Here is a 111763-nt window from a genome sequence, read left to right on the forward strand (position 1 = left end):
TCAGGAGGTAGCCGGTGGCGCCGGCGGCGATCGCCCGGGTGATGTCGGCGTCGGTGTCGTACGTGGTGAGCACCAGCACGTGCGGCCCGCCCGGGGCGGCGGTGATCCGCCGGGTGGCCTCCACGCCGTCGATGCCCTGGCCGAGTTGGAGGTCCATCAGCACCACCTGAGGCGCCAGCCGGGCGGCGAGCGCGACCGCCTCCTCCCCGGTGCTGGCCTCGCCGACCACCTCGATGTCGCCGGCGCTGGCCAGCAGCGCCAACAGGCCGGCCCGGACCACCGCGTGGTCGTCGCAGACCAGCAGCCGGACGGGGGCGGTACGGGCCGGGGGCGTGGTCATCGGTGCTCCAGGGGGATCGCGGCGGAGACGACGGTGCCCTCGCCGGGGGCGCTCTCCACGGTCAGCGTGCCACCCAGCTGCCGCAGCCGGGCGCGCATCGCGGGCAGTCCGTACCCGCGCCCGCCCCCGGTGCCCGCGGCCGCCGGGTCGAACCCGAGCCCGTCGTCCGCGATGTCCAGGACGGCCTGGTCGCCGAGGAAGGAGAGGGTGATCGCGGCCGCCGACGCCCCGGCGTGCTCGCGGACGTTGGCCAGCGCGCCCTGGGCGATCCGCAGCAGCGCGGACTGCGTGGCGGCGGGCAGCGGAACGGGCACGCCGTCCAGATGGAAGCGGACCGGCAGCCCGCTCTCGGCGGACTCCCTCCCGGCCAAGGCCCGCAGCGCCCGGTCGAGCGTACGGCCGTCGGCGAGTTCGGCCGGCGCGAGGTCGTGGACGAAGCGGCGCGCCTCGGCCAGGTTCCGGGCCGCCACCTCGGCGGCGGTGCGGACGTGGGTACGGGCGGTGGCCGGATCGGCGTCCCAGGTGCGATCGGCGGCCTGCAGCAGCATCTGCTGGCTGGACAGGCCCTGCGCCAGGGTGTCGTGGATCTCCATCGCCAGCCGCTCGCGCTCGGCCAGGGTGCCCTCCCGCCGCTCGGTGGCGGCGAGTTCGCGCCGGGTCCGGACCAGGTCGGCGATCAGCGCGCGCTGCCGGGCCGCCTGCCGGGCCATGAAGAGGAAGACGCCGGTGGCGAGCGCGGCCACCGCGGGCGGCAGCAGGACGAGCGTGGCGTCCACGCCCCCGGGCAGCCGGACCTCGGCGATCACCACCAGCAGGGTCAGGGTGCCCACCAGGGGGATCGCCGCCTTCGCGGGCAGCGCCCGCAGCGCGGTGTAGATCAACGGAACGGCGCACCAGGCGAAGCTCGGTGCGAGCAGCACCAGCACCACCCAGAGCACGACCACCAGGGCGGGCGGCCACCGGCGGCCCCGGCCCGAGCCGGCCGGCCGGTGGTGGTCCAGCCAGGAGCCGGCCGGCTGGGCGACGGCCAGCGCGATGCTCAGCCCGATCACCCAGGGGGCCTGGGCGCTACCGGAGTGGTGGGAGAGGTAGCGGTTGAGCGAGGCGGCCAGCAGCACCACGAAGGCGGAGTCCAGCAGCAGCGCCAGCCGGCCCGCGTCCGGGTCCCCGGCGTCACGGGCGGCGGCCCCACCGGGTCCGGCGGCCCCGGGGAGGCCCGGACGGCCGGTGGCGGGGCGGGGGTGGGACACGGGTGGCTCCTGGTCGAACGGACGGCGGCGCGGGCTGCGGCGCGGGGCGACGCGTGCGGTGCTCGGCGCCGGGTGCGGCGCACGGCCGGCGGATCCGCACTGACCTGCGCCGATCCCTCGATGGTGACCCGTCCGGCCCCGTCCCGCATCAGCCGATCGGTTGACGCCGCCGTCCCCCATCGGGCCCGGACGCCCGCGCCGGACCGTCGATGTGGCGGACCCGCTCCCGGCCGGAGGATCGAACCACGCCGCCGGGCACCCCCGAGGCCCGGCGGCCCCCAATCCCCCGCACCGCCCCGCAGGACCGTCATTGAGGAGCTGGACCATGAAGAAGACCTCCGTGCGCACCCGGGTACTGACCGGGACCGTCGCCGCCGCCGCGCTCGCCGCCGCCACCGTGGGCGCCGTCTCCGCCAGCGCCGAGACCACCGAGACCCCGGCCGCCCCGGCCGCCTCCGCCGCGGTGAAGGCCGACACCCAGAACAAGAACCTCATCGAGAGCACCGGCCTGACCGTCGACGCCGCCACCCGGGCCGCCCAGGCGGCCCTGGACGCGGCGACCAAGGCCGGCCAGCACGTCTCGATCGCGGTCGTCGACCGGGACGGCGTCACCCGGGTGCTGCTGAAGGGCGACGGCGCCGGCCCGCAGTCCCCGCAGTCGGCGGAGCGCAAGGCCTTCACGGCCGTCTCCTGGAACGCGCCGACCTCGGAGCTGGCCAAGCGCCTGGCCCAGGCCCCGAACCTCAAGGACATCCCGGGCACGCTGTTCCTGGCCGGTGGCGCCCCGGTGCAGGCGAAGGGCGCTCCGGTCGCGGCGATCGGCGTCGCGGGCGCGCCCAGCGGCGACCTGGACGAGCAGTTCGCGCAGGCCGGCGTCGCCGCGCTGGCGAAGTGACACCGCCGCCCCGCCCGTCCGACCGGGTGGGCACCGGCGGCCCGGCCGGCAGCCGCTGACCGGGCCGCCGTTCCGGGGGCCTGTCCCGGGGTCCTGTCCCCGGGCGGGCCCGGCCGCTCTCGGCCCCCTCGGCTCGGGGCAGGGGCTCCGCGCCGCCCGTTTCCGGGACGAGGATCCAGTGACTCGTTCGGGTGAACGCCGGGAGGGTCGCCGCAGAACACGGGGTGACCCTTCGAAAAGCCGCTGCCGCTGTCAGTGCCGCGTGGCAGGCTTCCCGGTATGACGGCGTGGACCCTCAACGACATCGAACGTGCGATCCGCTCCTCCTGGGGTGTCGACACCTGTGCGCCCGAGGACCTGGCCCACTGGCGTCCCGACAATCCCGCCCGCGGCCAGTGCGGCGTGACGGCGATGGTGCTGCACGACCTGCTCGGCGGCGAACTGATGATGGGCGAGGTGTACGTCGACGGGGTCCGCACGGACCTCCACTGGTGGAACCGCTTCGCCACCGGCTTCGAGATCGACCTCACCCGCGAGCAGTTCGGGCCGGACGAACTGGTCGGCCCCGGTCGCCCGGTCGCCCGCCCGGCCCGCCCCGGCCGGCTGCAGGCCCAGTACGAGCTGCTGCGCAGCCGGGTGGTCGCCGAGCTGGAGCGCGGGGCCGCCGCCGCACACCGCAGCAGCAGGCCGGCCCCGGCCCGCGCCTGCGCCTGACCGCCGGGTCGGCGCGGCCGGCCCGGGCGGATTCCTGACGTACAGTCGGCCGCGAACCAACGGTGAGGTCGTCGGAGACGACGAGCGGACGACAGCGGACGACAACGGCGACGGGAGTGCGCGGATGGCCGGGACGACGGTCGGTTTCGTGGGGCTGGGCGCGATGGGTCGGGGCATGGCCGGCAGCCTGCTGCGGGCCGGTCACGCCGTACGGGTCTGGAACCGTTCGCCGGAACCGGTGGCCGCCCTGGTGGCCGACGGCGCGGAGGCGGCCGGCTCGCTCGCCGAGGTGTTCGCCGCCGACACGGTGGTCTCCATGCTCGCCAACGACGACGCGGTCGAGCGTCTGCTGCTCGACCCGGCCCTGCTGGCCGGTGCCGGGGCGACCCTGCACGTCAACATGGCCAGCGTCTCGCTCGCGCTCGCCGAGCGGGCCGAGGCGCTGCACGCCGAGCACGGCATCGGCTACGTCGCCGCGCCCGTCCTCGGCCGGCCGCCGGTGGCGGCGGCGGGCGAGCTGAACATCCTGGCCGCGGGCGCCGCCGACCTGCTGGCCCGGGCCGAGCCGCTGTTCGCCGCGATGGGGCAGCGTACCTGGTTCTTCGGCGAGAGCCCCCGGCAGGCCAACACCGCCAAGATCAGCACCAACTTCCTGCTGGCCTGCGCGATCGAGTCGATGGCCGAGGCCTGCAGCCTGGCCGACGCCAACGGCGTCCGGCCGACCGACCTGATCGAGATGCTGACCGGCACGCTCTTCCCCGGGCCGATCTACTCCGGCTACGGCGCCATGGTGGCCGAGCGCCGCTACGAGCCGGCCGGCTTCCGGCTGCCGCTCGGGCTCAAGGACGTCGGCCTCGCCCTGGAGGCGGGGGCCGCCCGGCACGTCCCGCTGCCGTTCGGCAGCATCCTGCGGGACGCCTTCCTGGACGCGCTGGCCCACGGCGACGGGGACAAGGACTGGGCGGCGGTCGCCGCCGTCGCCCGCCGCCGGGCCGGCCTGCCCGCCTGACCGCCGGCCGGGGTGCGGGCAGGGCGGAGGTGTGACCGGCGGGGGCGCGTGCGCGGGCGCGGGTGAAGGCGAGGGCGCCGGTACGGGCGCGGGCGCGGAATAACCGGCGCGTGACGACCGCTCGCACCTCCGTCCGTCGCACCCGACCGGGGGAGTATCGATGTCCGACCAGCCGTCCGACCAGCAGCCACGCCCCGAGGCGCCGCGCCGCTTCCTGTTCCTCGACGCCGGTGCCCGCCGCGACGGCAACTCCGCGCAACTCGCCCGGCTGGCCGCCGAGTCGAGCCTGCCGGCCGGCGCGGAGCAGCGCTGGCTGCGGCTGAGCGAGCACCCGCTGCCGCCCTTCCAGGACCTGCGGCACACCGGCGACGGCCGCTACCCCGAGCCGGTCGGCCACGAGCGGACCCTGCTGGACGCCACCCTGGCGGCCACCGACCTGGTCTTCGTCGCACCGCTGTACTGGTACTCGCTGCCGACCAGCGCCAAGCTCTACCTGGACCACTGGTCCGCGTGGCTCCGGGTGCCGGACGTGGACTTCCGGGCCGGCATGCGCGGCGGCACCGTCTGGGGCGTCACCGCCCTCGCGTCCGAGGACGACAAGGCCGAGCCGCTGATCGGCACCCTCCGGCTGACCGCCGAGTACATGGGGATGCGCTGGGGCGGCGCGCTGCTCGGCAACGGCACCCGCCCGGGCGACGTCCTGCGCGACGAGCGGGCGCTGATCGCCGCCAAGTCCTTCTTCGCCGACTGACAGCCCCCGGCGGTCCCCACGGCCCCGACGGTCCCCACGGCCCGCCGCCCCCGAGGGCCCCCGCGCCCCTACGGCCCCCGCCCCCGGCGGCGCCGGCGGCCCCCGGCTGCGGTACGGTCGTCCGGGCGTGTACCCGTCACCCCCGGTCATCTTTTGGCAAAGTGCAAAAGCCTTGCCGCCGGACGGAGTTGGACGAATCGGGCGGCCGGATGCCGCGTCGCGGCCCCAGAGCGGTACCCGCCTTCCGGACCGGCCCGGTCGTTCGGTACTCTCCGTCGCACTTTCAGCTTCGCGGGGGGACGCGGCGCCTGCGGCCGCCCCCTCGCGCCCGGGCCTCGCCCGGAAACGTCCGTGAGGTCTCCTTGTCCATTCGTCGCAGTCTTGCCCTCGCCGGCGCCGCCGCGCTCGCGTCCTCGCTCGTGCTGGCCGGCGCCCAGGGCGCCATGGCCGTCGGCACCACCGGCTCCCCGTCCGCCGCCGCACCGGCGGAGAAGGCCGGGCACCAGAGCCTCGACCTCTCGGTGCACGGCGTTCCCGGCACCTTCTTCGCCGGTGGTGACGCCCACGAGTTCACCTACCGGATCGACAACGCGACGAAGACCGATTTCGTCGCCTACCCGCTGCTGAAGTTCAAGAACAAGGCGGGCTCGCTCAAGGCGAAGGACCTCAAGCTCGAGTACCAGATGCCCGGCGGCACCTGGAAGACCGCCGTGGTCGCCCCCGGCGGCGGCGACGGCGACGACAGCGCCGTGCTGATGTTCCTCGGCGGGGTGACCGACAGCGGCGACGCCGCCGAGGACGCGCTGCTCTACCTCGCCCAGGGCAAGCACCTCGACATCAAGGTCCGTGCCTCTTTCACCAAGGACGCCCCGCTGGGCAAGGCCGGGGTCGTGCCGGTGGTCTTCTCCGCCGACGCCAACGACGAGCACGACAACGGCCACTTCAGCTGCGACGGGATCAAGGGCGCGGGCTTCACCATCAAGGCGGGCGGCGGCAAGCCGACCCCGACCCCCACCCCGACCAAGACCGGCAAGCCGAGCCCGACCGCGACGCCGACCACCACGGCGACGCCCACCGCGACCCCGACCGCGACGGCCACCGCCACCGCGACCCCGACCACCGAGCCGACCACCCCGGCGCCGACCACCTCGGCCACCGGCACCGCCTCGCCGTCCTCGTCCGCGACCACCGCCGCCCCGGCTCCGTCCGAGAGCACCGACGCCCCGCAGCCGATCGACTTCCCGGTGCAGCCCCCGAACGTCACCCCGCCGAAGATCACCCCGGCCGGTGTGAGCAAGGCCAAGACCACCGCCGCCAACGCGGACAAGTCCCTGGCCCAGACCGGTGGCGGCGACGACACCACCGCGATCGCGGCCGCCGGCGGCGCCGTCCTGCTGGCCGGTGTCGGCACCCTCGTGGTGCTGCGCCGCCGCAAGTCGGGCCAGCACAGCTGACCCGGAGGGTCGTTCCGGGGTTTCCCGGGCACTCCCGTGCCGCTCGCACCGTCCACCGGACGGCCACGCGGGCGGCACGGGCGGTACTCCTGCGTCACATAGGATGTCCGGCCGGAGGGGGGCGGAACCGGCGGGGAGAGGACAGGTGCGGGTAGCACGCACGGCACGGACCACCACGGATTACGAGGCGGCGACCGGACGCATCGCGGGGCTCCCGCTGCGCAGGCACCACGTCCTGCTGGTCGCCTGGACGGTGCTCTGGTTCCTCCTGGTCGAGCCGAGCGGCGGCTTCTCCTGGCACTACCTGCGCCAGGGCGAGCAGCTGCTCTTCAGCGGCCAGCCCGACGGCGGCCTGTCGCTCTACGCCCGCCACCCGGAGCTGCAGATCGGTCCGGTCAGTCTGGCCGCGGCCCGGCTCACCGCCCCGTTCTCGCCGCACACCGGCCAGCTGGTCGCCGAGGCGGCGAGCGCCGCGCTCGGTCTGGTGATGCTGGTGCTGGTCGGCCGCACCGCCGCCCTGTACTACCTCGGGACGGGCACCAACCACCGCCGGCTCCAGCAACGGCTGCTGATCGCCGGGCTGGCCTTCATCCCGATGTGGGTCGAGGTCTCGGTCCGCTTCGCGCACCTGGACGATGTCCTGGCGCTGTTCTTCACCACGCTCGCCGCGCACGCCCTGGCCCGCGGCAAGCCCACCCAGGTCGCGATCTTCCTGGCCCTGGCGGTCGACTCCAAGCCGTGGGCGATCGCCTTCGCCCCGCTGATCCTGGCCCTGCCCCGGCCCACCTGGCTGCGCACCGCGCTCTGGTTCGCGGCCCTGGTGGCCGTCGCCTGGCTGCCGTTCTACCTGGGCAACCTGGACACCATGGCGGCGGCCAAGTTCACCATCCCCAACCAGCCCGCCTCCGCGCTGCGCTGGTTCGGGGTCACCGACCCGGCCACCCCCTGGTGGGACCGCCCGACCCAGTTCGCGCTGGGCATCGGCCTCGGCTGCCTCGCGGTGTGGCGCGGCCGCTGGCCGGCCGTGGTGCTGCTCGGCGCGGACGCCCGGATCCTGCTCGACCCGAGCGTCTATACGTACTACACGGCCTCGATCCTGCTCGGCACCCTGCTCTGGGACGCGGTCGGGCAGAAGCGGCTCGTCCCGTGGTGGAGCTGGATCGCGCTGGCCGCGCTGTACGGCGGCACGCTGTTCCTGCCGTCCGACTCGGCCCGCGGCTTCGTCCGGCTGGCCTTCGTGGTGGTCTCCGCCGCCTACGTGCTGCTCTGGCCCACCCAGCAGCCGCGTCGGCCGCGGACCACCGCGCAGGGCGACGGCGGACGCCGGGCGGCCCGGCGGCGCGAGCGGGCCCTGGTCGGCGCCGACGCCTGAGGAGGCGCACGCTGGAGACCCCGGCATCGGCTCCACCCGGCGTCCGCTCCACCCGGCGTCCGCCGAGCCCGGGCCCCGCGCCCCGCGCCCCGGGCCCGGGAGGGCCCGGGAGTCCGGCGCACCGGGAAGCGGGCTTGACTCTCACGCGACGTGAGAGCCGAGGGTGGTGGTCAGCACCAGGGAGGAACTCCGATGACCGATGAGGGCTACTCGGTCGGCGCCGTGGCGAAGATCGCCAAGGTGACCGTCCGCACGCTGCACCACTACGACGAGATCGGCCTGCTCTCCCCGGCCGGCCGTACCCGCTCGGGCTACCGCCGGTACGCGGACTCCGATCTCGACCGGCTGCAGCAGATCCTCTTCTACCGCGAACTCGGATTCCCCCTGGAGGAGATCGCGGCGATCCTGGACGACCACTCGGTCAGTCCGAGCGAGCACCTCCGGCGGCAGCACCGGCTGCTGACCGACCGGATCAGGCACCTCCAGGACCTCGCCGCAGCCGTCGAACACGCCATGGAGGCACGGAGAATGGGAATCCAGCTGACCCCGGAGGAGAAGTTCGAGATCTTCGGCGAGGGCTACCAGGAGGACTGGGAGCGGGAGGCCGAGCAGCGCTGGGGCGACACTGCGGCCTGGGCCGAGTCCCAGCGCCGCACCGGCGGCTACTCCAAGGCCGACTGGCAGCGGATCCAGGCCGAGATGACCGAGCTCAACGCCGGCCTGGCCGAGGCGCTCACCGCCGGCGAGCCCGCCGACGGCACGGTCGCCATGGACCTCGCCGAGGCGCACCGGCAGCACATCTGCCGGAACTTCTACGACTGCACCTACACCATCCACCGCGGCCTGGGCTGCCTGTACGTCTCGGACCCGCGCTGGACCGACACGTACGAGAAGATCGCCCCCGGACTGGCGCAGTGGCTGCACGACGCCATCGTGGCCAACGCCGACCGGAACGAGCGGGCCTGAACGAGCGGGCCTGAACGGCGCTCACGCCCGAACGGCGCTCACGCCGGAACGCCGCTCACGCCGGAACGCTGCTCCCGGCTGGACGCCGCTCACGCCGGAGCAAACGCCCGAACGCCGCTCACGCCACCCCGCGCCCGAAGGAGCGCCGGTAGGCGGTCGGCGAGGTGCGCATCACCCGGCCGAAGTGGTGCCGGAAGGTCGCGGAGCTCTCGAAGCCGACCGCCGCGGCGATCTCCTCCACCGTCCCGTCCGGCGACTCCAGCAGCGGCAGACTGGCGGCGATGCGCTGGGTGACGACCCAGCGCATCGGGCTGGTCCCGTTGCGGGCGGTGAAGTGCCGCAGGTACGAGCGGTCCGACATCCGGGCGGCGCGGGCCAGCACCGGGACGGTCAGCGGGGACGACAGGTGGTCGAGCGCCCACTGCATGCTGCGGACGATCCCGTCGTCCTCCTCCTCGACCGGGCGGACGGCCGCCTCGATGAACTGGGCCTGCCCGCCGTCCCGGTGCGGCGCCACCACGAAGCGGCGTGCCACCGTGTTGGCGACCTTGGCGCCGTGGTCCCGGCGGACCAGGTGCAGGCAGAGGTCGATCCCGGCCGCGCTGCCCGCGCTGGTGAGCACGTCCCCGTTGTCCACGTACAGCACGTCCGGATTGACCCGCACCGCCGGGTGGCGTTGCTGGAGCAGCTCGGCGTACCGCCAGTGCGTGGTCGCCTCCCGGCCGTCCAGCAGCCCGGCGGCGGCCAGCGCGAAGGCGCCGGAGCAGATCGACACGATCCGGGCGCCGCGCTCGTGCGCCGTGCGCAGGGCCGCGACCAGCCCGGGGGAGATCCCGCCGCCGAAGGCGTTCGGCACCCCGGGGACGACCACGGTGTCGGCGGCGGCCAGCTCGTCCAGTCCGTGGCGGGCGGTCAGTGCGAAGCCGCCCACCGTGTCCAGTGCCGTCCCGGGCCGGTCGGCGCACACCTTCAGGCCGTACCAGGGCGTGGCCAGCAGGCCGGCCAGCTCGGGCCGGGCCAGCCCGAACACCTCCACCACGACGCCGAGTTCGAACGGCGCCATGCCCTCGAAGGCGTACACCGCGACGTCGTGGACGGGCTCCGGCCGCCGGCCGATGGCCACGGCCACCGGTCCGGGTGCCGTCCTCCGGGCGTCCTGCGCGCGGTGGCTCCCGGCGTCCTGCGCGCGGTGGCTCCCAGAGTCCTGCGCGCGGTGGCTCCCGGCGTGCTGCTCGGCCATGCGAACCCCCTGGTCACGGGTGGCGGAATCCCGGTGAGTGTAGCCCTCCCGGCCACCCCGGAAATTTCTTCGAACCCACCTGCAACCTCCACGCCGTTCGCACGTCCATGGGTACGGGGGCAGCGGGGAGCGGCCTGAGGGCGGCTGAGAGGATCCCCCCCGATCACGATCTTGATCAGGTGACCTGACGGTCCGGCGAACGCCGTCACCGTCCCGGGGGAAAGCGGAAACGCACATGTCCATGGCCATCGGGCCGATCAGCGCGCCGACCGGGGCGCGCGGCTTCACCATCCGTGGGATGGTCGCCGCGTTGTTCGGCGCGCAGGAGGCCGGCGAGCCACTCGCCGGTCCCGTTCCCGAGCAGGAGGCGAAGCAGCGCCGGGCCGGATTCCGGCTCCTGCGCGGCGGCCGCAAGCCGGCCGAGGACCGGCCCACCCTGACCGACCTCTACCACGCGCACCGGCTCGGCCTGGTGCGCATGGCCGTCCTCCTGGTCGACCACCAGGACCTGGCCGAGGACGTCGTCCAGGAGGCCTTCACCCAGCTCTACCAGCGCCACGGCGAGGAGCTGGACGACCTGGACAACGCGCTCGGCTACCTGCGGACCTCGGTGGTCAACGGGGCCCGCTCGATGCTCCGCCGTCGCAAGACCGCCCGCGAGTACGTGCCGCCGCACGAGGCCGACGCCCCGTCGGCCGAGGACCACGCGGTCCTCAACGACGAGCACCGCCGGGTGCTCGTCGCCCTGCAGGAGTTGACTCCCCGCCAGCGCGAGGTGCTGGTGCTGCGCTACTGGTCCGACATGTCGGAGGCGCAGATAGCCGAGACCCTGGGCCTGTCCCGGGGCGCCGTGAAGTCCACGGCCAGTCGTGCCCTGGACGCTCTGGAAAAGCACCTGGAGAAGGTTCGATGACCGACAAGTTCCCCCGCCGGACCGGCGGCGACGGCGACGGGCCGGCCGAAACCCCGACCGAACGGCTGCTCCGCGAGGCGATGGGTGCGCGCGCCGCGCTGGTCACGGCGAACAGCCTGCGCCCGGCCGCGCCGCCGAGGAACCGGATCCGCCGACTGCGCCCGGTGTACGCCGTCACCGTCCCGCTCGGCCTGGCCGCCGCGATGGCGCTCGGCGTGCTCACCTTCCACGGCGAGCCCGTCGCCCACGACCAGGTCCCGCCGCCGGCCGCCACCCTCACGGCCTCCCCGAGCCCGACCGCCGAGCCGACCCCCGCCCCCACCCCGTCGGTCACCCCCACCGACACCGGCACCCCGACCGGCGACCCCGAAGCCGAACTCCCCCTCGCCGACCCCACGCCCTCCTCCAGCGCCTCGGCCACGAACACCGTGCCGGCTGGGCCGGCGACCCCGTACACCTTCCGCGGCGTCAAGTTCAAGGTGCCGGCAGGCTGGAAGACCGTCCCGATCGGTCAGACCCGGCTCTGTGTCCTGAGCCCGGGAACGCCGACGGAACCGCAGCCGGACTGGTCCCAGGAGGCGTGCGAACCGTACGGGGTCACCGTGGCGGTCTACAGCGACGCGGAGGAGGCCGAGCACGCGACGTGGCCCACCACGGGCGACCTGGCCTCGCCCTCGGGCTGGTCGCACCAGCCGGACTGCCCGATCTGGGGCCGTCCCTACATCCCCACCGCGCCCTACTCGTCGGTCGGCACGCCCGTGCGGACCAGACCCACCGTCGCGGGGAAGACGGCCGACAAGACCCAGTGGAAGGCCACCTGCAAGCCGGGTGACTCGTTCACGGCCCAGATGTGGGGGCTGAGTTCGGACCAGGTGTTCGTGTCGGCGAACGGTCTCAAGGACGACTACCAGGCCGGCCTGCAGACGATCGTCAACAGCCTGGACGTCAGCGGCCACAAGGCGCCGGGCGCCACGCCGTCGGCGGATCCGGTGAACGGCACCACCGTGGCCGTCACACAGAGCGGGTTCCTCCCGAACGGGATGGTGTCCGCCAAGGACCGGCCGGTGACCTTCGCGGTGACCTTCCGGAACACCGGCACCTCCACGTTGCCGGCGGTCCAGCCGCTGGTGTTCACCGACCCCTACCCGGGGACGCCGGAGAGCATGATCCTGATGAACCTCGGCAAGCTGGAGCGTCAGGACGGCGACACCTGGACCCAGTTGAGCATGTCGCCGGGAGGCGGCATGGACTACGCGACGGGCGGCAGGTCGGCCACCTTCCCGCTGGCTCCGGGCGCCAGCCACACGGTGACGTACCGGCTGACCATCGACCCCGCCGACGGCCCGGGGATCATGCCGGTACGGATGCAGGCGACGCTGCCGTACGACGGCTCCGGCTCGCTCACCGTGATCGGTGAGACGACCATCCGGGAGAACGTCGTGAAGTAGCCGGTCGTCGACCGCGTCCGAGGCGCCGTGACCAGGGAATCCCCCGGTCACGGCGCCTTTCGGCGTTCCGGGGCGAGACCGCGCCGAAAAACCTTCCGATCCACCGGCAACCCCTCGGGGGACGGACGTCCATCAGGATGAGGGGCGGGGAGAGCGAGCCGGCGGGACCCTCGCGGTGCGGCCCTCGCGGTGCGGCCCGTCGTTCAGCGCTGACCGCGGGAGAACGGTCGTCGTCCGCCGAGCCGAAGGGCCCGGCCCCCACTGCTCGGGAGGCCGGGCCCTTCACGCGTGTGCGGCGGTTCAGGCGAGCGAGGCCATCCAGGCCTCGACGTCCTCGGCGCGGCGGGGCAGGCCGGCCGAGAGGTTCTCGTTGCCGTCGGCGGTGACCAGGATGTCGTCCTCGATCCGGACGCCGATGCCGCGGTACTCCTCCGGCACGGTCAGGTCGTCCTGCTGGAAGTACAGGCCGGGCTCGACGGTGAGCACCATGCCGGGCACCAGCAGTGCGTCGACGTGCTCCTCGCGGCGCGAGTGGGCGCAGTCGTGGACGTCCAGGCCGAGCATGTGGCCGGTGCCGTGCAGGGTCCAGCGGCGCTGCAGGCCGAGCTCCAGGACCTTCTCGACGTCGTACGCCGAGGCGTCCAGCAGGCCCCAGGCGAGCAGGCGCTCGGCGAGCACCCGCTGGGAGGCCTCGTGGAAGTCGCGGAAGCGGGCGCCGGGCTTCACCGCCGCGATGCCGGCCTCCTGGGCGTCGTACACCGCGTCGTAGATCTTGCGCTGCAGCTCGGTGAAGCGGCCGTTGATCGGCAGGCTGCGGGTGACGTCGGCGGTGTAGAGGGTGTGGGTCTCCACGCCGGCGTCCAGCAGCAGCAGCTCGCCGGGGCGCACCTCGCCGTCGTTGCGGACCCAGTGCAGGGTGGTGGCGTGCGGGCCGGCGGCGGCGATGGTGCTGTAGCCGACGTCGTTGCCCTCGACCCGGGCGCGGCGCCAGAAGGTGCCCTCGATCCAGCGCTCCGAGGTGGCGACGGCCTGGCCCAGCTCGCGGACCACGTCGGTGAAGCCCTTGACGGTGGCCTCGCAGGCGGCGCGCAGCTCGCCGATCTCCCACTCGTCCTTGACCAGCCGCAGGCCGCTCAGGAACTCCTTGAACTCGGCGTCCTTCTCGGCGTCCAGGACACCGGCGAGCGCGGCCTCCAGGCCGGCGTCGTAACCGCGGACGATCCGGGTGGGCACGGCGGGGTCCGCGGCGCGGGCCGCCAGCTCCTCGGCGGCCTTGCGGACGTCGTGCGCGGGCAGGCCGAGCAGCTGCTCCTGCTCGCTCAGGCTGTACCGGCGGCCGACCCACAGCTCGCCGTAGCCGTCCAGCCAGAACTCGCCGTTCTCCCGGTCGGAGCGGGGCAGCAGGTAGAGCGCGAACTCGTGGCCCGCGTCGCCGGTCGGCTCGGCGACGAGCACGGCGTCCTCGCTCTGGTCGCCGGTGAGGTGCACGTACTCGCTGGCGGCGCGGAAGGCGTAGTCGGTGTCGTTGGCGCGCACCCGCAGGTTTCCGGCCGGGACCACCAGGCGCTCGCCGGGGTAGGCGGCGGACAGCTTGGCGCGGCGCTCGGCCGCGTACGGGGCCTGGGCGACGGGGGCGAGGCCGTGCAGTTCGGTGTCGGCCCAGCCGGACTTCATCGAGGTGGCCAGCTCGTCGGAGATCCCGCCGTAGAGGCCGTTCTTGCGGCCCTTGAACTCCTGCGGGTCCTCGCCGCCCTCGGCTTCGGGGTTCTCGGCCACCGCGGGGGTGCGGTCCTCGGTCACGTGCAACGCCTCCTTGGGGGTGGTACCGCCGCCCCTCGGGGGAGTGTCGGATCGCGACACGCGCGGGCGGCCGTGCGTCCCATGGTACGGACGCCCGGCCGCTCAGTCGTTCGGCCCCGGTGCGCTCACTCGAAGCGGGCCGCGAGCAGCATCAGGTCGTCGGTGGCCGTGGCGGCGGTCTCCGGGGCCGGGCAGACGGCCAGCAGGTGGGCGCAGAGCCGGTCGGGGTCGATCCGCACGTCGCGCGGGGCGTCGGCGGCGGCCCGGCGCAGGTTGGCCTGCCCGGCGTGCAGGGTCGGGCCGCAGCGGCGGGCCAGTCCCTCGGTGTAGAGCAGCAGGGTGTCGCCGCGCTCGGCGGTGAACTCGACGCCGGGCGCCTCCCAGCAGGCCAGCATGCCGAGCGGGGCGGAGAGCGAGGTCTCCACGAACTCGGCGCCGTGCCGGCCGACCAGGACCGGCGGGCAGTGCCCGGCGCCGGCCAGGGTGACCCGGCGCTCCTCGGGCTCGACCCAGGCGTACACGGCGGTGGCGGTGCGGGTCGGCTCGGTGGTCTTGAGCAGCAGTTCCAGGTCCCCCAGGACGGAGACCGGGTCCTCGCCCTCCAGCACCGCGTACGCCCGCAGCGCGGCCCGGACCCGGCCCATCGCGGCGGCCGCGCCGGGCGCGGAGCCGGGGCCCGCGCCGGGGCCGTCGCCGGAGACGGAGCCGACGGTGAGGCCGACGGTGCCGTCCGGCAGCGGGATCGCGTCGTACCAGTCGCTGCCGCAGGAGCGGTCCAGGCCGGCCGGGACGATCCGGGCGGCCAGCCGCACCCCGGGGGTCTGCGGGAGGCGGTCGGGCAGCAGACCGCGACGCAGGGCCTCGGTGGTGCGCCGGATCCGGTCCGCCTCCAGCTGCTTGGCGAGCAGCGGGGCGGCGATCTCGGTGTAGTGGCGGGCCAGTTCGCGCCGGCCCCGGGTGGGTTCGGCGGGCTCGTCGTAGAACCAGAGGGCGGCGGCGAGCGGGCCGTCCTCGGTGGTGGCGAGCGGCAGGCCGAAGGCGCCGCCGAGGCCGAGGTGGACGGCGAGTTCGCGCAGCCGGGCGCCGATGGCCGGGTCCTCGGCGAGGTCGGGGGAGTGCAGCTGCTCGGGCCGGTCGCGGTCGCGCAGCAGCCGGGCGAGCAGGCTCTGCTCGGTAGGGACGGTCTCCAGGGCGCCGAGGCTGGCGCGGTCGAGGCCGAGGCCGACCGGCTGGCCGGGGCCGCCGCCGGGCAGCCGGGTGACCAGGACGCCGCGGCGGGCGCCGAGCAGGGCGGCACCGGAGGCGAGCACGGTGTCCAGGGTGGCGGCCAGGCCGCGGGCCCGGGCGAGCTGCTCGGTGTGCTCGTGCAGGCAGGTGATATCGGACAGGCGTCCGGCCAAACGGTCCTGCACCGCGTCGGACGGCTCCGGGTGGTCGTCCGCCGTGCCGTCCGGTGCGTCGGCGGGGCCGGGGAGCCCCGGCGGATCGAGGACGGTGAGCCCGCCTGCGCAGCCGGGTGCGCCCGGCTCGGCGGTCGTCGTCGACGGGAGGGCCGTCGACTGGTGGGACTCGTTCATGCCGCCACTCCTGACGCGGTGCTACGTGCCATGCGAAACCCCCAGGTACGGCCAATGTGGAGCGAGCACGGCCAAAAGGCGTGTTTCGCCTCGATTCGCTACTACTCGTCATTGATCGACAGCAATGCCACCACTTCTACACAGGCCATTCGGGGCATGTCCAGATCCAGGACGACGCCGTGGCCGGTTCGACCGCCTTCGCGACCCGGTCGGGGGGCGTGCGTGGTCGGTGCGCGCGCCGGTCGGCCGGGAGGCATGGAGCGAGCCGTGAACGGGCAGAACCGGGGGGACGGACCGGGCGGCCGTCCGGATCGTATGCCCGTGCCGCCCGCGCGCCGGGTCGGCCGGAAGTCTCTCACTCGTACGGTGGAACCAAGCGCGCCCGGGCGGCGTCCATCCGGTCGCGTACGGGATTCTCGTTCCAAGGGCTGTTCCAGTGCGCGGCCCTCCTCATGTCGTGCTCCACACCGTGCTCCACGTCGTAGCCGCGCCGTTCGCCATGCCGCCCGCCCCTTCCGCGCCGCCCGGGGCCGTGCCGCGGCGGGCCCGTGCGGAGGCTGCCCGGCGGACGCCAGCGGGGCGGAGCGAACCGAGCGGTCAGGGAAAGGAACGAGCGCCATGCGTGAGAACCCGGAGGACCGGTCGGAAGAGCGTGCCGGACGGCTGGCCGCGGCCCTGGCGGCCGCCGTCGACCACCGCTGGCCCGTGGTGCCGGGCGCCGTGCTGCGCGGCGGGCGCTGCTCCTGCGGCGATCCGGAGTGCACCGTCCCCGGCGCGCACCCGCACGACCCCTCGCTGCTGGCCGCCACCACGGACGCCCGGATGGTGCGCTGGTGGTGGGAGCGGCAGAGCCCGGACGCGACGGTGCTGGCCGCGACCGGCCGGACGGTCTCGGCGGTCAGTCTGCCCGCGGCGGCGGGCGCGCGGGCACTGGCCTACCTGGGCGCGCTGCGGCTGCCACTCGGCCCGGTGCTGGCGATGCCGGGCCGCTACGCGCTGTTGGTGGCCCCGTACTCCCTGGACGCGCTCGGCGAGATGCTCGCCCAACTACCGTGGGTGCCGGGTTCGTTGCGCTACCACGGGCCGGGAGGCTTCCTGCCGCTGCCGCCCGGTGGGTCGGCCGGCCGGGTGCGCTGGGTGCTGGCGCCGCGACCGGGCACGGACGGTGGGGTCTGGCTGCCGCAGGTGGGGCCGCTGCTGGGGGAGTTGGTGGAGGCGACGGTCCGGCTGGACAGGGGGCGCTCGGCGTACTGAGGCGCGGTGTTCCGCGCGGCCTCGGAAGGGCCGTCCGAAGGGGCGTCGGAAGGGGCCGTCCGGAAAAACAAAAGATCCGGCCGCTGGCGACGGGGGATGCACCAGCGGCCGGACTCTTTAGACAGTAACAAGGATCTGCGCCCGCGCCAATTTCCAAGACGCCCTCCACGCCCGGAAATTGCGCGTTCACCGCGACAATGTGACGCGTATCACGCTGATCCTGCGTGCTTTAGTTCAAGGTGACCTGACGGTTCACCAGGTTCGCGCGGGCGCGCCGCTCCTCGGCCGTCAGCGGGGTCTCGTCGGCGAGCACGGCGGCGAGCCGCTCGGCGAACTCGGCGGCGGGCTTCTCGCAGTCGGCGGCGGTCATCGAGAGCGGCAGGTCCCACACCGGGACGGTCAGGCCGTGCGCGCGGAACGAGCCGACCAGGCGGGTGTCCGCGCCGAGCGAGGCCTCGCCGGCGGCGTTCAGCCGGGCCAGCGCGTCCAGCAGCCGCTCCTCGGGCACGGTCATCACCCAGCGCAGGTGGTTCTTGTCCGGCGTGCCGCACCAGTAGGCGGCGTCGACACCGGCCAGCTTCTCGGTCGGGATGGCCGAGGCGTTGGCGCGCTCCAGCGAGGCGGCGACCTCGCCGGTGGCGGTCTCGGCGTCCTCGAGCCAGAACTCGAAGCCGGTGTGCACGGTCGGCGTGAACGCGGCGGTGGTGTCCAGCAGGTCCTGCAGACGGCGCCCGCCCGGGACGGTCCGGCGGGCCGGCACCGGGTTGCCCGGCTCGGTGGCCAGGGCCAGCTCCAGGGCGTCCGCGAGGTCGCGGCTGAGGTCGCCGGAGGCGGACTGGGTCTGCAGGCCGAGCAGGATCGAGCCGTCCTGGCGGCGCAGGGCCGGCCAGGCCAGCGGCAGCACGGTGGCCAGCGTCACCGACGGGACCTCGCCTGCGGCACCCTCGGCCACCCCGGCGGCCAGCGTCAGCGGCACCGTGGCGGCCGGCACCAGTTCGCGCAGCGCGACCCAGTCGGCCTCGCCCGGCAGACCCTCGAACGGGCGGTGCACCAGCTCCTGCACCGCGTGCGACGCCTCCCGGCCGTGGCAGGCCTTGTAACGGCGGCCCGAGCCGCAGGGGCAGTCCTCGCGGGCCCCGACCACGGGGATCTCGCCCGTGACGGCGGTGGTGGACTGACGCTGCGGCGCCTTCTTGGCGGCCTTCTTGCCCATGGTGCGGCTCTCCCGGGAACGGTGGTCCTGTGTCCCGGGAAGCCTACTGACGTTCCTGTGGCCCCCGTGCCCCTCCCGGCGCGCGCCGCCGCGCCGGGGCGGGCGTGCGGGCTGCTACGCGCTGCGGGCGTCGCCTCCGCCCCGCCGGGCGTGCCGGGCGCGGGCGGGCAGCGCGGCCCAGACCGTCACCTCGCCGGGCGCGTCGCGCACCCCCCAGTCGCTGGCGAGCTGGTCGACGATGCTCAGGCCGCGGCCGCCGCGCGAGGTCAGCGAGGGGCTGGCGGGCAGCGGCCGGGTGGTCGCCCCGCCGTCGGTGACCTCCAGGGTGAGCACACCGTCGGCGTGCATCTGCCAGCGGACCAGCACGCCGCCGTCCGGCTCCCCGGTGTCCTCGCCGTGCTCCCGGCCGCCCGGTGCGGGGTGCGCCCCGGACGGGACGCCGACCAGGACCTGCCCGAGCACCTCGGCCCGGGCACTGCGGCCGAGCGCCGGCAGCGGACCGAGCGGGCGGGCGTACCGGCACGCATTGCTCAACAGTTCGGAAAGGATCAGTACGGCATCATCGATGACCGGTTCCGGTATCTGCCGGTCACCCAGATCTCGACGCAGTCGGCGCCGTGCGACCCCGACACTCGCTGGGCCGTGCGGCACTGCCATGGTCGATGAAGTCGGCACTTCACGCGCCACCATCAACGCCACCCCCGGACCTCCTTCAGCGTATGCCGAGGGAGAGATGCCCCTTGGTAATGCGTCGGAAACGAGCACCCGACGATCCCGCGAGCCCATTTCGAGCATCGCGACCGACCGTCGACCGGAGGTCATTCCGTGCTCACCCTCCGTCGCCCGGCGGGGTCCGGGAGGGCCTGGAAGAGTCCGGAGGAGTCCGAAAGAGTCCGCGGGGAGAGGAATTCCGGCAATATCGCGCGGGGAAGGTTTGACTGCCCACCAGGGTGATCAGTGCGCACCGGGACGGTCCGGTGCGCACCGGCGGATCACCGCCCGAGCTGCGCCAGCACGTCCGCGGGCCGGTTGGTGATGATCGCGGACACCCCGAGTTCCAGGCAGAGCTCGACGTCGGCCGGTTCGTCCACCGTCCACACGTGCACCTCGTGCCCCAGTTCGCGCAGCCGGGTGACCAGCTGCGGGCGGGCCCGCACCAGCTCGATGCCCGGCCCGGCGATCCGTGCCCCGCCCGGCAGCGGCGAGCCCTCGCGCAGCCGGCCGACCAGCGGCAGCGTCCGCTCGAACAGGAACACCCGCCGGTACTGGGGTGCGGCGGATGCCACCCGGTTCAGCGCGGTCGAGGAGAAGCTCATGATCCGGGCGGACGGGCGGTCGCCCTCCCGGGTCGCGCCGATCTTGAACCGCTCCAGCATCCGCACCAGCTCGGTCTCCACCAGGCCGCGGAAGCGCACCGGGTGCTTGGTCTCGATGGCGAGGTCCACCGGTCGGCCGCAGTCCACCACCAGCTCCAGCAGGCGCTCCAGGGTGAGCACGCCGCGCAGCTCGGGGTCGGTGCTGGGGCGGCCGGTCTTCCAGGCGCCGAAGTCGTACGACTGCAGCTCGGCGAGCGTCATGGCGGAGACGGTGCCCCGGCCGTTGGAGACCCGGCCGATCCGCCGGTCGTGCACGCAGACCAGGTGGCCGTCGGCCGTCACGCGGACGTCGCACTCCACCGCGTCGGCACCCTCGTCGAGGGCGCGCCGGTAGGCCGCGAGGGTGTGTTCGGGCAGGGCGGCGGAGGAACCGCGGTGGGCGATCACCTGGACGGGCGACGCCGTGCGCGCCGCCGTCGAGGACAGGTCTGGGCTGGTCACGGGGCCAACGATAGGCGGCCGAGGTGAAGCGGGGGCGAAGACGGTCCCAATCCGCGGGGCCGTCTGCGGGTCCTCCGGCGCCGGTACCGGTGTCGGTGCCCGGCGCCGGAGGGCGGCGTCAGCGCGCGGCGCGGCGGGAGAGGGGGGTGAGCGCCCAGGTGGCCAGGGCGGGCACCAGGAAGGCGAACAGCGAGGCGGAGGTCCACTCCTGCGGGGTGAAGTGCAGGGTCTCCTGGGCGGAGGTCCAGAAGTCCGTCCACCAGCCCGCCACCTTCGTCGGTGCGATGAACTGGTAGACGGCGAAGCCCAGCAGCCACGGCAGCAGCATCGTCCAGCGGGACGGCGCGTCCTCGGAGAGGTCCCAGCCTCGGCGTCCGGCACCGAGGAAGAAGTCCACCGCCAGCACCGCGAGCAGCGGCACGAACACCGACCCGATCAGGCCGAGGAAGTTGTAGTAGCTGTCGGTGAACTGATCGATCTGCAGCGCCAGCACGGTGGTCAGCGCGCCGATCCCGCCGCTCAGCACCCGGCGGTCGACCCTCGGCAGCAGGTTCTGCACCGACATCGCGGTCGAGTACACGTTGGCGAAGGACTGGTCCGTCTCGCGCAGCACCAGCACCAGCAGGAACAGCCAGCCGGCCCAGACGCCGAGGAAGGAGTCGAAGATCTTGTTCGGGTCGCCGCCGGACTGCAGCAGCGCCATCAGCCCGAGCACGTAGCACCAGACCTGGGCGATCGTGTAGCCGGAGAAGCTGCCCCAGAACGCCGAGCGCGGGGTGCGCGAGTGCCGGGTGTAGTCGGCGGCCAGCGGCACGAAGGAGATCGACACGGCGATCATGGCGTCGGTCGCGCCCAGGAAGCCGTGCCAGTTGCCGGCGCCCGGGTCGGGCACGCCCTGGCGGCCCAGCTGGACGGTGAAGTACACCATCGCGACGGCCACCGCCCCGGCGACGAAGCGGCGCAGCACCGCGATCGAGCCCAGCGGCCAGATGGTCAGCGCGGTCGTCAGCGCGCCCGCGAGCAGCACGAACAGCCAGCGGTAGCCGGTGGTGTGGGCGACGGTCTGGGCGCCCGCCGAGATCGTCAGCAGCTCGAACACGCCCCAGCCGACGCACTGCACGATGTTCAGCACCGTCGGCAGGTACGACAGCCGGGTGCCGAACAGGCCGCGCAGGCTGGCCATCGCGGGCGCGCCGGTCCTGGCGCCGATCAGTGCGGCCACGCCGAGCATCGCGGTGCCGACCGCCGTACCGACCGCGATCGCGGTCACCGAGGCGGCCAGCGAGAGCTCGCTGCCGGGAGCGCCGAGCACGGTGGCGGCGGTGGAGAAGCCGATCAGGCTGACGCCCAGGTTCATCCAGAGCGCGAAGTGGTCCCGGAAGCGCAGCGTGCGAGGCGGCTCCGTGTCCAGGACCAGCGGCGCCTCGGCGCGCTCGGGCCGGTCCAGGACGGCGGTGGCCGAGCCCGGGTGGTCGGGGACGTCCTTGGACGAAGGTGCGCCCGAAGAAGAGGATGGCGAAGCAGGCGGCATGGCCGATACTCCCTACGCCGGCATTACCCGGACAGGTTCCGGCGGTCAGCGCCCCCTCGGCCGTCCGCCTCGCTCGCGTGGCGTACGGTCGACATGCGCACTCTCAGCCTGGTCGGTCCAAGCTCCCGCGTGTCAGTTTGGAGCGACAGGCTAACCGGCACGAGAGCGAACGCCAAGGCCAGGCGGGTGCCGTCCGCATCGCGGGACGCCCCGGCGGGGGAGGCGAACCATCGGCGTCGGCGCCGGCTAAGGATTCTTATGAGTTCTTCAGAGGGGTCCTTACGACAACCGAATCGGCGATGCGAAAAACTATGGTCCTTGGTTCTGCCAGCTATGGAGGTCGTCCGTGAGCACCGAGCGCGAGGTTGGGCCCGCCGGGCCGCAGGGGGAGCAGCCCGCAGGCCCGGGAGCGGCTGAGTCCACTTCCGAAGCCCCCGCTCAGGGCGGGCACAAGCCGACCATGGCCTTCCGCCGGGTCCCCGAGCCGGAGGCCGCCCCGGCCTCCCCCGCGGACGCCGATGAGCCCGCCCAGCCCGCCGCGGCGGACGGCGGGCACAAGCCGACCATGGCGTTCAGCCGGGTCCCCGAGCCGGAGGCGGCGCCCGCCGCGGCCCCGGGGGCCGAGGACGCGCCCGCGGAGGGCGGGCACCGGCCCACCGTCGCCCTGACCAAGGTCCCCGAGCCGGAGGCGCCCGCCGCGCCGGCCGCCCCGGCCGTCGAGGAGCCGGCCGTCGACCCGGTCACCGGGTACATCGACGCGCCGCCGCCGGTCCTGCCGCCCGCCGCCGCCCAGGCCGCGCCCGCGGCCCCGGCCCTGCCGCCGGCCGCCAACCCCTACGCCACCCCGACCCACGGCGTGCCCGCCGCCGGCGCGCACGACCCGTACGGCACCGCCCCGGCCGCGCCCGCCGCGCCCGCCCACCACCCCTTCGGCGCCGGCCAGCCGCTCGGCGGCTGGGGCCCGACCCACGACGCCGCCGGCGGCACCGGCTTCCCCGGCGGCCCGTCCGGCCCGCTCGGCTACCCGGCCGAGCACCCCGGCGGCCCGCACGGCGGCGGACCGCGCAAGAAGCGGGGCGGACTGGTCGCCCTGATCGCGGCCGTCGCGCTGGTCGCCGGTGTGGCCGGTGGCGCGCTCGGCGTGACCGTCGCCGACCGCAGCCCCGGCGCCAGTTCGGCGGACGACCACCGCAGCACCACCGTCCAGGCCAGCGACACCCAGAAGAACGAGCCCGCCCCCGGCTCGATCGCCGCGATCGCCCAGAAGGCGCTGCCCAGCGTCGTCACCATCAAGGCGCAGGGCAACGGCGAGTCGGGCACCGGCACCGGTTTCGTCTTCGACACCGAGGGCCACATCCTCACCAACAACCACGTGGTCGCGCCGACCCTCAACGGCGGCAAACTGACCGTCAAGTTCGCCGACGGCACCTCGTACAGCGCCTCGGTGCTGGGCCACGCCGAGGGCTACGACGTCGCCGTCGTCAAGATCGACAATCCGCCGAAGAGCAAGCTGGCCCCGCTGCCGCTGGCCGACTCCGACAAGGTCAACGTCGGTGACGCCACGGTCGCGATCGGCGCGCCGTACGGCCTGGAGTCGACCGTCACCAGCGGCATCGTCAGCGCCAAGGACCGCCCGGTCGCCTCCGGCGACGAGACCGGCTCGCAGGCCTCCTACATGAACGCCCTGCAGACCGACGCCTCGATCAACCCCGGCAACTCCGGCGGCCCGCTGCTCGACTCCGGCGGCGCGGTGATCGGCATCAACTCGGCGATCCAGTCCAACGCCTCGGCCAACGGCCGGGCCGGCAGCATCGGCCTGGGCTTCGCCATCCCGATCAACCAGGCCAAGTGGGTCGCGGACACCCTGATCAAGACCGGCAAGCCGGTCTACGCCAAGCTCGACGTGCTGCGCAACGACGACTACAAGGGCGACGGCGCGCAGATCCAGACCCGCGACATCCAGGGCCAGCCCGCCGTCACCCCCGGCGGCGCCGCCGACAAGGCCGGCCTGAAGCCGGGCGACGTCATCACCAAGCTCGGCGGCGTGCCGATCGAGAACGGCCCCGCCCTGGTCAGCCGGATCTGGACGCACAAGCCCGGCGAGACGGTCGACGTCGAGTACACCCGCAACGGCCAGACCTTCACCACCAAGGTGACCCTCGGCCAGCGCGACGGCGACCAGTGACCCCGGCCCGCTGACCCGCGCCGCCACCGAACCGTGTGCGCCGAACCCCGCCGGACCCGTTAGGCTGACCTCCGCCTGGAGAGCTGCCCGAGCGGCCTAAGGGAACAGTCTTGAAAACTGTCGTGGCGTGACCCGTCACCGTGGGTTCGAATCCCACGCTCTCCGCTGGTAGGAGAACCACCTGCTCAGGGCGGGTGCCGACATCGTTCGGCACCCGCCCTCGGTGTTTCCCGGCGAGGTCCGTCGGCCGGTTGACCCTGACACCGTGGGAGGCCGTGGAGTGGAGCCATCATGTTGACCATCGGAGACTTCGCCAGCCACGGCCGGGTGTCGGTGCGGATGCTGCGCCACTACGACGCGATCGGCCTGCTGCGGCCCGCCCGGGTCGACCCGGCCAGCGGCTACCGCTTCTACGAGGCCGCCCAACTCGCCCGGCTCAACCGGGTGATCGCGCTCAAGGAGCTCGGATTCACGCTGCAGCAGGTGCGGGCCGTCCTGGACGACGAGGTGGACCCGGCCGAACTGCGCGGGATGCTGCGGCTGCGGCGGGCCCAACTCGCCGAGGCCATCGCGGCGGACGAGCTGCGGCTGGCCCGGGTGGAGGCGAGGCTCCGGACGATCGAGAGCGAGGGGACCATGTCCGCGCACGACGTTGTGGTGAAGCGGGTGCCGTCCGTCCGGGCGGCCCAACTGACCGGTGTGGCCGCGGGGTACGAGCCGGAGGAGATCCCGCCGGTGATCGGCCCGCTGTTCGGCGAACTGTGCCGGCGGCTGGCCGAGGCCGGGGTCGAGGCGACCGGCCCGGCCGTCGCCCGGTACCAGGACGGGCCGGACGGCGACGGTTCGGTGCAGATCCTCGTCGCCGTCCCGGTCGGGCCGTCGGTGCGGCCGGGCGCGCACGACTTCGAGGTGCTCGACCTGCCGCCGATCGAGGAGGCGGCGACGATCGTGCACCGCGGCCCGATGTCCGAGGCGCTGGGGACGTTCCAGGAGCTGGCCCGCTTCATCGAGGAGAACGGCTACCGCTCGGCCGGCTACGCCCGGGAGCTGTACCTGGAGTGCCCGGACGACGAAGCCGGGTGGGTCACCGAACTCCAGGAGCCGGTGGCCCGCCGGTAGACCCTGCCGGGGGCCTCGACCCGGTCGAGGCCCCCGGCCCCGCGCGCGGACCCTCCCGCTCGCCGACCCTCCCGTCCGCCTCCGGCGGTCCCTCCCGTCCCGCCGCCTCCTCGTGCTCCCCCGGAGGCCCACTTGCCCCACTACCGGCCCGCGGGCAGAGTGCGGAGGTGGAGCTGGTCGGGCGGCGAGCGGAGGCGGCGATGGGTGATCTGACGGACCGACTGGCGCAGGGCCTCCCGGCCGGAGCCGTGGTGGTGGACCCCGAGGTGACCGCCGCGTACCGCCATGACATGGCGGGCTTCTGCGCGGCCGGCGTGCCCGCCGCGGTGGTGTTCCCGGAGACGGTCGAGCAGGTGCAGCACGTGATGCGCACCGCGACCGAGCTGCGGGTGCCGGTGGTGCCGCAGGGCGCCCGGACCGGGCTCTCGGGTGCGGCGAACGCGGTGGACGGCTGCATCGTGCTGTCGCTGGTGAAGCTGAACCGGATCCTGGAGATCGACCCGGTGAACCGGATCGCGGTGGTCGAGCCCGGCGTGGTGAACGCCGAACTGTCGCGTGCGGCGGGCAAGTCGGGCCTGGCCTATCCGCCGGACCCGTCCAGCTGGGAGTCCTGCACGATCGGCGGCAACATCGGCACCGGCGCGGGCGGGCTCTGCTGCGTGAAGTACGGCGTCACCAGCGAGTACGTGCTCGGCCTGGACGTCGTGCTGGCGGACGGGCGGCTGCTGTCCACCGGCCGCCGGACGGCGAAGGGCGTGGCCGGGTACGACCTGACCCGGCTGTTCGTCGGCTCGGAGGGGACGCTCGGTGTGGTGGTGCGGGCCGTGCTGGCGCTGCGGCCCGCGCCGGCCCCGCAGCTGGCGTTGGCGGCGGAGTTCCCGAGCGCGGACGCGGCGGGTGCGGCGGTCTGCGAGGTGATGGCGGGCGGTCTGGCCCCGTCCTTGATGGAGCTGATGGACGCGGTCTCCGTGCGGGCCGTCAACGAGCTGGGGCAGATGGGTCTGCCGGAGTCCACCCGGGCGCTGCTGCTGGTGGCCTTCGACGGTCCGGACCGCGTGGACGAGCTGGCCCGGGTCGCGCGGCTGTGCCGGGAGGCGGGGGCGACCGAGGTGGTGCCGGCCGAGGACCAGGCGGAGTCCGATCTGCTGCTGGCGGCCCGGCGGCTGGCGCTGCCGGCGCTGGACCGGCTGGGCACCACGATGATCGACGACGTGGCGGTGCCGCGTTCCCGGCTGGCCGAGATGCTGAACGGTGTCGCGGCGATCGCCGAGCGGCACGGGCTGACCATCGGGGTGGTCAGTCACGCCGGGGACGGCAACACCCACCCGATCGTGATCTTCGACGCCGAGGACGCGGAGCAGACCGCGCGCGCCCAGCGCTCCTTCGACGAGATCATGGCGCTCGGACTGGAGCTGGGTGGCACGATCACCGGGGAGCACGGGGTGGGGCTGCTCAAGCGGGACTGGCTGGCCCGTGAGTTGGGCCCGGTCGGGCTGGACCTGCACCGGCAGGTGAAGGCGGTCTTCGATCCGCTGGGAATCCTGAATCCCGGAAAGATGGTCTGATTGTCGCCAGTTTGATTGTTTCCAGGGCGGATCCGTAAGGGGCGGAGAGTCGTTTGCCCGCTGCTTGGGTGTGACTTTCCGATGGTCTGCGAATGGCTGGAAAAGTCGACATGGAAGGGGTGGTCGAACTTTTCGGGGGCGCATTCGCCGTCAGCCCGCGCCAGGGTGGTGCGCCCGGTCGTTCGCGAGCGGTCGATGCGCCGCCTCCGGCGGCCCGCAAGTCGGCGGCCGGTCGGGCGAAGTCCCAGCTCATCGGCGGTGTGCCGGCGCGTTTTCCGGATCGACCTCCGCTATGCGGGCCCTGGGTGGATATCACACTAACGGGCGAAAATGGCGAGGCCGACTGGTGCTTTGTCGATTTGTTGCGGAAGTCTTTCCCTCGGCGTCGCAGCCCGCAGGTGTTCGTCTGGCCGGCGAACCCCGCACAGCATGGTCGACATTGCACGATGACTCGATGACTCGATGAACAGATTTTTGGAGGTTCTCATGGCTCGTCACCACACCCGTCCTCTGGCCGGTCTCCTGCTCGCCGGCCCGCTCGCGGCCGGTCTCCTGCTAGCGGGTGCCGGGGCCGCCGCCGCCGACAACGGCGCGGGTGCCGCGGCCGGTTCCAACGCCGGCGTGGTGTCCAACGCCGGCACCGGCAACGTGTTCGGCGGGGTCGACGGCAACTACGTCTCCACCCAGCAGACGGCCACCGGCTCCGGTGCCTCGAACCAGAGCAACACCCTCGCGGTGAAGGACAACGCCGGCGCCGTCCTGGCCGGCCAGGGGAACAAGAACATCAACGTCGTCTTCGCCCCGGTCTTCCCCTGACCGTCCGGCCGCACCGCGTGCGACCGGGTACCACCGAGTACCGCTGACGGCGGGGGCGCCGGAGGTGGGTGGCCGCGGGTGAGCTGAGCACCCGCGCCCGGACTCGGGCTCCGACCCGGAAACACGACGGCCGCGACGGCCGCGACGGCCTCGACGGCCGCGGCAACGGCCGCGACGGCAACGGAACGGCCGCAACAACCCCGAGGAACCAGACGGGAACCGCGCATCACCGAGGGAACAGCGCATGACCGGCCAGCGGAAAGGGTCACCGCGAAACCGGCCTCGTGGGCGGTGCCGCCATCGGCACCGCCCACGAGTGCGTCCGGCTCCGTCCCGGCTCCGGACCGCCACCGTCCCCCCAGCCGTCCCCCCAGCCGTCCCCCCTTCCCCTGGCCGCCCGCCGCCGGACCGGCCGGGAGCCCTCCACCGAGGGCCCGCGCCCTGCGGCGTCGGCCCACGGCGGTACGGTTGCGCTCCGACAGCACACCGCGTGCCAGGGCCCGCGAGGGCGGCCCGACCGGGGTGGTGACCGCGGCAATCGGAAGAAAGGGCGCGCGATGGCGGCGGAGGAGGAGGGCCTGACCGGCCCGGGCGAGTCCGGGTCCGTACCGGGGCCGGAAGCGGAGGCGCGCCGGGAGCCGGCGGCCGAGCCGTCCGGTGAGCGCCGGTCCGAGCCGAGGTCCGTCCCCGAGCTGTTGCTCGGCCGGCCGCCGATGGCCCGCCCGCTGCCGTCCTTCGACCACGACGCCGCCCCCGCCGAGCCCGGCCCGCTCTTCGTGGACTGGCTCGCCACCGCGCTGGACGCCGGCGTGCTGGACCCGCAGGCATTCACCCTCTCCACCGTTGACGCGGACGGCATGCCGGACGCCCGGGTGCTGGTGCTGCGCGACGTGGACGCGGCCGGCACCGGCTGGAACTTCTCCGCCGCCGCCGACAGCCCCAAGGGCCGACAGCTGGCCGACCACCCGGCCGCCGCGCTGACCGTCTACTGGCCGCAGCTGGGCCGCCAGGTGCGGGTGCGCGGCAGCGTCGAGCGGGCCGCCGACCTGGTCGCCGCCGCCGAGTTCGCCACCCGCTCGCCCGCCGCGCGGGCCTCCTCGCTGGTCGGCCGGCAGAGCGAGCCGCTGGCCGCGCTGACCGAGTACGACGAGGCGGTGGCGGTCGCCCGCCGCCGGCTGGAGGCGCACCCGGACGTGGTCCCGCCCGGGCACGCCGTCTACACCCTCTGGGCGCACGAGGTGGAGTTCTGGCAGGGCGACTCCCAGCGCCGGCACGTCCGGCTGCGCTACACCCGCACCGGCCCGGTCAGCTCCCCGGACTGGTCGCGCACCCTGCTCTGGCCCTGAGACGCCGCCGGCCGCGGGTGCCGCGGCCGGCGGGCAGCCGCCGGACCTACCGGCGGCCGGTCAGCGTGGCGCCCACACTGGCCGCCACCACGCAGCCGATCCCGGCCAGCTGCGACGCGCCCAGCAGCTGGCCGAGCACGACCAGGCCGACCAGCGCGCTGACCGCCGGCTCCAGGCTGACCAGCACGCTGAACACCCGCTGCGGCATCCGGCGCAGCGCGGTCATCTCCAGCGCGTACGGGATCACCGGCAGCAGCAGCGACACCCCGGCGACCGCGGCGAGCAGCAGCAGCGGTGAGGAGTCGGACGCGCTCAGCCCGTGCCAGGCCTCGCCCAGCCCGAACGGCGCCAGTGCCAGCGCGCCGACCGTCATCGACACCGCCAGGCCCTGGAACCCCTGGAAGGTCGCGCCGACCTTGTCGGTGAACAGGATGTACAGCGCGTAGCAGGCGGCCGCCCCGAAGGCGTAGAGCAACCCGACCGGGTCGAGCGAGCCGCCGCCGTCCCCCTCGCCGAGCAGGGTCAGCAGCGCCACGCCGGCGGCCGCGAGCAGCGCCCAGAGCAGGTGGCTGGCGCGCCGGGCGAAGACCAGGGCGACCGCGAGTGGGCCGAGGAACTCGATGGTCGCGGCGGTGCCCATCGGCAGCCGGTCGATCGCCCCGGCGAACAGGAAGGTCATCCCGGCCGAGGCCACGCCGAGCAGCGCGGCTGCGCCGAGGTCGCGCGGACGCTTGTCGCGCAGCTCCGGCCGGGTGACGGCGAGCAGGATGACGGCGGCGAAGCCGAGCCGTAGGAAGGTGGTTCCGCTGACCCCGAGCGGGCCGAAGAGCGGCTTGGACAGCGCGATCCCCGTCTGCACCAGGAACATCGCGGTGAGACAGAGAAGCGGCGCCGGGATCGTGTCCGGGCGCCGCAGGATCGTGCCGAGCCGGCCGCTCGACCGGCCGGTCCGTCCTTCGGGTGGCGCCGCGGGGCCGGACGCCCCACCTCGTCGCCAGCTGCCCCGCTCGCCGGCGGGCTCGCCCTTGGGGGTGGGCGGCATGGCAAGGGCCTCGGCGACGGCGGCTGCCGACGACGAGGCGGTGGGGGGTGCGCTGGTATGCGAGGTGGGCATGCTCGCGAGTGTGCCGTAAGGAGTGACGAACGGGCAAGCTCGTTACAAATATCGGGACGGATGCGGACGGGTGCGTCCCAAAGGGTGGACTCGCGGGGGCGCCGCGGCGTGGTTGCCGCATTCGTCCGATGGTCCGTCAGTATCAAGGCCGGGTGCGCTATCTCCGCCCCGCGGCCCTCCTCACCGCCTCCCTCGTGCTCCTGCTGGCCACCGAAGGAACGGGCGTGCGCGCCGAAGCCACCGTTCCGGCCGCTGCCGCCGCCCCCCGCATCCGGGCCCTCGCCCTGCCGGACAAGGGCGTCCCGCCCCGCTTCCGGGAGAGCTGGAACGGCCCCGCCTTCGACGTCTGCGCCGCGCCCCCACTGGACACCCTGCGGACCTGGCGCACCGCCTCCCCGTACGGGGCGATCGGCCTCTACACCAGCGGCTCCCAGCGCGCCTGCGGCCAGTCCCGGCTCACCGCCGAATGGGTGCGGCAGGCGCGCGCGATGGGCTGGCGCTTCCTGCCGGTGCACGTCGGACTGCAGGCGCCGTGCGCCGACCCGGCCCGCAGACCCAGGCGGATCGACCCCGCGAACGCCGTGCGGCAGGGGCGGGACGAGGCGGCCGAGGCCACCCGTGCGCTGCGCTCGCTCGGATTCGGCCCGGGCAGCCCGGTCTACCTGGACATCGAGGCCTATCCGATGCGCGACCGGGCCTGCGGCCAGGCCGTGGTCGACTTCACCCTCGGCTGGACCCAGGCCCTGCACTCCGCCGGCTACCGCTCCGGCCTCTACTCCAGCCTCGACTCCGGCATCGCCGACCTGGCGGCCGCCCACCGGGCCGGTAGCGCCCCGATGCCCGACTCGCTCTGGTACGCCCGCTGGGACGACCGCGCCGACACGGCCGGCTCCGGCGCCCTCGCCCCCGACCTCTGGACCGCCCACCAGCGCGTCCACCAGTACCGCGGCAACGTCCCGGAGACCTACGGCGGTGCCACCCTCACCATCGACCGCGACCAGGTGGACGGTCCGACCGCCGGCTGAGTCCCCCGCCGGTAGGGTGGCCCCCGGTCCGGCAGAGGGGGCGACATGGCGAACGGCCAGGAACAGGGACACGGCGGCGCGTACGGGTACGGGCCCGGGGCCGCGGCTGGTCCGGGCGCGGTGCCTTCGCAGCACCCGTACGGGCCGCCGGCGCCGTACGGCCACAACCCGTACGCCCAGCCCGTCCCGCCGCAGCAGCCCTACGGCGGGCAGCCCCACCCCGCACCGCACGTCGGTGCCGCACACCAGCCGCAGCCGCAGCCGCAGCCGCCGTCGCTGTCGCTGTCGCAGCCGTCGGCGCCGCAGCCGCAGCCGCTGCCCGGCGGCTTCCCGGGACCGCTGCCGCGCCGCAGCCGCGTCGCCGTCCTGCTCCAGTTCCTGCTGCAGTGGATCTACGCCCCGCTTTGGATCGCCGCCCTGGTGCTCCTCTTCGTCGTCCTGATCTTCGCGGACTACAGCGGCGGCGGCCCCAGCTCGGACGGCTGGCTGAAGGTCAACCGCACCTTCATCCCGCCGCGCCGTCTGAAGGCCGAGCTCACCGGCCGCCCGGAGGACTGGGAACGCTACGTCACCCCGATCCTGGAGCGCCGGATCGCCGCCGCCGAGGCCTCCCACGCGGCCGGTGGCGGCGAGGTGCAGGCCGACCTCTCGCGGCAGGTGTCGGTCCGGCTCGCGGCGCGCCTCTACCGCGGCCTCGGCGCGGCCGGCGTGGTCCGGATCGCCGAGCGGCACGGCTGGCACGGCTCGCCCGTCGGCACCGACGCCGACCACGTCGGGCTGGTCCGCCGCTTCCCCGCCCCGGCCGGCGCGCACGCCCCCGCCCCGCACGACCCGCCCGCCGCCCCCGGCACCCCGTGGGGACCGCAGCCGACCCGCTCCGCGCTGCTGCTCCCGTTCGTCTTCCTGTTCCAGATCCTCTACGTCCCGGTGTACGGCCTGGCCACCTTCTGGATGAACCGGCCCGAGCCCGACTACTGGGAGCGCTGGGGGGCCCGCTGGACGGTCGGCCCGCGCGCCTTCCGGGCCGAGTTCACCGACAGCCCCGCCGCCTGGGACCGCCACATCCGCCGCATCCTCCAGCGCGACACCAAGCGCGAACTCGCCCGCACCCCCGACAGCTACGCCAAGCTCGTCGCTCCCGACGGCACCTACTACCGCCGCATCCAGCTCCACCGCGCCACCTACCGGGGCGCCGGCGCCCACCACGCCCTGCGCATCGCCGCCGAGCAGGGCTGGACCCTGGACCCCGCCTACACCCCCGACCCCGCCAACTCCCTCCGCCTCTGCCGCCGCGAACAGCGCTGACGCCCGGTGCGGCCCGGGGCGGGGGTGGCGAGGCCGTGATCCGTGCAACGGGCCGGGGATGCTGACAGGGGACGGCGCGGGGCGGCAAAATCGGGCAGGTCCGCGCCCATTACCGCCCAGTAGGTGCCGCAGGCGCAGGCCGCCGGTGCCGCCAGGTCAAGGAGGACCCGTGTTCAGCACGATGCAGGACGTTCCGCTCACCGTCGCCCGGATCCTGGAGCACGGGTCCACGATCCACGGCCGTTCGACCGTCACCACCTGGGACGGCACCGGGCCGGTCGTCCGCAGCTACGCCGAGGTGGGCGCCCGCGCCGCGCAGCTGGCGTGGGCGCTGCGCGACGAGCTCGGGGTGACCGGGGACGACCGGGTCGCCACCCTGATGTGGAACAACGCCGAGCACCTGGAGGCGTACCTGGCCGTCCCCGCGATGGGGTCCGTGCTGCACACGCTCAACCTGCGGCTGCCCGCGCAGCAGCTGTCCTTCATCGTCGACCACGCCGCCGACCGCGTGATCATCGTCAACGGCTCGGTGCTCCCGCTGCTCGCCGCCGTCCTGCCGCAGCTCGCGCCCACCCTCAAGCACATCGTGGTGAGCGGGCCCGGTGACCGCTCGCTGCTGGCGGGCTTCGCGGGCGGCGTGCACGATTACGAGGAGCTGATCGCCGGCCGGCCCACCGCGTACCCGTGGCGCGGCGACATCGACGAGCGGCAGGCCGCCGTGCTCTGCTACACCTCCGGCACCACCGGCGACCCGAAGGGCGTGCTCTACAGCCACCGCTCGGTCTACCTGCACTGCCTGCAGGTCAACACCGGCGACAACTTCGCCTTCACCCCGCGCGACACCGCGCTGCCGGTGGTCCCGATGTTCCACGTGAACGCCTGGGGCATCCCGCACGCCGCCTTCATGTCCGGCGCCAACCTGCTCATGCCGGATCGATTCCTCCAGCCCAAGCCGATGGCCGAGATGATCGCCGCCGTCCGCCCCACCGTCAGCGCCGCCGTCCCCACCATCTGGAGCGGCCTGCTGGACGAGCTCGACGCGGGCGACTACGACACCTCCAGCCTGCGCATGGTGGTCATCGGCGGCAGCGCCTGCCCGCCGTCGCTGATGCAGGGCTTCGAGGAGCGCCACGGCATCCGGGTCATCCACGCCTGGGGCATGACCGAGACCTCCCCGCTCGGCTCCTTCGCCCAGCCCCCGGGCGGCCTCACCCCCGAGGAGGAGTGGCCGTACCGGATCACCCAGGGCATCTTCCCGGCCTCCGTCGAGGCCCGGCTGATCGGCCCGGGCGGCGAGCGGATGCCGCACGACGGCGTCTCGGCGGGCGAGCTGGAGGTGCGAGGTCCGTGGATCGCGGGGGCGTACTACGGCGGCGCCGGGCAGGACCCGGTCCGCCCGGAGGACAAGTTCTCCGAGGACGGCTGGCTGCGCACCGGGGATGTCGGCACCATCACCGCCGACGGCTACCTGACCCTCACCGACCGCGCCAAGGACGTCATCAAGTCCGGCGGTGAGTGGATCTCCTCGGTCGACCTGGAGAACCAGCTGATGGCGCACCCCGAGGTGGCCGAGGCCGCCGTGGTCGCCGTCCCGGACGAGAAGTGGGGCGAGCGCCCGCTGGCCACCGTGGTGCTGCGCCCGGGCGCGACCGTCGGGCTGCGGGAGCTGCGGACCTTCCTGGCCGGGCGGGTCGCCTCCTGGCAGCTGCCGGAGCGCTGGTCGATCGTGGAGTCGGTGCCGAAGACCTCGGTCGGCAAGTTCGACAAGAAGGTGATCCGGGCCAGCTACGCGGCCCAGGAGCTGGACGTGACGGTGCTCGGCAAGGAGTAGCGCCCGGGCACGGAAGAGGGCCGGCCGCCCCCGTACCGTACGGGGGCGGCCGGCCCTTCGACGTGTCGGCGCGCTCGGCCCGGGCCGGCGACGCCCGCGCCCCGGCCCGTGGCAGCGACGCCCTCCTTCGGCCCGCGGCAGCGGCCCCGCGCCTCAGCCCGCCGCGGCGACGCCCGCCTCGCCCATCGCGCCGATCCGCCCGAGCAGGTCGACGATCCGGCCCTGGACGTCCTCGGTGGTCGAGCGCTCGGCGAGGAACAGCACCGTCTCGCCGGTGCGCAGCCGGGGCAGTTCGCGCGGGTCGAGGTCGACGGAGGTATAGACCACCAGCGGGGTGCGGTGCAGCCGGTCGTTGGCGCGCAGCCAGTCCAGCAGGCCGACCCGGCGGCGGCGGATCTGCAGCAGGTCCATCACCACCAGGTTGGGCTGCACGCTGCTGGCCCGGGCCACGGCGTCGTTCTCGTCGACCGCGTGCTCGACGTGCATGCCGCGCCGCTCCAGGCTGCTGATCATGGCGGCGGCGATGTCCGGGTCGCTCTCGACCAGCAGGACGCGCGGCGCGTGGTGCTCGCCGTCGCGCGGGGCGAGGGCGCGCAGCAGCACGGCCGGGTCGGCGCCGTACGCGGTGTCCCGGGTGGCCTGGCCGAGGCCGGCGGTGACCAGCACCGGGACGCGGCGGTTGAGCGCCGCGGTGCGCAGGGACTGCAGCGCGGTGCGGGTGATCGGTCCGGTGAGCGGGTCGACGAAGAGGGCGGCCGGGAAGCCGGCGGCCTGGGCGTCCACCTCCTCGCGGGAGCTGACGATCACCGGCAGGTAGCCGCGGGCCTGGAGGGCCTGCTTGGTGGCCGGGTCGGGCTCGGGCCAGACCAGCAGCCGCCGGGTGTTGGCCAGCTCGCCACCGGCGGCCGACGCGTGTTCGGCGGTGGGCCGCTGGTCGGCGGCCGGGAGTTCGGCCATCGGGCGGGGGGCGGTCCTGGCCTCGGCCGGGCCGGACTGCTGCGCGGGGAGCACGGGCACCGACGGGGCGCCGAGCGGCCGCGGCGGGGCGAGCTCGCCCAGGCCGGTGCCGACCGGGCGCGGGCCGGACGGGTCCTCGGCGGCGGGCAGCGCGGACCGGGCGGGCTCCAGCGCGGTGCCGGGGCCGTCCGCGTCCTGGCCGGACGGTGCGGGCAGGGCGGACGGGCCGACGGCGCCCGTCGGCAGGTCGGAGACCGGACCGGGCGGGACGGCCAGTCGGCGGCGGCGTCCGGTCGGCGCGGCGGCCGGCTCGGGCGGCGCGGGTGCGGGGCCGGTCGGCAGGGCGTGCTCCAGACCGGGGTACACCGGGGTGTCGGTCGTCCCGGGCAGGGCGAAGCCGCCGGAGGAGTCCTCGGCGGAGGGCAGGGCGCGGCGCCGGCGGGGCTTGGGTTCGGCCGAGCCCTCCTCCGGGGCGGCCCCGTCGGTCGGGGTGCCGCCCGGCGGGGTGCCGTCGGCGGCCGGGGCCGGGGCGGGGGCCGGGCCGAGCGCGAGCGGCTCGCGTCCGCCGGGCCGCTGCTGGGCCGGCTCGCCCTCGACGGGCACGGCGTAGGCGGGTCCGGAGCGGCCGTCGTCCTTGCCCCACGGGTCGTTCGGCGCACCGTCCGGGCCGGGCAGGCCCTGGCGGCCGTACGCCGGGTCGTTGCCGGTGCCGTTCCACTGCTCGGGGACGGCCCGCTCGACCCGGGCGGGGGCGTTGGGCCACTGGTCGGCGGGACCGTCGGAGGCGGCGGGCGGCGGGGTCTCGTCGGCGGGTCGGCCGCGGCGGCCGCGGCGCTCGGAGGTCCCGGTCTCCCCGGTGGGCGCCCGCTCGGCCTCCGGGGCCGTGCGGCCGGGCCGCTCGTCGGCGGCCGGCTCGGTGTTCCCGGTGGTGCTCGGCAGCTGCGGGATGCCCGGCAGCTCGGGCAGGACGGCGCTGTCGCTCTCCTTGGGCCGGTCGGAGCGGCCCTCGGCGGCGGCGCGTTCGGCGGCGGCCTTCGCGGCGGCCGGGTCCAGCGGCAGTTCGACGACGTACGTGGTGCCCGCCTTGCCCGGCAGCTCGTGCGGCTGGAGCACCCCGCCGTGGCGCTCGACCACCGTGTGGGCTATCGGCAGGTGGACGGGGCTGCCGCCGATGCCGGGGCCGCGGATCTCGATCCGGGCGACCTCGCCTCGCTGGGCGGCGGCCAGCACGACGGTCGGCGGCTCGGGGGCGGGCGGCGGTACGGGGGCCGCGCCGTTGTGGAGACCGGGCACGGCCAGGCCGGGGGAGGGGGAGGTGGGGGCGTCCAGGGCGAAGCCGACACCGCTGACGTCGGCGACCAGGTGGGCCAGCGCCTGCGCCAGCCGTCGCTCGTCGGCGATCACCTCGACCGCGGCCGCGTGCACGGAGAAGCGCACCCGGCCGGGCCCGACCAGCTCACCGGCCTCCTCGACGGCCCGGCGGACCACCCTGTCCAGGGCGACGGGCACCTGCGCCGCGGCCTTCCGGCGGCCCTTGGCGTCCTTGGCCTCCTTGCCGTCCTGGCCGCCCTTGCCGTCCTTGGCCTCCGCGGGGCCGCTCTCGCCGGCCTCGCAGCGCTGGTGGTCGAGGACCCCCTCGATCAGCTTCCCGAAGCGGCGGCACTCGGCGGCCAGCCGACGCAGCGTCCAGTTGGCCTCCGGCCACAGCTGTCCGGCCGGGTCGGCGGCGAGCGCGTCCAGCCGCTGGTTCAGCGCGGTCAGCGCGCCGCCCAGCTCGCTCTCCAGGACGGCGGTGAGGTGTTCGTTGCGGGCGATCAGGGCGAGTTCGCGGCTGCGGTCGGTGAAGGTCATCACCGCGCCGACCAGCTGGTCGCCGTCCCTGACCGGGGCGGTGGTGAGGTCGACGGTGACCGGGCGGCCGTCCTTGCGCCACAGCACGGTGCCGCGCACCCGGTGCTTGCGCCCGGAGGTCAGGGTGTCCAGGAGCGCGGACTCCTCCAGCGCCAGCGGGGTGCCGTCGGCCCGGGAGTGCTGGATCAGCGGGTGCAGCTCGCGCCCGCCCAGCTCGCTCGCCCGGTACTCCAGGATGTGCGCCGCGGCCGGGTTGACCAGCACGCAGCGGCCCTCGAGGTCCACCCCGAGGACGCCCTCGGCGGCGGCCCGCAGGATCATCTCGGTCTGCTTGTGCTGGCGGCGCAGTTCGGCCTCGACCCCGAGCCGGCCGGAGAGGTCGCGGACCAGCAGCAGGAGCAGGTCGGACGAGGACGGCGAGCGGGGGCCCTCGCGGTACGGGTCGTACGGGACGAGCGGGGAGAGCGCGTAGCCGCGGCCGTTGTCGTTGTCGTCGGCGAAGTCGTTGCCGGAGACCTCGACCGGGAAGGTGGTGCCGTCGGTGCGGTGGGCGGTCATCCGGACCGGGCGGTCGAGGGCGTCGCCGTCGCGGGTGGCCGGGCGCATCGAACCGGGGATCCGGCTGGGGTCGAACTCGGGGAGCAGGCCCAGTACGCCCATGCCGACCAACGAGGTGCCCGGCGCCTGCAGTGCCTGGATCGCGGCGCTGTTGGCGTCCACCACGGTGCCGTTGCTGTTCACCAGCAACAACGCGTCGGGCAGGGCGTCGAGTATGGCGGCGAGGCGAGCAGCGCCTCGGATCGGCCTGCTGCTCACGTCGACAGGTCTCCTCGGCTCGGGGCAGCTCCTCCGGAGACGGCAGTATCTCATTCTTCTTTGCGGCGGGGACGACCCGCCTAGTAACGTTGGCGGTGGTTGGTGCCGAGCCCCACGGTTGTGGCATCATCACTGACACACGGAACGGGTCCGCTTCGCGCGGGCGTGGTCCCTGTGGGGAGGCTTCGCCTAGTCCGGTCTATGGCGCCGCACTGCTAATGCGGTTTCGGGGTTATTCCTGATCGAGGGTTCAAATCCCTCAGCCTCCGCCAGTCGGGAGCCCCCGTCGACGATCTTGTCGACGGGGGCTCTTCGCGTTCCCGGGGGTGGTCGGGGCCGTCGGGGCGGGTGCGGGCGGGCCTTTGGCGGGGGCGGGGGCCGGGCCGGGAGGGGCCCCGGGGTAATCGATTTCGCCCCACGTCGCAGGTCATGTAATGTTGTCCCCGCACCGCCCCGGGGGCAACGTTCACCGGGGCGAGCGCTCATAGCTCAACGGATAGAGCACTTGACTACGGATCAAGAGGTTGCAGGTTCGAATCCTGCTGAGCGCACCACAACTCCGCAAGATCGGGTTCGCCCGTTCCTTGCGCTCATAGCTCAACGGATAGAGCACTTGACTACGGATCAAGAGGTTGCAGGTTCGAATCCTGCTGAGCGCACCACAGAGAAGCCCCCGGCCATCGGCCGGGGGCTTCTCGCGTTTCCGGATGCCCCCACCGCCTTCGGGCCGGATCCGTCCGATCGGTGTCGATCACCGCTCCACGGATGACCCGCGGCCGTTCCGGGTGGATCGCGCCCTGCCGCCCGGATGACCGCCGAACGGGTGGGAGGCGGGCAGAACCGCCGGTGTCGCAGGATGACCGGTTCGGGATCGTGCTTCCTTTTTGTCGGATCTTGTGCCTGCCCAGACTGCCCGCCGACCCGGCAGCCGACCGCGAAGGAGAGCCGGATGAGCCGACAGTTCCCCCGCACCGCTGCCGCCCTGGCCGTCCTCACGGCCGGGCTGCTGACCGGCTGGAACGTCCCGCCCGCGGCGGCCCAGCAGACCCCCGACACCTGGTCCGGGGAACACCGGGCGGTGCTGCCCTCCGGCCTCTCCGTGCAGCTCGACTTCGAGGCCGCTCCCGGAGTGCGGGTCACCGCCGGGGCCGGCGAACTGGCGGACCGGGTCGGAGGAGGACGGGCCGCCGCCCTCTACACGGACGGGATCCGCCCCGGGCACCCGGCGCAGACCTTCGAACTCGCCCCGGAGCGTCCGCAGGCGGACGGCTCCTGGCGCACCGCGGGAACGCTCCGGCTGACCTTCTCGCGACCCGTCCGCAATCCCCGGCTGCACCTCAGCGGTCTCGCCGCGGTCGCCGGCGGGAAGTCCGGCACCACGGGGACCGCCACCCGGCTGACGCTCACCGGCGGCTCGCCCACCGCGCCCGTGCTGGTCCACCGCACCGACTTCCCCGGCTGGAAGGTCGACGCCAACACCCTCGCCCCCGCGGGCCAGGACGGCACCGCCGACGGCTCGGACGGCTCGGCTTCCGAGGGCTCACTGGAACTCGCGGGGACGTTCGGCACCGCGGTGTTCCGGGTCGAGCAGCGCTCCACCGCCCGGGCCGGCAGCACCACCGCCCCGCCCGTCCTGCGCCAGGCGTACACCGTCAGCGTCGACGAGGACCTGAGCACCGCGCCGCCGTCCTACGGCAACGCCTCGCACGTGGTCTCCGACCTCTTCCTCGGCGCCGCCGCGACGGGCCCCGGCCGGCGTGACGGCGCCCCGCCCGTCGCCGCCGCGGACGACGAACCGCTGGTCCGGCTGGACCACGGCGCCTCGCTGGCCGGCCTCTTCGCCAGACCCTTCGGCAGTCCTCCGCCGCCCAAGCTCCAGCCCGGCCGCGGCGAGTACCTGGGCGCCGACCCGTCGATCAGCTTCCCCACCGAGGCCGCGATCGGCCGCTACTACCGGGTGACCGTCCCAGTCCGAGTGGGCGACCAGCCGGCCACCCTGGCCGGCTGGATCGACTTCGGGCACACCGGCCGCTTCGAGCCCGCCCAGCGGGTGCAGACCGAGGTCCGGCCCGGCGCCGACACCGCGACCCTGGAGTGGACCGTCCCGTCCGGCGCCGCCTCGGGCGAGACCTGGGCCCGGCTGCGGCTCGGCCGCGACACCAGCCAGCTGGTCTCCTCCGGCGGCTTCGCGGACTCCGGGCAGGTCACCGACCAGCGGATCAAACTGACCGTCGGAGCCGCCCGGCCGGAGATCGCCGAGCCGGTCGACGGCACCGTCCTCTCCGAAGCCCACCCGGAGATCAGCGGTGAGGGCGCGGTGGCCGGCGCCACGATCGAGGTCCGGGAGGGCGACACCGCGCTCTGCAAGGCCACGGTCGGGCGGGACGGCGACTGGTCCTGCCGCCCGGCAGCCGCCCTCGCCGCCGGCCCGCACGGCCTCACCCCGGTGGAGACCACCAGCGGTGGGGTGGTGCTGCGCGGGGAGGCGGTCAAGGTCACCGTGAAGACCGCGCCCCCGGCCGCCCCGGCCCTCACCCTTCCCGCCTACACCAACGACCCCGGGCTGCAGCTCACCGGCACCGGTGACGCGGGCAGCACCGTCTCGGTCACCGAGCGCTCCACGGGCGGCGAGCTGTGCAGCACCGCGGTGCGGACGGACAGCCGGTGGTCCTGCCTGCCGGTCGAGAACCTGACCGAGGGGACGCACCAGCTCACCCCGGTCGCCGTCGACGCGGCGGGGAACCGGACGGCCGGGCCGCCGGCCGCCCTGGTGGTCGACACCGTCCCGCCGGAGCGGCCGGTGCTCGGCTCGCCGGCCCCGGGGGAGACCCTGCGAGTCAGCCGCCCGACCCTCGTCGGACGGGCGGAGCCGGGCACGAACGTGCTGGTCACGGCGGGGTCGAGCGCGATCTCCGACCAGCGGACGGTGCTATGCGGGGCGACGGCGGCCCTCGACGGCAGCTGGACCTGCACCGCGAACCGGGACCTGACGGCCGGGGAGCAATGGCTGACCGTCACGGCCACGGACCCGGCGGGGAACGGGACCTCGGCGGACCCGGTACGGGTCCGGGTCGCCGCCGCGGCGGTCGTGCCCAGCCCGGGGACGCCCAGCCCGGTGGCGTCGGCGGTGCCGAGCCCGGTGGCTTCGGTGTCGGCTGTTCCGAGCGCGGCCGTGTCGAGCCCGGCGGTGCCGAGTCCGTCGGGCTCGGTGTCGGCTTCGGTGTCGGCGGGGCCGAGCACGGCGTCTGCTTCGGCGCTGCCGAGCCCGAGCCCGTCGGTGGTGGCCGTGCCGGAGGTTCCGGTGCTGACTCCGTCGGCGGTGCTGCCGATCGTCGTGCCGCCGGTGGTCGCTCCGCCCGCGGTGCAGAGTCCGGTGGCGTCGGTGTCGGCGTCGGCGGGGCCGAGCCCTGTGGTGGCGAGCCCGTCGGCTTCGGGGTCGGCTGTTTCGAGTGCGGCCGTGTCGAGCCCGGCGGTGCCGAGTCCGTCGGCGTCGGCGTCGACGGTTTCCGGCCCGTCGGCCTCGGTGCCGGTGGCGTCGAGCCCGTCGGCGGCTTCGTCGGGTTCCGCGAAGCCCAGCCCGAGTGCGTCGAGTCCCGGTCCGGGCCCCTCCGCGGTGGCGGCGCCCGAGGTGCCGGCGGGGGTGTTGCCGATCGTCGTGCCGCCGGCCTCGTCCGGTCCGGCGGTGGTTCATTCGGGGACCGCGAAGCCCGGCCCCGCCCCGTCGGGGTCCGTGCTCCCGTCGGCCCCTGCGAGCGCTTCCCCGACCCCGACCTCGACCCCGACCTCGACCCCGAGCCTGACCTCCGCCGTCAGCCCGTCCAGGGCGCCCGTCGCCGCGCCGACCGGTGGACCGTCGCCGTCCGTCCCGGCCGGCGCCGTCGAGGCCGCCGAAGCCGACCCCGTCAAGGGCCCCGCCCGGCCGCTGCCGGTGCCGCCGTCTACGGAGGGCGCGCAGGGTGTGGCGGGGCGGGCCGAGGATTTCGGTTGGCGCGGCGGGCTCGCCGGGATCCTGCTGATGCTCACCGGGATCGGGCTGATCACCCGTCGGGTGTTCGCCCGCGGGCCCGGTGCCAGAAGGCGCTGACCAGCGCCGATCGTCTCGACCATCCGTTCATGTGCCTGCGCGTCAGGTCGGCTTTGGACGATACGTCAGTAAATGTCGACACACCTGGGATCAAATGTCGCATTTGATGACGTATGAACTTAGCCTGACCCTGGCACTGCCCGTCAGATCCGGGCCGCCCGTTGCGCGACACACCGACCCAGAGGACCCGTGCATGGACGTCACCCGCGACTCTTCGCAGCGACCCGACCATCTGTCCGACGCGCTCCCGCCGGCGTTGCCGGAACGTTTCGCCTCCGGCTCCAGCCCGCTGGTCAGAGCCACCGCGATCACGGCGGCCAAGGCCGCCAAGCCGGTCGGCCCGGCCGACAGCGGGCCGCCGACCACTCCGATGGCCGTCGTCCCCGGACCGTCGTCCGCCGCTCCGGCGGACCAGCGGGACCCGCTGGAGACGGGCGGCCAGGAGGCCGTCGGGCTCCTCGACCCCACCCCGGCCGGAGCAACCGTCGGCACCTCCCGGCGCCCGCCGCGCGCCGACCAGGCGCTGCGTGAGCACCGCGCCACCACGCTGCCCGGCTGGACCGCCCTGCTGGTGGTGCTGCTCGGCGTGGTCGGAGTGCTGTTCGTGCTGCTGCGCACCGGCGTGATCCCGCACGGCGACGGGCTGCCCGACCTGCGCGGCGCCGCCACGCGGGTGAGCGGACGGGCGGAGGTGGACACGGCCTCGCTCACCTCGATCGCCGCCGCCGGTCTGCTGGTGTTCTGCGCCCTCAGCGGGCTGCTGGCCAACGCGGGCGGTGAGACCCGGGTGCTGACGTGCTGGGGCCGCTACCGGGGTACCGTCCGCCGGACCGGTCTGGTCTGGGTCAACCCGCTGCTGCGCCGCCACCGGGTGGACGTGCGGCTGCGGCACTGGCGCAGCGAGCCGGTCAAGGCGGTGGACCGGACCGGCACGCCGATCGTGGTCCGGCTGCTGATCGTCTGGCGGGTCAAGGACACCGCGCGGGCGCTGCTGGCGATCGAGGACCACGAGGGCTACCTGCGCGAGCAGGTCCAGGCGGTGCTCACCCGTACCGCGTCCACCCTGCCCTGCGACAGCAACGCGGCACCCGGGCCGGCGCTGCGCGACGGGCAGTGGTTCGCCGACGAGCTGACCAGGGCGCTGGCCGCCGAGGTCGCCCCGGCGGGCCTGGAGGTGTACTCGGCCCAGCCGCTCGGGCTGGACTACGCGCCCGAGGTCGCCGAGTCGATGCGCCGCCGCCGGCTGGCCGACCTGGATGCTGGCCTGCGGACGGTGCTGGTGGACGACGCGGTGGAGGCGGCGGCGCTCGCCGTCCGGCGTCTGGAGCGCGCCACCGCGCACGAACTGGACGAGGCCGCCCGCAGCGCGCTGATGGAGCAGCTGCTGGTCGCCTTCGTCGCCCCGGCCGGAGTGGCCGCCTCGGTACCGCCCCCGGCCGTCCGCGCCGGGCGGAAGGAAGGACGACCCGCATGAGGATAGCCACCGGCGCGTACGCCGAACCCGCTATCGACCTCGCCGAGGACCTCGACCTGATCGACTTCGAGGAGCGTCTCGGCAGCATCCCCGCGATCGACGGCTGCGGCTGCCCGAACTGCGCGCCCCGGCCGCGCACCGCCCCCGGGGCCCCGGCGGCCGGGGGCAGCCGAATACACCGGGCCGTGCGCGGCACCTGCCTGGCCACCACCGTGCTGGCGGGCGCCGGCGTCGTCGGCCTGGCGGCCGGTGCCGGGTCCGCGCACGCCGCCGCGGGGAAGCAGGGCTGGGACGGGTCGAAGTACTGGTTCAAGAACAGCGCGGGTGAGTGGCGCTGGACCCGCCACTACGACGTGTACGCGAGCCGCACCGGTCGCTCGGGCGGCTCGGGCGGCTCCACCGGCTCGGGCGCCCAGGCCGTCTCGAACGGCTCGGCCTCCTCGGACGGGATGCGCCAGGGGTGGGACGGGTCGAAGTACTGGTTCAAGAACAGCAGCGGTGAGTGGCGCTGGACCAGCCACTACGACGTCTACCTGGACCGCACCGGCCGGTCCGGTGACGGGTCGGCCCCGGACCGGCCGGTGAGCCGGCCCTCCTCGGACACCGCGCCGGCCTCCGGGAACAAGGAGGCGGCCGTCGACTACGCGCTCGCCCAGTTGGGCAAGCCGTACGTCTGGGGCGGCGACGGCCCGTACGGCTACGACTGCTCCGGGCTGGTGCAACAGGCCTTCCAGCGCGCGGGGATAGACCTGCCGCGGGTGGCCGACGACCAGTACGCGGCGACCACGCCGATCAGCGCGGGGCAGCTGCGCCGCGGTGACCTGGTGTTCTGGTCGAACAGCGGCCGGGCCTCGGGGATCCACCACGTGGGGATATACCTGGGCGGCGGCACGTTCGTGGAGGCACCACGGCCGGGCAAGACCATCCGGATCTCGACCCTCAACGCGGGCTACTACCCGACCCACTTCGGGCGGCCGTAGCGCCGGACGGGCACCGGGCCCCCGACAGCACTGCGCCGTCGGGGGCCCGGTGGCGTGCTCAGACGGCGGAGGCCTCGTCCAGCAGGGCGGTCTGCGCCGGGGTGAGCGCGAGCGTGGCGCCGGCCAGCAGCGGGGGGAGCTGCTCGACGGTGCGGGCGCTGGCGATCGGGGCGGCGACGGTGGGGCGGGCGGCGAGCCAGGCGAGGGCGACGGAGGCGGGTTCGACCCCGTGTTCGGCGGCGACGGTGTCCAGCGCCTCCAGCACCTTGGGGCCGCGCGGTTCGGCCAGGTAGCGGGCGGCGCCCTCGGCGCGGGCGCTGTCCACACCGGGGCCGCCCGGGCGGTACTTGCCGGTCAGGAAGCCGGAGGCGAGCGCGTAGTACGGGACGGTGGCCAGTCCGTGCTCGGCGACCACCTCGGCCAGCGGGCCCTCGAAGGTGTCGCGCGAGACCAGGTTGTAGTGCGGCTGGACGGCGACGTACTTCGCCAGGCCCTCGCGCTCGGCGAAGGCCAGTGCCTCGGACAGCCGCGCGGCACCGATGTTGGAGGCGGCGACGGCCCGGACCTTGCCCTCGCGGACCAGCTCGTCCAGTGCGGTGACGAACTCCTCGACGGGGGTGTCGTCGTCCCGGTGGGTGTAGTACAGGTCGATCCGCTCGACGCCGAGGCGGCGCAGCGAGGCCTCGGCCGCCGCCTTGACGGTGGCCGCGCCCAGGCCGCTGGCCTCGGGGTGCATGCCGACCTTGGTGGCGATCACGATGTCGTCGCGGTTGCCGCGGCTGCGCAGCCAGTTGCCGAGGACGGTCTCGGACTCGCCACCGGTGTTGCCCGGGGCCCAGGCCGAGTAGACGTCGGCGGTGTCCACGAAGTTGCCGCCGGCGGCCGCGTAGGCGTCCAGGACGGCGAAGGACTGCTGCTCGTCGGCCGTCCAGCCGAAGACGTTGCCGCCGAGGGCGAGCGGGAAGACGGACAGGTCGGAGGTGCCGAGGCTCACCCGGCTGTGGATTCCGGTCATGAACGCAGTCAACCCGGTCCCGCGGCGGCGCATTCCGTCCGTCGCACGGTGTTCACGAGCCCGTCGCACCGTCGTCGCACACCGGGTGGTGCGCCGGCGCGGAGGGGGTCCGGGCTGTGCCTGAGGTGGGCCGATTCGTTAGAGTCCCTGCCATGGCTGACAACGACTACGACCCCGCCGGCAGCACCCAGATGTTCCGGGCGTTCGTCGAGGAGACCCCGGCTCGTCAGGAGCAGGGCACCGTTTCCACCTACGGCCGCAGCGGCGGCGGCAGCCGGACCGGCGTGATCGCGCTGGTCGCCGTCGTCGCTCTGGCCGTGCTCGGCGCCGTCATCTGGCTGGCGGTCAAGTGACCCTCGCGCGGGTGACCCTCGTCCGGGTCACCCGCGCGACGGGAGACGGCGACAACCTCAACAGGGCTTGCGCCAGGCGTTCAGTTCGAGCTTCTTCTGCATCGAACTGAAGCCCAGCGACTTGGTCTTGGCACAGAACCGGTCCGTGTCGAGCTTGTACTCGACGTGGAAGACCGCCTTGCCCGCCTTGATGAACGGCGCCACGCGGTCGCACTCGTCGAACTGCGAGCACTCCTCGTTGACCGCGAAGTCGAAGTCCGGCAGCAGCGCGGGGATCTGGTCCAGGTCGTTCTTCAGGCCGATGGCCAGGCCGCGCTCGTGCGCGAGCTGGGCCAGCATCCGGTTGTACTTGAGCTGGTCGTCGGGCGTCAGCGGGAAGCCGCTGTTCTGGTTGTAGGCCTCGATGGTGTCCGGCTCGATGGCGTCGAAGCCCTTGCTCTTGCACATATCGAAGCGGGCGGCCATCAGCGGCTTCAGCTCGTCGAGCTTGCGGATGTCGAACCACTTCTCGCCCTTCCAGCCGGTGTCCGAGCCCTGCAGCGCCTTGGCGAAGGCGGAGGAGTCGGGGCGGAAGTTCTCCCAGGAGCCGGCGTTGATGTAGCAGATCACCTTGCGGCCCTTGGCGTGCAGCGCGGCCACCACCGAGGCGTCGTTCTCGAAGCCGTCGATGTCGTAGACCGGCACGTCCACCGACTGGTCCACGGTGCCGCCGAGCTGCCACTGCCAGGCCAGGCCCGGGGTGGGCTGCCAGCGGGCGCCGGCCGGGGGCGGGGCGGTGGTGCCCGGCGGGGTGGTGCCCGGGGGAGTGGTGCCGCCCGGCGTGCCCGGGGCCGTGCTCGTGGCGGGGGCGCTGGGCGAGCTGGGGGCGGGCGTGCCGTCCGGGGTGCCCGGGGCGGGGGTGCCGGGGGTGGTCGGGGCGGTGGCCGCGGGCGGGGTGCTGGGAGAGCCGTCGGCCGAGTCGTCGTCGTCCTCCGAACCGGAGCTGCTGCACGAGGTGGCCAGCAGGGCGGTGGCGGTGGCGAGGGCCAGGGCGGCCGGCAGGAGCCGGTTACGGCGGTTCACGGTAGTCGAACTCCGCATCGAGTCAGGTCAGTTCAGCGGCGGTCAGGCCGTACGGCAGGGTGCGCCAGGGGTTCTCCCCGGCCCCGGGTACGGCGCAGCCCACGCCTGCCCGGCGGGCGGCGATCAGAGCGGTGGCGTCCTGGGCGTGTTCGACCGGGACGTCGTAGACCAGGTGGCAGAAGCGGGAGGCCGCGTGCCGGGCGGTCCACAGCGGTTGCGTCATGGAGCGGTAGGTGTCCCAGTCGCCCTCGAAGGTGACCAGCAGGTCGGCGAGCCCGACCTCGGCGTAGCCCGGATCCGGGTGCTCGCCGTGGCCGAAGATCACGGTGCCGCAGCCGGCCGCGCGGGCCGCCGTGGCGAGGCGCCGGTAGTGCGCCAACGCGCCCGGGTGGGTGGCCACCTGGTCGAGGTAGACACCGGTGATGCCGTGTCGCTGACGGTACGTCAGGATGTCGGCGACCACGGCCGCGTGGGGCCGGCGTCCGTAGTCGGTGTCGGTGTACCCGACCAGCGGCAGGCCGGCCGCGCGGAGTTCGTCGGCGGCCTCGGCGAAGACGTTGTCCGGGACCTCGCCGGGGCCGTCGGCGAGGTTGAGGACGACGGCGGCGATCCGGTCGGGGTCGGCGGCGGCGACCGCCCGCCAGGCCGCCGGGTCCACCGCGGGGTGGACGTACAGCGGCACCAGCAGGCGGCCGTCGGGGTGACCGGCGGTCATCGGACCACCGGGGCCGGTACGGGCTCGGCGGTGCTGAGCCACAGGTCGCGCAGGGTGTCGGCGAGGTCGGTCCGCGGGCGCCAGCCGAGCTCCCGGGCGGCGGCCGAGACGTCGGCCTGCTGCCAGGAGACCGCGGCGGAACGCTCGGAACCCGCCCCGCTCTCGTCGATCCGGCCGGTGAAGCCGGCCGCGGCGACCAGGCCGTCGGCGATCGCCCGGACCTGCTTGGCCTGCCCGGAGGCGAGGTTGAGCACCCGGGGGAGCGGCCGGTCGGCCGTGACGGCCAGGCCGACGGCCTCGGCGACGTCCCGGGCGTCGACGAAGTCACGGTAGGCGGAGAGGTCCCCGACCGTGATCACTCCGTCGGCGCCCTCGGGCGCCACCCGGCGCAGCTCGGCGGCCAGCCGACCCGGCAGCGAGCCCGCCGGGGCGCCGGGACCGACCGGGTTGAACACCCGCAGCACCACGGCGTCCAGCGCCGAGCCGGCCACCGCGAGGGAGCCGGCCAGCTTGGTCGCCCCGTACACGCCGACCGGGCGGGCGTCCGCGTCCTCGGGCAGCGAGCTGCCCTCGGCGCAGACGCCGTACTCGCCGGCCGACCCGATGTGCACCAGGCGGGCCTTCGGGGCGCCGAGCTGCAGCGCCTCGCAGAGCACCGCCGGGCCGCGGGCGTTCACCTCGGCGAGCTTGACCGCGCTGCCGGCCACCGCGCCGGCGAAGTTGACCACCGCGTCGGGGGCCAGCGCGGCCAGTTCCTCGCCGAGCGGGCCGGCCTGGGCGGTGGCCAGGTCCAGCCGGAGGTCGTGGGTGGGCCGCCGGCCCGCGGTCAGCACGGTGGCACCGGGCAGTGACCGCAGGACGGTGGTGGCGTGACGGCCCAGGAAGCCGTCGCCGCCGAGGAGCAGGATTCTCACGCGGCCCGTCCGTCGCTCTCGGCGCCCGCGACGACGGGCTCGTCGGCCGTCTCGTCGGAGGCGGTGCGGGCGGCCGGGACCGGGAGCTCCGCGACGCCCGGCAGGGTGCCGGTCGACTCGAACGGCATGAGGACCGGCCGGATGGAGGAGAACTCGGCGTTGGCCCGGTCGTAGTCGTCCGGGCGGCCGATGTCCAGCCAGTAGCCGCCGAACTCGTAGGCGGCCGGCGGGGTCTTGGCGGCGAGCAGGTCCAGCACCAGCTCGTCGAAGCCCAGCGGCAGGCCGGGGGTGTACTTGGCGAGCGCCGAGCGCGAGACGCCGTACACGCCCATCGAGACGCGGTAGTCGATGCTGGGCTTCTCCTGGAAGCCGGTGATCGAGCCGGAGGCGGTGGTCAGCACGCCGAAGTCGATCTTGACCTGGCGGGCGTAGGTGGCGATGGTCAGCGGGGCGCCGGACGCCTCGTGGTGCTTGAGCACCCCGGCGAAGTCCAGGTCGGTCAGGATGTCGCCGTTCATCACCAGGAAGTGCTCGGGCAGGCGGTCCTGCATGGTGAGCAGCGGGCCCATGGTGCCGAGCGGGCTGTCCTCGACGGCGTAGCCGACCCGCAGGCCCCACTGGGAGCCGTTGCCGACGTAGGCGCGGATGATGTGGCCGAGGTGGCCGATGGCCAGGGTGACGGTCTTGAAGCCCGCGGCGGCGAGCTGTCGCATCACGATCTCCAGGATCGCGTGCTGGTCGCCGATCGGAACGAGCGGCTTGGGAAGCGCGGTGGTGTACGGGCGGAGGCGGACGCCCTTACCGCCGGCCAGGATCACTGCGTGCATGGTTTTTCCCCCACGGAAAGGATGTGCAGGCCACGAACCTTGGTTACCGGGACGAGCATGATCGAGGAGACGTCAGACGTTGTAGATGTCCGTCTTGTAGCGGGCCAGGTTGGCCGGGTCGCGGAAGAACTCGATGGTCTGCTCCAGGCCCTGCTCCAGGCTGAACCGCGGCGCCCAGCCGGTGGCCTCGCGCAGCCGGGTCGCGTCCGCGACCAGGCGCATGACCTCGGAGTTGGTCGGACGGATGCGCTGCTCGTCCTCCTTCACCACCAGGTCGACGCCCATCAGCTTGCCGACCAGGGTGACCAGGTCGCCGACCGAGATCTCGCCGCCGGTGCCGGCGTTGAAGGTGCGGCCGACCACCGTCTCGGCGGGCGCGGTGCCCACCGTGCGGAAGGCGTTGGCGGTGTCCTTGACGAACATGAAGTCGCGGGTCGGGCGCAGGTCGCCGAGGGTGATCTCGGTCTGGCCGGCGGCGACCTGGGCGATCACGGTGGGGATGACGGCGCGCATCGACTGGCGCGGGCCGAAGGTGTTGAACGGGCGCAGCGTGACGACCGGGGTCTCGAAGCTGGCGTGGTAGCTGTCGGCCAGCCGGTCCCCGCCGGCCTTGGAGGCGGCGTACGGGGACTGGGTGTTGATCGGGTGGTCCTCGGTGATCGGCACGGTCTGCGCGGTGCCGTAGGTCTCGCTGGTGGAGGTGTGCACCAGGCGCGGGATCTCCTGGTGGCGCACCGCCTCCAGCACGTTCAGGGTGCCGGTGACGTTGGTGTCCACGTACGAGTGGGGAGCGCGGTAGGAGTACGGGATGGCGATCAGGGCGGCCAGGTGGTAGACCGCCTCGGTGCCCTTGACCAGGCCGTTGACCGAGCCCGGGTCCCGGACGTCGCCCAGGACGATCTCGACCGAGTCCAGCACCTCCTCGGACAGGGTCTCCAGCCACCCGAAGGAGGAGAAGGAGTTGTACTGGACCATCGCGCGGACGTGATGCCCGTCGGCCACGAGGGTCTCGACGAGGTGGGAGCCGATGAAGCCCTCGGCTCCGGTAACCGCGACGCTGCTCATGCGGGGGTTCGCTTTCTCGATCTGCCGTGGCGGCCGGACGCTCTGTGGTGGTCGGCCGCCGTCGGCGTGGGTTGGTGTGTCAGGTGAGGCGGGTACGGCGGTGCACGCGCGGGGCGCGTGCACCGGATCAGCGGTGCTGGGTGGTGCGGCCGAGCGCGGGCCCGGCGATGGCGGTGAGGATGACGGCCGCCGTCCCGCAGCCGATGAGCTGCAGGACGATCGGATCCGCACCGGTCAGCAGCCCGGTGCTCTCGGCACCCGCAGCGGCCAGACAGATGAGGGCGGTGCTCCAGCTGAACCCGAAGGCGTTCAGCAGCAGCGCCAGCCAGAGCGAGCCGCCGAGGAGCAGCATCGCGCCGAGCTGCGGGACGCCGAGCGCGGGGGCGCCGGGCCACAGCACGGTCGCGGCGGCGTCCAGCGCGGCCACGGTGGTGAGGTAGATGAACAGGCAGCCGAGCAGGATCCCGCCGGTGCGGCGGCTGAACTGGCCGGTGGTGTGGCTGGTGCGCAGTGCGGCCACCGCCATCGCCCGGTAGCGGAAGAGCAGCCACTCGGCGAGGCCGAGACTGAGCGTCAGCGCGATCATGGCCGGGCCGGTCGGGGTGGCCGACGCCCCCGGCGCGGGGTGGCCGCCGGTCTGCACGGCCTGGTGGATGGTCGTGCCCAGGCCGGCGATCAGCGTCAGCGCGCCGCAGGCCAGTCCGAACAGCAGGTGCGGTACCTCCTGGCGCAGCGGCAGCTTCAGCGCCACGGCGTCGCGGTCGCCGCCCCGGATGCAGACCAGCAGCTCCCGGACGGCCAGCCCGACGGCCAGCAGCAGCGAGGCGAGCAGCACGACCGTACGGACCATCTGCGGGACGTCCGCGGCCAGCACCACGCCCGCACCGACCGAGGCCGGGGCCAGCGCCACCAGCAGGAACTTCTCCCGCCCGAGCACCAGCAGCACGGTGGCCGCGCCCAGGTAGCAGGACTGCCCGGCGGCGAAGCACAGCGCCCCGAGCGGCCCGCCCACCACGTACGCGGCGGTGGCCGCGATCAGCGCGCCGAGTGGTGCGCCGACGGCCAGGCAGACCGCGGCCTCCCGGCGGCGGAGCCGGCCCAGCCAGCGGTACGAGCGGTGCGCCAGGGCCTGGTTGAAGCCCCAGCTGACCAGCGTGGCGATCGACAGCGCGAGCATGCCCGAGGGCAGGCCGAAGCGCATCCGGGTGGTCGCGAACAGGTTGGCGCCGAGCAGGTAGCCGAGCCCGGGCAGGGCGAACACCAGGCCGCGCACGACGCAGCGCCACGGGTCGGCCCGCCAGGGGTTGGCGAACTCGGAGCCTTGGCCGGGGTAGCGGCGCTCGACCTTCTCGAACAGCTCCTCGGCCACGGTGAACGCGTCGGGGCGCCCGTACAGCAGGGCTGCCTGCTCGTCCGAGAGGCCGTCGGACTCCAGGAAGGCCGCGATCTCGTACGGGTGGACGGCGTCGGCGCAGATGTCGTGCAGGCGCTCGGCGAGTTCGTCCAGCGGGTCCGCGGAGAGGTCGAGCTGCTCCGCGGGCTCGGGCTCGGGCTCGGGCGGGGCCGGCCGGCGGCGCTTGAGCGGCAGCGTGCGCAGCTGCACCGTCCGCTCGGAGCCGCCTTCGTCCGGGACAAGGCGCAGGGGACCGCTCATGCGCCGCCCCCCTCGTTTCGTTCGGCGGCCGCTTCGCGGGACGCGCGCCTCTTGGTGGTCCGCTCGTTCACGCGCCCACCTCGCTGGGCTCGGGGCGGGCGGCCAGCGGCTGGTCCCAGTCGGAGCTGGGGACCTGGTCGGTGACGGCGACCATGCCGCCGGGCATCCAGCGGGAGGTGCCCAGGAGCTCGGTGTAGATGCCGCGGAAGCCGTCGATGTTCTGGCGGAGCGTGAACTGCTCGATCACCCGCAGCCGGGCGCCCTCGCCGAGCCGGGCGCGCCGTTCGGCGTCGCGCAGCAGCTCGATCGCGGCGGCCGCCATCGGCTCGGGCTCCCGCGGCGGGACGACCAGGCCGGTGTCGCCGACGGCCTCGCGCACGCCGCCGACGTCGGTGGAGACGGTCGCGCGGCCGCAGGACATGGCCTCGATCAAGGTGAACGGGAAGCCCTCGCTGATGCTGGAGAGCATGACCACGTTCCCCGCCGCGTACGCGTCGGTGATGTCGGCGACGCGGCCCTCGAAGGCCACCGAGTCGGCTATGCCGAGCTCGGCGGCCAGGGCTATGCAGCGGTCCCGGTACGCCTCGCCGCCCTTCGGCGTGCCCCCGAAGAGCCGCAGCCGCGCCTCGGGGATCTCGCGCTGGACGATGGCGAAGGCCCGGATCAGCGTCTCCAGGTCCTTGATCGGGTCGACCCGGCCGGCCCAGCTGAGGGTCGGGGTCTCGGGTTCGGGGCCGGCCGGCGGGAAGGCCGCCGGGTCCACCCCGTTGTAGACGGTGCGGATGTGCGCGGACGGCGTGCCGCCGCGCTCCTCCCAGCGCCGGTTGTAGCGGTTGCCGGGGGTGACCAGCGCGGCCACCCGGTAGCTCTCCTCGGCGAGCATCCGGTAGAAGCCGAGCAGCAGCGCCTTGACCGGCCAGCGGTACGGGCCGGTGCGGTAGCCGAGGTAGCGCTCGCGCAGGTAGATGCCGTGCTCGGTGAGCAGGAACGGTACGCCGTACTGCTGGGCGGCGATCAGCCCGGGCAGGGTGGCGAGGCCGCCGCTGGCCGCGTGCGCGACGCCGTCCTTCGGCGGCTCGACCGAGAGCGGCCGCAGGGCGTGCTCCAGCAGGTCGGTCGCGTTCAGGGCGTCGTGCAGCGTGGGCCGGGAGACGGCGGTGGGCAGGTAGTCCCGGGTCCACACGTGCTGGAGGGTGCGCAGCGCGCGCTCGCTGCGCAGCGCGGGGCTGAGCAGCCCGCGCCGGGCGAGGTCGGCGAAGCCGTACAGCTCCGTGCCGAAGTGCGTGGTGTAGACCGGGTCGAGGATGGAGTGCAGGAAGCGCTCGTACGCGTTGAGGAAGCGCCGCATCTCCTTGCCGCGGGGCGGGGCGGCCTCGGAGGCCGGGCCCCACAGGGGAGCGGTCGTGACCGACTTGACGTTGGCGGGCAGCTCCCAGGCCAGGGCTTCGTGGCCGGTTCCGGTGACGGCGATGACGTCGAAGTCGACGTCCGGCATGCCTTGAACGAGCTGGTCGCACCAGACACTCACGCCGCCGTGCTGGTGCGGATACGTCCCCTCGGTGAGCAGGGTGACGCGCATTCCTGTCCCCCCTCCTGTTCTTGCGTCGGTTCCGGCCTGGGTGGCCGGAACGGGAGCCGTGGCGGGGCCGGGCCGGTTGCCCGGTCCGGCCCCGCCAGCGGGTCTTACGGGTTACCGGTTGCCGGAGCGCCCGGTGGTGCTGCTCGGCGTGGCCGTCCCCCCGGAGGCCTTGCCGTTCTTCGCCGCGGCCTTGCCGCCGGTGCCGTCCACGACACCCTTGCCGGGCACCGGGGCCCCGCTGCCGGGGACCAGGGACGCGGCGGGCTTGCGCGTGGTGTCGCTCGGGCCCACCGGGACCGGGGTGGCGACGCCCTGCGGGACGACCTTCTTGTCCGCCGGCGCCGGGGCCGGGACGGACTGGGCCGCGACGCTCGGCGCGACGGCGGCCGGAGCGGCCGGAGCCGACGGCAGCTGCAGGGTGACACCGCTCTGCAGGGCGCCCGGGGACACCCAGCCCGACAGCGTACCGGCGTAGGCCGAACCGAAGGCGGTCGACCCGATGGCCAGCTTCTGAGAGGTTCCGGTCGGCATGGTGGCCTGGACCTGAACACCGGACGGCGCGTTGACCGTGACGGTGTTGCCGACCCGGTAGGCGGTGACCTTGCCGGCGGCGACGGCCGCGTTCCAGGCCGCGCGCTTCTGGAACTCCTGGCCGATCTCCCGCTCGCCGAGGTTCACGATCGGGGCGTTGTCGGCGTGCAGCGAGCGGTAGGTGCCGAGGATCTTCTCCAGCACCGGGTAGAGGATCTTGTCCTCGGAGAGGTTCGACTGGTGGATGAAGTGCGGGCGCGGGTCGTTGCTCAGCACGTGGCCGAGGTCGATCCGGGCCTCCAGCGGCACGATGTACGACTGGTAGCCGGTGTTGACGTCCAGCGGCGCCGGCAGGCAGGTCGAGTTGGCGTTGTTCTCGCAGACGCCGCTGCCGCCGTTGGCCTTGCTGGTGTAGATCCAGTTGTACTCGTCGGTCTCCTCCTTCGCCGTGCCGGCGTTGTAGAAGACGTTCATCGGGTACCGCGGCACGGTCAGCGTGGACGAGCCGACGGCCCGCTGGGCGGGCTCGCGGGAGGCGTCGCTGCCCGTGAACTTGATGCCGTTGGCGGCCAGCGCCGGCGCCAGGTACGGGTTGTCGCTGGTCTCCTGCGGGGCGGTCAGCAGGCCGGAGTGCTCACCGGTGACCAGGACCTGCGGGTCGACGTTCAGCCCGTTGGTCTTGGCCCAGTCGAAGTTGTTCTTGATCTGGGTGGAGATGGTGTTCTGGTCGACCCAGACGGTGTTGCCCGAGGCGTCCTTGGTGCACTTCCACGGCACCACCGTGACGTCCTGGACGCAGCCCAGGTACGGGTGGGTGTAGGTGTGGTTGACCCAGCGGTAGCTGTTCTGGTCGGCGATCATCTGGCTCGCCGTGGGGTCCACGGTGGCCGAGTGGTCGGCCTTCCAGTCCTCGCTGCCGCCACCGTTGAACACCATGTCCAGGGTGAAGTTGTTGGCGGCTTGCCACTGCTTCGCGTACTGCGCGTCGGCCTGGGTCATCCGGATCGGGTTGGCGGTGTCCGGGGTGCCGGGCGGGCAGGTGACGTCACCGGGGGTGCACTTCAGCACCGTGTCCCAGCGGTCGTCGGCCAGGAAGACGTCGTCCACGTGCGCCGCGAAGTAGTTGCGGTCGTAGCCGAGGTGGACGCCCTGGGTGATCCAGTCGACCATGCCGCGGGCCAGCAGACGGTACTGCTGCTGGTACTGGTTGTAGACGAAGGTGACGACCAGCTCCTTGCGGCCGTCGTGGGTGTACTCGCCGACCAGCGAGCCGCGGGAGGTGGTGTCGGGTATCGGGGCGTCGACCAGGGGCGTGAACGAGGCGCCGGCCGGGAGGGAGGCGAGCGGGGTCGCCAGGTAGCCGTAGCTCTCGCTGACACTCGGGTCGTTGTCCTCGAACGGGACGCTGCCCTTGAGGTACCCGAACGGACCCGAAGTTCCGGCCGGGGTGGTGGCACCCTGGAATCCGTCGAGAGTGCCGACGAAACCGGGATTCTGCGCGTAGTTCAGACCCACCGCGGGACTGGCCCACGTGTACGCGTCGATCTGGCGGACGTTGAAAGCGGCTTCGTAGCTCGCGATCGCCGACATCTCGGCGGCGCTGTTGGGGAAGGGGTTTTCGTTGGGCAGCACGATGCCCTGGAACTTCCCGCGGGGCTGGCCGTTCACCGTGTCACTCAGGAAAGCCGAGTTGATGACGGGACGGTTGGGGTCATTGAGGCTGATGACCTTGTACGGCGTGCCCTGGCTCTTCAGCTCGGCGGTGATGGCTGCGACGGAGGGTCCGCCGTCGTCGACGACCAGGATGGTGAGGTCGATCCTGGGCGGCGTCGTGTCGCCGTAGGCCAGGGTGGACTGCAGGCCGCTGGCCAGCAGAACTGCCGCCGCACACGCGGCGACTCTTCGGGTCGCTCGACCCATGGTGATCCTCCCCTTGAGGCAGGCGCCGCGCTGCTCGGCGCTCGCCTGCCCGTGTAGCTGTTCGCGGGCAGCAGGCTGCCCGGGGCCCATCCTGGTCGAGGGTCGGCCGTGTGAGGGACCAAAAGGGCGAGAGTGCAGCGAACCTGTTACCAACGTTCATGGCGATGCCATGAAGGCGCTGATTGTGACCGGAACTGGACCGGTGACGCAAATAATGAATTGAAAATGAAAAATCGAACGCTGAGCGCTACAGATGGTTACCGACGGTGTGGCTCGGTGGGGCGGGCGGCACACCTACACTGTCGTCGTTGCGCATGACACTCTCGCACATCTTGCCGGTCCATCGGGCAGGTTCATGCAATATCGGGCACCGCTGTGCCATGTGACAGTCCGAATATGCAATGGAGGCGCCCGCGTGGCTGATCGGCACCCCGAGTCTGGGAGTTTCCAGGGAGTGCGGAAATCGGTACGGGAACCGGACGGAACCGAGCTGGTCGGACGCAGTCTCGCTCTGCGCGGCGCGGTCAACGCCCGTGATCTGGGCGGGTACCGGACCGCGGACGGGCGGACGGTGCGGCCCGGCGTGGCCCTGCGCAGTGATGGCCTGAACCGTGTCACCGCCGAAGACCTCGGTGCGCTGGGCGAGTTGGGCCTGCGCCGAGTGGTGGACCTGCGCAGCATGGACGAGGTCCGCGCCACCGGCCACGACCGGCTGCCGGCTGGCGTGGCCCTGCATCATCTCCCATTGCTGGCAGCCGACTTCGACATCTACCTGATGATCAGGGACACCCTTGCCGACCCGAGCCGGCGGCGGCAGCGCGAACTGCTCGGCGGGGGTCGGGCGGGCTTCGTGATGACCGGGCTCTACCGCTGGTTCGTCACCGATCCGCAGGCCCGCGAGCGCTTCGCCGGCCTGCTGCGCCTGCTGGCCGCTCCGGACGGCCCGCCGCTGCTGTTCCACTGCTCGGCCGGCAAGGACCGCACCGGCTGGGCGGCCGCGCTCCTGCTGACCGCGCTCGGGGTGGACCGGGAGGCCGTGCTCGCCGACTACCTGCTGACCAACGAGCGCTCCGCCCCGGTCGTCGACCGGGTGCTGGGCGACTTCGCGGCCCGCGGCCTGATGAGCGAGCCGGAGCTGCTCCTGCCGGTCTTCCGGGCCGACCGCGACTACCTGGACGCGGCCTTCGCGGAGGTCGAGGCCGGGTGGGGCGGCTTCGACCCGTACTGGCGGGAGGGGCTCGGGCTGGACGACGACGTGCTGGCCGGGCTGCGCGTCAACCTGCTGGACGGCGGCGGCTGACGGGCGGCTCAGCCCTCGCTGATCAGCCCCTCGCGGAGCTGGGTGAGCGTCCGGGTGAGCAGCCGGGAGACGTGCATCTGCGAGATCCCGATCTCCTCGCCGATCTGCGACTGGGTGAGGTTGCCGAAGAAGCGGAGCATGATGATCCGGCGCTCGCGCGGCGGCAGCTTGGCCAGCAGCGGCTTCAGCGACTCCCGGTACTCGACGCCCTCCAGGGCGAGGTCCTCGTAGCCCAGCCGGTCGGCCAGCGGCCCGTCGCCGTCCTCCTCGCCGGAGCCGGAGTCGAGCGAGCTGGCGGTGTAGGCGTTGCCCACCGCGAGACCCTCGACCACGTCCTCCTCGCTGACCCCCAGGCAGGTGGCCAGCTCGGCGACGGTGGGGGAGCGGTCCAGGCGCTGGGACAGCTCGTCACCGGCCTTGGTGAGCGCCAGCCGCAGCTCCTGGAGCCGCCGCGGCACCCGGACCGACCAGCTGGTGTCCCGGAAGAAGCGCTTGATCTCGCCGACCACGGTGGGCATCGCGAAGGTGGGGAACTCCACCCCGCGCTCCGGGTCGAAGCGGTCGATCGCCTTGATCAGGCCGATGGTGCCGACCTGGACGATGTCCTCCATCGGCTCGTTGCGGCTGCGGAAGCGCGCCGAGGCGTACCGGACCAGCGGCAGGTTGAGCTCGATCAGGGTGTCGCGGACGTAGGTGTGCTCCTCGCTGCCGGGCTCCAGGACGGCCAGCCGGAGGAAGAGCGAGCGGGAGAGCGTCCGGGTGTCCAGGGGGGAGCCGGGCGGCGTCGGGGGTGCCGCGTCGGGACCGGCCGGTTCGGCCGGCGCGACCCGCTGCTGCGGGACCAGGGCATCGGCGACGGCAGTGCCGGTGGCCTGACCAGCGTGGATCTCCGCAGTGCCCAGCTCTCCGGACATGCACCCACCCCCTCGTGACTGACATCTGAACGGGGGCCGCCGCGCGGAGGTTCCCGGCGGGGCCCTCCCCCTCCATACCGGAACACGGTGCACGGCAAACCCGAACGTCGCAAGATGTCACACGGGGGTAACGCGCTGCGATCTCACTCTTCCCAGGAGTTGCCGGTCCGAAGCCGGGTGAGGATCCGCGAGAGCAGTCGCGAGACGTGCATCTGGGACATCCCCAGCTCGGTGCTGATCTGGGACTGGGTCAGGTTGGCGAAGAACCGCAGCATCACGATCCGGCGCTCCCGCTCGGGGAGCTGGACCAGCAGGTGGCGGACCATGTCGCGGTGCTCGACCTCGGCCAGCGCGGAGTCCTCGTAGCCGAGCCGGTCGAGCAGGGCGAGCCCGCCCTCGTGCTCCTGCGCGGCCTCCAGGGAGGCCGCGTTGTAGGCCCGCCCGGCGTCCAGGCAGGCCCGCACGTCCTCCTCGGGGATCCGCAGGCTGGCGGCGATCTCGGGCACCTTGGGCGCCCGACCGTGCAGCACCGTCAGTTCCTCCATGGCGCCGCTGACCTGGACCCACAGCTCCTGGAGCCGGCGCGGGACGTGCATGGTGCGGACGTTGTCCCGGAAGTAGCGCTTGATCTCGCCCAGGATGGTCGGCAGCGCGTAGGTGGGGAACTGGACGCCGCGGGTGGGGTCGAAGCGGTCGATCGCGTTGATCAGGCCGATGGTGCCGACCTGGACGACGTCCTCCATCGGCTCGCTGCGGCTGCGGAAGCGGGTGGCCGCGTAGCGGACCAGCGGGATGTTCACCTCGATCAGGGCGGCCCGGACCCGCTCCCGCTCGGGGGCGTCCGGGGGCAGTTCGGCGAGCCGCTCGAACAGCACCCGGGTCAGCGTCCGGACGTCCACGGCGGGGCGGCCGCCGGGGCCGCGCAGCTCGTCCGGGCGGAGCTCGCCGGCCGGGCTGATGATCGCCGCCAAGACCTCGTCCACGGACACGTCACCCCTCCCAAAGTCGACAACGGCGGGCCCTGCGGATCGGGTGTCGCGGCTGGTTGGTCACCTCGCCATGTCCGGCAAAACCGGTCATAGCATCACAAGGTGGGCACAGGTCGGGCAAGCACCCGGTGGAGGTGTGTTGGTGGGGTGTTCGACCCTCGCCGGACCCGTCGGTGAGGCGCGGCAAGGATCGTTCCCGGACGGAGCAAGGCGCCCCGTCCGGAGGCCGGACGGGGCGCCGCGGTCCGTCCGGGGGAAGGTCCGGGACGGGGTGCCGGCCGTGCTGCGGCCGGACGGGGGATCAGACCTCGACGTCGGCGATCACCCAGGTCGCGAACTCGCGCCACTGGCCCGCTGCGGCCTGGTGGGCCGGGTGGGTCAGGTAGGCCTGCAGGGCGTCGCGGTCCTCGACCAGGCTGTTGATCGCGTAGTCGTACGCGATGTCGCGGTCGGTGGTGTTCCAGCCGCACTCCCACTCGCGCAGCTCGGGGATGACGGAACCGAGCTCGGAGAACGCCTTGGCGCCGGCGAGCGCGCGCTCGTCGTCCTTGCTGACGCCTTCGTTGAGCTTGAACAGGACCAGGTGCCGGATCACGATTGCCGCTCCTCGCGGACGGGGGTAGGGGGTCGCGCCCACCGTAGCCGGTGCCGAGGTGCGGGTGAACGGCCGTCCGCCACCCGGGCAGCCGGCGGCCGGGCCGGACCCGGCTACTTGATCAGTCCGGTCATGAAGGTGCCGACCGCCTTGGCCGCGTTCGAGATGCCCTCGAAGCCCAGCTGGACCAGCTCGGCGGACCGGGCCGGCGAGGTGATGATCGAGTAGAGCACGAAGATGAGCAGGAGGATCATGCCGATCTTCTTCGCCTGCGCCATCGGGTGGCCTTCCTCCCAGCTGTGGGCCGCCGTCATCCTGTCCCCGAGCGGCCTGCAGGGGGCAGCTTATCCACCCGGACGGGCTATCAAGTGAGCGACGCGTTCGGCCGGCAGGACGAAGGTCCCCGCGAGTGGGGCCTTTCTCCGGGTGCCCGCTCGGGAGCCGGACCGCAGGATGGATGACGTACCGAGGATCTGGCAGGAATCCCCGGTGCGTGGATCCGGAGCTCCCCGCTGTGGGACCGGCCGCCGCGGCTTCCCCCGACGCGGTGCCGGTTGTGGGACTCCGCCGGGGGAGCGGTCAGTCCCCCCGAGCCGCTCCCCCTCCCAGGCTCCGTACGGGCCGGGCCCGGTGGTCGTCGGCCCGGTGTGCGGAGCCCTTTCCGCGTCCGAGGGTGCGCGGAAACGCCGAGGGCCCGTCCGGATCGGACGGGCCCTCGGGCTTTCTGGCGGTAGCGGTGGGATTCGAACCCACGGTGGAGTTGCCCCCACACACGCTTTCGAGGCGTGCTCCTTTGGCCGCTCGGACACGCTACCGAGGGGAACTCTACCGGACGGGTGGCGCGGTCACGAAATCCGTACCGGGATGACCGCCGCAGCGGGGCCGGGCGGGAGTCAGCGGTGGGTGTCGAAGAACGCCCGCAGCTGCTCGCCGCACTCCTCGGCGAGGACGCCCCAGATCACCTCGGGGCGGTGGTTGAGCCGGCGGTCGCGCATCACGTCGAAGAGCGAGCCGGCCGCGCCGGCCTTCTCGTCGAGGGCGCCGTAGACCACCCGGTCGATCCGGGAGAGCACGATGGCGCCGGCGCACATCGTGCACGGCTCCAGCGTGACGACCAGCGTGCAGCCGGAGAGCCGCCACTCCCCGGTCTTCTCCGCCGCCTGCCGGATCGCCACCACCTCGGCGTGCGCGGTCGGGTCCCCGACCGCCTCGCGCTCGTTGTGGCCGCGTCCGATCACCTCGCCGTCCGGCCCCAGGACGAGCGCCCCGACCGGGACGTCACCGGTGGCCGGCGCCAGGGCGGCCTCGGCCATGGCGAGGCGCATCGGCGCCGCCCAGCGGTCGCGGACCGGGTCGGGGCGGACGGGTGCGGGCAGCGGGGGGACGTACGGGACGGTCTGCACAGTGGATGCGGGCTGCATGGCATCCAGTGTCGGGCATCCGGCCGCTACCGGACCGCCTCCAGGACCTCGCCGCACCCCAGGGCCTCGGCGATCTCCTCCAGGGCGTCGCCCGGCACCGCGCCCTCACCGCTGAGGGCGAGCAGCTCGTCGGAGGGCAGGCCGAACTCGGTGAGCAGGTGGGAGTCGCCGAGCGGGCCGACCGGGACTCCGCCACGGGGCTCGGCGTCCTCGTCCTCCTGGTCCGGCGCCTCCGTCTCCTCGTCCAGCAGGTGGTCCAGGTCGCCGAACTCGCTCTCGCCGGCCTGATCGACCAGCTCGTCGGTGAGGACGGAGCCGTAGGAGCTGCGGGCGGCGGCGGCGCCGTCCGACACGAAGATCCGCGGGTCGTCCTCGCCGTCCACGCGGACGATGGCGAACCAGGAGTCCTCCTGTTCGATGAAGATCAGGACGCTGTCGTCGTCCTGCGCGGAGTCGCGGGCCAGGTCGGCCAGGTCGGCCAGGGTTTCGACGTCGTCGAGCTCCGTCTCGCTCACGTCCCACCCGTCCTCGGAGCGAGCAAGCACTGCAGCGAAGTACGCCACCAGGGACACTCCCAAGATCATCGGTCTCGGCTGTCGGCGCGCTCGGGCAACGCGGAAATCTGGCCGCCCCCGCGCCAGAGGCGGTCCGCTGTTCGGACCGTCCCATCGGAATCGTGACAGAAAGCCAGCGCTTGCGGGGGGTGTTCTGCAGCGCGTCTTTGCAGGTCGTGTCAGAAGGACCGGGTGGCGGAGGGCGGAGTCGGGACGGGACGGTCCGGAGCCGGTCGAAATTTGTTCCGGAGGCCCGCCGGGACCGCCGGGGTGCCCGGCCGGAGGCCCGTCAGATCCGGAAGGTTCGCATCCGCATCGCTTCGCGCATCCGCCGTTCCTTGGTCCGGCGGGGCTGCACCCGCTCCCGCAGCTCGCGGGCCTCGGTGAGCTCGCGCAGGAAGACGGCCCGCCGCTTGCGGCGCTCCGCCTCCGTCTCCGGGTGGTCGTCCGGCGGGCCCGCACCGCCGACGGGCTCGTCCGCCGAGCCGCCCCCGGCCTTCGGGTTGCTCGTCATAAGACGTGACATTCCCAGAACGGCCCGGTTGATACCACAGGAGACGCTTCCGTCCTGACATTCGCCCTCTGTCACGGCGTGTCACGGAGGGGTGACCGGCTCGGGCGTCCGGGCCGGGCCCGGCGTGTCGTACAGGCGTCCAGACCCGGGCTAACCTCGGTACATGCGTCTCCACGTCGTCGACCACCCCCTGGTCGCCCACAAGCTCTCCACCCTGCGCGACGAGCGCACCGACTCGCCGACCTTCCGTCGCCTGACCGACGAGCTGGTGACCCTCCTCGCCTACGAGGCCACCCGGGACGTCCGTACCGAGGAGGTGGAGATCACCACGCCCGTGGCGGTCACGCTCGGCACGCGGCTCAGCTACCCGCGCCCGTTGGTCGTGCCGATCCTGCGGGCCGGTCTCGGCATGCTGGACGGGATGACCCGCCTGCTGCCGACCGCCGAGGTCGGCTTCCTCGGCATGGTCCGCAACGAGGAGACCCTGGAGGCCTCCACGTACGCGACCCGGATGCCGGACGACCTCTCCGGCCGCCAGGTCTACGTGCTCGACCCGATGCTGGCCACCGGCGGCACCCTGGTCGCCGCGATCAGGATGCTGATCGAGCGCGGCGCCACCGACGTCACCGCCGTGGTGCTGCTGGCCGCCCCCGAGGGCGTCGAGGTGATGCAGCGGGAGCTGGCGGACCTGCCGGTCACCGTGGTCACCGCCGCCCTGGACGAGCGGCTCAACGAGAACGGCTACATCGTCCCCGGCCTGGGCGACGCGGGCGACCGGCTGTACGGCACCGCGGGCTGATCCCGGACCGGGAGAACGACGAGGGCCCTCCGGCAGCGCGCCGGAGGGCCCTCGTCGTGCGTGGCGGGCGTCAGCAGCTGCCCGCGGTGGTCGGGGTGGGGGAGGGCTTGGTGGCCAGGGCGAGTGCGGCGGCCGCCTGGGTCTCGTCCAGCAGGGCGTTGTAGCTGTCGCCGATCACGAAGTCCACGCTGGCGTCGGTGCGGGCGTCGGTGGTGACGGAGGCCCCGGCGATCTGCGAGCCGACCAGGGTGCCGGCTCCGGCGCCGGCCGGGCCGGCGATCACCTGGGCGGTGCCGGGCACCTTCTTGTCCAGCTCGGCCGGGGCGTTGCCTACCTTGCCGATGGTGAAGCCGCGCTTCTTGAACTCCTCGGCCGTCCGCCCGGCCAGACCGGCCTTGGTGGTGGCGTTGTAGATGTTCACGGTGACGGCGGCGGGCTGCGGGACGGCGTGCGGGTCGCCCTGGCCGGCGGGCGCCCCGGAGGCGGCGGGGGCGCCCGGGGTGGCGCCCGGGGTCGGGGCGGCCAGCGGCTTGCCGGAGGCGGTCGCGCAGGCCTGGGCGGAGGAGTTCTTGTTCCGGCCCGTGAAGATGTCGTACAGCTGCAGACCGCCGAGGGCGATCAGGGCCAGGGCGAGCAGGCCGGCGAGCGCGGCGATCACCTTGCGGCTCTTCTTCGGGGGTCGGCCCAGCCGCGGATAGGAGTTGCCGGTGACGCGGTACTGCTTCCCCTTGAGGCCTTGGGGAGTCAACATGCTCATGGTTTGTCTCCCCCTCGTACCGGGGCGGGGTCGGGATGACGGGTCGGCCGGGTGCGGGCATCCCCGGTGCGGGTGGATCCCCTGGTCGCGGCCGTAGTCAGCAGCGTAGTGCCGGACCGCTGTGAAGGTACTAAACGATCATCATCTGGAGTACCCCGGTACCCGAAAGGGGGTACCGGGGTACGCGCGGACCGCCCTCCGCCCGGGGGCGAGGGGGCGGTCCGGAAGCCTGTGGTCGGTGCGACGAGCCCGGTGCCGGCGGCCCGTCACTCCATTTCGAGGACGCGGGCGTGCAGCACCTGGCGCTGCTGCAGTGCGGCCCGTACGGCCCGGTGCAGGCCGTCCTCCAGGTAGAGGTCGCCGTGCCACTTCACCACGTGGGCGAAGAGGTCCCCGTAGAAGGTCGAGTCCTCGGCCAGCAGGGTTTCGAGGTCGAGTTGGCCCTTGGTGGTCACCAGCTGGTCGAGCCGCACCGGACGCGGGGCGACGTCAGCCCACTGTCGGGTGCTCGTCCGGCCGTGATCCGGGTACGGCCGCCCATTGCCGATGCGCTTGAAGATCACACGGAAAGCCTACCGTTTGGGTGGCGAATGGCGCAGCAGCCGCGACGGCGCCACGCGCGGCGGTGTGAACTGCGGGTGGACGAATGCGGCTGTTTGATGGGAAATGTCGCGAACATCGCTCCGGGACCGGTCGGGTTCCGGCGCCGATGTCGACGCGTTCCGTCGCGTTCCGATGCGTTCCGATCCGCCCAGGAGTGTGCACCGATGCCCAGCGCCCCCACACCGCAGACCGTCCGGGAGATCGCCGACGGGTACGCCTTCACCGGGCCCGCCCTCGACCTCGGTGCGGTGCTGCTGGACGGCACGGCCCACCCGGACGCCCAGGTGCGCATCCCGCTGGGCGTGCTCAACCGGCACGGACTGGTCGCCGGGGCCACCGGCACCGGCAAGACCAAGACCCTCCAGCTGATCGCCGAGCAGCTCTCCGGGCAGGGCGTGCCGGTGTTCCTGGCCGACATCAAGGGGGACGTCTCCGGGGTCGCCGCGCCCGGCACGCCGAGCGAGCGCACCAGCGCCCGGGCCGCCGAGGTCGGGCAGCAGTGGACGGCGCAGGGCTGCCCCGCCGAGTTCTACTCGCTCGGCGGGCAGGGCGCGGGCATCCCGATCCGGGCCACCGTCACCAGCTTCGGGCCGTTGCTGCTGGCCAAGGTGCTCGACCTGAACGAGACCCAGGAGTCCTCGCTCAGCCTGGTGTTCCACTACGCCGACGGCAAGGGCCTGGAGCTCTACGACCTCAAGGACCTGACCGCGGTGATCGCCTTCCTCGCCTCGCCCGAGGGCAAGGAGGAGCTGAAGACGATCGGCGGCCTCTCGGCGGCCACCGCCGGGGTGATCCTGCGCGCGCTCACCGTGCTGGAGACCGAGGGCGCCGGGGCGTTCTTCGGCGAGCCCGAGTTCGACACCGCCGAACTGCTGCGGACCACGCCGGAGGGCAGGGGGGTGGTCTCGGTGCTGGAGCTGCCCGCGGTGCAGGACCGGCCGCGGCTGTTCTCCACCTTCCTGATGTGGCTGCTCGCCGACCTGTACCAGGAGCTGCCCGAGGTAGGCGACCTCGACAAGCCCAAGCTGGTGTTCTTCTTCGACGAGGCGCACCTGCTGTTCAAGGGCGCCTCCAAGGCCTTCCTGGAGGCGATCACCCAGACCGTGCGGCTGATCCGCTCGAAGGGCATCGGGATCTTCTTCGTGACCCAGACGCCGCGGGACGTCCCCTCCGACGTGCTGGCACAGCTGGGCAACCGGGTGCAGCACGCGCTGCGCGCCTTCACCCCGGACGACGCCAAGGCGCTCAAGGCCACCGTCTCGACCTTCCCGCGCTCCTCGTACGACCTCGGCACGGTGCTGACCTCGCTCGGCACCGGTGAGGCGGTGGTGACCGTCCTCTCCGAGAAGGGCGCGCCGACGCCGGTCGCGGCGACCAGGCTGCGGGCGCCGCAGTCGCTGATGGGCCCGATCGAGGCGGGGGCGCTGCGGGCGGCCGTGGACGCCTCGCCGCTCACGGCGCGCTACCGGGACGCGGTCGATCGGGAGTCGGCGTACGAGAAGCTGGCGGCGCGGGCGCCCCGGCCGGAGGCGGCGCCGGCCGGGCCGGGACCGGAACCGGTGGGGGAGCCGGACCGGGAGCGGGCGGCGGAGCCGGCCGGGGGGCGGCGCGGGTCCCGGCAGGCGGAGAAGGAGGGCGTCGGCGGGTTGCTCGGGTCGCTGCTCGGCAATCCGACGGTGAAGTCCTTCGCGCGCTCGGCCGGGCGGCAGCTCGGGCAGGAGATCTCGCGCAGCCTGTTCGGGACGTCCAAACGGCGGCGGTGAGTCCTCGGCCGGAGGGTTTCCGGCGGGGCTCTCAGCCGGAGAGGGCGGCGCCGATCCGGTCCAGGGAGGACAGCCGCATCAGCCCGTAGTGGTAGAACTCGACCTCCGGGACGCCGAGTTCGCGCAGGACGGCGATCTTGGCGGCGAGGTTCTCCGGGCCGTCGCAGTCGGAGGACATCGGGCGCAGGATCACCGCGAGGTCCCGGGGGTGGACGCCGTGCAGGGCGAAGGCGGCGACCTTCTCCCGGACCGCCTCCGGGGTCCTGGCGTAGCCGAGCGTCTCGATCCGGTCGGCGGCCTTCGCCAGGGCGGGCAGGTCGATCCCGGCGAGCCAGCCCCGGCCGGGGCCTTCGCCGTCCATGAAGGTCAGCCGCATGCCGTGCCGACGGGCCTGCTCGGACAGGTCGGCGGCCAGCGCGGTGACGGTGGCCGCGGAGGCGTCCACGTACGCGGCGAAGGCACCGTCGGCGAGGGCGCCGAGGTCGGCGGGCTCGGCGGCGGCGGACTCGTCGGCCAGTCGGCGGCGCAGCTCGGCCCGGACGGCCGCGGCGGCCTCCTCGGCCGGAACTCCTGCGGCGGTGGCGGCGGCGCGGCAGTGCGGGCAGAAGCAGACCCCGAGCAGCGCCTCTGCGGTCGGGCCCAACTCCTCGAAGAAGCGCTCGTGGTGGTAGCCGTGGCGCAGACCGTGGAAGTGCAGCGACTCGGCGCGGATCGCGTCCACGCCGTAGCGGGCCAGTTCGGCGACCAGGGTCAGTGCGTACGCGCGGACCTCGGGGTGGGCCGGGCAGAGCTCGGTGAGGTGGCGGTCGCCGAAGGCGTTGGCCGGGGCGCAGTCGGGGTGGACGAAGCCGAGCCGGTCGTTGTGGCAGAAGACCGTCCAGGCGTGCAGTTTCAGGCCGCGGCGGCGGGCCTCCTCGGCGGCCTCGGCGAAGGGGTCGCGCTCGCCGATGGCGGCGGACGGCGCGGGCGCCAGGCGGCGGCCCCGCCAGGCGGCCGGGTCGGGGCGGAAGTACGCGGCGCCCGGCTCCAGGTAGCGGATCACCCGGCGGGGGTTGTGCGGGAAGACGTCGCGGGCCTCGTGGTAGACCGAGGCCAGGGTGACGCCGCCGACCCCGGCGCGGTCGGTGAGGTTGCCGAAGAAGGTGTCGGCGCCCTCGTCGAGCAGGTCGGTGGCGAAGGCGAGGACGGACGACTCCACGGTGCGGCTCCGGGGCAGGGGGCGGGGGCGCTCCTCACGCTAGCCGCAGGGGTGGGGTTGGTCTAGACCTGACAGGGGTGCCCCTCGGGCGAGCGGCGCTCACAGGCCCAGGTCGTCGAGCTCCTTGAGCAGGGCGGACCGCGAGTCGGCCGGGGTGCCGGGCTTCGGGGCGGACGCGGACGCCGGCTCCGGCCGCGCCGCCCGGGTGCGGTCACGGAGCAGGACGGCGGCGGCCAGTCCGCCGATCAGACCGCCCAGGTGGCCCAGCCAGCTGACGCCCTGGGTGACCGGCAGCACGCCGATCAGGAGGGTCGAGTAGACCGCGGCGACGGCGATGCCGACCACCGCGTCCAGCACCTTGCGGTCGAGCACCCCGCGCAGCACCACGTAGCCGAGGTAGCCGTAGACCATGCCGCTCGCACCGGCCGTCACCGTGTTCGGGCGCTCCAGCAGCCAGACCGTGAGCCCGCCGGACACCGCGATCACCAGGCTGGCCAGCAGGAACCTGCGCATGCCGCGGAAGGCGGCCAGGAAGCCGAGCACGAACAGCGGCCACGAGTTCGCCTCGATGTGGTCCCAACTGAAGTGCAGGAAAGGCGAGGTGAACATCTCGGGCAGGTCACCGAGCCGCTCCGAGCGCAGGCCGAACTCGCGCGACAGCCCGTAGTCGTCCAACCAGTTCACCACCTGGACCGACCAGATGACGGCCTGGAGGCCGAGCATCGCGAACAGCGCGGCGCGGGAGTCGGAGAGCAGACGGGTCATCCTGGTGGCCATGCCTCGACTGTAGGCGCCGCCGGATCGGACGTGCACCCCATTACAGTGACCGTTGTCGTTCCGATCGCGAGAGGTGACCATCCATGAGCAAGCGTCCGCCGCTGCCGTACGAGTTCCTGCCGCAGGTCCCGTCCTTCCCGTTGAGCAGCCAGGACATCACCGAAGGCGGCACGCTGGACCGGGAGTTCATCCACGGCGGCGGCAACCTCTCGCCGCAGCTGGCCTGGTCGGGCCTGCCGGAGGGCACCAAGGGCATCGCCGTGACCTGCTACGACCCGGACGCGCCCACCGGCTCCGGCTGGTGGCACTGGCTCGCCCTCAACCTGCCCGCCGACACCGTCGAACTCCCCCGCGGCGCGGGCTCCTCGGACGACAGCCTGCCGGGCGCGGCCTCCTTCCACGGACGCAACGACTTCCCGGGCAACAAGTACGACGGCGCCGCCCCGCCGCCCGGCGCCCCGCACCGCTACGTCTTCGCCGTGCACGCCCTGGACGTGGAGAAGCTGGACGTCACCCCGGACACCCCGCCGGCCCAGGTCGGCTTCCACCTCACCTTCCACACCCTCGGTCGGGCGCTGCTGACCGCGGAGTACGGGGTCTGAGTCCGTTGCCGGCGCCCGATCGTCCGGTCGGGGTCCGGCGGCTGCCCCGGGGGGAACGGCGGGCGGGCCGCGGCCGGGGCGGGGTGCTGTGGTTCCACTTCGGTGACGGCCGGTACCGGGCGGAGGTCTAACCCTCATCTCCCGCAGCGTGGTCGCCCCGACCGGCCGTTCCCGCCCCCTGGTCGCGCTGCCCGGCTGTTCCCGCGGCGTGGTCGCGCTGCCCGGCCGTTCCCGCTGCGTGGGCGGCGCGTTCGGCCAGCCGCCGCAGGTGCTCGCGCAGCTGCGGCGGCTCGTGCACCTCGAAGGCGCGGTCCAGCGACAGCAGCCGCATCGCCGTCCACTCCGGGGAGTCGGAGCGGGAACGCAGCCGGCAGCTGTGCTCGTCGATCGGTTCGATCTCGGAGTCGCCCGGGCGGAAGCGCTGCCGGACCAGCTCGGCCGGGGCGCGCACGGTGGCGACCACGGTGCCGCTCGGTGACGGGCGGCGCAGCTTGCCCGCCACGTACGCGGCGGCGTCCTCGGCCGGGAGCGGGCGCGGGGTGAAGCGGGCACCGGTGGCGAAGGGCTCGCTCAGCCGGTCGACTCGGAACAGCCGCCAGTCCGCCCGGTCCAGGTCGTAGCCGACCAGGTACCAGCGGCGGCCGACCGAGACCAGCCGCTCGGGCTCGACGTTGCGGCTCGTCCCGGTGCCGTCGTACGAGCGGTAGGCGAAGCGCAGCCGCTCGTGGTTGGTGACGGCTCCGGCGATCAGGGTGAGGTCGTCCGGGTCGACGGTCGGGCCGTCCCCGCTGAGCAGCGGCACGGTCGCGTTGTTGAGCGCGCCGACCCGGTGCCGCAGCCGGCCGGGCAGCACCTGGAGCAGTTTGCCGAGCGCCCGGACCGAGGCCTCCTCGATGCCGACCACCGCGTGCCCGGCGCCCGCCCGCAGACCCACCGCGATCGCCACCGCCTCCTCGTCGTCCAGCAGCAGCGGCGGCATCGCCGTGCCGGCGACCAGCCGGTAGCCGCCGACCGCGCCCATCGTGGCCTGCACCGGGTAGCCGAGGTCGCGCAGCCGGTCGATGTCGCGTCGGATCGTCCGGGGGCTGACGCCGAGCCGCTCGGCCAGCTCGCTGCCGGGCCACTCGCGCGGGCTCTGGAGCAGGGACAGCAGGTTGAGCAGCCGGGCGGCGGTGTCGGTCATGCCGTCCAGGATGCCGGATCAAGTGGGACAGGATCCGACCTAGATGGCCCGTACCGTGGTGCACGTCGAGACGAGCGGGCGAGAAGTCGAGGAGTACCGAATGACTGCGGCAGGAGCCGACCGGCGGAGGTGGATCGCGCTGGCGATCGTGATGGTGGCCTCCTTCATGGACCTGGTGGACGTCACCATCGTCAACATCGCCATCCCCAGCATCCAGGCGGACACCGGCGCCTCCTTCAGCGCCGTGCAGTGGGTCACCGGCGGGTACGCGCTGGCCTTCGCGATCGGGCTGATCACCGGCGGGCGGCTGGGCGACATCCACGGCCGCAAGCGGCTGTTCCTGATCGGTATCGGCGGCTTCACCCTGGCCTCCGCGCTCTGCGGGCTGGCCACCGGGCCGGAGATGCTGGTCGCGACCCGGCTGCTGCAGGGCGGGACGGCGGCGCTGATGGTGCCGCAGGTGCTGTCGATCATCCACGCGACCTTCCCGGCGGAGGAGCGCGGCAAGGTGTTCGGCATGTTCGGCGCGGTGGTCGGACTGGGCGCCGTCTCCGGTCCCATGATCGGTGCGCTGCTCACCGAGTGGGACCTGTTCGGCCTGGCCTGGCGGCCGATCTTCCTGATCAACCTGCCGGTCGGCATCGCGGGCCTGCTGCTCGGGCGCCGCTTCATCGACGAGTCGAAGGCCGACCAGGCGCTGAAGCTCGACCTGGTGGGCGTGCTGCTGGCCAGCCTCGGCCTGCTGATGCTGATCTACCCGCTGACGCACGGGCGGGAGGCCGGCTGGCCGCTCTGGGGCTACCTGTCGATGGTGGGCAGTCTGCCGGTGTTCGCCCTGTTCGTGGCGTACGAGAAGGTCAAGACGCGGCGGGACGGCTCCCCACTGGTGGAGTTGGCGCTGTTCCGGGTGAAGTCCTTCGCGGCCGGGATCTGCGTGCAGCTGGCCTTCGGCGTGGCGCTCGGCATCTTCTTCCTGGTCTGGACGCTCTACATGCAGGTGGGCCTGGGCTGGAGCCCGCTCAAGGCCGGCGCGACCGGCATCCCGTTCTCGATCGCGGTCTCGGTGGCGGCCGGGCTGTCGGTGCAGCAGCTGGTGCCGCGCTTCGGGCGCAAGGTGCTGCAGGCGGGCGCGCTGGTGATGGCCGCGGGCGTGCTCACCTACATCGGGGAGGCCGACCGGTACGGGACGGCGATCGCGCCCTGGCAGATGGCACTGCCGCTGGTGGTGATGGGCCTCGGCATGGGGCTGATCGTCGCGCCGATCACGGACGCGGTGCTGGCCGAGGTGCCGCGCGAGCACGCCGGTTCGGCCTCCGGGCTGATCAACACCGTGCAGCAGGTGGGCAACGCGCTCGGGCTCGGGCTGGTGTCGGTGGCCTTCTTCGGGGCGATGGACGACGTGGTGCCGCCGGAGGCGGTCGGCACGGCGTTCGGCGGGGCCTTCGTGCACGCGCTGTGGTGGGTCGCGGGGGTGCTGCTGGCGGTGTTCCTGCTGATGTTCGCGCTGCCGCGGCGGCGCGGGGCGGCGGTCGCCGCCGCCGGTGCCGAGGACGCGGCGGAGGAGCGGGAGACCGTGCTGGTCTGACCGTGCCGGTCTGACCCTGCCGGTCTGACCGGCCCTGTCGGGACCGGGACGGCACCGGGCACCGGGCACGCGCCGAGGGCCTCGGCCGCACTGCGCGGCCGAGGCCCTCGGCGCATGCTGGAAGGGCCATGGAACGTACGGCGGTGGACTCCTCGGTACTGCGCTCGGTCGGCTACGACCCGGTGGCGCGGGTGCTGGAGCTGGAGTTCACCGGTGGGTCGGTGTACCGGTACGCGGAGGTTCCGGCGCGGGTGCACCGGGAGTTGCTGGCGGCGGAGAGCCACGGGCGGTACTTCGTCCGGCGGGTCCGGGGGCGGTACGGCTACGCCCGCCTGGACGCGGGGGCCGGTTGAGCGCTGCCGGGTGCGCCCGTCCACCGGGTGCCGGCACGGCGTCTACCGGGAAGCGGTCGCCGCTGCGGCCGTCGCGCGGGTGGTGGTGCGGGGCTTGGCGGCGGCCTTGGCCTCCTTGGCGGCGCGCTTCGCCTCCTGCTTGAACTCCCTGACCAGGGCCAGGGATTCGGGGCCGGTGATGTCGGCGACCGAGCGGTGCGCGCCCTCCTCGCCGTAGGCGCCGGCCGCCTCGCGCCAGCCCTCGGGCCGCACGCCGTACTGCTTGCCGAGCAGGGCGAGGAAGATCTGCGACTTCTGCTTGCCGAAGCCGGGCAGGGCGTTGAGGCGGCTCAGCAGTTCCTTGCCGGTGCGGACGTCCTTCCACAGCGCCGCGGCGTCGCCGTCGTACTGCGCGACCAGGAACTGGCAGAGCTGCTGCACCCGTTTGGCCATCGCGGCCGGATAGCGGTGGACGGCGGGTTTCGCGGAGAGGAGCGCGACGAACTCCTCCGGGTTGTAGGTGGCGATCTCGTGGGCGTCGAGGTCGTCCCGGTCGAGGCGCTGCGCGATGGTCAGCGGGCCGGTGAACGCCCACTCCATCGGGACCTGTTGGTCGAGCAGCATGCCGACGAGCGCGGCGAGCGCACTCCGTCCGAGCAGTTCGTCGGCCTCGGGCTGCTGTGCGAGCCGAACGGTGACGTTCATGGGCTTGCCCTCCTCGGAGTTGACGTCGGGTCGGCGCCCAGTCTGGTGGACGCGGGGTTGACGAAGGCCGTCAACACGCCCGTACCAGAGGAAGTCTTGGTGTTCCAGGCCTTGCCATGCCTGCTTTGTTCGTTGGCGGAGCGGTTGTTGGGGCCCTGCGGGGGGCGGCGCGGAATATTTTTTGCCCGCGCCGGTCACCTCCCTCGCGGGCGCCGGGTCAGGGGAGCGTCGAACCGAACAGCCATCGAATGGACGGCACTTCAATGCCCGTCACCTCCACCGTCGTCACCGTCCTCGGCGCCGTCATGACCGGGTTCTGGGCCTACGCGGTCTTCGCCGGTGCCGAGTACGTCGTGAAGCCCCTCGTCGACTGCCGCGTCCGCGCGCCTGGTGCACCCCGGCGGGCGCCTCGCTGGTCCGGGGGCTCGGTCTGAGGCCGGTCTCCGCGGGGGCTCGGCGTCCGCGGGGGCTGGGCGTCCGCAGGGGCGGACCGTGCTCGCGCGGCGGTGTTCGGGGTGGGGCCCCGGATCCGGCGGGGGCGCGTGGGGGTGGAGGTGCGCTCGGCCGGGCGGGTGGTTCGGGTGGGAGTGAGTGGGGCAGGGGGTGGGGGCCGCACGTACGTTCCGAGGCTGGTCGGCTGCTCGGGCGACCGTTCGAGCGGAGGTTCGAGCAGGTGGGTCATTTCATATGACTGTTCCTGTTGTGCCGGTGCGGCATCCGGGCCGCGGGTCATTCTTGGTCCAATCGACGCGTCCAGAAAGGCTCGCCCGCCGTGACCCAGCCGTTCGAACTGCCGTCCTTCTACGTGCCGCACCCGGCACGCCTCAACCCCCATCTGGACGAGGCGCGGGCCCATTCCACCGACTGGGCCCGGGAGATGGGCATGCTGGAGGGCTCCGGCATCTGGGAACAGGCCGACCTGGAGGCCCACGACTACGGCCTGCTGTGCGCCTACACCCACCCGGACGCCTCGGCCGAGGCGCTGTCGCTGGTCACCGACTGGTACGTCTGGGTCTTCTTCTTCGACGACCACTTCCTCGACATGTACAAGCGCACCAACGACCGGGAGGCCGGTAAGGCGCACCTGGACCGGCTGCCGCTGTTCATGCCGGCCGACCCGGCCGCGCCGGTGCCCGAGCCGGGGAACCCCGTCGAGGCGGGGCTGGCCGACCTCTGGCGGCGGACCGTGCCGGCGATGGGCGAGGACTGGCGGATCCGGTTCGCCCGGAGCACCCGCAACCTGCTGAACGAGTCGCTCTGGGAACTCGCCAACATCGACGCGGGGCGGGTCGCCAACCCGGTCGAGTACATCGAGATGCGCCGCAAGGTCGGCGGTGCGCCGTGGTCCGCGCAGCTGGTCGAGTACGCCGCCGGGGCCGAGGTGCCGGCGGAGGTGTCCGGCTCGCGGGCGCTGCGGGTGCTGATGGACGCCTTCTCCGACGGCGTGCACCTGCGCAACGACATCTTCTCGTACCAGCGGGAGGTGGAGGACGAGGGCGAGCTGAGCAACGGCATCCTGGTGCTGGAGCGGTTCCTGGAGTGCACCACCCAGGAGGCCGCCGAGGCGGTCAACGACCTGCTCACCTCGCGGCTGCAGCAGTTCGAGAACACCGTTTTCACCGAACTGCCGGTGCTGTTCGCGGAGACCGGGCTGGGCCCGGAGGGCCGCGCCAAGGTGATGGCGTACGTCAAGGGCCTGCAGGACTGGCAGTCCGGCGGGCACGAGTGGCACATGCGCTCCAGCCGGTACATGAACGGTGGTGGGGCGTCGGCGGGTTCGGGCGGCGGGGTGGCACCCGGGGCGGGCGGCGCGCTGCCGGGGCTGCCGGGCCTGTCGGGTCCGTCGGGCCCCGGTCGGTGGTGGGACCAGTACGCGATCGGGGGCATCGGGACCTCGGCGCTGGACGTCCTGCGCGGTGGGAGCGCGAGGGCGGCCGCGGGTGAGGCTGGCGTGGGAGCCGGTCCGGCCGAGCGGCGGGCGCGTTCGCACGGGCACGTGCCGTACCAGGCCGTCGGGCCCTCCCGGCTGCCCGAGTTCAAGCTGCCGTACGAGCTCAGACTGAGCCCGCACCTGGACGGTGCCCGGGAGCGCGCGGTCGAGTGGGCCGAGCGGATGGGCCTGCTGGAGGCCGACCCGGCCATCCCCGGCTCGGGCATCTGGGACACCGAGGCGATCCGGGACTACGACCTCGCGCTCTGCTCCGCCGGGATCCACCCGGACGCCTCCGCCGACCAACTCGATCTCGCCACGGCCTGGTTGGTGTGGGGCACCTGGGCCGACGACTACTACCCCAGCACCTTCGGGCGCGCCCGCGACCTGGCCGGCGCCAAGGCCGCGAACAAGCGGCTGTCGCTGCTCATGCCGGTGGACGGCACCCCCGCGCCGCAGCCCGTCAACGCGCTGGAACGCAGCCTCGCCGACCTCTGGGAGCGCACCGCCGCCCTGCTGGACGTCGAGGGCCGGGGGCGGTTCCGGGTGGCCGTGGAGGCGATGCTGGAAGCCTGGATCTGGGAGCTGGCCAACGCGATCCAGCACCGGATCCCGGACCCGGTGGACTACCTGGAGATGCGCCGCTCCACCTTCGGCTCCGAACTCACCACCAGTCTCTGCCACGTCGGCCTCGGGGACACCGTGCCGGGCGAGGTGTTCGAGCACGGCTCGATGCGCGCGCTGGAGAACTCCGCGATGGACTACGCGTGCATGATGAACGACCTCTTCTCGTACCAGAAGGAGATCGAGTACGAGGGCGAGCTGCACAACGTCGTCCTGGTGGTGCAGTCCTTCTTCAACTGCGACTACGCGTCGGCGGTCCGGATCGTCGACGACCTGATGCACTCGCGGCTGGGCCAGTTCCAGCACGTGGCGCAGAAGGAACTCCCGGTGATGTACGACGACTTCGGGCTGGAGCGGGAGGCCAGGGACCTGCTCGACGGGTACGTCGGCGTGCTGGAGAACTGGCTCACCGGCATCCTGAGCTGGCACAAGGGCTGCCGGCGGTACGGCGAGGCGGACCTGGAACGGCACTACGGACCGGGGCGGGACCTGGCGGAGGCGTCCGAGGCACGGCGGGTGGCGGCGGGAGCCGGGCAGAGCGGCGCGGCGTCGAGCCGCGCGGCGTCGACCGTGCCGACCGGGGCCGTGCCGCTGGGGCCGACCGGCCTGGGCACGAGTTCGCTGCGGCCGCCGCTGAGCGGGGCGGTGCCGCAGCACTGAGCGGTCGGCGCGGGCAAGCGGCGCCCGAGCCTCCGGCGCACCCGTGCGGGCCATCCCGCGCGGGTGCGCCGCGTCGTGGCTAGGCTGACGAGTCGGGGGTCGGCGTGCGCCTGCCGGCGTGCGCACTTCGCCGCACACGAGGGCAGAGAGATGGCTGCGCTACCTGAGGGCACACCCTGTTGGGCCGACGCGATGTTCACCGACGTGGAAGGCGCGAAGGCCTTCTACGGAGACGTACTCGGCTGGACCTTCGGCGAGAGCTCGTCGGAGTTCGGCAACTACACGCAGGCGTACTCGGACGGCAAGGCGGTGGCCGCGGTCGTCCCGCCGATGCCCGGTGACCAGGCGCAGTCGGCCTGGTGCCTGTACCTCGCCTCGCCGGACGCCGGGGCCACCGCCGCGCGGATCCGCGCCAACGGCGGCGAGGTGGTCATGGGGCCGATGCAGGTCGGTGACTTCGGCACGATGGTGATCGCCAAGGACCCGGGCGGCGTGGTGTTCGGCGTCTGGCAGGCCGGGCGGCACGAGGGCTTCGAGAAGCAGGGCGAGCCCGGTGCGTACAGCTGGGCCGAACTGGTCACCCGCGAGCCGGCGAAGGCGGACGCCTTCTTCCCGGCGGTCTTCCCGTACGGCGTGAAGAGGATGGACTCCGAGGAGTTCGACTACCGGATGTTCCAGGTCGGCGACCGGCCGGTGCTGGGCCGGATGGGGGCCGAGGGCGACTTCCTGCCGCCCGAAGCGCCCTCGTACATCAGCGTCTACTTCGCCGTGGACGACACCGACGCCGCGATCGAGCGGCTGACGGCGCGCGGCGGCAAGGTCCACTTCGGGCCGATGGACAGCCCGTTCGGGCGGTTCGCGGCGGTCGGCGACCCGCAGGGTGCGGCCTTCGGGATCATCGATCTCGGACGGACCGTCGGCGACCAGCCGACCACGGTGGACGTCTGATGGGGGAGCGCGAGGACCTCGTCGAGACGCTCGACACCCACCGCGGCCTGCTGCGGCGCGCCGTCCGCGACCTCACCGACGCCCAGGCGGCCGAGCGGACCACGGTCAGCGAGCTGTGCCTGGGCGGGCTGATCAAGCACGTGGCGGCGGTCGAGGCGCGCTGGGTGCGGTTCATGACCGGCGGCGCGGAGGCCATGCGGGCCGGGGACGCGGACCCGACCGGGGAGGACGCCGCCGAGGCGTGGCAGGCCCAGTTCCGGATGGTCGAGGGCGACACGCTCGCCGGGCTGCTCGCCGAGTACGAGCGGGTGGCGCGCGGGACGGACGAACTGGTCCGCACCCTGCCCGACCTCGACCTCGCCCACCCGCTCCCGGCGGCGCCGTGGTTCGAACCGGGCGCGACCTGGTCGGCCCGTCGGGTGCTGCTGCACGTGATCGCCGAGACCGCGCAGCACGCGGGGCACGCGGACATCATCCGGGAGTCGTTGGACGGGGCGAAGTCGATGGGGTGAGGGCGGGGACGGGGCGCCGGGGGCCGGGGTCGGGGGTCGGGGGGTCGGATCGTTGCGGGTGGCGCGTTGAGGGCGGGACGTTGAGGGCGGGGCGTCGCAGGCGGGTTCGTCGCGGATGGCGCGTTCAGGGCGGGGCGGGCGTCAGGGGGCTTCGACGCCGAGGAGTTCGTGGAGCGCCCGGCCGCCGTCCGGGGTGACCCGCAGGGCCCGGCCGGAGCCGATCCGTTCCACCCAGGCGCGGTCCAGGGCGGTCCGGCAGAGCGCCGCGCCCAGCGCGCCGCCGAGGTGGCTGCGGCGCTCCGTCCAGTCCAGGCAGCTGCGCACCACCGGGCGCCCGCCGCGGCTCCCCGCGCGCGGCGGCAGCTCGATCGCTTGCGCGGCCAGCCAGTCCCGGCCGCGCGCGGTGACGGCGAGTCCGGCCTCGTCGGCGACCAGGCCGCGGGCGAGCAGCGCGTCGGCGACGGCCACGCCGAGGCGGCCGGCCAGGTGGTCGTAGCAGGTCCGGGCGCGGGCCTCGGCGCTCAGCCGGCCGGCCTCGCCCAGGTTGCGGGGCGCCGGGGTGCCGGAGCCGCCGGACTCGGCGAAAGCGGTCAGGTCTTCGAGCAGGGTGGCCACGGTGGGCGAGGCGATCCGGACGTAGCGGTGCCGGCCCTGTCGTTCCTCGGCGAGCAGGCCGCCCGCGATCAGCCGCGACAGGTGCTCGCTGGCCGTGGACGGCGCGACGCGGGCGCTCCGGGCCAGTTCGCCGGCGGTCCAGGCGCGGCCGTCGAGCAGTGCGGAGCAGAAGGCGGCGCGGGTCGGGTCGGCGAGCAGGGCGGCGAGGGCGGCGAGCGCTGTGCCGCCGTGGTCGGAGGGCCGCCGGGCCGGGGAGCCGGGGCGGGCGGGGGAGTCCGGGCGCGGGGCCGGGGGGCGGTGTGCGGAGGGGTGGGGTTGCGAGGTGCGGGGTTCCGCGGGGTGGGCTTTCGCGGGGCGGGGTTTCGGTGACATGCGTCCATGGTCGCTCCGGCACAGTTCGGCGGGGGCCGAAACGACCCGGGTCCACGATGACGGCATGACCGAAACGACGGTGGTCTCCGGCTCCGGAACCATGACCTTCTCCCACGACGACGACGTCACGGCGGCCCTCGCCGACCCGGCGCTGGTCCCGCTCCCCGCGCCGCCCGTCGCCCCGGGCGCGCCCGCCGGGGTGGCCTGGCTGCGGGCCACCGTCGCCCGGTTCAGCTCCGGCGAAGCGCACGCCCGGCGCCGGGCGCTGGTGCTGGCCGACCTGGCGCGGCTGGACCCGGCCGCGCTGCGGGTGGCCGCCGCGGGCGGCTTCGAGACGGACGTACGGCTGCGGGTGGTGCGGGTACTGGCGGGCGCGCTCGGGCTGGCCGACCCGGAGGCCGTGGCGCGGGACGTCGCGACGGTCGCCCGCGCGTACTTCGCGGACGCCCCCGAGGACCCGGAGGCGGACGCGGCGGTGGCCCGGCTGCTGCCGGCGGTGCGCCTGGACGGCGACGCCGTCGACGGGGACGGCGCCGTGGGTGACCCGGACGGCGAGACTGCGGCCAACCGGATCGGTCTGCTGGTCCAGGCCTGCGACGCCACCGCCGCGCTGGTCGAGCGGGCCCGGCGACACCGGGACGGACTGGCCGACGCGCTGCGCGAGGACCCGCCGGTGCGGGTGATGCGTCGGCTCGCCGCCCGGTCGACCGAGGTCGGCGGGGCCGCCGTACCGGCCGGGACGCAGGTGGTGCTGGACATCGCGGCCGCCCAGGCGGAGGCGCCGGGCGGCGTGGTGCTCGGCTTCGGCGCCCCGCCGCGGATCTGCCCGGGCCGCTCGCACGCCCTGGTCCTCGCGGAGGGCATCCTGTTCGGCGCCTCCGACCCGGCGGACCTGGACGTTGCGGACGCGGGTGCCGCGGGCGCCGCGGGCCCGGACACGGCGGACCAGGACGTGGCGGCCGGGGAGACGGCGGACCCGGACGTGGCGGCCTCCCCCAGGGAGCAGGTGAAGGAGCTCGACAAGGTGGAACTCGCCGCGCTGGTACCGAAGATGGTCGACCACGTGCTCTCCGTGGCCGCGTCCTGGACAGCCTGGGACGGTCGCCCGATCGTCAACGGCGACGGCCGAACCTACACGCCGCACAAGGCCGTTCGCCGCGTCAGCGATCATCTCCTCGACCACCTGGCCGAGTTGGACGCCCGGCTGGCCGGCGAGCCGACCGAGCCGGACCACTGGCACGCCTCCCACGTCACCACCCCGGCCGACCTCGCCCCGTTCACGGCGGCCGACCTGGACGAGGCCCGCAGCCGTCTCACCCGGCTGGCCGGCATCTGGTCCCGCCGGGTGGCCGCCCTGCCGGAGGCCGTCCTGGACGACTCGCCCGGGACCGGCTGGAGCTTCCGGCGGATCGTCCACCACGTCGCGGGGTCCGGGTACTACGCGGACTCCGTAGGGCCTCTCCGGCGGCCGGAATGAGGCCGTCGGCCGCACGAGCGCGCACCAGTCCGTCCGAACAGAACCGAGGAGCCCGCGCCATGACCCCCGAAGCGCCTATGACCGCCTTCGCCGCCCTGCACCACCGCCCCGGCCGTCCGTTGCTGCTCCCCAACGCCTGGGACCACGCCTCGGCCGTCGCCCTCGCCGCCGCGGGCCACGCCGCGATCGGGACCACCAGCCTCGGGGTGGCGGCCGCCGCCGGGCTGCCCGACGGTGCGGCCGCCACCCGCGCGGAGACCGTACGGCTGGCGCGGCGGCTCGGGCGCGGCGACTTCCTGCTGAGTGTCGACGCGGAGTCCGGCTTCAGCGACGACCCGGACGAAGTCGCGGAGCTGGCAGTCGAGTTGGCGAAGGCCGGGGTGGTCGGCATCAACCTGGAGGACGGCCGGGCGGACGGCACACTGGCGCCGGTCGACGTCCACGCGGCGAAGGTCGCGGCGGTGAAGGCGGCCGTGCCGGAGCTGTTCGTGAACGCCCGTACCGACACCTACTGGTGCGGGCAGGACGACCCCGAGCCGGAGACCTTCCGGCGCCTGGAGGCGTACCAGCGGGCGGGCGCGGACGGCGTGTTCGCCCCCGGGCTGGCCGAGCCGACGGCCATCGCCCGGCTGGTCGGCGCCCTCGCCGTCCCGCTCAACATCCTCTGGACGCCGACCGGTCCGGCACTCGCCGAGCTGGCCGCGCTCGGGGTGGCCCGGGTCAGTCTGGGCTCGCTGCTGTACCGCTCCGCGCTGGCGGCGGCGGTGGCGACGGCGGGCGCCGTCGCCACCGGCGAGCCGGTCGGCCCGGTGCCGGGCTACGCGGAGGTGCAGGCGCTCAGCGAGCTTTAGCGCGGCCGGGGTTCACTGCGCGCCGCGCTCGGCGTGGCCGTCCTCGGCACCGTCCTGTCCGCCACCTACACCGGCGCGATGCCCGACAGCGCCCCGGCCGCCGCGCGCCACGACATCACCGGCGCGCTCGCGGTCGCGGGGTCCACGGGGTCCACGGGCTCCCTGGGCCCCACGGGTGACGGCGGGCTGGTCGCGGTGGCCCGCGAGGCGTTCAACATGGCCACCTCCACCACCTTCACGGTGGGCGGCGTCGCGGTGGTGGCGGCCGCGGCGCTCACCCTGGTGCTGATGCGCGGAGGCGGTGCGGCGGGCGCCGGGGACGCCGGGGACGCCGAGGATGCCGAGGGCAGCGCGGGCGGAGCGGCAGGGGCAGGCCCTGCGCCGTCGGTGGTGGACACGGCCGGCTGAGCCTCGGCCCGGCGGCTCCGGTCGCGGCCGCCCGGGTGCCCGGGTGCTCGGGTGCCCGAGCACCCGGTGTGCTGGTCATGCCCGTCACGCTAGGCGGCCCGGCCGATGCGCGTCTTGAACGATTCGGACGTGCCGAGCCCCGCACTGCCCACCGGCCCCGGCTCGTCCCTCCGTCGCCCCACCTGCGCCCGGGCCACCTGCGCCCGGGGCTACGCGGGCATCACCCCGTGGATCCGGGAGAGGGTGAACACCCGCTCGTCGTTCCGCAGGTGGCACCAGGCGTGCAGGTAGGGAGCATCCAGTTCGAGCCGGCTGAGGGTGCGGACCGTCGCGTTGCCCGAGGTCGCGACGTACTCGATCGTGACGGCCAGGCCGTCGCTGACGGCGTGGGCGAGCCGGCGGACGTCGGTGAAGGGCAGGTTGCGGGCGTACCCGGCGATGATCTCCTCGGTGTCGCTGTCGTAGGGGCGGCCCTGCCCCGGCTCGGGCTCCGGGATGTCCTGCGGGGCACCCCGCAGCCGGGCGGCGAGGGCGGCCAGGTCGACGGGCGTGCGGGCGTCGGCGCGCTGCGCACGGGGCCTGCTGCCCGGCGAGCGCGGGGGTGGGACGGGGCTCGCCGCGCGGTGGTGCTGGGTCCGTTCGATCCGGACGGACCCGTCGGGCTTCTCGGCGACGGGGGCGTAGCCGGCGGACCGCAGCGCCGCGAGCGTCTTGTCCAGCGGGGTGCGGCTGAGCAGCACCGTCGGTGCGAGCAGCCGCAGGCCGAGCCGAGTGAGCGCGCGGTGTGCGGCCAGCTCGGCGAGGAGGGCGGGTTCCGTCCCGTGGATCACGCAGGCCGCCGAGACGACGCGCACCCGGCCGTGGCTGCGTGCGGTGTCGTGGATCAGGTACGAGAGCGGTTGGGGAAGCGCGTCGACGGCGACGTCGGCCAGGTCGGCGGCGAGGGCCTCGGGGGTGCGGCCGGCGTCGAGGGCGCGCCGGACGCTGGTCGGGCTGAACCGCCACACGGACGCCGCACCGGCGGTCTCCCGGTCCGCGGCGGAGTCCAGCAGCGCGAGGAGGCGCGCCGACGGCGTGCCGGTGACCACGGCTGTGAGATCGCTGCCGAAGCGGGCGGTCCCGCTGGCGGCGGGCAGCAGACGTCGGCAGGCGTCGGTCAGGGCTTCGACGTCGTCGGCGAGGAGGGCGGCGCCGATCGGGGACACGGCCCCGAGCGCGAGGGCGCCGAGCATGGCCGCCTCCCGGATCAGGGTCCCGAAGGGCGTGGTGTCCTGGTGGAGGTCGTCGGCGAGCGGGCGCAGCCACCTGAGCGGCGCCCCCAGGTCCGTCGGATCCGCCGCGCCTTCACCGGTGGGGAGGTGCGACGCGGCGGTGAGCAGCCCGTGCCGGGCCTGGACGCAGCCTCCGCAGGGCGGTGCCCCGGCGAGCGCCGGCAGAGCCTTGCCGTCCTCGTCGCGGCTCCCGCCGGGGGTTCGCGGCAGTGCCCACCACGCCCGGAGCAGCACGGCGAGTTGGTCCGCCGGTTCCTGCGCGGACCAGGTGTCGTAGGCCTCGGTCGCCGCGAACCGGTCGCCGTCCCGGGCGAGCAGACCGGCCGCGCTCGCCGTCTCCAGGACGAGGCGTACCGGGAACCCGTCGCACCGCGCCTCCTTGCCGATCCGGGACAGTTCGCGGGCGCCGACGCCGCCGGCCTTGAGCCGGGCCGGTGGGGTGGCGGCGCACACGCCGAGGACGGACACGGCATGGGCGGCGAACGCCATCGAGGCGGCCGCGGCTTCCCGTTCGACGTCTGGGGCGGCGGCGGGCACCGTCCGCACCTCGGGCGGGACGGGCGTGAACGGGGCGTGCCAGTCGGGGCCGCGCAGGGCGAGGGCCACTTCCGCGGGCATCAGGGCCGGTCCGTACCGGTGGCGGTCCCGGACCAGCAGCCCCCGCTCCAGCGCCCAGGCCTCGCCGGGCTCGGAGCCGGCCTGCGGCGAGCCGAACATGAGGAAGCCCGGTCGCTGCGGAACTTCCCGTGCCCGACGCTCCAACAGCTTTCGGGTGGCTGCGGGCGCCGTGGCCACCAGCGCGGCGACCCGGTCCGGATCGCTGTGGTGGTCGACCAGCGCGGCGAGCCGCAGCTCCTTCCTGGCGGCGGCGGGTTTGACGCCGAGTTTCGCCACCATGCGGGCCAGTTCGTCCGAGTTCGCGCCCGCGAGCAGTCGCACGAGCGGTGCGTCGAGCCCCAGGGGCGACTTCCAGACCTCCCGCAGCGGGGCCGCCATCCGCAGCAGCCCCTGGCCGGTCGGCCACACCAGGGCGCGGCCGGCCAGCGCGTCCAGGGCGGCGTCCAGGCCGCGGGCGCGGTCACCGTGCGTCGCGTCCAGGAGGACGGCCAGATCGTCCCGGGACACGGCCGGCAGGGCGGCGACGGCCTCCGCCACCTGGAGGCAGGGCAGGGAGAGCCGGGGCAGGGCCACCGCCACCGACGCCGGGCGCTGCAGGCGCTCCGCCAGTTCACCGACGGACCGCGGTTCCGGAGCCGACACGGCGTCCGGGCGCGCCGCGAGGACCCGCTCCAACTCGGCCGCGTCCAGGCCGTGCAGCCATGCGACCAGTGATGATCCGCTCTTCTTGCTGATGGGACACCTCACCGCGGAGGAGGACGTCTACGCCCCGCCGGGGTCGGCCGGGAGCACCAGGATGACGCACCTGCGGGGGTGGGTGCGGCGAGGGCCGGGGCCGCCGGCGGTCCGGGCGGCTTCGCGTGTCCCGCGTCGCCGTGGTCGGCGGTCAGCCGGCCTCGGTGTGCTCGGCCTGCAGGAGTTCGACGACGATCCCGATGCCGAGCGCGTAGGCCGGCGTGCCCGAGGTGATGAGCGCGGTTTCGGCGACTCCGATGAGCTCGGCGATGCCGGCGCCCGCGTGGAGCGCTCCCCGGGCGTGGATCCGAGCCGGTTCGGCTCGGCCGAGGGACAGCAACTGGCCGAAGTGGAGCAGTTGTTGCACGCGGCTGCCGAGGGGACTGTCGGCCAGCACGATGTGCCGAAGGGCCGTGAACGCCTCTTCGGTGGCGAGCCGGCCGTAGGCCTCGGCGACCCGCAGGCGGTCCTCCACCCCGTGGGGGACGGCTCCGAGCGTCGTGCGGTAGCGGTCCCGCAGGGCTTCGGAACGCTCGGCGCTGGTGCGGCCGGCGTCGGTGCGCTCGGCGCCGGTGCGGCCGGTGCCGGTGCGGCCGGCGCCGGTGTGGCCGGCCGGGGCGGGGTCAGTGGCGGCGCGGTCGGTCATGACGCGACCCGCGCGATCGAGGCCTGGACGGCTTCCAGGGCGCCCTCGGGGAAGTCCACCGCCCCGCCGATCGCGGCGGCGGCGATCTCGGCCTCGGCGCTCTCCTCGATCGCCACCACGAGATGGGCGGCGGCCGCGGCGTCCGGGCCGAACACCAGCAGCCCGTGGTTGGCCAGGAGGACCGCGGACGTCGTCGGGCGCCGGTCGAGGACGTCGGCGATGCCCCGGATCGACACGTCCGACCCGCGCGGCCCCCAGGGCACCACCGGCACCTCCTCGGGCTGCCCGAAGCGGAGCATCGGCTCGGTGCGGCAGGGCAGCGGCCGGTGGGCGACCGCGAAGGCCGTCGCGGCGGGCGAGTGGGTGTGGATGACCGCGCCCACCTGCGGGCGGGCGCGGTAGACGACGCTGTGCATGGTGATGATCTCGGCGCTGACGGAGCGCAGTTCCCCCGCCAGGACCTGCCCGTCGAGACCGACGGTCGCCAACTGGCCGGCCTCCAGGTCGCGGACGAATCCCGGCGTCAGCAGGAAGCGGTCGGCGTCGAGCCTGACGCTCAGGTTGGCGTGTCCGGAGTGCGACATGACCCCCGCCACGAACAACTGCCGGGCGGCCTCGACGAGCTGGTGCGCCCGGCTCTTCTCCGCGGATGCCTCTGTCATCTCGACGGTCTCCCAATTCTCCCTCGGCGGAGGCCCGTTCGCCGCCGCGACTGCCGCTCACTCTGCGACTTGAACTAAGGTTCAAGTCAAGCGCCGGGACGGGGACCGACAGAGGAGGGGCCGAGCATGCGCCTGACGATCGGCCGGCTCGCCGAACTCACCGGTGTACCCGCGTCGGCCATCCGCTTCTGGGAGCGCCACGGCCTGCTGCCCGCGCCCGAGCGCCAGAGCGGCCAGCGCCGCTATCCGCCGCAGGCCGTCGAGCGGATCGTGCTGCTGCGCAAGTTCCAGCAAGCCGGGCTGAGCCTGGCCGAGGTCAGGGAGTTCCAGCAGGACCAGCCGCGCCGGCAGGCGATGATCCGCGCCAAGATCGCCGAGATCGAGCAGCGCAGGGTCGACCTCGACCACGCCCAGCAGCTCCTGACCCACGCCCTCCAGTGCGGCCGGCCGGACATCGTCGACTGCCCGACCTTCCGGGAACAGATGGCGACGTGGAACCAGCCCGCCTGACGCCGATCGACCCGGCAGCTCCGGCAACGACAACGGACAGCCCCGGCAACGACGAAGGCCCGGACCGCTGCTGGTCCTCGACACCGCGGCCGAGGCCGACCAAGCCCAAGCGGGTGCGGCGGTAGGGCAGCCGTCGACGACCGACCGGAACCCGGCAGTGGGGCCGCGGACGAAAGGGCGAACGCACTGCCGCGGCAGCTGTGCCCCATCCCGCACCGCCGCAGCCCGGACCCGCCGTCAGGTCGGCTACGTCCAAGGGACCAGAGCCGCTCCGCCCCCGGTAGCACGCCGGCGCACCGGACTCCTTCCGCGTGCTGACGATCGGGCAGGAACGGCTGTGATCGTCTGGTGGGACCCAGCGAACGAGTTCCCCACCCGAAGGGAGACCACCATGCCCACGTCTGCCCCGCGTCGCGCCGCCGTAGCCGCCCTCGCGGCCGGCCTCGCCCTGCTCGGTGCCTCCGCGCCCGCCCTGGCTGCCGGGCCGTCCCCGTCCGATCCCACCCGCCCGGCCGCCGCCCTGCTCCAGCGTCGCCTGGACTCCCTGGTGGCCGACCTCGGCGTGCCCGGAGCCGTGGCCGCCGTGCGGGACCGGTACGGCCGGACCGAGAGCCGCACGGCCGGCGTCGGCGACCTCGCGACCGGTGCGCCGGTGCCGCGGGACGGTGCGATCCGGGCAGGGAGCAACACCAAGACCTTCGTCGCAGTCGCGGTGCTCCAGCTGGTCGGCGAACGGAGGATCGACCTGGACGGCGAGATCGAGCAGTACCTGCCCGGTCGGGTCCGGGGTCCGGGCGGCGACGGTCACGAGATCACGGTCCGTCAACTGCTGCAGCAGACCAGTGGGCTCCCCAACTACAGCGACTACCTCGCCGACGACATCCGTCACTACGAGCCCGGCGAGTTGCTCGCCCTCGCCCTCGCCCACCCCGCCACCTCCACGTCCGACAGCCCCGGGGGCCGCACCTGGAAGTACAGCAACACCAACTACCTCCTGGCGGGCATGCTGGTCGAGAAGGTGACCGGCCACCCGCTGGCCCAGGAGCTGGACCAGCGGATCATCCAGCCGCTCGGCCTGCGCCACACCTACTTCCCCGCCTCGGGCGAGACCACCATCCAGGGCCGGCACCTGAGGGGCTACTACCGGGCGACCGCCGACGCGCCGTTCGTCGACGTCACCGACATCGACCACTCCTGGGCCTGGGCGGCCGGCCAGTTGGTCTCCACCCCCTCCGACATCGACCGGTTCTTCTCCGCCCTGCTCGGGGGCGAGCTCCTGGAGGAGTCCGAGCTGCAGCAGATGCGCCGCGCGGCCTTCGACGCCTCCGCCACCTTCGGCCCAGGCGCCGCCTACGGCCTCGGCCTGGTGAGCCGGCCGCTCTCCTGCGGCGGCGTCTACTGGGGCCACGGCGGGAGCATCCCCGGCTACGAGAGCCGGGTCGGCGTCACCGAGCACGGACGGCGAGCCGTCACCGTCGCCGTGAACGAACAGCGCAACGACGCGGCGGGACGCGCCCGCCTCGACGAGGCCGTGGACGCGACGCTCTGCGCCGGTCCCCACTGAGGCCCTCGGAAAGGCGAATCCGGCTCGTCGGACCGCGGCAGGCGGACCCGAGCGGGCACACAACCGGTCGACCACGTGACGATCGCCCGGCCGAGAACGACGAAGGCCCGGACCGTACGAGACGGTCCGGGCCTTCGTGAAGGCGGAGGATACGAGATTCGAACTCGTGAGGGGTTGCCCCCAACACGCCTTCCAATTCTCCCGAACACCGTTCGCCGGGGTTCACCCCCGTCCTGACCTGCGTCGGAGTGCACCGCTGAGCGGCGGCCGGACCCGCCTGGACGGGGGTGAATGAGACCAGAACTGAGACCACGCGCGGGGATCGCCGGGGCGGTTGTGGAGTCAGCCAGGTGTCGGCTCCGGGCGTCGGGCCGCGGCGGCGAGGCGGGCGGCGGCTTCGGCGAGGTCGGCGGGTTCGGCTGCGGCGGCGAAGTTGAGACGAAGGTGGGCGGCGGGTGGCTCGGCCGGGAAGTGGTGGTGGCCCGGGTTGACGGTCACCTGGTGTGCTGAGGCCGTGTCCGCGACGGTTACCTCCGTGAGGCCGGGGGGAAGCTGGACCCACAGGTGCAGGCCGCCTTCCGGCACGCGCAGAAGGGTCCAGTCGGGGACCTCGCGGGTGATGGCGTCGGCCAGGATGGCGCAGCGGTGGCGCAGTGCAGTGGCCAGGCTGCGCAGGTGGCGGTCCCACGCAGGGGTGCTGAGCAGTTCGACTGCGGCTTCCTGGAGGGGGCGGGCGATGAAGAAGTCGTCGACCCGTCGCATACCGAGCAGGCGCCGCATGACCGGGCCCCGGGCGATGACGGCGCCGATCCGCAGGCTGGGCGAGGCCGGCTTGGTCAGCGAGGTGAGGTGGATGACGGTGCCGTCGCGGTCGTCGGCGACCAGCGGGCGCGGTACCGGGCGGCCGTGGCTCAGATGGCGGGCGAAGTCGTCTTCGATCAGGAAGGCTCCGGCGGCGCGTGCCACGTCGACGATCTGGCGGCGCCGTTCGGGGGAGAGAACGGTGCCGGTGGGGTTGTGGAAGGTGGGCTGGCAGTAGAGCAGGCGGGCGCCCGTCATGGCGAAGGCGTCGGCGAGCAGATCGGGGCGCAGGCCCTGGTCGTCCATCGGCACGGGTACCGGCTGCAGTCCCGCGGCGCGAGCGGCGGCGAGCGCACCGGGGTACGTCGGTGACTCGACCAGGACGGGGGTTCCGGGGGCCGCGACGGCGCGGAACAACATGGACAGCGCCCCCTGCCCGCCCCCGGTCACCAGGACGTCCTCGGGTCCGACGTCGCCACCCGCCTGACGGGCGAAGACCGTGCGCAGCGTCGACAGACCGGCCGCCGGGGCGCGGTGCCAGGCGTCCGGGCGGCGGGCGGCCCGGGCGAGGGCACCGCCGAGCAGCCGCGTTGGCTGGAGGCTCTCGTGCAGGTAGCCGCCGGACAGCGCGATGGTGCCGACCGCGGGTGTGCCGGACTGCTCGTCGGAGGGTTCCGGGAGGGGCTGGCGGCCGGCCAGGGCGACCGCCTGCCAGGAGGTGTCCGATCCACCGCCGGTGGCCTGCGGTCGGCGGGCGGCGACGTACGTCCCGCTCCCCGGCCGGGTGACGACCGCGCCCTCGGCGGCCAGCAGTGCGATGGCCCGGGAGACGGTCACCGGCCCGACGCCGTGACGGGCGATCAGGTCGCGGCTGCTGGGCAGGCGATCGCCCGGGGCGAGCCGGGCGATCTCGTTCCGGAGGATCGCCACCAGTGTCTCGGTACTGCTACCGTCATACATGGAGAACGAGAATAGCGCTTTCAAGCGCAGTGCAGAACCGCTCCTGGACCTCACCGCCCTCCGGGCAGACACCCCCGGCTGCGAGGCGGTGATCCACTTCAACAACGCCGGCGCCGGGCTGATGCCGCGTCCGGTACTCCAGGCGATGCTCGACCACCTCCAACTGGAAGCGGCCGTCGGCGGGTACGAGGCATCTGCCGCCCGGGCCACCGAGGTCGACGACTTCCACGCCTCGCTCGCCGAGCTCCTGGGCACCCGCCCGGCCAACATCGCCTTCGCCGCGAGCGCGACCCACGCCTACACCAAGGCCCTCTCCGCGATCGACTTCCGACCCGGCGACGTCATCCTCACCACCCGCAACGACTTCGTCTCCAACCAGATCGCCTTCCTCTCCCTGCGCAAACGCCACGGCGTCCGGATCGTGCACGCCCCCGACCACCCCGACGGAAGCGGCGTCGACGTCGGCGCCATGGCCGCGCTGATGCGCGCCCACCGCCCGCGCCTGGTCGCCGTCACGCACGTGCCCACCAACTCCGGCCTGGTGCAGCCGGTCGCCGAGATCGGACGGCACTGCCGCGAACTCGACCTGCTGTACCTGGTCGACGCCTGCCAGTCGGTCGGCCAGTACCCCGTCGACGTCGAGGAGATCGGCTGCGACATGCTCACCGCCACCTGCCGCAAGTTCCTGCGCGGGCCACGCGGTTCGGGCTTCCTCTACGTCTCCGACCGGGCGCTCGCCGCCGGGTACGAGCCGCTGCACATCGACATGCACGGCGCGCGTTGGGTCGCCCCCGGCTACTACCGTCCGGTCGCCACTGCGGCCCGGTTCGAGGAGTGGGAGTTCCCGTACGCCACCGTGCTCGGCTGCGCCGCCGCCGTCCGCTACGCGCTGCGGGTCGGCCTCGAACCGATCGCCCGGCGCACCCCGGCCCTGGCCGGACGGCTGCGCGAGCACCTCGCCGCCCTACCCGGCGTCCGGACGCTGGACCGGGGGCCGGCCCCGGCGGCGCTGGTCACGTTCGCGATCGAGGGGTGGGAGGCGGAGCCGTTCAAGGCGGCGCTGGACGCACGAGGCATCAACTCCGCCCTCAGCTATCGGGAGTTCGCGCAGTTCGACTTCGCCGACAAGGACGTGGAGTGGTGCCTGAGGCTGTCGCCGCACTACTACAACACCGAGGACGAGGTCGACACGGTGGCCGGCGCGGTCGCCGAACTCGCGCGGAGGGCCCGATGACCCAGACCTCGGCCGCGCCGGACTCCACGGTCGCACCTCAGCAAAGCCTCTGGCACAACGGCGACTTCCTGCGGTTCTGGGTGGGCGAGACGCTCTCCCTGCTCGGCACCCAGGTGACCAACCTCGCGCTCCCCCTGACCGCCATCGGCGCGTTCGGCGCGACCGACGAACAGGTCGGGCTGCTGCGCTTCCTGCAGCTGGTCCCCTATCTCGGGCTCGCCCTGGTGATCGGCGTCTGGGCGGACCGGCACCGGCGGCGGCCGGTCATGCTCGGTGCCAACCTGGTCAGGCTGGTCCTGCTCGGCCTGATACCGGTGCTGTACTGGTGCCACGCGCTCAACCTGCCCGTGATGATGGTGATCGCCTGCACGGTCGGCATCGCATCGGTGGTGTTCGACGTGAGCTGGATGTCGTACGTGCCGGTACTGGTGAAGAGCCCCCAGCACTACGTCGAGGCCAGCGCCAGGATGAGCACCAGCTCCTCCGCCGCTGACATCGCCGGGCCGGGGCTGGGCGGCATCCTGGTGTCGGCGGTCGGCGCGCCGGTGGCCGTGCTCGTCGATGCCTTCTCCTATGCGGTGTCCGTCGTCTCGCTGCTGTTGATCCGCACGACCGAGCCGCGCCCCGAACCGGTCGCCGAACGGCACCTGTGGCGCGAACTCAAGGACGGCATGGGATGGGTGATGCGCGACGGCGTGCTTCGGTCGCTCGCGCTGATCGGGTTCTGCTGCAACTTCTCGATGATCACCGTGTGGACGATGTTCCTGCTCTACGGCAACCATGATCTCCACCTCGCTTCGGACACGATCGGCGCGGTCTTCGCGACCGCCTCCGTCGGCGGCCTGATCGGCGCGCTGATCTCGCGGAAGGTCATCGCCCGGTTCCCGCTCGGCAAGGTCTACCTGGTCGCCCAGTCCGCCCTGCTGCTCGGCCCCTCGCTCATCCCTGCCGCCACCGGGCCGCGACCGGTGATGATCGGGATGTTCGTCCTGTCCTTCTTCACCACCTACCTGGGCCTCGGCGTGGCCGGTGTCGTCATCGTCAGCCTGCGCCAGTCCGTGACGCCGCAATCGATGATGGGCAGGATGACCGCCGCGTTCCGAACACTGCTGTTCGGCGGAGGCTCCCTCGGCGGCCTCTCCGCCGGCCTGCTCTCCGGCCAACTCGGCGCCCGAGGGGCCTTGACCGTGGCCGCCGCCGGCTCCGCCGTCGTCGTCATCGGCCTGGTGCTCTCCCCGGTCAGCCGCCTCAAGGCCCTGCCGTCCGCCCCGAAACGGGCGGCAGCAGCCCGCTGAGCGAACGACGAAGGCCCGGACCGTACGAGACGGTCCGGGCCTTCGTGAAGGCGGAGGATACGAGATTCGAACTCGTGAGGGGTGGCCCCCAACACGCTTTCCGATTCTCCCCGGAACTGTCCGCCGGGGTTCACGCACATCCTGACCTGCGGCGAAGCGCACAGCTGGGCGGTGGCTGAACCTCACTGGACGGGGGTGAATGAGACCAGAACTGAGACCCCACGGTCTGGCGTCCACGGCCGGTCGACCCGCTCCGCCAGTGGTCAGCCGTCCGTGTCTTTTGGGTGCCGGGGTGAGGCGTAGACGAGGTGGACGGTCCGGTCTGGCTCGTCGACGAGGTAGCGCACGCGCCCGCCGGCGGTCACCTCGTACTCCCACTGCGGTAGCTCGTCCCTGCCGAGAACACGCGTCGAAAGGCGGCCTCGGAGCCGGTGCTGTCGATCGGGGTCGCTCGTGGACAGAGGGTTGGTGCGGAGGGCTTCGAAGCAGCGGCGGGTATTACCCGGAGCCTCCGTGCAGAGGTCGCCCCACCCCTTGGCGGCCTCGTTGGTGGCGAACCGCAGTCGCCACTCGTCACCGATCGGCGGAGGTGGGACGTCGTCTCCGCGCTTGGGGCTCATGGAGCGAGTACCTCGCCGTGGTCATCGCCCGGGAGCGGTCCGGTGAGTTGGGCGCTCAGTTCGGGGTCCGCCAGGATCCTGGCGGTGGCCCGCCACTCGACGATCACCCGGTGCAGGTTGGCGTGAACGTCCAACTCCACCACGTCGCGGGTGGCGTCCACGAGGTCGACGACGAACTCGCGCACCTCCTCGGCCGACAGGTGCCGGGTCCAGGGGAAGACCTCGGGAAGGGCGAGGAGAACCGCGCGCGCACCCTCGTCGCTGGTCATCAGGGCCGCGAAGAGCCGCGCGGTGACATCCGCGGTCTCCTCGCGCTGACGGTCGTGACGCTGGGTGGTCAGGTACAGGTCCTCGCCGTCACGACGGGTGACGTGGACGCGCTGCACCTGCTCGACGGTGTCCGCGACGCGTTTCGAGTTCTTCGACAGGTCGGAGAACGACACGGTGAGAGTGGACATGCGGCCACACTACTTCGGAATACGTTCCGAAGTCAATGTGCAGGTGCGCCGACTTGGGTACAGACTTCCGCGCCGCGATTCGGGAACACGGTCGGAACGCCTGGAGGCCTGACGTGTGGAGATCTGCGGTTGCGGGGGTGGTGCCGTGCTCGGGTTCATGGCGCTCTCCGCCGCGCTGCTCCGATCGACGAGCACAGTCCTGCGGTTGGCGGCCGACGTGCTGCACTCCTGGCGCCACCTTCGACATGTCCTGTCGAGCTCTGATCGACCGCCAGCAAACGCCGAAGGCCCGGACCGGTGAACCGGTCCGGGCCTTCGTAAAGGCGGAGGATACGAGATTCGAACTCGTGAGGGGTTGCCCCCAACACGCTTTCCAAATGTTCGTCCGGTTGTCCGAGGGCGGCCGTATGTGTCCTGACCTGCGGCAGAGCGGCCCGCTGGTCCGGCTCTGGACGGTGCCGGACGGGGGTGAACGCAACCAAAACTGCAACCAGGGCGGGGCGCCACTGTGGCCGCTCGCCAGCTCCTGAGGCACGTCCCGTTGGTAAGCGGTAGATCAATAGCGCGCGCCTCCAGCACGGTCAGTGGGCGCGCACCTGCTTGGCCACGCCGGTGGTGTTGTACCGGTAGCGGGCCATCTCCTCGGTCACCCCATAGTGCTCGGCGATCTGCGCCGGCCCCCACTGGCGGCGAACCGCGCTGAGCAGCAGCGGGCGGGGCAGCATCAGAGTTCCACCGAAGGCAGTCGCCTGCTCCTCCTCGTCGGGGCGGCAGGTCCTGAAGGGCATACCGCTGACTTCGCGAATCTCGGTGAGATCGTGCTTGAGGATGAGGTGGGAGAGCTCGTGGGCCACATCGCTGGCCCTGCGGCCCGGGGTCCGGAGCGGGTTGGTGACGACGATGTTCCTGTCGGCGATCTGGAAGGTCGCGGCGGAGAAGGCGTAGGCCTGGACGCGTTCGAGGTCTTCAAGGCGGTCACGGGTGACGAGCTTCTCGGCACTGACGATCTTGACCTTGAGGTGCTCGGCGAGGTCGTCGACGTCCAAGGCGTCGGTGTCGCCGAGGTGGAGTTCTCGGCGCAACCGGAGGGCTTCTCGTTCGGCGTTGGCCTTGAAGCCTCGGGGCAGGGTCACAGTTCTCCCGCTTCGACGAGTCGTTCGAGTTCGGTGTTCATGTCAGTGAGCAGATCGGCGAGCCGCTGGGGGACGCCAGGGCGCAGTACCGAGGCTGCGCGGAGGTGGCAGGCGAGGGCGGGGACGGTGGGCGCCGCTTCCTTGGCGAGGGCGTCGTAGAGGTCTCGTAGGACGGAGCTGATCTTGTTCGCTGCGTCGCTGGTAAGTCGCGGGTCGGCGTGGAGATGGGTGATGGCTTGGTCGAGAGGGGAGATCTGGCGGGTTGCGGCCGGGGTGAAGAAGCGGCTCGGAGGGACGCCGAGCCAGGCGCAGAGGCGGGTGAAGGTGGCGAGGTCGGGCTGGGCGCCGGCTTCGACTCGGGTGAGGGTACTGAAGCTCACGCCCGCGTCGGCGGCGGCCTGCCGAAGGGACAAGGGGCCGCGGCGCTCCTTGAGGAGACGCCCGAGTTCGGCGATGTCGAACTGTTCGACGGCGTCCGGCCCGGTCGTTTCGGGGTCTGGGAGGGAGAGCTGGCTCCGGTCGGGGCTCATGCAGGCAGCGTAGCGCTCACCAATATGGCGATGAAGCTTGACTGCATCACTCCGAGGTGATCACACTGAGCTCAGTCACTGGTGACCCAGTGAAGCTTTGCTGAATCAGCGAGCTCTCCTTCACACTCCGGAACGACCAAGGAGATCAACATGCCTCAGCCTGCCACCGTCAAGACCACGGTGACCTCCTCCCTCGCCGGGCACCCGTACCAGCACGACTACGCCCCGCAGGTGACCGCCGCAACCGTCCTGTCCGACGCCATGGCCTCCTTCGGCTTCACCAGCGACGGCACCACCCGCTACTACCTCTTCCACGACGGGCACGAGGTCCCGCCCGAGGCGACGGTGGGCGAGCTGGCCGGGCACGCCAAGGCCCTGCACCTGGGCCTGCGTACCGAGACCACCAACGGCTGAGGCCCGGGAGTCAGTCGTGGATCTCGAAAGCAGTCTGCGGCTGGCGGATGACGTCCCGGCGGTCGAGGAGTTCCTCGCCTCGGCCGCCGGCCGCCTCCACCACCGCGAGCAGGACCCCGACGGCCTGTTCTGGGCCGAGATTCAGCCGAGCAACAGCGAGCGTGCGGCGTTCGTCGCCCGGATCGAGTGGACGGTCTACCCGCACCGACCGCCCTCCCTCGTCTTCGTCGAGTCGGTCGGCGCCCACGCCCCCGGGAAGCCCAGTGCCTGGCCGGGGGCGAACGGCTATCGCTGCGGCCCCAACGACGTGTGCAAGCCCTTCACCGCCGAGGGCCAGCAGCTCCACCCCGAGTGGGGCACCGGACCGCACGCCTGGCGCAGCACCGGCAATCCCTTCCTGTACGTGGTGGAGAACGTGCAGGGCGACATCGACCGCGTTGATGGGAGGCGTGCCGGATGAGCGCCGACACGAGGAGCCTGGTCCTACCGGCTGGCGCGGTCGATCCGGTGCTCCGGGAGATCCGGTGCCACGGGCTAGCCGATCAGGAGACCGGCGCTCTGCTGCTGACCGGGCCGTCGGACATGGATGTCCTGGTCGTGGCGGTGGCCGGGACGGCGGGGATCGTGCGGGGCCCGGGGCTGTTCAGAGTCAGCGCCGTCGCGTACGACCGGCTGTTCACCTTCGCCGAGGAGCGGTCCTACCGGACGCGGGCGATGATCCACTCGCACCCCGAGGAGGCTTTCCTGTCGCGGACCGACCGTCTGTACTCGCTGCGGATACCGGGGTTCGTCAGCGCCGTCGTCCCGACCTACGCGGCGCCGCCTGCCGACCCAGCATCGTGGGGGTGGTGGCGCTTCGACCAGGACTGGCTGCCCTGTTCCGCCCCGGTCATCGATGAGGCGCTGCCCCCGGCGCTCACGGTGCTGTTCGACGAGGAGGGCGTCCGTGAGTACTGACTACAGCCGCAGCATGCGCCTAGGCGGCCTGGCCGCCGGCGTGGACGAAACCACCCTGCGGGAGCGTATGGAGGCCAGCCCCATCCACCTGACCGCAGACGGGCGCCTGCCCGCGGTCGCTGAGACCCTCGAAGTACTGGTGGCCGACCTGCGCCGGTGGCCGGTCCCGCTGGGCTTGGACCCCGGCCACGGGCCGGGACGGCTTAACGACGCCCTCGTCCGCCGACTGGTGGAGACGGCGGCCGGGATCGACCCGGACCGGCCACTTCAAATCGGCGCGCCCTCGGGCGAAGCGCGGCTGCGCCTGCACGTGGGCGCCGAACCGCCGCCGGACGTTGCGGTGGCTGGCGTGCCGGACGGGCACGGGACACGGCTGCGGCACGCCGGCCACCCTTTCCCTCACCTCAACGCACCTGGCACCGGGCTGGGCGCGGTCCTCACCGCGGCGATGTTGGCCGGCGAGGCGTTCAAGGTCGTTGCCGGACTGCCGGAGGGGAAGTTCGAAGCCACCCCGGTGGTGGACTTCTGCCCCGTCCTGCCCGGTGAGCAACCCGGGATCGCCGCCGCTCCGCCGCCCGCGCTGGAGCGGGTGCTGCTGGGCGGTGGCGGTGCGATCGGCACCGGCATCGCCCTGGTCCTGGACCTGCTGCGGGTCTCCGGCGAGCTGACGGTGGTGGACAAGGAGGTCTTCGAGAAGCCGAACGTCAACTCCTACAGCATCGGCACCCTGGCCGAGGCGGCCGCGCTCCTGCCGAAGGTGCGGCTGATCGCCGCGCGCCTGCGGCGGATCGAGGTCACCCCGTTCCACGGCACGATCCAGGACGCCATCGAAGCCGTCGACACCGGTGACCTGCCGTGGCCCCGGACCGTCCTCGGCGGACTGGACAGCGTCGGCGCCCGGCACGACCTGCAGCGCCTGCACGCCGACCTCACCCTGGACGGCAGCACCGGCGGCCCGATCGGCACCACCGTCGCCCTGCACGAGGCGCTGCCCACCGGCCCCTGCCTGTTCTGCTACTACAAGGCCAACCACACCGGGAAAAGCGCGGAACAGCGACTCCACGAACTGACTGGACTCCCGCTCACGCGGATCGCCCGCGGCCAGCAACCACTGACCGAACAGGACCTGGAAGGCCTGGACGACCAACAGCGCGAACTCGTAAGGCAGTTCCTCGGCCGACCGGTGTGCGGGCTGATCAACTCCACGGAGCTGGGTGGCGGCACGAGCGACGCCTTTCGGCCCTCGGCCGCGTTCGTGGCCCAACAGGCCGCCTGCCTGGTCGTTGGCGCCTGGATCGCCCGGAGTACGGGCCTGATCGCCGGCCCCGTGCGGCGCATCGAGTACGACACCCGCTTCGGCCCTCGGCCTAGCCAGATGACCGATCACTGGGCTCCCACCCCTGAATGCGCGTGCCAGAAGGACACCGACCTCATCCGCCACGTCCGAGAAGCCCGACGCACGCACGGTTGACGCTGAGCCCAAGGGCTGTCGGCTGCTCTCCAATCAGTAAGGGTGTCTTCCGTTGTGACCGCACCGACTGGCCCTGCAGCGCCTGAGGAACCGCTCCACTTCCGCAAATGCCCTCGCCGCCGCTGAGCTGCTCGGTACGCTCACCGCGTGCGGAAGCTCATCGCGCTACCAGGTTGGCCATGACGGCGGGGAGTCTGCCCGCAACCAGACCGGCATGGTGCAGAAGCCGGGCGGCATGGTCAGCGTCCCGTTAATCGGCTCACGCGTCGTATGAGCAGCCCAGACGGCCCATGCGACGGTGGATCGCAGAGCCTCGCCGACCGGCTGCATGGGCGGCACCAAGGGCGCCCAGCCCGCCCACTGATCCGTTCTGGCCCCGTGGACCCGTTAGCGCGGCCGTCAGCCGACAGTCCCCAACAAGCCGACAGAAATGAGCGTCATGCCTGAGCCCGCCTCTGATGATTTCGCCAGCCTGATCGGCGGCGGCACTACCCCGAGCCGGTACGCGCAAGACGCCCCGGGCCTCAACGAAGGGCGCCGAAAGTCCACCAGAATCGTCCTGGCGGTAGCCGGATCTCTCGTCCTCGTCGGCGCTGGGATAGTCATCGGAGCGGCTGTTAACGGCCGGACCGGCGAGGACTGTTCCACCGTCCAGCTAACGCCGAACGTGAACGCCGCAAGCGCGTCGTACATCGTCGATCACGCGCCCTGCTTCGACCCGCGCGAAGTTGCCCGTGCCCGCGAAGTAATGGCTGGCACCGCCCCACAGCAGCAGCGTCCTGCCGCAGCGCCAACGCTCGACTTCAACCGCAAACAACAGATCCTTTTTGGTTGGTGCACGTCGCAGTTTCGCGGCGATGCCTTCACGACTTGCATGGGTCGGTACAAGGTCAACAACCAAGGGCAGGTCGTCCCTTGGAACGACCCGGTGCCGTGAGTTTTCGGATGCTCTCGCCTCCCGCGCCAACCCATTGCCTTTGCGGCCGTGCCCCTCCACGGGTGGGCGGCCTGCGGCCGAATACATCGGGATCATCCGAAAGGCGCTCCATGGCAGCCGGCGAGGTGCCCCCGCCGGCGGCAGGGGCGACAGAGGGCGAAGCCGCGTGATCATTCGTCCTTTGGCCTCCGGGTGGTGGGTGAACGACGTCCATCGCCGACTGAGCTCCGCTAGCCTGCTTCAGGTGACGGAAGCGATGGACGACGCTACGTGTGGCTCGCGCTACAGCATCATCGAGGAGGACCTGGTGGTCCTCGGCAAGACCTTCGGGCTCGGTGAGGTTCAGGCGTGCCGCTTCCTGCCCAACGGCCTGATGAACGGCAACTGGCGGCTCGAGACGGCCGACGGCGTATTCGCACTGAAGCGGATCATGGACGTGCCGCTGTCGCTCGCCCGCCGGAACCTGGCGGTCCTGTCGGAGGTGGCCGACGCCGGAGTCCCGGTCGGGCGGCCACTGACCACCTGCTCCGGCCAGACCGTGGCGGAGGTCGCGGACCGCGGCTACTGCCTGATCCCCTGGTTGGAAGGCGGCCACCAGCCGGGGACCGACCTCACCCTGGACCAGGCCGGAGACCTTGGCGTCTTGCTCGGCCAGATCCACCGGAGTCTGAACGACGAGCGGACCGCCCGCCTGCTGCCGCCGGTGCCGGAGCCGTCGGCCGCCCCGGTGACCACACCGAGTGCCGCGCACGCTGAGGCGGACCGCTTCATCGCGCTGATCACCGCCCTGGAGAGCCCGACTGCCTTCGACACCGAGGCGGCCCAGGCGCTGGGCGAGCGCAAGATGCTGCTCGACAAGTACGGCAGCGAACGCCCCACGACCGAGGTGGCGGCCGGTCCGGTGGGCTGGACGCATGGTGACGTGCAGCACCGCAACGTGCTGTGGCGGGACGGCAAGATCGCCGGGGTGATCGACTGGGATCGCATCCGGGTGCGTCCGTTCGGCGAGGAGGTCGCCCGCACCGCCACCGTGCAGTTCGGCGGTGAGGACGGCTTCCTCGACCTGGAACGGACCTCCGCGTTCGTGGCCGGCTACCGATCGGTGGTGCCGATCTCGGTGCCGGCCCTGGCGGATGCGGTGGAGCGGCTGTGGTGGAAGCGCATGTCCGACTACTGGCAGTTGGTCTTCCACTACGACCGGGACGACCACTCCTGTGACCACCTGTTCCTGCCCGCCGAGCGCTTCCTGGCCTGGTGGACCGAGCGGCGTGAGGACGTGCAGGAGGCGTTCGCGGCTATGCCGTGACCAGCGTGCGGACCAGTACGGCGGCGAGGGCCTCGGCGACCTGCTCCATGTAGTCCGGGGCCAGGATCTGCGGCACCTTGAGGACGATCATCTGGCGCATCGCCTTGTGGAAGTTCGGCAGTGCGTCGATGGTCGGCGGCCGGTAGGGGCTGCGGGCCAGGTGCGGCCAGAACCGGGCGGCCAGGTCCGGGCGCTGGAGCAGCGGCGCCTGCGCCCAGTCCTCGTACAGGGAGCGGACGGGGACGCCGGCGGCCTTGAGCCGCTTGCTCAGTTCGGCCGGGTCCGGCACGCGGACGTTGATCGTCAGCGGGGTGCCGTACCAGCCGCGCACGGACAGCTCGCCGATCGAGGGCCAGGTGACGGGCGCGTCGCACTCCTCCAGCACCTTGCGGAGGGTGGTGAGGTTCTGTTCGGCGGCCAGCATCCGGTCGGGGAGGGATCGCAGCTGCTGGCGGGCGATGACGGCTGACACGGCGGGCATCCGGTACTTGTAGGCGGCGCCGGTAGTGGCGAACGGCTTCAGCTCGGGGAGGGTGAGCTCGGCGGCCAGGCGGGCGGGGTGGTGGCCGAGGGTGAGGGCCCGCTCGTAGACCTCACGGTCCGTGGTGGTCAGGATGCCGCCCTCTCCGCCCGAGACGGACTTGGATTCCTGGAGGCTGAAGCATCCGGCGGCACCCCAGGAGCCGACGGCGCGGCCCTGGTAGAGCGCTCCGTGGGCGTGCGAGCAGTCCTCGACGATCGGCAGGCCGGTGGCCTTGGCGAGCTGGTCCATGCGGGCGGGGATGCCCCAGGTGTGGGTGGCGAGGACCGCGGAGCAGGCGGGGGCGGCCTCGGCGACAGCGGTGGCGGCGATGTTCGGGCTGTCCGGCTCGATGTCGCAGAAGACGGGGTAGCTGCCGGCCTGGAAGACGGCGGTGATGGCGGAGACCCAGGTCATCGGGGAGACGGCGACGCCGGCCTGGGGGCTGGCGCCGACCGCATGGAGGGCGGCGTGGAGGGAGGCGGTGCCGGAGTTGAACGACAGCGCGTGGCGGGTGCCGGTGAGGCGGGCAAAGGCGGCTTCGAGGGCGTTGGTGGCCGGGCCTCGGTTGATCTCGGACAGGTGGCCGTCGTCGAGGAGCTTGAGGATGGCATCCTTCTCGGCCTGCCCGTACTTGGGCTCGCGGGGGAACGGGAGAGTGACGGCAGGGTCGTTCACGGGTTTCCTTTCGGGCGGGGGCGTGAGCGGAGGCTGGACTGGGTTATGGGCGGCGTCGTGCGCTGGAGTCGGCGTCGGGGGTGATGCGCGGGATTGCGGAGAGGTGGCCGTGGTCGAGGTCGTCGAGGTCGGCCTGGATCTGCGCGGCCCGCAGCCGGACCATGTCCTGGTCGTCGCAGGAGGCGTGGAACTGCAGCAGCGAGTAGGCGATGCGCAGGCGGAAAAGGACCAGCGGCAGCAGGTGGTCGGCGGGGATCGGCCCGTCGAAGTAGCCGTCGAGCAGGGCCGCGGTCATCGGGGCTGGTTCGCGCAGCGACCAGCCTGCGAGTTCGGCCAGCGGGTCGCCGCCGCGCACGCTCTCCAGGTCGACGATGCCGGTGATCTGCCGTCCGTCGGTGAACAGGTGCCGGCCGACCCAGTCGCCGTGCAGCAGCCGGGGCCGGCCTTCGGCCAGGCGGCCCGATCCGACGTCCAGGATGAAGCGGGTGCGGTTCAGCAGCCCGGGCAGGTCCAGGCCGTCGAGGCTCGGGACGCTGCGGGGTGCGAGGCTGAGGAACCAGCCCTGGATAGTGGCGTGCTGGCCGATGCCGTGGCCGTCGAGCTGGCCGAAGCTGCCGACCTCGATGCTGTGCAGGCGCCGGAGCATCTCGCCCGCGCGGGCCGCCGCATCCAGGTCCTGCGGCGTGGGCGGCTCGGCTTCGAGGGGGTGGCCGGGGCAGCGGGTCTCCACGCAGGCTTCCCGGCTGTGCCAGAGGATCTCGACGGCCGGGATGCCGGCCTCGCGGATGCGGGCCGAGGCCCAGGCGGCGGTCGGGTAGCGCGAGCGGCTGCCCGCGCGGCGGACCTTGACGACCAGGTTGTCACCGGCGTGGGTGGTGACCGCGAAGGGGAGGCTATCCGTTCCGGCCTTGAGCGGGGTGAAGCGTGCACCGGCGGGGTCGAAGCCTGCCGCGGCGAGCGCGTTGACCAGCAGCGGGTGCGGGCGGTTGATCACCGGGTCAGCGGCGGCCATCGGGCACCTCCGGCACGGGGACGGGACGGCGGTGGACGGCTGAGGCCAGCGCGGCGTCCAGCAGGGCGATGGAGCGAAGGTTGTCGGCGGCGGGCACCGGCAGGGGATGGTCCTGGTGGAGGGCGTCGACCATGGCGGTGATGCACCGCTGGTAGGCCGGCGGACCGGCCTCGGGCGCGTTCCGCGCTCGGTGGGGGTCCGGGGCCCATCGGGCGGCGAAGCCCCGGCTCTCCACCCGCCAGTCACCGCCCGCGTCGGTTCGCAGGGCGGGGTCGACGATGTACCCGCCCCGGTAGGTGAACAGGGAGCCGTCGGCGAAGTGGACGGTGACCGTGGCGATCGAGCTGTGCGCCGCGAGGAAGCCTGTCGCCGTCTCGGTGCAGGTGACCTCGGTGGGTGGCGCGGTGATCAGCGCGCGGACCTGATCGAAGGCGTGGACGGCGAGGTCCGTGGTGACGGGCAGGTGCTGGCCGGCACGGAAGCCTGGGCCGGGCAAGGTGACCAGGGTGTCGGCGGTGATGGCAAACGGCGCCCGGCCGCGGGAGCGGACCGTGTCGGCGAAGGCGAGGAAGTCCGGGTCGGCGCCCCGGTTGTGCATGACGGCCAGCAGCAGGCCGCGTTCGCGGGCGAGGTGGACGAGGTCGAGGGCGTCGGGCAGGTTCAGGGCGAGCGGCTTCTCGGTCAGGACGTGCAGGCCCTGGGCGAGGGCCGATCGGCTGACGGGGTAGTGGAGTTCGGGTGGGGTGAGGTTGACGGCGACGTCGGCTTCGGCCGAGGCGAGCGCGCCGGGCAGCGTCGTCGCGAAGGCCGGGTTCAGCCCGTACCTGGCGGCCAGGGCTCGGGCGGCCTGCTGGTCGGGGTCGACGAGGGCGGTGATCTCGATGCGCCTGTCGGCGAGCAGGGAGCGGAGCCAGCGGCTGGCGATGGCACCGCAGCCGATGATCACGGCCTTCACGACGCCTCCTTGAGCCTGTGCGGCCTGGGGGCGGGGCTGGGCCGGCTCTGGGCAGCCTGGTGGCGGTGGCGGTGGACGTGGACGAGGGCTCGTGCGGTGAGGTCGTCGAGCGAGCCACTGGTGGCGTCCAGCAGGGCGACGGCCGGGGCGAGCGGGCGCGCGAGGTAGGCGTTGAAGTGCTCGCTGAAGTGCCGGTCGTAGAAGATCGTCGGCATGCCCTTGCGCAGGCGGGCCCGACGGGCGAGCACGTCCGGGTCTGCGGTGAGCACGATCGTCAGGTCGGGCATCGCCACCGGACGGCCGGTGACCAGGTGCCGGGCTTGGTCGTCACAGTCGAAGCCGTGCATCCGGCCGACGGCGTGGGCGTGGGCGAGAAGCGTGTCCACGGTGCGGTCGAGGATCACGTCCCGGCCCTCGGCGAGGGCCTGCCTGGCGCGGGCGAGCCGCAGGTCTTCGACGTCCAGGAACTGGGCGATGTTGGCCAACTGGTGCTCGGTTGTGAACGGTTCGGGGGCCGGCAGCCGGGTGGGGTCGGGGCTGGCGTGGTAGTAGCAGGGGATGACGGCGGGCCGGTTGAGGTGGGGTGCGAGTTGGGCGGCCAGCGTGGTCTTGCCGACGCAGCTGACGCCCTCGATGCCGAGGATCACGCGAACTCCCTGTCCGTTGTGGTGGATGGGGCGGTGCGGCGGTTGCTCTTGGGGGCGAGTGCGGTGTGCCGGGTGCCGGTGACCGCCCAGCGGCCGAGCGCGGTCAGCGGGCCGACGCTCTTGAGCAGGAGCCCGGCCAGCGTCTCCGCGCTTCGCAAGGCGGTCTCCCGCACCGTCAGCGGCCGGCCTTCGGCTGCGGCGAGAGCGCGGACCGGTGCGACGGTGGCTGCCCAGAGCGCCGTTGCGGCCGCTGCCCGGATGGGCAGGCGGGTGCGCGGGCCGAGTGCGAGGGCCAGGCAACCAGCGGTGGCAGGCGACACCAGCAGCCACGCCATGCCCCGGTAGGCGCCGATGGCCAGGGCCGCCGCATGGTCGCGGCTGCTGCCGTGACCTTCGGCGTGCCAGCGGGCGGCGCACTGCGGGTAATCGAGGTAGCTCTGGAACCACCGCTCGCTCTGGGCGAGCAGCTCGCTCAGGTATTCGGCCGCCGGCACGGTGGTGGTGACGGGCAGGCTGTCCACCGGGAAGCCGTCCACGGTGAGCCGGTAGCCGAAGGCGACGTCGTCGAGGACGGTGAAGGTGGGCAGCCCACCGACCTGCCGGAAGACGTCCATGCGAACGAGGAGGCCGTGGCCGACGGTCTGGGCGAGTCCCGGCAGACCAAGGGTGGTGCGCGGGCGGCGGGCGACGTTGGCGTACCGGCGGAGGTTGGGGATCTCGCGGCGAAGGGTCCACAGGGTTTGGGCGCGGGCGGCGCCTCGGCACAGGCTCCGCTCCCACCAGGCGCCGGCCGTGTTCTGGGTAGCGAAGCGAGCCGACTGCTGTACGACGCACGGAAGTTCGCCGTCGTTGGCTTGGCGGTGGGCCAGGAAATCGGCGGTCCGCTCCAGCAGCTCGCGGCTCGGGCGGGAGTCCACGTCGTAGACGGCGATGTACTCCTGGTCCGCTTCGGCGGTGGAGAGTTGGTCAACGGCGGCATTCACCTGTGCGGCCTTGCGCCCGTCCCCTCGGTAGTGGACGTGCCGGACCATCCGGTCGGGCTCCGGCAGACGTGCGAGTTCTGCTGTGACGACGTCCGCTGTGGTGGGGAAGCCGGAGAGCACCTTGGCGGCCAACGCGCCGGTCAGCGACGCCTCGCCGGCGTGGGCCAGGGCCTCGCCGAGGGCGGCCAGCTCGTCGTCGGTCAGCTGCGGGAACCGCTCCACCGTGAGGTCGGCCGCCGTCGACCCCGCCAGCCGGGCGGCCAGGTGATGCCGCTCGGCCTCCTCTCGGGTCGTGGTCACCATGGTCAGCGTCGAGCCGGGGAAGTCGCTTAGGAGAGGCACGAACCAGGCCAGGGCGGCGGGGATCTGCTGTTGCTCCCGCAGCACCGGGATGACGACGTGCAGCACCAAGGGAAACGTCAACCGCCCGTCTCCAGTCGGCGCCGGCCGGTCGGCCCAGGCCAGCGTCCGGCGGACCTGCCGCTGACCGTTCAGGTTGCGCGCGGCCACGGCGGCGGCGATCCACCAGGCCGTGCTTCGCCACAGCGGCTTCCGAGCTTTGGGGTTCACTCGGTGCCGCCGGCGAGGACGTAGTCGTGGAACAGCCGGTAGGTATCCCGCAGTGAGCTGGCCGGGTAGGCGTCCTGCCACGGCTTGTCGGGGCCGGCGAAGTGCACGAGGGCGGCGGTCTTCTCGTCCTGGAGGAGCTGGGCGAGGGGGCTGTCGGCCTCGGCGTAGTGGATGAACCCGGGCGCGGTGGCCTGCGGGGACATGGCGAAGGTGTTCCACCGCCTGTCCAGGCGTTGCCAGCTGTCGTCGACGGCCCAGTTCAGGGCGTCCTGGTCCCAGAACCGGACCTTGTCGGGGTGCTCGGACAGGAACTGCCGGGAGCGGTCGAAGACGCCGAGTTGCTGACACCGGTCGAGATCGATGAGCATGACGCCGCTGTTGAAGTAGTCCCTGCCGTACGGGACGCCGAGCTCCTCCCAGCCGGGAAGCTGGATGCCGCGGCCGACGACCGGGTTCTGCGGGTCGCGCACCGCCCCGATCGGGCGCCCGTCGAGGGACTGCCGCAGCAGGGGCCGGAGGTCGCCGAGCACCATGGTGTCGGCGTCCAGGTAGAGCACCCGCCGCTCGTCCGGGATGACCTCCGGGATGGCCAGACGCACGTACACCGCGCCGCTGACCCAGGCGGAGACCGGGTAGAGCGGGTCGGTCGCCGGTGCCGGCCGCAACTCGGTGGCGAGGCCGATGCGGTCGGCGTCGCGCCTGATCGCCTTCCGGTTGGCGTCGCTGATCTGCTGGTCGAGGACGATCAGGCGAAGCTCGTCGACGGTGCCGGGGTGGGCGGCGGCGATCGAGTGCATCAGCGTCCGCAGCGGGCGGGCGTATCCGTCGTCGACCCCGCAGACAAGCGCGGGCAGCGGGCGCGGGGCAGTGTTCACGAGGCGCTCCTTCCGGTGGTGGCAGTGGTCTGGAGGGGGAAGTGCTGCTGGGCCCAGTCGAGGGTCTGGCGCAGGCCGTCGCGCAGATGCGTGGTTGGCTCCCAGCCGAGGTGGGCACGGGCGGTGGTGATGTCGGGGCAGCGGCGCTTGGGGTCGTCGGCGGGCAGCGGGACGAAGGTGACGACGGAGGCGGAGTCGGTCATCGTCCGGATCTCCTCGGCGAGCTGCAGCATGGTGATCTCGTGCGGGTTGCCCAGGTTCACCGGGCCGGAGTAATCCGCGATGGCGGCGGCGAGTAGACCGGTGACGGTGTCGGACACGAAGCACAGCGAGCGGGTCTGGCTGCCGTCGCCGGCCACGGTGATCGGCTCGCCTGCCAGTGCCTGCTGGATGAAGGCGGGCACCGCGCGGCCGTCGTCGGCGCGCATCCTCGGGCCGTAGGTGTTGAAGATCCGCACGATGCGGGTGCGGGTGCTGCCGGTGCGCTCGAAGCAGGAGGTCAGCGCCTCGGCGTACCGCTTGGCCTCGTCGTAGACGCTGCGGGGGCCGACCGGGTTGACGTTGCCCCAGTACTGCTCGGGCTGCGGGTGCACGAGCGGGTCGCCGTACACCTCGGAGGTTGAGGCCAGCAGAAACCGGGCGTGCTTGGCCTCGGCCAGTTCCAGGGCGTTGAGCGTGCCCATCGCGCCGACCTTCAGCGTAGCCAGCGGGTGGCGGGCATAGTCGAGCGGCGAGGCGGGCGACGCGAGGTGGAAGACGAAGTCCACCGGACCGGCCACTGTGAACGGCCGGGTCACGTCGTCAGTCTGGAAACGGAAGCGGTCGGCCGAGCTCAGGCCGGCCAGGTTGTCGAGGCGGCCGGTCAGCAGGTTGTCGACGCCGACCACCTCTGCCCCCAGGCTCAGCAGGCGCTCGCACAGGTGCGAGCCGATGAACCCGGCAGCACCGGTGACGACTGCGGTACGGCGGGCGAAGGCCGCGGGCAATGTCGTGGCTGCGGGGTCTCGCGGGTAGGGCAGTGCTGCTTGCAGGCGTGGCACGGTGCGTGTCCTCCAAGTCCTCGGGCGGGGGTCGGCTTCGTGGCGGGCCGTCGTGGCAGGGCGGGCCCGGGGTTCCGACGGCCGGATCGTGATCGGGAAGGGATCGTGGGGGCGGTGCCGCGACCGGGTGGTCAGCGCTGAGCTGGTGGTCGGTGGCTGCCCCGAGCAGCGCGAGCGTGACGACGTGCCCCAGACCCCACAGCACGGTGAGCGCTGTCCCGACCGGGTCGCGGTGTGCGCCGCGGTGCCTGCCCTGACGACTCTGATGCGGCCTTTGGACTGCCTCCATAGCTCCTCCCCTCGCTGGCCTCCGGGGTCGGGCGGCCGGTACAGGTTCGCCGGGCCGCAGCGCAACTCGGAACGTTTCTGGGGGGTTTCTGGTCGATGCGGCCCGCGCCACCGCGGGTAGCAGTACGCTCACCAACAGGTCATGAATCGCCGGGGGGGTTGAGATGAGCTCAGACGTTCTGGCAGTCCACCCGCTCACCCACCTGATGCGGTTACGCGGGTGGGGAAAGATCCAGTTCGCGCGCATGATGCGCGACCACGGTGCGGCGCTGAAGATCCACCTGGCGACCAACCGGACGCTGGTGTGGAAGTGGGAGCAGGGCCAGGAACCCGAGCCCGATGCACAGTTCGTTCTGGCCGACCTACTCGGGGTCAACCCCCGTACTCTGGTTGCCAATCCGTGGCCGCGGTGGCTCCCGGTCTGGGAAGTGACCGGCATCACGGCGCCATGGACAAAGGCCGGTACCGTGGACGTACTGGTGGAACTGGTCAGGAGTGGTCATATGGATCGGCGGGGCTTTCTCACCATCACCGGGGCCGCCATGGCCACCGTCGCCGCGAGCTGGGCTGCGGCCTCACCCGCCTTCGCCTCCGCCCTGCGAGGCGACCAGGTGACCGACTCCATGGCGGACACCCTCGAAGCCCGCGTGGCCACCCTCCAGACCCTGGATGCCCAGATGGGCGGCGCCCGCCTCATCGAGCAGGCCCGCGGCGACCTCGCCATCATCACCACCTTGCTCAAGCAGGGCCGCCACACTGAAGACGTCGAGGTCCGCCTCTACGGCCTGGCCGCCCAGGTCAACTACATCGCCGGCTGGATGGCCTACGACAGCGGCCTGCGCTCAGCCGGCCAGCAGTACTACCTCGGTGCCTTGCGCGCCGCGAAGACCATCGGCGACGACGCTCTCGGCGCCTTCCTGCTCGCCGAGATGGGCGTCCACCTCTCCGACGCCGGAAACCCTGCCGAACGTGTCGCCCAGGTCGAGACTGCGCTCGACAACACCCCCGCGACGATGCAGCCCGGCGTCCGCAGCTACCTCGAACTCCATCACGCCGAGAGCCTCTCCCGCGACGGCCAGCACAAGAAGGCCGCCGCTGCCCTCAATCGCGCCCATGACCTCTGGTCCAGGAACGGCGGCGACAAGCTCCCGACCTGGCTCTCCTGGTACGGCGACGCCCAGCTCAGCTCCACCGAGGGCAAGGTCCTGCTCCGCGCCGGCGAGGTCGACCGGGCCACCAGCGCCCTTGCTTCCTCCATCGACCATGCCGTCCCCCGAGACCAGGCTGTCCGTTCCGGCCGCCTGGCCACCGCCCGCCTCGCCGGCAAAGACCTCGACGGCGCCCTCGATGCCGCCAACCGCGGCCTCAGTCTCCTCGAAACGAAGGTCCACTCCGTCCGTGCCGTCAGCCGCCTCACCAAGTTCGACGGCTACCTCGAGCCCTACGCCGCTGAGCCCGCTGTCGCCGAGTTCCGCGAGCGCCTGCAGGCTCTGCCCGCCATGGCTGCCTGAGCTTGACCGGGCAGATGCCTCCTGAACGAGTTGGTGGGGCCAACGTTGCCCAAGCGTTGGCCCCACCATGCGCCCGCGGCTAATCCCACGTAGTGCCCGCCAGCAGGCCGTCGAACGCGAGCGCTCTCATGGCGGTGTCGAAGTCGTCCCACTCGTCCTCGGGGGCGGTGAAGTGCTGTTCGAAGAAGGTGCGGGTGAGATCGGGCTCGTGCCACTCGTGCGCGCACCGGCAGCGGACGAAGACCAGTTGGCGGACGTTGAGAAGTAGCCAGTCGCGGCGGGCCCGGCAGTGGGGGCAGGTGATCGGGATTCCGCGGGCGTCGAGTTCGTTGGGGTGGGGGACGGCTCGGATAGTGGTGGGGCGGGCGGAGTTCTCGTCGTGGCGGCGGTTGATCAGCGTGGTGCCCTTCATCCGGTGACGTTCTAGCGACACCACAAGACGTGCGGCGGCCGGGATGTTCCCGACCGCCGAAGACGACATCACATCGACACCTGACGGCGTCAGCGGCTGCGGTTGGGCGTGGTGTCGACAGCGGCGGTGGGTGCGACCGCGGGGTCGGTGAGGGCGGCGGCACGCGCACCGAGCGCGATCGCAGCGGGTGAGCGGCGGCGCGCGGCCTCGGCGGCCAGGTTGCGTTCGGGGTTGCGGCTGGTGTGCTGGATGCGGCCGAGGAGGACCTTGGCGGGCTGCCGGGCGGTGGTGAGTTCGCGGCGGGCGGCGGCCTCCTGGAGGAGTTGTCGGGGCTGGTGGCCGAGGGCTTTGGCGTCGGCGAGGACGGTGGCCAGGGCGGGCCAGTTGGGGTCGGCGAGGATCCGGGTCGCGTGGTCGGGGACGGCGGAGCGGACGTCGCCGGCGAGGGTGTTGGTGATCTCCGGCTTCGGTTGGCGGTGGATGAGGGCAGCGAGCTGCTCGGCGGCGGCCTGGTCGTAGGCGGCCTGCAGGTGCTGCACGGCCTGCTGGGCGGCCTGGGCCTGCTGGGCGTGTCCGCGGGCCTGGTGCCAACGGCCGGCGAGGACTGCCGCCCACACCAGGGCGGCGATCATCACGGTGAGGGCGTTACCGTCGGGCCCGTCGCTGGCGTGGATGATGTCGCGGGCGGCGCGGCGGAGGTCGGCGGAGGCTTGGTGGTCGGCGCGGACCTGGGAGCGCTGGGCGCGGGCGAATGCCCGGGTGGCGGCTCGCAGTTCGGCCCGCAGGTCCTGCGGAGCCGTCTGAGCGGTGGCGTTGATGATGTCGCCCAGCGCGGTGATCTGCGCCTGCGCCAGCGCGCCGTCGCCGTTCTCCCCGCCTCCGCCGCTGGCGGCTTCCTCGGCGAGGTGGGTGTGGAGGGTATCGAGGGCGTCGGTGGTGCGCTGCCAGCTCGTGGTGGGCCGGTTGCGTCGGGCGGTGGGGTGCTCTTCGGGGGTGCCGGCTGTGAGGCGGGCCTGGAGCTTGGGCAGGGAGAGGTCGGGGGCGAGCTTGCTGCCGGGGATGTAGATCTGCTGGCCGTTAGCGTTGGTGTCGCCGGGGCGGCCGACGGCGTAGCCCTGGAGGTCGCCGGACGGGAAGCGGCGGATGTTGACCTCGACGCCGTCGGCCTGGAGGTAGGCGAGGAGTTCCTCGACGTTGCCGGCGTGCGGGATGGCGTCGCGGATGCGGTCCCGGAGCCAGTCGCGGCTGGTCTGCTGCCAGCCGAGGCGGTCGGCCTTGTGCATCTCGGCCTGGGTGGGGCGGCGCTCGCCGGTCCGGTCGCCGGGCTGGACCTGGTGGAGGCCGAGTTCCTTCTCGATCTTGCGGGCTTCGGCCTGGGCGCGCTTGCCGCTGTTGTGGAGCTTGGGGCGTCGGCCGTCCTCACGGACGGTGGTGGCGAGGATGTGGATGTGGTCGTCGGCGTGGCGGACGGCGATCCAGCGGCAGCCGTGCGGGTCGCGGTCGGGCGCGATGCCGGCGGCGTGGACGACGCGGCGGGCGATCTCTCCCCATTCGGCGTCGGAGAGGTAGCGGTCACCGGGGGCTGCGCGGACGGGGCAGTGCCAGACGTGGTCGGTCACCTTCTTGCCGAAGCCGCTGTTGCGCAGGTTGACCGGCTCGTCGAGGATCCGGGCGAGCTGGGTGAGGGTGGCGCTCGGGTCGCGGCCTGGGTCGCGCAGGCCGAGCGGGCTGAAGGAGGCGACGATGTGCGGGTCGAGGTGCTCGTCGTGGCGGCCGGGTCCGTAGAGGTAGGCGAGCAAGCCGCGGGTGTTGCCGCCGGGATCCTTGATGGAGGGGATCACGGGTGCTGGCCTCCTTCGTGGTTCGCGGTGGGGATGAGCAGGGCTTCGGCGATGTCGCGGAGGAGGTCTTCCAAGCGGATCAGGCGTTCGCGGCTGTCGGGTTCGAGGCGGTCGTCGCGGTGGAGGACGTGGACCATCTGGTTGATGTTGTTGCCGATGGCGTTGATCTCCTGGCGGACCTCGGCCCGGAACTCCTGTAGGGCGAGGCGGTCGGTGTGCAGGGGCAGGTCGACGGTGAACTCACCCCGGATGAACGCCAGCGAGATGTCGCCGACGTATCCGGAGATCGTGTCGCCGTATCCGTGGCGGTCGGCGGCGTCCAGCAGCGCGGCGTGTTCCAGCGGGGTGTAGCCGACCGGTCCGACGCGCGCCGTGCGGCGGATTCCGGTGTGTTTGCGGTGCTTGCCCTTCGGCATCGGTTGGGCGCCTTCGGGGGCGTTCAGTTCCGGGACGTCGAGCGCGGCGGTGTTCTCGTGCAGGAACGCGGCACGGGCGGCACGGATGCTGTCGTCATCTACGACGGCGGGCAGCTCGTCGGCGCTCTGGTCGGAGCGAACGCGGGCGAGGATGTCACGCTGCAGCGCGTCGAGCTTGTCCAGGCCGAGGGCCTTTGCCTGGTCCGGCGCGCCCTCGCGCCGGGCCTCCTCCGCCACCCCTGGGGCGGAGACTCCCAGACCCGCGCGAAGTGTCGGAGACTGGGTACAACTGGCTCCGCCAGGAGCCGAGTTACCGAACGCGCGGAGCAGCCGGCCGATCAGCCTACCGCCCTTGGAACCCTGCTCGGGCACGGTACGGGCTGGATCGCGGCGGGGCTGCGGGGCGGGCAAGGAGTCCTCCGGAATTCCGGTCGTGGTGGGCGGAGCATGCACGAGGTGTGCGCGGCAATCGGGATGATGGTCGGGTAGGGGAACCGGTTTGGCGGTGCCGGATATCCGGTGTAGGAGGCGGGCTCCGGGAGTTCCGGTGTTCCCACCGGCGGCATGCGGGGCGACGGTTATCAGCGCGGAAGGGAGAGCGGCCCGCCTGCTCCGGCAGGGCCGGTGCACGGGCGAGCCGCGACGAGCGGCGGGACGTCATGCGGCCGAGAGGCTGGCCTGCGTATCGTCTTGCCGCCCGGCCTGCTCGTCCTTGAAGCGCTGGGTCAGCTTGCCGAGGCGGTCGCTGGCGATCGGTATGCCGGCCTCGCGCAGGGCGGTCCTGATCACGGCCTGGGTGGGGCCGTGCTCCTCCACGGCTGGGCGAGCGATCTCGGCCAGCTCGTCCATCGAGGCGGCGGGCCTGCGTCCGGGCCGCTTGGTCCCCACGACCGGCTCCCGGTCGACGGGCGGCGTCTCGTCGTCACCCGTGGCCTGGGGCCCGTCGTCGAGCTGGTCGTCACGTTCTGCTTCCACCGTGGGAACGGGGTCGGCTGCTGGGGGAGTCGTAGCGGGCTTCAGGTGGTCATGCAGAACGGGTGCGGCCTCAGCGGGCTCGGGCTCGGTGGCGGTCGTGGTGGTGCTGTGGGCGAGGAGGGTGCCGCCGAAGAAGGCGAGGGCCGGCCATCCGGCGACCAGGATCCGCAGCCAGGCGGGGACGTGGGCGAGGTCGAGGAGTCCGGCGGTGGCGACGTTCGCGCCGAGGGAGGCGGTCAGGGCGATGGCGAACCAGGTCCAGGCGGTGCCGGCGGGGCGTTCG

The 111763-nt window shown here is 73.3% G+C and carries 98 protein-coding genes, 5 tRNA genes and 1 pseudogene (2 of these 104 running past the window's edge); 50 read left to right on the forward strand and 54 right to left on the reverse strand.

Annotated elements, in window-relative coordinates:
• Positions 1-340, reverse strand: the 5' portion of a protein-coding gene (locus ACZ6Y7_RS01965) for a response regulator (RefSeq protein ID WP_465755916.1). It extends 308 nt beyond the left edge of the window; 340 of the gene's 648 nt are visible here — the first part of the coding sequence; it begins with the start codon at positions 338-340; the stop codon falls past the left edge of the window.
• Positions 337-1770: a sensor histidine kinase gene (locus ACZ6Y7_RS01970; RefSeq protein WP_465755917.1), complete on the reverse strand. Its 1434-nt coding sequence runs from the start codon at positions 1768-1770 to the stop codon at positions 337-339. The genes ACZ6Y7_RS01965 and ACZ6Y7_RS01970 overlap by 4 nt, the downstream gene beginning before the upstream one ends.
• A gap of 145 nt (positions 1771-1915) precedes the next feature.
• Here ACZ6Y7_RS01970 and ACZ6Y7_RS01975 point away from each other — a divergent pair, with 145 nt between their 5' ends.
• The 7 genes from ACZ6Y7_RS01975 (at position 1916) to ACZ6Y7_RS02005 (ending at position 8751) form a co-directional block, all read left to right on the forward strand.
• On the forward strand, positions 1916-2485 hold the full coding sequence (locus ACZ6Y7_RS01975) for a GlcG/HbpS family heme-binding protein (RefSeq protein ID WP_465755918.1): 570 nt from the start codon (positions 1916-1918) through the stop codon (positions 2483-2485).
• 279 nt (positions 2486-2764) lie between these two features.
• Positions 2765-3199: a YunG family protein gene (locus tag ACZ6Y7_RS01980; RefSeq protein WP_402216297.1), complete on the forward strand. Its 435-nt coding sequence runs from the start codon at positions 2765-2767 to the stop codon at positions 3197-3199.
• 124 nt (positions 3200-3323) lie between these two features.
• The gene (locus tag ACZ6Y7_RS01985; protein ID WP_465755919.1) at positions 3324-4208 is read left to right on the forward strand and encodes an NAD(P)-dependent oxidoreductase; all 885 of its coding nucleotides are present in this window, start codon (positions 3324-3326) and stop codon (positions 4206-4208) included.
• A 160-nt stretch (positions 4209-4368) separates the two neighbouring features.
• Positions 4369-4959 carry a flavodoxin family protein gene (locus ACZ6Y7_RS01990; RefSeq protein ID WP_465755920.1) on the forward strand — a complete coding sequence of 197 codons (591 nt, stop codon included), beginning with the start codon at positions 4369-4371 and terminating at the stop codon, positions 4957-4959.
• A gap of 362 nt (positions 4960-5321) precedes the next feature.
• Positions 5322-6413, forward strand: coding sequence for an LPXTG cell wall anchor domain-containing protein (locus ACZ6Y7_RS01995; protein ID WP_465755921.1), 1092 nt, complete (start codon positions 5322-5324; stop codon positions 6411-6413).
• Positions 6414-6558: 145 nt separating this feature from the next.
• The gene (locus ACZ6Y7_RS02000) at positions 6559-7785 is read left to right on the forward strand and encodes a hypothetical protein (RefSeq protein ID WP_465755922.1); all 1227 of its coding nucleotides are present in this window, start codon (positions 6559-6561) and stop codon (positions 7783-7785) included.
• Positions 7786-7977: 192 nt separating this feature from the next.
• Positions 7978-8751 (forward strand): MerR family transcriptional regulator, encoded by a 774-nt coding sequence (locus ACZ6Y7_RS02005; RefSeq protein WP_465755923.1) that lies wholly within the window; start codon positions 7978-7980, stop codon positions 8749-8751.
• Between the two features lie 118 nt (positions 8752-8869).
• Here the strand turns inward: ACZ6Y7_RS02005 and ACZ6Y7_RS02010 are convergent, their stop codons facing one another.
• Positions 8870-9991: a helix-turn-helix domain-containing protein gene (locus ACZ6Y7_RS02010; protein ID WP_465755924.1), complete on the reverse strand. Its 1122-nt coding sequence runs from the start codon at positions 9989-9991 to the stop codon at positions 8870-8872.
• Positions 9992-10226: 235 nt separating this feature from the next.
• Here ACZ6Y7_RS02010 and ACZ6Y7_RS02015 point away from each other — a divergent pair, with 235 nt between their 5' ends.
• Complete coding sequence (locus ACZ6Y7_RS02015; RefSeq protein ID WP_465755925.1) at positions 10227-10904, forward strand: RNA polymerase sigma factor; 678 nt, start codon at positions 10227-10229, stop codon at positions 10902-10904.
• Positions 10901-12352 (forward strand): hypothetical protein, encoded by a 1452-nt coding sequence (locus ACZ6Y7_RS02020; RefSeq protein WP_465755926.1) that lies wholly within the window; start codon positions 10901-10903, stop codon positions 12350-12352. Before ACZ6Y7_RS02015 ends, ACZ6Y7_RS02020 begins: the two co-directional genes overlap by 4 nt.
• 300 nt (positions 12353-12652) lie before the next feature.
• Here the strand turns inward: ACZ6Y7_RS02020 and ACZ6Y7_RS02025 are convergent, their stop codons facing one another.
• Positions 12653-14152, reverse strand: coding sequence for an aminopeptidase P family protein (locus ACZ6Y7_RS02025; RefSeq protein WP_465755927.1), 1500 nt, complete (start codon positions 14150-14152; stop codon positions 12653-12655).
• A gap of 125 nt (positions 14153-14277) precedes the next feature.
• Positions 14278-15729: a PP2C family protein-serine/threonine phosphatase gene (locus tag ACZ6Y7_RS02030; RefSeq protein ID WP_465755928.1), complete on the reverse strand. Its 1452-nt coding sequence runs from the start codon at positions 15727-15729 to the stop codon at positions 14278-14280.
• 618 nt (positions 15730-16347) lie between these two features.
• Between ACZ6Y7_RS02030 and ACZ6Y7_RS02035 the strand changes: the two genes are divergently transcribed.
• Complete coding sequence (locus ACZ6Y7_RS02035; protein ID WP_465755929.1) at positions 16348-16983, forward strand: bifunctional DNA primase/polymerase; 636 nt, start codon at positions 16348-16350, stop codon at positions 16981-16983.
• A gap of 229 nt (positions 16984-17212) precedes the next feature.
• Here ACZ6Y7_RS02035 and ACZ6Y7_RS02040 read toward each other — a convergent pair whose 3' ends face one another.
• The 4 genes from ACZ6Y7_RS02040 to ACZ6Y7_RS02055 all read right to left on the reverse strand — a co-directional run bounded on the left by ACZ6Y7_RS02040 (position 17213) and on the right by ACZ6Y7_RS02055 (position 21544).
• Positions 17213-18196, reverse strand: coding sequence for a DUF5926 family protein (locus tag ACZ6Y7_RS02040; protein WP_465755930.1), 984 nt, complete (start codon positions 18194-18196; stop codon positions 17213-17215).
• Between the two features lie 114 nt (positions 18197-18310).
• A complete protein-coding gene (locus tag ACZ6Y7_RS02045; protein WP_465755931.1) occupies positions 18311-18895 on the reverse strand; it encodes an ATP-binding protein in 585 nt (194 codons plus the stop codon).
• 293 nt (positions 18896-19188) lie between these two features.
• Positions 19189-20013, reverse strand: coding sequence for a glycerophosphodiester phosphodiesterase family protein (locus ACZ6Y7_RS02050; RefSeq protein WP_465755932.1), 825 nt, complete (start codon positions 20011-20013; stop codon positions 19189-19191).
• Between the two features lie 118 nt (positions 20014-20131).
• Positions 20132-21544, reverse strand: coding sequence for a purine-cytosine permease family protein (locus ACZ6Y7_RS02055; RefSeq protein ID WP_465755933.1), 1413 nt, complete (start codon positions 21542-21544; stop codon positions 20132-20134).
• Positions 21545-22004: 460 nt separating this feature from the next.
• On the opposite strand from ACZ6Y7_RS02055, the gene ACZ6Y7_RS02060 reads away from it, so the two are divergent.
• From ACZ6Y7_RS02060 to ACZ6Y7_RS02085, 6 genes are all read left to right on the forward strand, one after another.
• A complete protein-coding gene (locus ACZ6Y7_RS02060; RefSeq protein ID WP_465755934.1) occupies positions 22005-23729 on the forward strand; it encodes a S1C family serine protease in 1725 nt (574 codons plus the stop codon).
• A gap of 77 nt (positions 23730-23806) precedes the next feature.
• A tRNA-Ser gene (locus ACZ6Y7_RS02065) sits at positions 23807-23894 on the forward strand.
• Between the two features lie 126 nt (positions 23895-24020).
• Entirely contained in the window at positions 24021-24848 is an 828-nt protein-coding gene (locus ACZ6Y7_RS02070) for a MerR family transcriptional regulator (protein ID WP_465755935.1), read from the forward strand.
• Positions 24849-25048: 200 nt separating this feature from the next.
• A complete protein-coding gene (locus ACZ6Y7_RS02075; RefSeq protein ID WP_465755936.1) occupies positions 25049-26413 on the forward strand; it encodes an FAD-binding oxidoreductase in 1365 nt (454 codons plus the stop codon).
• Between the two features lie 486 nt (positions 26414-26899).
• Positions 26900-27229, forward strand: coding sequence for a hypothetical protein (locus tag ACZ6Y7_RS02080; RefSeq protein WP_465755937.1), 330 nt, complete (start codon positions 26900-26902; stop codon positions 27227-27229).
• A gap of 557 nt (positions 27230-27786) precedes the next feature.
• A complete protein-coding gene (locus ACZ6Y7_RS02085) occupies positions 27787-28575 on the forward strand; it encodes a pyridoxine/pyridoxamine 5'-phosphate oxidase (RefSeq protein ID WP_465755938.1) in 789 nt (262 codons plus the stop codon).
• A 46-nt stretch (positions 28576-28621) separates the two neighbouring features.
• Here the strand turns inward: ACZ6Y7_RS02085 and ACZ6Y7_RS02090 are convergent, their stop codons facing one another.
• Positions 28622-29689 (reverse strand): EamA family transporter, encoded by a 1068-nt coding sequence (locus ACZ6Y7_RS02090; protein ID WP_465755939.1) that lies wholly within the window; start codon positions 29687-29689, stop codon positions 28622-28624.
• A 152-nt stretch (positions 29690-29841) separates the two neighbouring features.
• Between ACZ6Y7_RS02090 and ACZ6Y7_RS02095 the strand changes: the two genes are divergently transcribed.
• The 3 genes from ACZ6Y7_RS02095 to ACZ6Y7_RS02105 all read left to right on the forward strand — a co-directional run bounded on the left by ACZ6Y7_RS02095 (position 29842) and on the right by ACZ6Y7_RS02105 (position 33850).
• Complete coding sequence (locus ACZ6Y7_RS02095) at positions 29842-30714, forward strand: DUF1906 domain-containing protein (RefSeq protein WP_465755940.1); 873 nt, start codon at positions 29842-29844, stop codon at positions 30712-30714.
• Between the two features lie 45 nt (positions 30715-30759).
• On the forward strand, positions 30760-32019 hold the full coding sequence (locus ACZ6Y7_RS02100; protein WP_465755941.1) for a hypothetical protein: 1260 nt from the start codon (positions 30760-30762) through the stop codon (positions 32017-32019).
• 169 nt (positions 32020-32188) lie between these two features.
• On the forward strand, positions 32189-33850 hold the full coding sequence (locus tag ACZ6Y7_RS02105; protein WP_465755942.1) for a long-chain fatty acid--CoA ligase: 1662 nt from the start codon (positions 32189-32191) through the stop codon (positions 33848-33850).
• A 153-nt stretch (positions 33851-34003) separates the two neighbouring features.
• On the opposite strand, the gene ACZ6Y7_RS02110 is transcribed toward ACZ6Y7_RS02105, so the two are convergent.
• A complete protein-coding gene (locus ACZ6Y7_RS02110; RefSeq protein WP_465755943.1) occupies positions 34004-37474 on the reverse strand; it encodes a hybrid sensor histidine kinase/response regulator in 3471 nt (1156 codons plus the stop codon).
• Between the two features lie 178 nt (positions 37475-37652).
• On the opposite strand from ACZ6Y7_RS02110, the gene ACZ6Y7_RS02115 reads away from it, so the two are divergent.
• The 6 genes from ACZ6Y7_RS02115 to ACZ6Y7_RS02140 all read left to right on the forward strand — a co-directional run bounded on the left by ACZ6Y7_RS02115 (position 37653) and on the right by ACZ6Y7_RS02140 (position 44012).
• Positions 37653-37746: transfer RNA gene (locus ACZ6Y7_RS02115), tRNA-Ser, on the forward strand.
• Positions 37747-37952: 206 nt separating this feature from the next.
• Positions 37953-38028 (forward strand) — tRNA-Arg (locus tag ACZ6Y7_RS02120).
• Between the two features lie 32 nt (positions 38029-38060).
• Positions 38061-38136, forward strand: a tRNA-Arg gene (locus ACZ6Y7_RS02125).
• Between the two features lie 287 nt (positions 38137-38423).
• Positions 38424-41558: an Ig-like domain-containing protein gene (locus tag ACZ6Y7_RS02130; RefSeq protein ID WP_465755944.1), complete on the forward strand. Its 3135-nt coding sequence runs from the start codon at positions 38424-38426 to the stop codon at positions 41556-41558.
• A gap of 193 nt (positions 41559-41751) precedes the next feature.
• Complete coding sequence (locus ACZ6Y7_RS02135) at positions 41752-43032, forward strand: SPFH domain-containing protein (protein ID WP_465755945.1); 1281 nt, start codon at positions 41752-41754, stop codon at positions 43030-43032.
• Positions 43029-44012, forward strand: a complete 984-nt coding sequence (locus ACZ6Y7_RS02140) for a C40 family peptidase (protein ID WP_465755946.1) — start codon at positions 43029-43031, stop codon at positions 44010-44012. Before ACZ6Y7_RS02135 ends, ACZ6Y7_RS02140 begins: the two co-directional genes overlap by 4 nt.
• A 58-nt stretch (positions 44013-44070) precedes the next feature.
• Here ACZ6Y7_RS02140 and ACZ6Y7_RS02145 read toward each other — a convergent pair whose 3' ends face one another.
• The gene (locus ACZ6Y7_RS02145; protein ID WP_465755947.1) at positions 44071-45027 is read right to left on the reverse strand and encodes an aldo/keto reductase; all 957 of its coding nucleotides are present in this window, start codon (positions 45025-45027) and stop codon (positions 44071-44073) included.
• 152 nt (positions 45028-45179) lie between these two features.
• On the opposite strand from ACZ6Y7_RS02145, the gene ACZ6Y7_RS02150 reads away from it, so the two are divergent.
• A complete protein-coding gene (locus ACZ6Y7_RS02150; RefSeq protein ID WP_465755948.1) occupies positions 45180-45380 on the forward strand; it encodes a hypothetical protein in 201 nt (66 codons plus the stop codon).
• A 57-nt stretch (positions 45381-45437) separates the two neighbouring features.
• Here the strand turns inward: ACZ6Y7_RS02150 and ACZ6Y7_RS02155 are convergent, their stop codons facing one another.
• From ACZ6Y7_RS02155 to ACZ6Y7_RS02190, 8 genes and pseudogenes are all read right to left on the reverse strand, one after another.
• Positions 45438-46442, reverse strand: a complete 1005-nt coding sequence (locus tag ACZ6Y7_RS02155) for an endo alpha-1,4 polygalactosaminidase (RefSeq protein ID WP_465755949.1) — start codon at positions 46440-46442, stop codon at positions 45438-45440.
• 22 nt (positions 46443-46464) lie between these two features.
• The gene (locus ACZ6Y7_RS02160) at positions 46465-47157 is read right to left on the reverse strand and encodes a spherulation-specific family 4 protein (RefSeq protein WP_465755950.1); all 693 of its coding nucleotides are present in this window, start codon (positions 47155-47157) and stop codon (positions 46465-46467) included.
• On the reverse strand, positions 47154-48071 hold the full coding sequence (locus ACZ6Y7_RS02165; RefSeq protein WP_465755951.1) for an NAD-dependent epimerase/dehydratase family protein: 918 nt from the start codon (positions 48069-48071) through the stop codon (positions 47154-47156). Before ACZ6Y7_RS02165 ends, ACZ6Y7_RS02160 begins: the two co-directional genes overlap by 4 nt.
• Positions 48072-48196: 125 nt before the next feature.
• A pseudogene (locus tag ACZ6Y7_RS02170) lies at positions 48197-48898 on the reverse strand (nucleotidyltransferase family protein); the annotation flags it as partial.
• Between the two features lie 72 nt (positions 48899-48970).
• Positions 48971-49963 carry an SDR family NAD(P)-dependent oxidoreductase gene (locus tag ACZ6Y7_RS02175; protein WP_465755952.1) on the reverse strand — a complete coding sequence of 331 codons (993 nt, stop codon included), beginning with the start codon at positions 49961-49963 and terminating at the stop codon, positions 48971-48973.
• Positions 49964-50090: 127 nt separating this feature from the next.
• Positions 50091-51617 (reverse strand): hypothetical protein, encoded by a 1527-nt coding sequence (locus tag ACZ6Y7_RS02180; RefSeq protein WP_465755953.1) that lies wholly within the window; start codon positions 51615-51617, stop codon positions 50091-50093.
• A gap of 67 nt (positions 51618-51684) precedes the next feature.
• On the reverse strand, positions 51685-53196 hold the full coding sequence (gene pelF, locus ACZ6Y7_RS02185; protein ID WP_402220102.1) for a GT4 family glycosyltransferase PelF: 1512 nt from the start codon (positions 53194-53196) through the stop codon (positions 51685-51687).
• A gap of 111 nt (positions 53197-53307) precedes the next feature.
• Positions 53308-55647: a hypothetical protein gene (locus ACZ6Y7_RS02190; RefSeq protein WP_465755954.1), complete on the reverse strand. Its 2340-nt coding sequence runs from the start codon at positions 55645-55647 to the stop codon at positions 53308-53310.
• Positions 55648-56101: 454 nt separating this feature from the next.
• On the opposite strand from ACZ6Y7_RS02190, the gene ACZ6Y7_RS02195 reads away from it, so the two are divergent.
• On the forward strand, positions 56102-56947 hold the full coding sequence (locus ACZ6Y7_RS02195; protein ID WP_465755955.1) for a tyrosine-protein phosphatase: 846 nt from the start codon (positions 56102-56104) through the stop codon (positions 56945-56947).
• Positions 56948-56955: 8 nt separating this feature from the next.
• Here ACZ6Y7_RS02195 and ACZ6Y7_RS02200 read toward each other — a convergent pair whose 3' ends face one another.
• From ACZ6Y7_RS02200 to ACZ6Y7_RS02235, 8 genes are all read right to left on the reverse strand, one after another.
• Positions 56956-57861: an RNA polymerase sigma factor SigF gene (locus tag ACZ6Y7_RS02200; RefSeq protein WP_465755956.1), complete on the reverse strand. Its 906-nt coding sequence runs from the start codon at positions 57859-57861 to the stop codon at positions 56956-56958.
• A 143-nt stretch (positions 57862-58004) separates the two neighbouring features.
• Positions 58005-58844 (reverse strand): RNA polymerase sigma factor SigF, encoded by an 840-nt coding sequence (locus ACZ6Y7_RS02205; protein ID WP_465755957.1) that lies wholly within the window; start codon positions 58842-58844, stop codon positions 58005-58007.
• A gap of 307 nt (positions 58845-59151) precedes the next feature.
• Entirely contained in the window at positions 59152-59445 is a 294-nt protein-coding gene (locus ACZ6Y7_RS02210) for a Dabb family protein (protein WP_402220114.1), read from the reverse strand.
• 113 nt (positions 59446-59558) lie between these two features.
• A complete protein-coding gene (locus tag ACZ6Y7_RS02215) occupies positions 59559-59723 on the reverse strand; it encodes a hypothetical protein (RefSeq protein WP_387613602.1) in 165 nt (54 codons plus the stop codon).
• A gap of 447 nt (positions 59724-60170) precedes the next feature.
• Positions 60171-60260: transfer RNA gene (locus tag ACZ6Y7_RS02220), tRNA-Ser, on the reverse strand.
• 78 nt (positions 60261-60338) lie between these two features.
• On the reverse strand, positions 60339-60866 hold the full coding sequence (tadA, locus tag ACZ6Y7_RS02225) for a tRNA adenosine(34) deaminase TadA (RefSeq protein ID WP_465755958.1): 528 nt from the start codon (positions 60864-60866) through the stop codon (positions 60339-60341).
• Between the two features lie 26 nt (positions 60867-60892).
• Complete coding sequence (locus tag ACZ6Y7_RS02230) at positions 60893-61450, reverse strand: tRNA adenosine deaminase-associated protein (RefSeq protein WP_465755959.1); 558 nt, start codon at positions 61448-61450, stop codon at positions 60893-60895.
• A gap of 259 nt (positions 61451-61709) precedes the next feature.
• Positions 61710-61934: a hypothetical protein gene (locus ACZ6Y7_RS02235; RefSeq protein WP_402220122.1), complete on the reverse strand. Its 225-nt coding sequence runs from the start codon at positions 61932-61934 to the stop codon at positions 61710-61712.
• A 163-nt stretch (positions 61935-62097) separates the two neighbouring features.
• On the opposite strand from ACZ6Y7_RS02235, the gene upp reads away from it, so the two are divergent.
• Positions 62098-62733, forward strand: coding sequence for a uracil phosphoribosyltransferase (upp, locus tag ACZ6Y7_RS02240; RefSeq protein WP_402220125.1), 636 nt, complete (start codon positions 62098-62100; stop codon positions 62731-62733).
• A 70-nt stretch (positions 62734-62803) separates the two neighbouring features.
• Here upp and ACZ6Y7_RS02245 read toward each other — a convergent pair whose 3' ends face one another.
• Both ACZ6Y7_RS02245 and ACZ6Y7_RS02250 read right to left on the reverse strand, forming a co-directional pair.
• Positions 62804-63490: a LytR C-terminal domain-containing protein gene (locus ACZ6Y7_RS02245; RefSeq protein WP_465755960.1), complete on the reverse strand. Its 687-nt coding sequence runs from the start codon at positions 63488-63490 to the stop codon at positions 62804-62806.
• 266 nt (positions 63491-63756) lie between these two features.
• Complete coding sequence (locus ACZ6Y7_RS02250; protein WP_030061387.1) at positions 63757-64053, reverse strand: type II toxin-antitoxin system VapB family antitoxin; 297 nt, start codon at positions 64051-64053, stop codon at positions 63757-63759.
• Between the two features lie 204 nt (positions 64054-64257).
• On the opposite strand from ACZ6Y7_RS02250, the gene ACZ6Y7_RS02255 reads away from it, so the two are divergent.
• Positions 64258-65856 carry a helicase HerA-like domain-containing protein gene (locus ACZ6Y7_RS02255; RefSeq protein WP_465755961.1) on the forward strand — a complete coding sequence of 533 codons (1599 nt, stop codon included), beginning with the start codon at positions 64258-64260 and terminating at the stop codon, positions 65854-65856.
• A 31-nt stretch (positions 65857-65887) separates the two neighbouring features.
• Here ACZ6Y7_RS02255 and ACZ6Y7_RS02260 read toward each other — a convergent pair whose 3' ends face one another.
• Both ACZ6Y7_RS02260 and ACZ6Y7_RS02265 read right to left on the reverse strand, forming a co-directional pair.
• Positions 65888-67054: a hypothetical protein gene (locus ACZ6Y7_RS02260; RefSeq protein ID WP_465755962.1), complete on the reverse strand. Its 1167-nt coding sequence runs from the start codon at positions 67052-67054 to the stop codon at positions 65888-65890.
• 99 nt (positions 67055-67153) lie between these two features.
• Complete coding sequence (locus ACZ6Y7_RS02265; protein WP_465755963.1) at positions 67154-67831, reverse strand: rhomboid family intramembrane serine protease; 678 nt, start codon at positions 67829-67831, stop codon at positions 67154-67156.
• Between the two features lie 83 nt (positions 67832-67914).
• On the opposite strand from ACZ6Y7_RS02265, the gene ACZ6Y7_RS02270 reads away from it, so the two are divergent.
• Positions 67915-68433, forward strand: a complete 519-nt coding sequence (locus tag ACZ6Y7_RS02270; RefSeq protein ID WP_465755964.1) for a YbhB/YbcL family Raf kinase inhibitor-like protein — start codon at positions 67915-67917, stop codon at positions 68431-68433.
• A gap of 127 nt (positions 68434-68560) precedes the next feature.
• On the opposite strand, the gene ACZ6Y7_RS02275 is transcribed toward ACZ6Y7_RS02270, so the two are convergent.
• A complete protein-coding gene (locus tag ACZ6Y7_RS02275) occupies positions 68561-69616 on the reverse strand; it encodes a helix-turn-helix transcriptional regulator (RefSeq protein ID WP_465755965.1) in 1056 nt (351 codons plus the stop codon).
• A gap of 100 nt (positions 69617-69716) precedes the next feature.
• Here ACZ6Y7_RS02275 and ACZ6Y7_RS02280 point away from each other — a divergent pair, with 100 nt between their 5' ends.
• Both ACZ6Y7_RS02280 and ACZ6Y7_RS02285 read left to right on the forward strand, forming a co-directional pair.
• The gene (locus ACZ6Y7_RS02280; protein ID WP_465755966.1) at positions 69717-71201 is read left to right on the forward strand and encodes an MFS transporter; all 1485 of its coding nucleotides are present in this window, start codon (positions 69717-69719) and stop codon (positions 71199-71201) included.
• A 128-nt stretch (positions 71202-71329) separates the two neighbouring features.
• The gene (locus tag ACZ6Y7_RS02285; RefSeq protein ID WP_465755967.1) at positions 71330-71554 is read left to right on the forward strand and encodes a KTSC domain-containing protein; all 225 of its coding nucleotides are present in this window, start codon (positions 71330-71332) and stop codon (positions 71552-71554) included.
• A 42-nt stretch (positions 71555-71596) separates the two neighbouring features.
• On the opposite strand, the gene ACZ6Y7_RS02290 is transcribed toward ACZ6Y7_RS02285, so the two are convergent.
• Positions 71597-72238, reverse strand: a complete 642-nt coding sequence (locus tag ACZ6Y7_RS02290; RefSeq protein ID WP_465755968.1) for an HhH-GPD-type base excision DNA repair protein — start codon at positions 72236-72238, stop codon at positions 71597-71599.
• Positions 72239-72501: 263 nt separating this feature from the next.
• Here ACZ6Y7_RS02290 and ACZ6Y7_RS02295 point away from each other — a divergent pair, with 263 nt between their 5' ends.
• From ACZ6Y7_RS02295 to ACZ6Y7_RS02310, 4 genes are all read left to right on the forward strand, one after another.
• Positions 72502-72672: a hypothetical protein gene (locus tag ACZ6Y7_RS02295; protein ID WP_465755969.1), complete on the forward strand. Its 171-nt coding sequence runs from the start codon at positions 72502-72504 to the stop codon at positions 72670-72672.
• 338 nt (positions 72673-73010) lie between these two features.
• Positions 73011-75452, forward strand: coding sequence for a terpene synthase family protein (locus ACZ6Y7_RS02300; RefSeq protein ID WP_465755970.1), 2442 nt, complete (start codon positions 73011-73013; stop codon positions 75450-75452).
• 150 nt (positions 75453-75602) lie between these two features.
• Positions 75603-76400 (forward strand): VOC family protein, encoded by a 798-nt coding sequence (locus ACZ6Y7_RS02305; protein WP_465755971.1) that lies wholly within the window; start codon positions 75603-75605, stop codon positions 76398-76400.
• Complete coding sequence (locus ACZ6Y7_RS02310) at positions 76400-76912, forward strand: DinB family protein (RefSeq protein ID WP_465755972.1); 513 nt, start codon at positions 76400-76402, stop codon at positions 76910-76912. The genes ACZ6Y7_RS02305 and ACZ6Y7_RS02310 overlap by 1 nt, the downstream gene beginning before the upstream one ends.
• Positions 76913-77053: 141 nt before the next feature.
• Here the strand turns inward: ACZ6Y7_RS02310 and ACZ6Y7_RS02315 are convergent, their stop codons facing one another.
• The gene (locus tag ACZ6Y7_RS02315; RefSeq protein ID WP_465755973.1) at positions 77054-77899 is read right to left on the reverse strand and encodes an ArsR/SmtB family transcription factor; all 846 of its coding nucleotides are present in this window, start codon (positions 77897-77899) and stop codon (positions 77054-77056) included.
• A 64-nt stretch (positions 77900-77963) separates the two neighbouring features.
• On the opposite strand from ACZ6Y7_RS02315, the gene ACZ6Y7_RS02320 reads away from it, so the two are divergent.
• From ACZ6Y7_RS02320 to ACZ6Y7_RS02330, 3 genes are read left to right on the forward strand one after another with little or no spacing between them, the layout of a single operon-like run.
• Positions 77964-79376 (forward strand): cytochrome P450 family protein, encoded by a 1413-nt coding sequence (locus tag ACZ6Y7_RS02320; RefSeq protein ID WP_465755974.1) that lies wholly within the window; start codon positions 77964-77966, stop codon positions 79374-79376.
• A gap of 59 nt (positions 79377-79435) precedes the next feature.
• Positions 79436-80227: an isocitrate lyase/PEP mutase family protein gene (locus ACZ6Y7_RS02325; protein ID WP_465755975.1), complete on the forward strand. Its 792-nt coding sequence runs from the start codon at positions 79436-79438 to the stop codon at positions 80225-80227.
• 33 nt (positions 80228-80260) lie between these two features.
• On the forward strand, positions 80261-80635 hold the full coding sequence (locus ACZ6Y7_RS02330; RefSeq protein WP_465755976.1) for a hypothetical protein: 375 nt from the start codon (positions 80261-80263) through the stop codon (positions 80633-80635).
• Between the two features lie 209 nt (positions 80636-80844).
• On the opposite strand, the gene ACZ6Y7_RS02335 is transcribed toward ACZ6Y7_RS02330, so the two are convergent.
• The 3 genes from ACZ6Y7_RS02335 to ACZ6Y7_RS02345 form a co-directional block, all read right to left on the reverse strand.
• Positions 80845-83271, reverse strand: coding sequence for a helicase C-terminal domain-containing protein (locus ACZ6Y7_RS02335; protein WP_465755977.1), 2427 nt, complete (start codon positions 83269-83271; stop codon positions 80845-80847).
• Between the two features lie 139 nt (positions 83272-83410).
• On the reverse strand, positions 83411-83905 hold the full coding sequence (locus tag ACZ6Y7_RS02340) for a carboxymuconolactone decarboxylase family protein (protein WP_465755978.1): 495 nt from the start codon (positions 83903-83905) through the stop codon (positions 83411-83413).
• Complete coding sequence (locus ACZ6Y7_RS02345; protein WP_465755979.1) at positions 83902-84567, reverse strand: class II aldolase/adducin family protein; 666 nt, start codon at positions 84565-84567, stop codon at positions 83902-83904. The genes ACZ6Y7_RS02340 and ACZ6Y7_RS02345 overlap by 4 nt, the downstream gene beginning before the upstream one ends.
• Positions 84568-84693: 126 nt before the next feature.
• Between ACZ6Y7_RS02345 and ACZ6Y7_RS02350 the strand changes: the two genes are divergently transcribed.
• Together ACZ6Y7_RS02350 and ACZ6Y7_RS02355 are read left to right on the forward strand one after the other, a co-directional pair.
• The gene (locus ACZ6Y7_RS02350; protein ID WP_465755980.1) at positions 84694-85077 is read left to right on the forward strand and encodes a MerR family transcriptional regulator; all 384 of its coding nucleotides are present in this window, start codon (positions 84694-84696) and stop codon (positions 85075-85077) included.
• Positions 85078-85468: 391 nt separating this feature from the next.
• Positions 85469-86641: a serine hydrolase domain-containing protein gene (locus ACZ6Y7_RS02355; RefSeq protein ID WP_465755981.1), complete on the forward strand. Its 1173-nt coding sequence runs from the start codon at positions 85469-85471 to the stop codon at positions 86639-86641.
• A gap of 342 nt (positions 86642-86983) precedes the next feature.
• Here ACZ6Y7_RS02355 and ACZ6Y7_RS02360 read toward each other — a convergent pair whose 3' ends face one another.
• Positions 86984-88402, reverse strand: coding sequence for an aminotransferase-like domain-containing protein (locus ACZ6Y7_RS02360; protein WP_465755982.1), 1419 nt, complete (start codon positions 88400-88402; stop codon positions 86984-86986).
• On the opposite strand from ACZ6Y7_RS02360, the gene ACZ6Y7_RS02365 reads away from it, so the two are divergent.
• Positions 88401-89636, forward strand: coding sequence for an aminotransferase class V-fold PLP-dependent enzyme (locus tag ACZ6Y7_RS02365; RefSeq protein ID WP_465755983.1), 1236 nt, complete (start codon positions 88401-88403; stop codon positions 89634-89636). The genes ACZ6Y7_RS02360 and ACZ6Y7_RS02365 overlap by 2 nt on opposite strands.
• Positions 89633-90931: an MFS transporter gene (locus ACZ6Y7_RS02370; protein WP_465755984.1), complete on the forward strand. Its 1299-nt coding sequence runs from the start codon at positions 89633-89635 to the stop codon at positions 90929-90931. The genes ACZ6Y7_RS02365 and ACZ6Y7_RS02370 overlap by 4 nt, the downstream gene beginning before the upstream one ends.
• A gap of 263 nt (positions 90932-91194) precedes the next feature.
• Here the strand turns inward: ACZ6Y7_RS02370 and ACZ6Y7_RS02375 are convergent, their stop codons facing one another.
• The 4 genes from ACZ6Y7_RS02375 to ACZ6Y7_RS02390 all read right to left on the reverse strand — a co-directional run bounded on the left by ACZ6Y7_RS02375 (position 91195) and on the right by ACZ6Y7_RS02390 (position 93672).
• Positions 91195-91551, reverse strand: coding sequence for a hypothetical protein (locus ACZ6Y7_RS02375; RefSeq protein WP_465755985.1), 357 nt, complete (start codon positions 91549-91551; stop codon positions 91195-91197).
• Entirely contained in the window at positions 91548-92009 is a 462-nt protein-coding gene (locus ACZ6Y7_RS02380; RefSeq protein WP_465755986.1) for a prevent-host-death family protein, read from the reverse strand. The genes ACZ6Y7_RS02375 and ACZ6Y7_RS02380 overlap by 4 nt, the downstream gene beginning before the upstream one ends.
• A 581-nt stretch (positions 92010-92590) precedes the next feature.
• Positions 92591-93142 (reverse strand): ImmA/IrrE family metallo-endopeptidase, encoded by a 552-nt coding sequence (locus ACZ6Y7_RS02385; protein ID WP_465755987.1) that lies wholly within the window; start codon positions 93140-93142, stop codon positions 92591-92593.
• Positions 93139-93672, reverse strand: coding sequence for a helix-turn-helix domain-containing protein (locus ACZ6Y7_RS02390; protein WP_465755988.1), 534 nt, complete (start codon positions 93670-93672; stop codon positions 93139-93141). Before ACZ6Y7_RS02390 ends, ACZ6Y7_RS02385 begins: the two co-directional genes overlap by 4 nt.
• Before the next feature lie 150 nt (positions 93673-93822).
• Between ACZ6Y7_RS02390 and ACZ6Y7_RS02395 the strand changes: the two genes are divergently transcribed.
• From ACZ6Y7_RS02395 to ACZ6Y7_RS02420, 6 genes are all read left to right on the forward strand, one after another.
• On the forward strand, positions 93823-94086 hold the full coding sequence (locus ACZ6Y7_RS02395; RefSeq protein WP_465755989.1) for a hypothetical protein: 264 nt from the start codon (positions 93823-93825) through the stop codon (positions 94084-94086).
• A gap of 16 nt (positions 94087-94102) precedes the next feature.
• Positions 94103-94546 carry a hypothetical protein gene (locus ACZ6Y7_RS02400; RefSeq protein ID WP_465755990.1) on the forward strand — a complete coding sequence of 148 codons (444 nt, stop codon included), beginning with the start codon at positions 94103-94105 and terminating at the stop codon, positions 94544-94546.
• The gene (locus ACZ6Y7_RS02405; protein ID WP_465755991.1) at positions 94543-95043 is read left to right on the forward strand and encodes a hypothetical protein; all 501 of its coding nucleotides are present in this window, start codon (positions 94543-94545) and stop codon (positions 95041-95043) included. The genes ACZ6Y7_RS02400 and ACZ6Y7_RS02405 overlap by 4 nt, the downstream gene beginning before the upstream one ends.
• Entirely contained in the window at positions 95033-96514 is a 1482-nt protein-coding gene (locus ACZ6Y7_RS02410; protein WP_465755992.1) for a ThiF family adenylyltransferase, read from the forward strand. Before ACZ6Y7_RS02405 ends, ACZ6Y7_RS02410 begins: the two co-directional genes overlap by 11 nt.
• Positions 96515-96953: 439 nt before the next feature.
• Entirely contained in the window at positions 96954-97451 is a 498-nt protein-coding gene (locus ACZ6Y7_RS02415; protein WP_465755993.1) for a hypothetical protein, read from the forward strand.
• Positions 97452-97695: 244 nt separating this feature from the next.
• Positions 97696-98757, forward strand: a complete 1062-nt coding sequence (locus tag ACZ6Y7_RS02420) for a homoserine kinase (RefSeq protein ID WP_465755994.1) — start codon at positions 97696-97698, stop codon at positions 98755-98757.
• Here the strand turns inward: ACZ6Y7_RS02420 and ACZ6Y7_RS02425 are convergent.
• Genes ACZ6Y7_RS02425 through ACZ6Y7_RS02455 form a run of 7 tightly spaced genes read right to left on the reverse strand, consistent with a single transcriptional unit; the run spans position 98747 to position 105983 of the window.
• Entirely contained in the window at positions 98747-99955 is a 1209-nt protein-coding gene (locus ACZ6Y7_RS02425) for a DegT/DnrJ/EryC1/StrS family aminotransferase (RefSeq protein ID WP_465755995.1), read from the reverse strand. The genes ACZ6Y7_RS02420 and ACZ6Y7_RS02425 overlap by 11 nt on opposite strands.
• A 43-nt stretch (positions 99956-99998) precedes the next feature.
• Entirely contained in the window at positions 99999-100967 is a 969-nt protein-coding gene (locus ACZ6Y7_RS02430) for a phosphotransferase family protein (protein WP_465755996.1), read from the reverse strand.
• Positions 100954-101922, reverse strand: coding sequence for a Gfo/Idh/MocA family protein (locus tag ACZ6Y7_RS02435; protein WP_465755997.1), 969 nt, complete (start codon positions 101920-101922; stop codon positions 100954-100956). Before ACZ6Y7_RS02435 ends, ACZ6Y7_RS02430 begins: the two co-directional genes overlap by 14 nt.
• Positions 101919-102569 (reverse strand): AAA family ATPase, encoded by a 651-nt coding sequence (locus ACZ6Y7_RS02440; RefSeq protein WP_465755998.1) that lies wholly within the window; start codon positions 102567-102569, stop codon positions 101919-101921. Before ACZ6Y7_RS02440 ends, ACZ6Y7_RS02435 begins: the two co-directional genes overlap by 4 nt.
• Positions 102566-104062 carry a glycosyltransferase family 2 protein gene (locus tag ACZ6Y7_RS02445; protein ID WP_465755999.1) on the reverse strand — a complete coding sequence of 499 codons (1497 nt, stop codon included), beginning with the start codon at positions 104060-104062 and terminating at the stop codon, positions 102566-102568. Before ACZ6Y7_RS02445 ends, ACZ6Y7_RS02440 begins: the two co-directional genes overlap by 4 nt.
• A 56-nt stretch (positions 104063-104118) precedes the next feature.
• On the reverse strand, positions 104119-104997 hold the full coding sequence (locus ACZ6Y7_RS02450) for a glycosyltransferase family 8 protein (protein ID WP_465756000.1): 879 nt from the start codon (positions 104995-104997) through the stop codon (positions 104119-104121).
• Positions 104994-105983: a UDP-glucuronic acid decarboxylase family protein gene (locus ACZ6Y7_RS02455; protein WP_465756460.1), complete on the reverse strand. Its 990-nt coding sequence runs from the start codon at positions 105981-105983 to the stop codon at positions 104994-104996. The genes ACZ6Y7_RS02450 and ACZ6Y7_RS02455 overlap by 4 nt, the downstream gene beginning before the upstream one ends.
• A gap of 506 nt (positions 105984-106489) precedes the next feature.
• On the opposite strand from ACZ6Y7_RS02455, the gene ACZ6Y7_RS02460 reads away from it, so the two are divergent.
• Positions 106490-107836, forward strand: coding sequence for a transcriptional regulator (locus ACZ6Y7_RS02460; RefSeq protein WP_465756001.1), 1347 nt, complete (start codon positions 106490-106492; stop codon positions 107834-107836).
• Between the two features lie 79 nt (positions 107837-107915).
• Here the strand turns inward: ACZ6Y7_RS02460 and ACZ6Y7_RS02465 are convergent, their stop codons facing one another.
• The 4 genes from ACZ6Y7_RS02465 to ACZ6Y7_RS02480 form a co-directional block, all read right to left on the reverse strand.
• Positions 107916-108248: a hypothetical protein gene (locus ACZ6Y7_RS02465; protein ID WP_465756002.1), complete on the reverse strand. Its 333-nt coding sequence runs from the start codon at positions 108246-108248 to the stop codon at positions 107916-107918.
• Positions 108249-108337: 89 nt separating this feature from the next.
• Positions 108338-110089 (reverse strand): relaxase/mobilization nuclease domain-containing protein, encoded by a 1752-nt coding sequence (locus ACZ6Y7_RS02470; RefSeq protein ID WP_465756003.1) that lies wholly within the window; start codon positions 110087-110089, stop codon positions 108338-108340.
• Positions 110086-110742 carry a plasmid mobilization relaxosome protein MobC gene (locus ACZ6Y7_RS02475; protein WP_465756004.1) on the reverse strand — a complete coding sequence of 219 codons (657 nt, stop codon included), beginning with the start codon at positions 110740-110742 and terminating at the stop codon, positions 110086-110088. Before ACZ6Y7_RS02475 ends, ACZ6Y7_RS02470 begins: the two co-directional genes overlap by 4 nt.
• 420 nt (positions 110743-111162) lie before the next feature.
• Positions 111163-111763 carry the 3' portion of a DUF2637 domain-containing protein gene (locus tag ACZ6Y7_RS02480; protein ID WP_465756005.1) on the reverse strand. Its footprint extends 203 nt past the window's final position, so the window shows 601 of its 804 coding nt (coding positions 204-804); the start codon falls outside the window, past its right edge — the gene reads right to left on this strand; its stop codon occupies positions 111163-111165.

It is taken from the genome of Kitasatospora sp. NPDC053308 (genome assembly GCF_055585785.1).

Coding starts and splice junctions, on each gene's coding strand:
- ACZ6Y7_RS01970 (WP_465755917.1), bottom strand. CDS start 1,770: ATGGGGGACGGCGGCGTCAACCGATCGGCTGATGCGGGACGGGGCCGG.
- ACZ6Y7_RS01975 (WP_465755918.1), top strand. CDS start 1,916: ATGAAGAAGACCTCCGTGCGCACCCGGGTACTGACCGGGACCGTCGCC.
- ACZ6Y7_RS01980 (WP_402216297.1), top strand. CDS start 2,765: ATGACGGCGTGGACCCTCAACGACATCGAACGTGCGATCCGCTCCTCC.
- ACZ6Y7_RS01985 (WP_465755919.1), top strand. CDS start 3,324: ATGGCCGGGACGACGGTCGGTTTCGTGGGGCTGGGCGCGATGGGTCGG.
- ACZ6Y7_RS01990 (WP_465755920.1), top strand. CDS start 4,369: ATGTCCGACCAGCCGTCCGACCAGCAGCCACGCCCCGAGGCGCCGCGC.
- ACZ6Y7_RS02005 (WP_465755923.1), top strand. CDS start 7,978: ATGACCGATGAGGGCTACTCGGTCGGCGCCGTGGCGAAGATCGCCAAG.
- ACZ6Y7_RS02010 (WP_465755924.1), bottom strand. CDS start 9,991: ATGGCCGAGCAGCACGCCGGGAGCCACCGCGCGCAGGACTCTGGGAGC.
- ACZ6Y7_RS02015 (WP_465755925.1), top strand. CDS start 10,227: ATGTCCATGGCCATCGGGCCGATCAGCGCGCCGACCGGGGCGCGCGGC.
- ACZ6Y7_RS02020 (WP_465755926.1), top strand. CDS start 10,901: ATGACCGACAAGTTCCCCCGCCGGACCGGCGGCGACGGCGACGGGCCG.
- ACZ6Y7_RS02030 (WP_465755928.1), bottom strand. CDS start 15,729: ATGAACGAGTCCCACCAGTCGACGGCCCTCCCGTCGACGACGACCGCC.
- ACZ6Y7_RS02035 (WP_465755929.1), top strand. CDS start 16,348: ATGCGTGAGAACCCGGAGGACCGGTCGGAAGAGCGTGCCGGACGGCTG.
- ACZ6Y7_RS02040 (WP_465755930.1), bottom strand. CDS start 18,196: ATGGGCAAGAAGGCCGCCAAGAAGGCGCCGCAGCGTCAGTCCACCACC.
- ACZ6Y7_RS02055 (WP_465755933.1), bottom strand. CDS start 21,544: ATGCCGCCTGCTTCGCCATCCTCTTCTTCGGGCGCACCTTCGTCCAAG.
- ACZ6Y7_RS02060 (WP_465755934.1), top strand. CDS start 22,005: ATGGCCTTCCGCCGGGTCCCCGAGCCGGAGGCCGCCCCGGCCTCCCCC.
- ACZ6Y7_RS02070 (WP_465755935.1), top strand. CDS start 24,021: ATGTTGACCATCGGAGACTTCGCCAGCCACGGCCGGGTGTCGGTGCGG.
- ACZ6Y7_RS02075 (WP_465755936.1), top strand. CDS start 25,049: ATGGGTGATCTGACGGACCGACTGGCGCAGGGCCTCCCGGCCGGAGCC.
- ACZ6Y7_RS02080 (WP_465755937.1), top strand. CDS start 26,900: ATGGCTCGTCACCACACCCGTCCTCTGGCCGGTCTCCTGCTCGCCGGC.
- ACZ6Y7_RS02085 (WP_465755938.1), top strand. CDS start 27,787: ATGGCGGCGGAGGAGGAGGGCCTGACCGGCCCGGGCGAGTCCGGGTCC.
- ACZ6Y7_RS02090 (WP_465755939.1), bottom strand. CDS start 29,689: ATGCCCACCTCGCATACCAGCGCACCCCCCACCGCCTCGTCGTCGGCA.
- ACZ6Y7_RS02100 (WP_465755941.1), top strand. CDS start 30,760: ATGGCGAACGGCCAGGAACAGGGACACGGCGGCGCGTACGGGTACGGG.
- ACZ6Y7_RS02130 (WP_465755944.1), top strand. CDS start 38,424: ATGAGCCGACAGTTCCCCCGCACCGCTGCCGCCCTGGCCGTCCTCACG.
- ACZ6Y7_RS02135 (WP_465755945.1), top strand. CDS start 41,752: ATGGACGTCACCCGCGACTCTTCGCAGCGACCCGACCATCTGTCCGAC.
- ACZ6Y7_RS02140 (WP_465755946.1), top strand. CDS start 43,029: ATGAGGATAGCCACCGGCGCGTACGCCGAACCCGCTATCGACCTCGCC.
- ACZ6Y7_RS02145 (WP_465755947.1), bottom strand. CDS start 45,027: ATGACCGGAATCCACAGCCGGGTGAGCCTCGGCACCTCCGACCTGTCC.
- ACZ6Y7_RS02150 (WP_465755948.1), top strand. CDS start 45,180: ATGGCTGACAACGACTACGACCCCGCCGGCAGCACCCAGATGTTCCGG.
- ACZ6Y7_RS02160 (WP_465755950.1), bottom strand. CDS start 47,157: ATGACCGCCGGTCACCCCGACGGCCGCCTGCTGGTGCCGCTGTACGTC.
- ACZ6Y7_RS02175 (WP_465755952.1), bottom strand. CDS start 49,963: ATGAGCAGCGTCGCGGTTACCGGAGCCGAGGGCTTCATCGGCTCCCAC.
- ACZ6Y7_RS02180 (WP_465755953.1), bottom strand. CDS start 51,617: ATGAGCGGTCCCCTGCGCCTTGTCCCGGACGAAGGCGGCTCCGAGCGG.
- pelF (WP_402220102.1), bottom strand. CDS start 53,196: ATGCGCGTCACCCTGCTCACCGAGGGGACGTATCCGCACCAGCACGGC.
- ACZ6Y7_RS02190 (WP_465755954.1), bottom strand. CDS start 55,647: ATGGGTCGAGCGACCCGAAGAGTCGCCGCGTGTGCGGCGGCAGTTCTG.
- ACZ6Y7_RS02200 (WP_465755956.1), bottom strand. CDS start 57,861: ATGTCCGGAGAGCTGGGCACTGCGGAGATCCACGCTGGTCAGGCCACC.
- ACZ6Y7_RS02215 (WP_387613602.1), bottom strand. CDS start 59,723: ATGGCGCAGGCGAAGAAGATCGGCATGATCCTCCTGCTCATCTTCGTG.
- tadA (WP_465755958.1), bottom strand. CDS start 60,866: ATGCAGCCCGCATCCACTGTGCAGACCGTCCCGTACGTCCCCCCGCTG.
- ACZ6Y7_RS02230 (WP_465755959.1), bottom strand. CDS start 61,450: ATGATCTTGGGAGTGTCCCTGGTGGCGTACTTCGCTGCAGTGCTTGCT.
- ACZ6Y7_RS02235 (WP_402220122.1), bottom strand. CDS start 61,934: ATGACGAGCAACCCGAAGGCCGGGGGCGGCTCGGCGGACGAGCCCGTC.
- upp (WP_402220125.1), top strand. CDS start 62,098: ATGCGTCTCCACGTCGTCGACCACCCCCTGGTCGCCCACAAGCTCTCC.
- ACZ6Y7_RS02245 (WP_465755960.1), bottom strand. CDS start 63,490: ATGAGCATGTTGACTCCCCAAGGCCTCAAGGGGAAGCAGTACCGCGTC.
- ACZ6Y7_RS02255 (WP_465755961.1), top strand. CDS start 64,258: ATGCCCAGCGCCCCCACACCGCAGACCGTCCGGGAGATCGCCGACGGG.
- ACZ6Y7_RS02265 (WP_465755963.1), bottom strand. CDS start 67,831: ATGGCCACCAGGATGACCCGTCTGCTCTCCGACTCCCGCGCCGCGCTG.
- ACZ6Y7_RS02270 (WP_465755964.1), top strand. CDS start 67,915: ATGAGCAAGCGTCCGCCGCTGCCGTACGAGTTCCTGCCGCAGGTCCCG.
- ACZ6Y7_RS02275 (WP_465755965.1), bottom strand. CDS start 69,616: ATGACCGACACCGCCGCCCGGCTGCTCAACCTGCTGTCCCTGCTCCAG.
- ACZ6Y7_RS02280 (WP_465755966.1), top strand. CDS start 69,717: ATGACTGCGGCAGGAGCCGACCGGCGGAGGTGGATCGCGCTGGCGATC.
- ACZ6Y7_RS02285 (WP_465755967.1), top strand. CDS start 71,330: ATGGAACGTACGGCGGTGGACTCCTCGGTACTGCGCTCGGTCGGCTAC.
- ACZ6Y7_RS02290 (WP_465755968.1), bottom strand. CDS start 72,238: ATGAACGTCACCGTTCGGCTCGCACAGCAGCCCGAGGCCGACGAACTG.
- ACZ6Y7_RS02295 (WP_465755969.1), top strand. CDS start 72,502: ATGCCCGTCACCTCCACCGTCGTCACCGTCCTCGGCGCCGTCATGACC.
- ACZ6Y7_RS02305 (WP_465755971.1), top strand. CDS start 75,603: ATGGCTGCGCTACCTGAGGGCACACCCTGTTGGGCCGACGCGATGTTC.
- ACZ6Y7_RS02310 (WP_465755972.1), top strand. CDS start 76,400: ATGGGGGAGCGCGAGGACCTCGTCGAGACGCTCGACACCCACCGCGGC.
- ACZ6Y7_RS02315 (WP_465755973.1), bottom strand. CDS start 77,899: ATGTCACCGAAACCCCGCCCCGCGAAAGCCCACCCCGCGGAACCCCGC.
- ACZ6Y7_RS02320 (WP_465755974.1), top strand. CDS start 77,964: ATGACCGAAACGACGGTGGTCTCCGGCTCCGGAACCATGACCTTCTCC.
- ACZ6Y7_RS02325 (WP_465755975.1), top strand. CDS start 79,436: ATGACCCCCGAAGCGCCTATGACCGCCTTCGCCGCCCTGCACCACCGC.
- ACZ6Y7_RS02340 (WP_465755978.1), bottom strand. CDS start 83,905: ATGACCGACCGCGCCGCCACTGACCCCGCCCCGGCCGGCCACACCGGC.
- ACZ6Y7_RS02345 (WP_465755979.1), bottom strand. CDS start 84,567: ATGACAGAGGCATCCGCGGAGAAGAGCCGGGCGCACCAGCTCGTCGAG.
- ACZ6Y7_RS02350 (WP_465755980.1), top strand. CDS start 84,694: ATGCGCCTGACGATCGGCCGGCTCGCCGAACTCACCGGTGTACCCGCG.
- ACZ6Y7_RS02355 (WP_465755981.1), top strand. CDS start 85,469: ATGCCCACGTCTGCCCCGCGTCGCGCCGCCGTAGCCGCCCTCGCGGCC.
- ACZ6Y7_RS02365 (WP_465755983.1), top strand. CDS start 88,401: ATGGAGAACGAGAATAGCGCTTTCAAGCGCAGTGCAGAACCGCTCCTG.
- ACZ6Y7_RS02360 (WP_465755982.1), bottom strand. CDS start 88,402: ATGTATGACGGTAGCAGTACCGAGACACTGGTGGCGATCCTCCGGAAC.
- ACZ6Y7_RS02370 (WP_465755984.1), top strand. CDS start 89,633: ATGACCCAGACCTCGGCCGCGCCGGACTCCACGGTCGCACCTCAGCAA.
- ACZ6Y7_RS02375 (WP_465755985.1), bottom strand. CDS start 91,551: ATGAGCCCCAAGCGCGGAGACGACGTCCCACCTCCGCCGATCGGTGAC.
- ACZ6Y7_RS02380 (WP_465755986.1), bottom strand. CDS start 92,009: ATGTCCACTCTCACCGTGTCGTTCTCCGACCTGTCGAAGAACTCGAAA.
- ACZ6Y7_RS02390 (WP_465755988.1), bottom strand. CDS start 93,672: ATGAGCCCCGACCGGAGCCAGCTCTCCCTCCCAGACCCCGAAACGACC.
- ACZ6Y7_RS02395 (WP_465755989.1), top strand. CDS start 93,823: ATGCCTCAGCCTGCCACCGTCAAGACCACGGTGACCTCCTCCCTCGCC.
- ACZ6Y7_RS02405 (WP_465755991.1), top strand. CDS start 94,543: ATGAGCGCCGACACGAGGAGCCTGGTCCTACCGGCTGGCGCGGTCGAT.
- ACZ6Y7_RS02415 (WP_465755993.1), top strand. CDS start 96,954: ATGCCTGAGCCCGCCTCTGATGATTTCGCCAGCCTGATCGGCGGCGGC.
- ACZ6Y7_RS02430 (WP_465755996.1), bottom strand. CDS start 100,967: ATGGCCGCCGCTGACCCGGTGATCAACCGCCCGCACCCGCTGCTGGTC.
- ACZ6Y7_RS02460 (WP_465756001.1), top strand. CDS start 106,490: ATGAGCTCAGACGTTCTGGCAGTCCACCCGCTCACCCACCTGATGCGG.
- ACZ6Y7_RS02465 (WP_465756002.1), bottom strand. CDS start 108,248: ATGAAGGGCACCACGCTGATCAACCGCCGCCACGACGAGAACTCCGCC.